This window comes from Filimonas lacunae, assembly GCF_002355595.1.
Taxonomy (GTDB): domain Bacteria; phylum Bacteroidota; class Bacteroidia; order Chitinophagales; family Chitinophagaceae; genus Filimonas; species Filimonas lacunae.
In genome coordinates this window covers 2,076,173-2,191,515 of the sequence record NZ_AP017422.1, presented here as the reverse complement: position 1 = coordinate 2,191,515, position 115,343 = coordinate 2,076,173, and the positions used below count along the sequence as shown (strand labels likewise).

At 43.8% G+C, this 115,343-nt stretch carries 93 protein-coding genes (2 of these 93 running past the window's edge); 40 read left to right on the top strand and 53 right to left on the bottom strand.

Annotated features, from left to right (window positions below):
* Positions 1-294 carry the final stretch of a response regulator gene (locus tag FLA_RS08825; RefSeq protein ID WP_076381096.1) on the top strand. 747 nt of this gene lie to the left of the window's left edge, so the window shows 294 of its 1,041 coding nt (coding positions 748-1,041); its start codon lies beyond the left edge, outside the window; its stop codon occupies positions 292-294.
* On the opposite strand, the gene FLA_RS08820 is transcribed toward FLA_RS08825, so the two are convergent.
* The 3 genes from FLA_RS08820 to FLA_RS08810 form a co-directional block, all read right to left on the bottom strand.
* Positions 291-668 carry a hypothetical protein gene (locus tag FLA_RS08820; RefSeq protein WP_076381097.1) on the bottom strand — a complete coding sequence of 126 codons (378 nt, stop codon included), beginning with the start codon at positions 666-668 and terminating at the stop codon, positions 291-293. The two genes, FLA_RS08825 and FLA_RS08820, sit on opposite strands and share 4 nt — an antisense overlap.
* An 11-nt stretch (positions 669-679) precedes the next feature.
* Positions 680-1,780: a baeRF3 domain-containing protein gene (locus FLA_RS08815; protein WP_076381098.1), complete on the bottom strand. Its 1,101-nt coding sequence runs from the start codon at positions 1,778-1,780 to the stop codon at positions 680-682.
* A gap of 109 nt (positions 1,781-1,889) precedes the next feature.
* Positions 1,890-2,711 carry a universal stress protein gene (locus FLA_RS08810; protein WP_076381099.1) on the bottom strand — a complete coding sequence of 274 codons (822 nt, stop codon included), beginning with the start codon at positions 2,709-2,711 and terminating at the stop codon, positions 1,890-1,892.
* Between the two features lie 333 nt (positions 2,712-3,044).
* Here FLA_RS08810 and gcvP point away from each other — a divergent pair, with 333 nt between their 5' ends.
* Positions 3,045-5,930 carry an aminomethyl-transferring glycine dehydrogenase gene (gene gcvP / locus FLA_RS08805; RefSeq protein ID WP_076381100.1) on the top strand — a complete coding sequence of 962 codons (2,886 nt, stop codon included), beginning with the start codon at positions 3,045-3,047 and terminating at the stop codon, positions 5,928-5,930.
* Between the two features lie 25 nt (positions 5,931-5,955).
* Entirely contained in the window at positions 5,956-6,930 is a 975-nt protein-coding gene (locus tag FLA_RS08800) for a Gfo/Idh/MocA family protein (protein ID WP_076381101.1), read from the top strand.
* Positions 6,931-7,022: 92 nt separating this feature from the next.
* Here FLA_RS08800 and FLA_RS08795 read toward each other — a convergent pair whose 3' ends face one another.
* The 3 genes from FLA_RS08795 to glmM are packed head-to-tail and all read right to left on the bottom strand — an operon-like array spanning position 7,023 to position 10,295.
* Positions 7,023-7,727, bottom strand: a complete 705-nt coding sequence (locus tag FLA_RS08795) for a 2-C-methyl-D-erythritol 4-phosphate cytidylyltransferase (protein ID WP_076381102.1) — start codon at positions 7,725-7,727, stop codon at positions 7,023-7,025.
* Positions 7,728-7,742: 15 nt separating this feature from the next.
* Positions 7,743-8,870, bottom strand: a complete 1,128-nt coding sequence (locus tag FLA_RS08790; protein WP_076381103.1) for a cysteine desulfurase family protein — start codon at positions 8,868-8,870, stop codon at positions 7,743-7,745.
* Positions 8,871-8,912: 42 nt separating this feature from the next.
* Positions 8,913-10,295, bottom strand: coding sequence for a phosphoglucosamine mutase (gene glmM / locus FLA_RS08785; RefSeq protein ID WP_076381104.1), 1,383 nt, complete (start codon positions 10,293-10,295; stop codon positions 8,913-8,915).
* A 78-nt stretch (positions 10,296-10,373) separates the two neighbouring features.
* On the opposite strand from glmM, the gene FLA_RS08780 reads away from it, so the two are divergent.
* Positions 10,374-11,120, top strand: coding sequence for a class I SAM-dependent methyltransferase (locus tag FLA_RS08780; protein ID WP_076381105.1), 747 nt, complete (start codon positions 10,374-10,376; stop codon positions 11,118-11,120).
* Between the two features lie 86 nt (positions 11,121-11,206).
* Here the strand turns inward: FLA_RS08780 and FLA_RS08775 are convergent, their stop codons facing one another.
* On the bottom strand, positions 11,207-13,216 hold the full coding sequence (locus FLA_RS08775; RefSeq protein WP_096510845.1) for an LTA synthase family protein: 2,010 nt from the start codon (positions 13,214-13,216) through the stop codon (positions 11,207-11,209).
* Between the two features lie 143 nt (positions 13,217-13,359).
* Between FLA_RS08775 and FLA_RS08770 the strand changes: the two genes are divergently transcribed.
* The 4 genes from FLA_RS08770 to FLA_RS08755 all read left to right on the top strand — a co-directional run bounded on the left by FLA_RS08770 (position 13,360) and on the right by FLA_RS08755 (position 21,330).
* Positions 13,360-13,980, top strand: coding sequence for a phosphatase PAP2 family protein (locus FLA_RS08770; RefSeq protein WP_084206409.1), 621 nt, complete (start codon positions 13,360-13,362; stop codon positions 13,978-13,980).
* 130 nt (positions 13,981-14,110) lie between these two features.
* Complete coding sequence (locus FLA_RS08765) at positions 14,111-15,808, top strand: RDD family protein (protein WP_076381107.1); 1,698 nt, start codon at positions 14,111-14,113, stop codon at positions 15,806-15,808.
* 99 nt (positions 15,809-15,907) lie between these two features.
* On the top strand, positions 15,908-18,052 hold the full coding sequence (locus FLA_RS08760; RefSeq protein WP_076381108.1) for a hypothetical protein: 2,145 nt from the start codon (positions 15,908-15,910) through the stop codon (positions 18,050-18,052).
* 11 nt (positions 18,053-18,063) lie between these two features.
* The gene (locus tag FLA_RS08755; protein ID WP_076381109.1) at positions 18,064-21,330 is read left to right on the top strand and encodes a COG1361 family protein; all 3,267 of its coding nucleotides are present in this window, start codon (positions 18,064-18,066) and stop codon (positions 21,328-21,330) included.
* 162 nt (positions 21,331-21,492) lie between these two features.
* Here FLA_RS08755 and FLA_RS08750 read toward each other — a convergent pair whose 3' ends face one another.
* Both FLA_RS08750 and FLA_RS08745 read right to left on the bottom strand, forming a co-directional pair.
* Positions 21,493-23,709, bottom strand: coding sequence for a catalase (locus FLA_RS08750; RefSeq protein WP_076381110.1), 2,217 nt, complete (start codon positions 23,707-23,709; stop codon positions 21,493-21,495).
* A 13-nt stretch (positions 23,710-23,722) separates the two neighbouring features.
* Positions 23,723-24,265 (bottom strand): YciE/YciF ferroxidase family protein, encoded by a 543-nt coding sequence (locus FLA_RS08745; protein ID WP_076381111.1) that lies wholly within the window; start codon positions 24,263-24,265, stop codon positions 23,723-23,725.
* Positions 24,266-24,772: 507 nt separating this feature from the next.
* On the opposite strand from FLA_RS08745, the gene FLA_RS08740 reads away from it, so the two are divergent.
* On the top strand, positions 24,773-25,351 hold the full coding sequence (locus tag FLA_RS08740) for a cupin domain-containing protein (protein WP_076381112.1): 579 nt from the start codon (positions 24,773-24,775) through the stop codon (positions 25,349-25,351).
* A 198-nt stretch (positions 25,352-25,549) separates the two neighbouring features.
* On the opposite strand, the gene FLA_RS08735 is transcribed toward FLA_RS08740, so the two are convergent.
* Positions 25,550-25,870, bottom strand: coding sequence for a hypothetical protein (locus FLA_RS08735; protein WP_076381113.1), 321 nt, complete (start codon positions 25,868-25,870; stop codon positions 25,550-25,552).
* A gap of 377 nt (positions 25,871-26,247) precedes the next feature.
* Between FLA_RS08735 and FLA_RS08730 the strand changes: the two genes are divergently transcribed.
* The gene (locus tag FLA_RS08730) at positions 26,248-27,549 is read left to right on the top strand and encodes a hemolysin family protein (protein ID WP_197705877.1); all 1,302 of its coding nucleotides are present in this window, start codon (positions 26,248-26,250) and stop codon (positions 27,547-27,549) included.
* A gap of 93 nt (positions 27,550-27,642) precedes the next feature.
* Here FLA_RS08730 and FLA_RS08725 read toward each other — a convergent pair whose 3' ends face one another.
* Complete coding sequence (locus FLA_RS08725; protein ID WP_076381114.1) at positions 27,643-28,134, bottom strand: DUF6702 family protein; 492 nt, start codon at positions 28,132-28,134, stop codon at positions 27,643-27,645.
* Between the two features lie 49 nt (positions 28,135-28,183).
* On the opposite strand from FLA_RS08725, the gene FLA_RS08720 reads away from it, so the two are divergent.
* Together FLA_RS08720 and FLA_RS08715 are read left to right on the top strand one after the other, a co-directional pair.
* On the top strand, positions 28,184-28,867 hold the full coding sequence (locus tag FLA_RS08720; protein ID WP_084206426.1) for a HupE/UreJ family protein: 684 nt from the start codon (positions 28,184-28,186) through the stop codon (positions 28,865-28,867).
* Positions 28,782-31,133, top strand: coding sequence for a M1 family metallopeptidase (locus FLA_RS08715; protein WP_076381116.1), 2,352 nt, complete (start codon positions 28,782-28,784; stop codon positions 31,131-31,133). Before FLA_RS08720 ends, FLA_RS08715 begins: the two co-directional genes overlap by 86 nt.
* A 78-nt stretch (positions 31,134-31,211) precedes the next feature.
* On the opposite strand, the gene FLA_RS08710 is transcribed toward FLA_RS08715, so the two are convergent.
* Positions 31,212-33,230 carry a TonB-dependent receptor gene (locus FLA_RS08710; protein WP_076381117.1) on the bottom strand — a complete coding sequence of 673 codons (2,019 nt, stop codon included), beginning with the start codon at positions 33,228-33,230 and terminating at the stop codon, positions 31,212-31,214.
* Positions 33,231-33,409: 179 nt separating this feature from the next.
* Positions 33,410-34,411 carry a fatty acid desaturase gene (locus FLA_RS08705; protein WP_076381118.1) on the bottom strand — a complete coding sequence of 334 codons (1,002 nt, stop codon included), beginning with the start codon at positions 34,409-34,411 and terminating at the stop codon, positions 33,410-33,412.
* Positions 34,412-34,513: 102 nt separating this feature from the next.
* Here FLA_RS08705 and FLA_RS08700 point away from each other — a divergent pair, with 102 nt between their 5' ends.
* Both FLA_RS08700 and FLA_RS08695 read left to right on the top strand, forming a co-directional pair.
* Positions 34,514-37,138, top strand: a complete 2,625-nt coding sequence (locus FLA_RS08700) for a valine--tRNA ligase (protein WP_076381119.1) — start codon at positions 34,514-34,516, stop codon at positions 37,136-37,138.
* A gap of 8 nt (positions 37,139-37,146) precedes the next feature.
* Complete coding sequence (locus FLA_RS08695; protein WP_197705876.1) at positions 37,147-37,677, top strand: GNAT family N-acetyltransferase; 531 nt, start codon at positions 37,147-37,149, stop codon at positions 37,675-37,677.
* 100 nt (positions 37,678-37,777) lie between these two features.
* Here FLA_RS08695 and FLA_RS08690 read toward each other — a convergent pair whose 3' ends face one another.
* From FLA_RS08690 to FLA_RS08680, 3 genes are all read right to left on the bottom strand, one after another.
* Positions 37,778-39,058 carry a sensor histidine kinase gene (locus tag FLA_RS08690; RefSeq protein ID WP_084206410.1) on the bottom strand — a complete coding sequence of 427 codons (1,281 nt, stop codon included), beginning with the start codon at positions 39,056-39,058 and terminating at the stop codon, positions 37,778-37,780.
* 175 nt (positions 39,059-39,233) lie between these two features.
* On the bottom strand, positions 39,234-39,533 hold the full coding sequence (locus FLA_RS08685) for a SelT/SelW/SelH family protein (protein ID WP_076381121.1): 300 nt from the start codon (positions 39,531-39,533) through the stop codon (positions 39,234-39,236).
* 9 nt (positions 39,534-39,542) lie between these two features.
* Positions 39,543-40,955 (bottom strand): sialate O-acetylesterase, encoded by a 1,413-nt coding sequence (locus tag FLA_RS08680; protein WP_084206411.1) that lies wholly within the window; start codon positions 40,953-40,955, stop codon positions 39,543-39,545.
* 149 nt (positions 40,956-41,104) lie between these two features.
* Here FLA_RS08680 and FLA_RS08675 point away from each other — a divergent pair, with 149 nt between their 5' ends.
* The gene (locus FLA_RS08675; protein ID WP_076381123.1) at positions 41,105-41,749 is read left to right on the top strand and encodes a hypothetical protein; all 645 of its coding nucleotides are present in this window, start codon (positions 41,105-41,107) and stop codon (positions 41,747-41,749) included.
* A gap of 64 nt (positions 41,750-41,813) precedes the next feature.
* Here FLA_RS08675 and FLA_RS08670 read toward each other — a convergent pair whose 3' ends face one another.
* The gene (locus FLA_RS08670; RefSeq protein ID WP_076381124.1) at positions 41,814-42,800 is read right to left on the bottom strand and encodes a hypothetical protein; all 987 of its coding nucleotides are present in this window, start codon (positions 42,798-42,800) and stop codon (positions 41,814-41,816) included.
* Between the two features lie 27 nt (positions 42,801-42,827).
* Entirely contained in the window at positions 42,828-43,331 is a 504-nt protein-coding gene (locus FLA_RS08665) for an Lrp/AsnC family transcriptional regulator (RefSeq protein WP_076381125.1), read from the bottom strand.
* 113 nt (positions 43,332-43,444) lie between these two features.
* Here FLA_RS08665 and ahcY point away from each other — a divergent pair, with 113 nt between their 5' ends.
* Positions 43,445-44,770, top strand: coding sequence for an adenosylhomocysteinase (ahcY, locus tag FLA_RS08660; protein ID WP_076381126.1), 1,326 nt, complete (start codon positions 43,445-43,447; stop codon positions 44,768-44,770).
* A 78-nt stretch (positions 44,771-44,848) separates the two neighbouring features.
* On the opposite strand, the gene FLA_RS08655 is transcribed toward ahcY, so the two are convergent.
* Together FLA_RS08655 and FLA_RS08650 are read right to left on the bottom strand one after the other, a co-directional pair.
* Positions 44,849-45,517 (bottom strand): hypothetical protein, encoded by a 669-nt coding sequence (locus tag FLA_RS08655; protein ID WP_076381127.1) that lies wholly within the window; start codon positions 45,515-45,517, stop codon positions 44,849-44,851.
* A gap of 76 nt (positions 45,518-45,593) precedes the next feature.
* Entirely contained in the window at positions 45,594-47,963 is a 2,370-nt protein-coding gene (locus tag FLA_RS08650; RefSeq protein WP_076381128.1) for an ABC transporter permease, read from the bottom strand.
* A 250-nt stretch (positions 47,964-48,213) separates the two neighbouring features.
* Here FLA_RS08650 and FLA_RS08645 point away from each other — a divergent pair, with 250 nt between their 5' ends.
* The 3 genes from FLA_RS08645 to FLA_RS08635 all read left to right on the top strand — a co-directional run bounded on the left by FLA_RS08645 (position 48,214) and on the right by FLA_RS08635 (position 49,612).
* Entirely contained in the window at positions 48,214-48,483 is a 270-nt protein-coding gene (locus tag FLA_RS08645) for a helix-turn-helix domain-containing protein (RefSeq protein ID WP_076381129.1), read from the top strand.
* Between the two features lie 6 nt (positions 48,484-48,489).
* On the top strand, positions 48,490-49,065 hold the full coding sequence (locus tag FLA_RS08640) for a Crp/Fnr family transcriptional regulator (RefSeq protein ID WP_076381130.1): 576 nt from the start codon (positions 48,490-48,492) through the stop codon (positions 49,063-49,065).
* 103 nt (positions 49,066-49,168) lie between these two features.
* Positions 49,169-49,612: a carboxymuconolactone decarboxylase family protein gene (locus FLA_RS08635; protein ID WP_076381131.1), complete on the top strand. Its 444-nt coding sequence runs from the start codon at positions 49,169-49,171 to the stop codon at positions 49,610-49,612.
* 77 nt (positions 49,613-49,689) lie between these two features.
* On the opposite strand, the gene FLA_RS08630 is transcribed toward FLA_RS08635, so the two are convergent.
* Together FLA_RS08630 and fbaA are read right to left on the bottom strand one after the other, a co-directional pair.
* Positions 49,690-50,874 carry an acetyl-CoA C-acyltransferase gene (locus FLA_RS08630; protein WP_076381132.1) on the bottom strand — a complete coding sequence of 395 codons (1,185 nt, stop codon included), beginning with the start codon at positions 50,872-50,874 and terminating at the stop codon, positions 49,690-49,692.
* 169 nt (positions 50,875-51,043) lie between these two features.
* The gene (fbaA, locus tag FLA_RS08625) at positions 51,044-52,111 is read right to left on the bottom strand and encodes a class II fructose-bisphosphate aldolase (RefSeq protein ID WP_076381133.1); all 1,068 of its coding nucleotides are present in this window, start codon (positions 52,109-52,111) and stop codon (positions 51,044-51,046) included.
* A 168-nt stretch (positions 52,112-52,279) separates the two neighbouring features.
* Between fbaA and accD the strand changes: the two genes are divergently transcribed.
* From accD to FLA_RS08610, 3 genes are all read left to right on the top strand, one after another.
* Positions 52,280-53,212 (top strand): acetyl-CoA carboxylase, carboxyltransferase subunit beta, encoded by a 933-nt coding sequence (gene accD / locus FLA_RS08620; RefSeq protein WP_076381134.1) that lies wholly within the window; start codon positions 52,280-52,282, stop codon positions 53,210-53,212.
* Between the two features lie 61 nt (positions 53,213-53,273).
* Positions 53,274-53,711: an SsrA-binding protein SmpB gene (smpB, locus tag FLA_RS08615; RefSeq protein ID WP_076381135.1), complete on the top strand. Its 438-nt coding sequence runs from the start codon at positions 53,274-53,276 to the stop codon at positions 53,709-53,711.
* Positions 53,712-53,776: 65 nt separating this feature from the next.
* Positions 53,777-54,715, top strand: coding sequence for a hypothetical protein (locus FLA_RS08610; protein ID WP_144264112.1), 939 nt, complete (start codon positions 53,777-53,779; stop codon positions 54,713-54,715).
* Between the two features lie 157 nt (positions 54,716-54,872).
* On the opposite strand, the gene FLA_RS08605 is transcribed toward FLA_RS08610, so the two are convergent.
* The 4 genes from FLA_RS08605 to FLA_RS08590 form a co-directional block, all read right to left on the bottom strand.
* The gene (locus tag FLA_RS08605) at positions 54,873-55,274 is read right to left on the bottom strand and encodes a c-type cytochrome (RefSeq protein WP_076381137.1); all 402 of its coding nucleotides are present in this window, start codon (positions 55,272-55,274) and stop codon (positions 54,873-54,875) included.
* A 108-nt stretch (positions 55,275-55,382) separates the two neighbouring features.
* Entirely contained in the window at positions 55,383-55,703 is a 321-nt protein-coding gene (locus tag FLA_RS08600) for a YtxH domain-containing protein (RefSeq protein WP_076381138.1), read from the bottom strand.
* A 41-nt stretch (positions 55,704-55,744) separates the two neighbouring features.
* Positions 55,745-56,701 (bottom strand): lipoyl synthase, encoded by a 957-nt coding sequence (gene lipA, locus FLA_RS08595; protein WP_076381323.1) that lies wholly within the window; start codon positions 56,699-56,701, stop codon positions 55,745-55,747.
* A 16-nt stretch (positions 56,702-56,717) separates the two neighbouring features.
* Positions 56,718-57,518, bottom strand: coding sequence for a hypothetical protein (locus tag FLA_RS08590; RefSeq protein WP_144264113.1), 801 nt, complete (start codon positions 57,516-57,518; stop codon positions 56,718-56,720).
* A gap of 44 nt (positions 57,519-57,562) precedes the next feature.
* Between FLA_RS08590 and FLA_RS08585 the strand changes: the two genes are divergently transcribed.
* Positions 57,563-57,967: an OsmC family protein gene (locus FLA_RS08585; RefSeq protein WP_076381140.1), complete on the top strand. Its 405-nt coding sequence runs from the start codon at positions 57,563-57,565 to the stop codon at positions 57,965-57,967.
* 75 nt (positions 57,968-58,042) lie between these two features.
* Here FLA_RS08585 and FLA_RS08580 read toward each other — a convergent pair whose 3' ends face one another.
* The 7 genes from FLA_RS08580 to FLA_RS08550 form a co-directional block, all read right to left on the bottom strand.
* The gene (locus tag FLA_RS08580) at positions 58,043-59,353 is read right to left on the bottom strand and encodes a DUF2851 family protein (protein WP_076381141.1); all 1,311 of its coding nucleotides are present in this window, start codon (positions 59,351-59,353) and stop codon (positions 58,043-58,045) included.
* A 47-nt stretch (positions 59,354-59,400) separates the two neighbouring features.
* A complete protein-coding gene (locus FLA_RS08575) occupies positions 59,401-59,991 on the bottom strand; it encodes a Maf family nucleotide pyrophosphatase (RefSeq protein ID WP_076381142.1) in 591 nt (196 codons plus the stop codon).
* Between the two features lie 17 nt (positions 59,992-60,008).
* Positions 60,009-60,953 carry a geranylgeranylglycerol-phosphate geranylgeranyltransferase gene (locus tag FLA_RS08570; protein ID WP_076381143.1) on the bottom strand — a complete coding sequence of 315 codons (945 nt, stop codon included), beginning with the start codon at positions 60,951-60,953 and terminating at the stop codon, positions 60,009-60,011.
* Positions 60,954-60,965: 12 nt separating this feature from the next.
* Positions 60,966-61,487, bottom strand: a complete 522-nt coding sequence (locus tag FLA_RS08565) for a KdsC family phosphatase (protein ID WP_076381144.1) — start codon at positions 61,485-61,487, stop codon at positions 60,966-60,968.
* A gap of 8 nt (positions 61,488-61,495) precedes the next feature.
* The gene (gene iscX / locus FLA_RS08560) at positions 61,496-61,735 is read right to left on the bottom strand and encodes a Fe-S cluster assembly protein IscX (protein ID WP_076381145.1); all 240 of its coding nucleotides are present in this window, start codon (positions 61,733-61,735) and stop codon (positions 61,496-61,498) included.
* A gap of 29 nt (positions 61,736-61,764) precedes the next feature.
* Positions 61,765-62,100: a 2Fe-2S iron-sulfur cluster-binding protein gene (locus FLA_RS08555; protein ID WP_076381146.1), complete on the bottom strand. Its 336-nt coding sequence runs from the start codon at positions 62,098-62,100 to the stop codon at positions 61,765-61,767.
* A 221-nt stretch (positions 62,101-62,321) separates the two neighbouring features.
* A complete protein-coding gene (locus FLA_RS08550) occupies positions 62,322-63,089 on the bottom strand; it encodes a Rossmann-like and DUF2520 domain-containing protein (protein WP_076381147.1) in 768 nt (255 codons plus the stop codon).
* Positions 63,090-63,287: 198 nt separating this feature from the next.
* Between FLA_RS08550 and FLA_RS08545 the strand changes: the two genes are divergently transcribed.
* Positions 63,288-64,145 (top strand): alpha/beta hydrolase, encoded by an 858-nt coding sequence (locus FLA_RS08545; RefSeq protein ID WP_076381148.1) that lies wholly within the window; start codon positions 63,288-63,290, stop codon positions 64,143-64,145.
* Between the two features lie 51 nt (positions 64,146-64,196).
* The gene (topA, locus tag FLA_RS08540) at positions 64,197-66,539 is read left to right on the top strand and encodes a type I DNA topoisomerase (RefSeq protein WP_076381149.1); all 2,343 of its coding nucleotides are present in this window, start codon (positions 64,197-64,199) and stop codon (positions 66,537-66,539) included.
* 98 nt (positions 66,540-66,637) lie between these two features.
* Here the strand turns inward: topA and FLA_RS31430 are convergent, their stop codons facing one another.
* Together FLA_RS31430 and FLA_RS08530 are read right to left on the bottom strand one after the other, a co-directional pair.
* Complete coding sequence (locus tag FLA_RS31430) at positions 66,638-66,997, bottom strand: hypothetical protein (RefSeq protein WP_159445154.1); 360 nt, start codon at positions 66,995-66,997, stop codon at positions 66,638-66,640.
* A gap of 112 nt (positions 66,998-67,109) precedes the next feature.
* Positions 67,110-69,431, bottom strand: coding sequence for a S9 family peptidase (locus tag FLA_RS08530; RefSeq protein WP_076381324.1), 2,322 nt, complete (start codon positions 69,429-69,431; stop codon positions 67,110-67,112).
* 280 nt (positions 69,432-69,711) lie between these two features.
* Here FLA_RS08530 and FLA_RS08525 point away from each other — a divergent pair, with 280 nt between their 5' ends.
* The 4 genes from FLA_RS08525 to FLA_RS08510 are packed head-to-tail and all read left to right on the top strand — an operon-like array spanning position 69,712 to position 76,225.
* The gene (locus FLA_RS08525) at positions 69,712-72,897 is read left to right on the top strand and encodes a SusC/RagA family TonB-linked outer membrane protein (RefSeq protein ID WP_084206412.1); all 3,186 of its coding nucleotides are present in this window, start codon (positions 69,712-69,714) and stop codon (positions 72,895-72,897) included.
* 17 nt (positions 72,898-72,914) lie between these two features.
* A complete protein-coding gene (locus FLA_RS08520; protein ID WP_076381151.1) occupies positions 72,915-74,501 on the top strand; it encodes a RagB/SusD family nutrient uptake outer membrane protein in 1,587 nt (528 codons plus the stop codon).
* Positions 74,502-74,512: 11 nt separating this feature from the next.
* The gene (locus FLA_RS08515) at positions 74,513-75,217 is read left to right on the top strand and encodes a hypothetical protein (RefSeq protein ID WP_076381152.1); all 705 of its coding nucleotides are present in this window, start codon (positions 74,513-74,515) and stop codon (positions 75,215-75,217) included.
* A gap of 21 nt (positions 75,218-75,238) precedes the next feature.
* Entirely contained in the window at positions 75,239-76,225 is a 987-nt protein-coding gene (locus tag FLA_RS08510; RefSeq protein ID WP_076381153.1) for a DUF5007 domain-containing protein, read from the top strand.
* A 53-nt stretch (positions 76,226-76,278) separates the two neighbouring features.
* Here FLA_RS08510 and FLA_RS08505 read toward each other — a convergent pair whose 3' ends face one another.
* From FLA_RS08505 to FLA_RS08490, 4 genes are all read right to left on the bottom strand, one after another.
* The gene (locus FLA_RS08505; protein ID WP_096510841.1) at positions 76,279-77,724 is read right to left on the bottom strand and encodes an MBG domain-containing protein; all 1,446 of its coding nucleotides are present in this window, start codon (positions 77,722-77,724) and stop codon (positions 76,279-76,281) included.
* 167 nt (positions 77,725-77,891) lie between these two features.
* A complete protein-coding gene (locus FLA_RS08500) occupies positions 77,892-81,449 on the bottom strand; it encodes a beta strand repeat-containing protein (RefSeq protein ID WP_148666363.1) in 3,558 nt (1,185 codons plus the stop codon).
* 521 nt (positions 81,450-81,970) lie between these two features.
* Entirely contained in the window at positions 81,971-82,921 is a 951-nt protein-coding gene (locus tag FLA_RS08495; RefSeq protein WP_076381155.1) for a polysaccharide deacetylase family protein, read from the bottom strand.
* A gap of 8 nt (positions 82,922-82,929) precedes the next feature.
* Complete coding sequence (locus FLA_RS08490) at positions 82,930-83,322, bottom strand: DoxX family membrane protein (protein ID WP_076381156.1); 393 nt, start codon at positions 83,320-83,322, stop codon at positions 82,930-82,932.
* 80 nt (positions 83,323-83,402) lie between these two features.
* Between FLA_RS08490 and FLA_RS08485 the strand changes: the two genes are divergently transcribed.
* Complete coding sequence (locus FLA_RS08485; protein ID WP_197705875.1) at positions 83,403-84,248, top strand: helix-turn-helix domain-containing protein; 846 nt, start codon at positions 83,403-83,405, stop codon at positions 84,246-84,248.
* A gap of 25 nt (positions 84,249-84,273) precedes the next feature.
* Here the strand turns inward: FLA_RS08485 and FLA_RS08480 are convergent, their stop codons facing one another.
* The 5 genes from FLA_RS08480 to FLA_RS08460 all read right to left on the bottom strand — a co-directional run bounded on the left by FLA_RS08480 (position 84,274) and on the right by FLA_RS08460 (position 90,447).
* On the bottom strand, positions 84,274-86,517 hold the full coding sequence (locus FLA_RS08480; protein WP_076381157.1) for a family 78 glycoside hydrolase catalytic domain: 2,244 nt from the start codon (positions 86,515-86,517) through the stop codon (positions 84,274-84,276).
* A 641-nt stretch (positions 86,518-87,158) separates the two neighbouring features.
* Positions 87,159-88,040 (bottom strand): cyclase family protein, encoded by an 882-nt coding sequence (locus tag FLA_RS08475; protein WP_076381158.1) that lies wholly within the window; start codon positions 88,038-88,040, stop codon positions 87,159-87,161.
* A 73-nt stretch (positions 88,041-88,113) separates the two neighbouring features.
* Complete coding sequence (locus FLA_RS08470; protein WP_076381159.1) at positions 88,114-88,461, bottom strand: DUF6717 family protein; 348 nt, start codon at positions 88,459-88,461, stop codon at positions 88,114-88,116.
* 37 nt (positions 88,462-88,498) lie between these two features.
* Positions 88,499-89,371, bottom strand: a complete 873-nt coding sequence (locus tag FLA_RS08465) for a hypothetical protein (protein WP_076381160.1) — start codon at positions 89,369-89,371, stop codon at positions 88,499-88,501.
* A gap of 98 nt (positions 89,372-89,469) precedes the next feature.
* Positions 89,470-90,447, bottom strand: a complete 978-nt coding sequence (locus FLA_RS08460) for an MBL fold metallo-hydrolase (RefSeq protein ID WP_076381326.1) — start codon at positions 90,445-90,447, stop codon at positions 89,470-89,472.
* A 115-nt stretch (positions 90,448-90,562) separates the two neighbouring features.
* Between FLA_RS08460 and FLA_RS08455 the strand changes: the two genes are divergently transcribed.
* On the top strand, positions 90,563-90,934 hold the full coding sequence (locus FLA_RS08455) for a winged helix-turn-helix transcriptional regulator (RefSeq protein WP_231940408.1): 372 nt from the start codon (positions 90,563-90,565) through the stop codon (positions 90,932-90,934).
* A 152-nt stretch (positions 90,935-91,086) separates the two neighbouring features.
* Here FLA_RS08455 and FLA_RS08450 read toward each other — a convergent pair whose 3' ends face one another.
* The 3 genes from FLA_RS08450 to FLA_RS08440 are packed head-to-tail and all read right to left on the bottom strand — an operon-like array spanning position 91,087 to position 96,808.
* Positions 91,087-92,505, bottom strand: coding sequence for an efflux transporter outer membrane subunit (locus tag FLA_RS08450; RefSeq protein WP_076381161.1), 1,419 nt, complete (start codon positions 92,503-92,505; stop codon positions 91,087-91,089).
* Positions 92,498-95,623 (bottom strand): efflux RND transporter permease subunit, encoded by a 3,126-nt coding sequence (locus tag FLA_RS08445; protein ID WP_076381162.1) that lies wholly within the window; start codon positions 95,621-95,623, stop codon positions 92,498-92,500. Before FLA_RS08445 ends, FLA_RS08450 begins: the two co-directional genes overlap by 8 nt.
* A 36-nt stretch (positions 95,624-95,659) precedes the next feature.
* Positions 95,660-96,808 carry an efflux RND transporter periplasmic adaptor subunit gene (locus FLA_RS08440; protein WP_076381163.1) on the bottom strand — a complete coding sequence of 383 codons (1,149 nt, stop codon included), beginning with the start codon at positions 96,806-96,808 and terminating at the stop codon, positions 95,660-95,662.
* Positions 96,809-97,100: 292 nt separating this feature from the next.
* On the opposite strand from FLA_RS08440, the gene FLA_RS08435 reads away from it, so the two are divergent.
* The 6 genes from FLA_RS08435 to FLA_RS08410 all read left to right on the top strand — a co-directional run bounded on the left by FLA_RS08435 (position 97,101) and on the right by FLA_RS08410 (position 103,472).
* Positions 97,101-98,144, top strand: a complete 1,044-nt coding sequence (locus tag FLA_RS08435) for a sensor histidine kinase (protein WP_076381164.1) — start codon at positions 97,101-97,103, stop codon at positions 98,142-98,144.
* A complete protein-coding gene (locus FLA_RS08430; protein WP_076381165.1) occupies positions 98,141-98,872 on the top strand; it encodes a LytR/AlgR family response regulator transcription factor in 732 nt (243 codons plus the stop codon). Before FLA_RS08435 ends, FLA_RS08430 begins: the two co-directional genes overlap by 4 nt.
* Positions 98,873-98,951: 79 nt before the next feature.
* Entirely contained in the window at positions 98,952-99,215 is a 264-nt protein-coding gene (locus FLA_RS08425; protein WP_159445155.1) for a YXWGXW repeat-containing protein, read from the top strand.
* A gap of 24 nt (positions 99,216-99,239) precedes the next feature.
* Positions 99,240-101,102, top strand: coding sequence for a DUF1800 domain-containing protein (locus FLA_RS08420; RefSeq protein WP_076381167.1), 1,863 nt, complete (start codon positions 99,240-99,242; stop codon positions 101,100-101,102).
* Between the two features lie 10 nt (positions 101,103-101,112).
* Positions 101,113-102,378 carry a DUF1501 domain-containing protein gene (locus FLA_RS08415; RefSeq protein WP_076381168.1) on the top strand — a complete coding sequence of 422 codons (1,266 nt, stop codon included), beginning with the start codon at positions 101,113-101,115 and terminating at the stop codon, positions 102,376-102,378.
* Between the two features lie 80 nt (positions 102,379-102,458).
* Complete coding sequence (locus FLA_RS08410) at positions 102,459-103,472, top strand: hypothetical protein (RefSeq protein ID WP_076381169.1); 1,014 nt, start codon at positions 102,459-102,461, stop codon at positions 103,470-103,472.
* A gap of 3 nt (positions 103,473-103,475) precedes the next feature.
* Here the strand turns inward: FLA_RS08410 and FLA_RS08405 are convergent, their stop codons facing one another.
* Both FLA_RS08405 and FLA_RS08400 read right to left on the bottom strand, forming a co-directional pair.
* Positions 103,476-106,574 (bottom strand): T9SS type B sorting domain-containing protein, encoded by a 3,099-nt coding sequence (locus FLA_RS08405; protein WP_076381170.1) that lies wholly within the window; start codon positions 106,572-106,574, stop codon positions 103,476-103,478.
* Between the two features lie 125 nt (positions 106,575-106,699).
* Complete coding sequence (locus FLA_RS08400; protein WP_076381171.1) at positions 106,700-108,976, bottom strand: Tex family protein; 2,277 nt, start codon at positions 108,974-108,976, stop codon at positions 106,700-106,702.
* Between the two features lie 215 nt (positions 108,977-109,191).
* On the opposite strand from FLA_RS08400, the gene FLA_RS08395 reads away from it, so the two are divergent.
* The gene (locus tag FLA_RS08395; protein ID WP_076381172.1) at positions 109,192-110,847 is read left to right on the top strand and encodes a hypothetical protein; all 1,656 of its coding nucleotides are present in this window, start codon (positions 109,192-109,194) and stop codon (positions 110,845-110,847) included.
* Positions 110,848-110,849: 2 nt separating this feature from the next.
* Here FLA_RS08395 and FLA_RS08390 read toward each other — a convergent pair whose 3' ends face one another.
* A complete protein-coding gene (locus tag FLA_RS08390; RefSeq protein ID WP_076381173.1) occupies positions 110,850-112,187 on the bottom strand; it encodes an exonuclease domain-containing protein in 1,338 nt (445 codons plus the stop codon).
* Between the two features lie 61 nt (positions 112,188-112,248).
* On the opposite strand from FLA_RS08390, the gene FLA_RS08385 reads away from it, so the two are divergent.
* Positions 112,249-113,469, top strand: a complete 1,221-nt coding sequence (locus tag FLA_RS08385) for a TCR/Tet family MFS transporter (RefSeq protein WP_076381174.1) — start codon at positions 112,249-112,251, stop codon at positions 113,467-113,469.
* 46 nt (positions 113,470-113,515) lie between these two features.
* A complete protein-coding gene (locus FLA_RS08380; protein WP_231940407.1) occupies positions 113,516-113,923 on the top strand; it encodes an FKBP-type peptidyl-prolyl cis-trans isomerase in 408 nt (135 codons plus the stop codon).
* Positions 113,924-113,984: 61 nt separating this feature from the next.
* Here FLA_RS08380 and FLA_RS08375 read toward each other — a convergent pair whose 3' ends face one another.
* The 3 genes in view from FLA_RS08375 to FLA_RS08365 are tightly spaced (at most 40 nt apart) and all read right to left on the bottom strand, a layout consistent with a single transcriptional unit that may run on beyond the window.
* The gene (locus FLA_RS08375) at positions 113,985-114,551 is read right to left on the bottom strand and encodes an NUDIX hydrolase (protein ID WP_076381176.1); all 567 of its coding nucleotides are present in this window, start codon (positions 114,549-114,551) and stop codon (positions 113,985-113,987) included.
* A gap of 32 nt (positions 114,552-114,583) precedes the next feature.
* Positions 114,584-115,108: a YfiT family bacillithiol transferase gene (locus FLA_RS08370; protein WP_076381177.1), complete on the bottom strand. Its 525-nt coding sequence runs from the start codon at positions 115,106-115,108 to the stop codon at positions 114,584-114,586.
* A gap of 40 nt (positions 115,109-115,148) precedes the next feature.
* Positions 115,149-115,343 carry the 3' portion of an ABC transporter ATP-binding protein gene (locus FLA_RS08365; RefSeq protein ID WP_076381178.1) on the bottom strand. It continues 567 nt past the right edge of the window, so the window shows 195 of its 762 coding nt (coding positions 568-762); its start codon lies off the right edge, out of view; it ends in the stop codon at positions 115,149-115,151.

Genomic DNA, 115,343 nt, shown 5'->3' with positions numbered 1-115,343 from the left:
GCCCGTAAGTTTATTACCATGCTGGCTAAAAACATTACCGAGCAGGAAGAACGCTTGTTAAAGCTGGCCTATAATTCGTTACGCAAAAAAGTGGCAGACGCTTTAATTACCCTGCATAAAAAATACAATACCACTATAGATATAGGCCGTGAAAACCTGGCCAGTATTGCCGGAACCGCCACGGAGTCGATGATAAGAACCCTGGGCGATTTTAAAAATGAAAAGCTGATAGATATTAAAGACGGTAATATTATTATACTGAATGAAAAGAAACTGGAAAGCCTGCTGAATTAAAGCAGCTGGTTAAACTGCCCTTTCAGGTTTTTGAAGGTGCTTTCCAGTAACGATAGTTCTTTACGCAATCTTCTTTGCCGCTGAACAATAGCCCGCATCATATCTTTATTGTGATGCAGGCTTTGTGCAAGCAGTTTATCAAATTCAGTAATATCCTGACGCATCAGGTTAATAATATCATCCTTTTGCATAAAACGGTTCTGGTATTCCTCCGCTGTTTCTAAAAAGGGCACAGTAGCATGACTGGCATTAACCACCTCGGCAAGCCTGTTTTTCAATACAGCATTTTCCAGTAATAAAAGCTCCAGCTTTTTCTTCCACCTGTCACTCTCCTGTTGCAGCTGGTCAACATCAATAGATAACAAAGACCCCATACCTGTTTGGTTTAATAGTATTGTATTAACGCTATCTGTTTGTAGCCTGTTAATACGCCATCCTCCACAAATTCAACATCACCGCCGCTTTCCAGCACCTGTTCTATCACATCATCTACCGCATCTTTAATATAAAATGGCGCGGCTGTGGTGTTTTCCGGTCTGCGAAAAAAGGTAGTGCCTGTTTCTGATGCCGCCTCTGTATGTCTGTATTTCTTTTCTACTACCAGCAATTGTCCTCTTTTGTGGGTAGCTTCTTTCCAAACCTCTTCAATGCCCACAGCCAGCTTTTTAGCGCCCATGGCAGCATCTATCCGGTTTAACAAATCACGTTCTTTTACTTTTTTCCAATTGGCTACATTAGGTGCAATTGCTTCCTGTATAGCCACATCGGTTGCGTTTTCATAGTTATGATGCACATAGCTGATAATACGCTCTTTGTAATGCGTTTTTTTGGTAAAATGCCCGATGGTGCGGTCTGTGCCCACCACAAACAAAGGCAGATTATATACCTTTAATATCACACCCAATCGCTTATCCACATACTGTAAAAACTTCTCCAGCATTTTTTCCCTGCCGCTTTCGTTGTCTTCCAGGTGCGTTACTAGTTCGGGGCGGTTGTTTTCATGCGCCATCATGTGTGCAGGCGTATGGTGCGCAATGCGCACAAACTGCGAAGCGCTGCCTAAGAAAATGCGGCTGCTCTCGCTGTTCAACAACAACACCAGGAATTTGGTGGTTTCCTTTTTACTGGCTACCAGGTCGCGGATTTCAAAGTTCTCGTCAATTACCACCTTTTCCTGTACAGGAATATCGAGGTAATATACTTTGTCAAAAACCGGCGATACAAAAACGGCAATGCTTTGCTTAAAAGTGGAGTAATCCAGTTGCTTTAACACTTCCCGTAACCGGTTGGTTAAGGCAGTGCTATACTTTTCGGGATACTCGGCAAGCAATTCGTGTTCAACTTTAGTGAATACTGCCTGAATTTTTTGCTCCAATTCTTCCCTGATGGCCATTTTAGGCTCAAAGGGCATTATTATACTTACTCCCGGTACCTCACTTACTCCTTCCAACCCGTCTTTTTCTTCATAGATCATATCAGGCATCATAAAGCTATTTTAAAGTTCAAAAGTATTCTGCTGCCATCACCTGAACACTGACCATCGTCATCCCCGTTTTTGATTCTGCTCATAAGATGAGCTTCGTTATGTTGCACAATCACTTATGCAGAGCCATAACAGGCACATTACTTTTTAACACCAGTTCGCGTGTATGGCTTTTGTGTAACAGCTTATCGGCAAAATCTCGCTCGCGGGGCAGCACCAGCAGCAAATGAATATGGTAGTTTTCTACAAAGTCCATCAACGCCTGGTTGGTATCGTTATGCGCAATAAAATGATACTGTGGCTTTACTTCTCCTAACAACGATTCCAGCACCTCCGATTCCCGAACTATATCAGAAGCCAGCTCCGTTTCTTTACCCACATTAAGTATATGCAGGGCGGCGTTAAAATCTTTTACCAGCGCCGTTATAGCAGGTGCCGGGGTAATATCTGCCACATTGTTAAAATCGCAGGCCAGCCCTATTCTTCTTACATATAAAAAGCGGGCATCGGGCGGCACGGTTACCAGCGGCCATTGCAGGTTTTGCATGGCATGCACCGTATGCCCGCCAAATAAAAAGCGTTCGGCAGCGGTGGTGCCCTGGCTGCCCATTACCACGGTATAGGGTTTTACACGGTCGCAGGAAGCTTCCAGCTCGGTAAAAAACACCCCGGTGCGCACTTCGGTGCCAATGGTAAGCTTATGGCCGGTTCTTTCGTGCAGGCTGTTTCTTAACCGGTTAAGGGCCGTATCGGCATCTTCGCTCATATTGGTATTGTCGGTGGTAAGCGGAATCTGGTTCCACGATACATTCAGGCTGTATATATGCAACAGCAGCAGGTCTTTCTTTACTACTAAGGCCATTTCGGCAGCATATTCAGCGGCATTGACAGAGGCAGCGGAAAAATCAGTGGCTACCAGTATGGTATTCATCATTTTTTAAAATTCAGGGTGAGTAAATAATACGTGCAAAAACAAAACTAGAACACCCCAAAAATGCAAACACTGACAGCTGTCAGCCACCCCAATGATTATGCACAGCCCTGTAAGCCTATAGGAATGATAGAATAAGGTCAGGTTTTACAAAAAACACAACAGATGCCGTTTTTTGCAAGACAAAATGCTGAATAACAGCATATTACTTGTAGAAAAATAAAAGAACACGTGATTTTAACTACAATTATTTAGTTTTTTTTCGACTGCTAAAAAGTCCCGTATTGCTCGTACCTTTGCGCATCCTTTTTAAAAATGGTCAACCTCATTTAATTTATGAACTTATTTACTGCACAATCGTCAGAATTCCAGAACAGACATATTGGTGTAAATGAAGCGGATACGCAAGCCATGCTTAAAACCATTGGTGTAAGCTCTGTGGAGGAATTAATAGAAAAAACAGTTCCGGCAGCTATTCGCCTGAAGCAACCACTGGATTTGCCGGAAGGCATAGGTGAGTTTGAATACTTACAAGAGTTAAAGCAGACGGCAGCTAAGAATAAATTATTTAAAACATACATAGGCCAGGGTTATTACAACACCATTACGCCCAGCGTAATTCTGCGTAATGTGTTTGAAAACCCAGGATGGTATACCCAGTATACTCCCTACCAGGCCGAAATTTCACAAGGCCGTTTGGAAAGCCTGTTGAACTACCAGACTATGGTAAGCGACCTTACCGGTTTGGAAATAGCCAATGCTTCCCTGCTGGATGAAGCTACTGCCGCTGCCGAAGCAATGGCCATGCTGTTTCACCACGTAAACAAAGGCGATGTTATCAGCAAACCTAAATTCTTTGTTGACAACGCCATCTTCACACAAACAAAAGACGTATTGGTTACCCGCGCTACTCCTATTAACATAGAGCTGGTATTTGGTAATTATAAAGAGATATTGCTGGACGACACCTATTTCGGTGCCATGTTACAATATCCTAACGCTAACGGTAGCGTAGAAGATTACCGTGGTTTTATTGCCAACGTACACAACGTAGGTGGTTATGTAGCCATGGCTACCGACCTGCTGGCATTAACCCTGTTAACCAGCCCTGGCGAACTGGGTGCTGATGTGGCGGTAGGTAATGCACAACGCTTTGGTGTTCCAATGGGTTACGGTGGACCACACGCTGCTTTCTTCTCTACAAAAGATGAATTTAAGCGTAACATCCCCGGCCGTATCATTGGTGTGAGCATCGATGCCAAAGGCAACCGTGCTTTACGTATGGCGCTGCAAACACGCGAGCAACACATTAAACGCGAAAAAGCTACTTCTAATATTTGTACTGCACAGGCATTGCTGGCCAACATGGCTGCTATGTATGCTGTATACCACGGTGCGCAAGGTTTAAAAACCATCGCCAGCCGTGTTTCTCTACTGGCGCAAACGTTAAGCGTTGCTTTAGCCGAATTAGGTTTTACCAACGTAAACACCCAATATTTCGATACCCTGAAAATTGAAGCAGACGCAGCGGTAATTCGCCCAATTGCCGAAAAACATCAGACCAACTTCCACTACTTTGCGGATGGAACCATTGGTATTGCACTGGACGAAACCACTACCCAAACCAATGTACTGGACATCGTTTACATTTTTGCGGAAGCAAAAGGCCTGGACGAAGCCACCATCGGTTTTGAAGATGAATACGAATTATTCAACATACCTGCCTTTGCTAAACGCAGCTCGGCTTATCTTACCCACCCGGTATTCAACACGCACCACAGCGAAAGCCAGATGATGCGTTACCTGAAACAACTGGAAAATAAAGATCTGAGCTTAAATACCAGCATGATTAGCCTGGGTAGCTGTACCATGAAGCTGAACGCTGCTACAGAAATGATTCCTGTTAGCTGGCCTGAGTTTGGTCAAATGCACCCGTTTGTTCCTGCCGATCAGGCAAAGGGTTACGGCCAGATTATTGAAGAGCTGGGTAAATACCTGAGCGAGATCACCGGTTTTGACGCGTGCAGCCTGCAACCAAACAGTGGTGCGCAAGGAGAATACGCTGGTTTGTTAACCATTATGGACTTCCATAAAGCCAATGGTAATGCACACCGCAACGTAGTACTGATTCCTATTTCGGCACACGGCACTAACCCTGCCAGCGCTGTAATGGCCGGTATGAAAGTAGTAGTGGTGAAAAGCGACGAAGATGGACACATTGATGTAGCCGATCTGAAAGCGAAAGCAGAACAATATAAAGATACCCTGGGTGGTTTAATGGTTACTTACCCTTCTACACACGGTGTGTTTGAAGAAACCATCATAGAAATTTGTGCTACCATTCACCAATATGGTGGTCAGGTTTACATGGACGGTGCTAATATGAACGCACAGGTTGGTTTAACCTCACCTGGTAACATTGGCGCTGACGTTTGCCACCTGAACCTTCACAAAACCTTCGCTATACCGCACGGTGGTGGCGGTCCTGGCATGGGCCCTATTTGTGTAAAAGCACACTTAGCTCCTTACCTGCCTTCACACACTACTTTATTAACCGGCGAGTGGAGCAGCAGCAACAAAGGCAACGCTGTAAGTGCAGCAGCATTTGGTAGCGCTTCTATCCTGTTAATCAGCTATGCTTATATTAAAATGCTGGGTAAAACCGGTGTGAAAAGAGCAACGGAATATGCTATCCTTAATGCCAACTACATGAAGGCACGCCTGGAAAGCTTCTATAAAATATTATACAGTGGCTCTAACGGCACTTGTGCCCACGAGTTTATTGTAGATCTGCGTCCGTTCAAAACCACTTCCGGTGTTGAAGCAGAAGACGTAGCCAAACGTTTAATGGACTTTGGTTTCCACGCGCCTACCCTTAGTTTCCCTGTACCAGGCACTATTATGATTGAGCCTACAGAAAGCGAAGACAAAGGTGAACTGGACCGCTTCTGTGATGCTATGATCAGCATTTACGAAGAGATCAAAGCCATTGAAAACGGCTCATCAGACAAAGTGAACAATGCCTTGAAAAATGCACCGCATACACAGGCTATTATTTGTGCAGATGAGTGGACCAATGCTTACACCCGCCAGCAGGCTGCGTTCCCGTTATATTATGTAACGCAGAACAAGTTCTGGCCTAGCGTGTCAAGAATTAACAATACTCATGGCGACAGGAACCTGATTTGTACCTGTGAGCCTATTGAATCATACATGTCGTAGTTTTTAAAACAATCGCAAACCTGTCATGCTAAAAGTTGGCGTTTTTGGAGTAGGTCACTTAGGAAAGTTTCACCTGAACAGCTGGAAAGAGCTGTCGAACATAGAGTTGGTAGGCTTTTTCGATCCCAACGATGTTACAGCGGCTGAGGTGGTGGAAAAATATGGTTTGAAACGTTTTGCCAGTGCAGAAGAATTGATGGCACAGGTAGATGCTGCTGATATTGTAGCCCCTACCAACCACCATTTTAAACTGTGCGAAATGGCTATACGCAAAGGCAAACACGTGTTTGTGGAAAAGCCGCTTGCCTATACCATGGACGAAGCGCGCCAGTTGCTGGAGATGACCAAGGAAGCCAATATTAAAATGCAGGTAGGACATGTGGAGCGCTTTAACCCGGCGTACCGTGCTATACAGAACATGCCGCTAAACCCTATGTTTATAGAGGTGCACAGGCTGGCACAGTTTAACCCGCGCGGCACAGAGGTAAGCGTGATACTGGATTTAATGATTCATGACATCGACATTATCCTTAGCCTGGTAAAAAGCGATGTAAAAAATATCTCGGCAAGCGGTGTATCTGTAATGACAGATACACCGGATATTGCCAACGTGCGCATTGAATTCAATAACGGATGTGTGGCTAACTTAACCAGCAGCCGCATTAGTATGAAAAAGATGCGTAAAATGCGCCTTTTTCAGAAAGACGCCTACATTGGCATCGACTTTTTGGAAAAGAACACGGAAATCATACGCCTGAAACAGGAAGGGGATGATGAAAGCGTATTTACCTTTGACCTGGAAACCAACAATGGCACCAAAACCATTGCTATTTCCAACCCGGCTGTTACACCTGGCAATGCTATTAAAGACGAGCTGGAAGCTTTTGCAAACTCCATTTTGCACAATAAGCCAACCCTGGTAACAGAACTGGATGGATACCTGGCTATGGAAGTAGCGCATAAAATACTGGACAGAATAGGTAGTGGCAATCAGAGCTAGTATCTATCTACTTTATAAAAAAGCTTCACTTTCCGGTGAAGCTTTTTTTATGCTTTACACATAAATGCTTTGTTCGTTGGCAGATAGAAATTCTACTCCCCTGCCAGCAGCTTCTCTGCCATCAGCAGATCTACCGGGCGGGTAATTTTAATATTGGCATAATCGCCTTCTACCAGGTGCACTGTATGCCCGGCAGCTTCGGCCACAGTAGCTTCATCGGTAAAAGCATCGTTATAGGGCTGCTCAAATGCGGGTAAAAGAATGGAACTTATAAATGTTTGTGGGGTTTGCACAATGCAAACACGGGCGCGATCGGCAACTGCACTGGCTCCCATCTGGCCGTTTGCCGGTAGTGTATCCAGCAGGCGAATGCTGTCGGTTGCCGTTACCACAGGTATGGCGCTGCCTTTTTCAATTGCCTGCTCGTAACAGCGTTGTATCAGGGCTTTTGACACCATGCACCGCACGCCATCATGCACAAATATTACAGCCGGTTGCTGTACCTGCTGTAAGCCTTTTTGAACGGATTGGTAGCGGGTTTCGCCACCGGCAGTAATGCGCACACGTTGTGCAGCATCAGGAATAACAGAAAGTAACTGAGTGGTAATTTCCTGTCCTATAGGTATATGCGCTTCCGGAAGTACCAGCACCACTTCCATATCGGGGTATGACTGCAAAAAAGCTGCAAGCGTATGCCATAACACAGGTTTGTCATGCAACAGGAGGAACTGCTTGGGAGTAACACTGCCCATACGGGTGCCGTTACCTCCTGCTACTATGACGGCTATTTTTTTCATAGGCGCTGGTGAGTATTAAATCAGTTCTTTGATCTTGGCTACTGCCAGATCTATTTCTTCTTTGGTATTGTTCTTACTGAAAGAGAAACGCACTGCCATACGGTTGGGATTACCTGCAAAAGCCCTGATTACGTGGCTTCCTGCATCTGCACCACTGGTACAGGCGCTACCGCCTGAAGCACAGATATTGTTGATGTCCAGGTTAAACAGGATCATCTCGCTTTTCTCTGTTTTAGGGAAGCTTACGTTTAATACAGTGTAGTTGCTGCGTCCCATAGCATCACCATTACAGGAAACATCAGGAATTACTTTTTTCAGCTCTTCAAACATGTAATATTTCAAGCCTCTGATGTAATTGCTGTCTGCTTCGTGGTTATCGGTAGCCAGTTGCAATGCTTTGGCAAAACCAACAATACCATACAGGTTTTCGGTACCTGCACGCATGTTGCGCTCTTGCGAACCGCCTTGTATAAATGGATTGATCTTTACATTCTCGTTGATGTACAACATGCCTACGCCTTTAGGACCATGAAATTTATGGCCGGCACCGTTGATGAAATGCACATAAGTGTTACGCAGATCGAACGGGAAGTGCCCTACTGTTTGTACGGTATCGCTATGAAAAATAGCATCGTACTTTTTGCAAAGCTCCCCTACTGCATGAATGTCAATCATGTTACCAATTTCGTTGTTGGCATGCATCAGCGTAACCAGGGTTTTCACCGAACTGTCGGCCAGTAACTGCTCCAGATGTTCCATATCAATATGGCCATCGGGCAAAATGTTTACATAGCTTAAAGTGGCTTCACCGGCATGCTTTAAATGCTCCACCGTGTGTAAAGTGGCGTGGTGCTCAATGGGCGAGCTGATGATGTGTTTGCATCCCAGATCGCGCACGGAAGCGGTAATAGCCGTGTTGCTGCTTTCTGTGCCTCCGCTGGTAAAAAAGATTTCTGCAGGGTGGGCGTTCAGGATTTTTGCAACTGTTTTACGGGCATTCTCAATAGCCAGACGGCTTTCGCGGCCATAGCTGTAAATAGAGGATGGGTTGCCGAAATTGGTGGTAAGATACGGCATCATTGCATCCAGCACAACGGGGTCGAGCGTTGTAGTAGCTGCATTGTCCAAATAAATTCTGTTCATGTACTCGTTTGTATTTCTGTTCTTTAACAAAAGACTAGGTAATTACATGCTTTCCCTGATATCCTGCATCAGGCGTCGGGCAATGTTGTCAGCGGTAGTTTCAAAGCTACTTTCCGCATAAATCCGGATAATGGGCTCTGTATTACTTGTACGCAAATGTACCCAATCATTGTCAAATTCAATCTTCAGGCCGTCTTCCTTGTTTATAGGGTTGTTTTTGTACTTGTCTTGTATTTTTGTGAACACATTGTTAACGTCTACTCCATTTTCCAGCTCTATCTTATTCTTACTCATAAAGTAATCGGGATAGCTGTTACGCAGCTGACGAACGCTTTTTTTGCTGTGCGCCAGTTGTGTTAAAAACAGGGCAATACCTATTAACGCGTCTCTGCCATAATGCAAATCAGGTACAATAATGCCGCCATTACCCTCGCCGCCAATCACTGCATGTACCTGTTTCATTTTGGTTACCACGTTCACCTCTCCTACTGCACTGGGAAAATATTCGGTGCCATGGATTTTTGCTACATCCTGCAACGCACGGGTGCTGGACATATTACTTACCGATGCGCCTTTTTTATGCTGCAGCACATAATCGGCCACCGCTACCAGTGTATATTCTTCGCCAAACAGGCTGCCATCTTCACAAACAAAACACAAACGGTCTACATCAGGGTCTACCGCAATGCCCAGGTGCGCCTGTTGTTTATCCACCTCGTTACATAATTGTGTAAGGTGTTGTGGCAACGGCTCGGGGTTGTGGGCAAATTTGCCGTTGATTTCTTCATTCAGTACCACCACATCTTTCACGCCCAATGCCTTTAATAAAGCAGGTACTGCAATAGCCCCGGTGCTGTTAATAGCATCTACTACTATTTTAAACTTGCCTTTTTTAATAGCTGCCACATCTACCAGCGGGTAATTGATCACTGCTTCAATATGCTTGTCTAACGCTGTAGTATTAACGGTATAGCTACCCAGTTTATCTACCGGTGCAAATGTATAGTTGTCGCTGGCTGCAATTTCCAGCAGTGTAGCGCCATCAGCAGCGCTGATAAATTCACCTTCACTGTTCAGCAGTTTCAGCGCGTTCCAGTCCTGCGGGTTATGGCTGGCTGTTAAAATAATGCCGCCTGCCGCCTTTTCAAACTTCACCGCCATTTCTACGGTAGGTGTAGTGCTTAAATCCAGATCTACCACGTCAATACCCAGGGCATTTAACGTACTAATCACCAGGCGTTGAATTAATGCACCGCTTATTCTTCCATCACGTCCTATCACCACTTTTTTGTTATCGGGTTGCTGCTGTAACAACCAGGTGCCATAAGCTGCTGTAAACTTTACCACATCCAGCGGACTCAACGTTTCCCCTGGTCTTCCGCCAATAGTACCCCTGATACCTGAAATGCTTTTAATAAGCGACATATTTTAAAGTTTCGTGCCGGCAAACTTAGCGTATTTTGTGGCAGGGTTAATACATTTGCACAATAATAAGCTCTGTTTATGCCGATGAAAGGATGGTACAAAGAATGGTTTAGTTCGCCTTATTATCACCTGTTATATAATAACAGGAATGATAATGAAGCCCTGGATTTTATAAAAAAGCTGATAGCCCATGTGCAACCAGCCCCCGGCAGTAAAATGCTGGATGTGGCCTGTGGCAGGGGCAGACACAGCAAAATATTGGCAGAAATGGGCTTTGATGTTACCGGAATTGACATTTCGGGCGATAGCATAGAAGTGGCCAAAGAAAGTGAAGACGAACATCTGCACTTTTATCAGCACGATATGCGCCAGCCTTCGTGGATCAACTATTTTGATTTTGCCTTTAACTTCTTCACCAGTTTTGGCTATTTCAGAACCAGGCGCGAGCATGATGCCGCTTTTCGCACTATTGCACAAAGCCTGAACGCCAATGGCACTTTTGTAATTGACTACCTGAACGTGCATTACACAGAAGACCACCTGGTGAAAATAGAGAACAAGAAAATTGAAGACACGATATTTCATATATCCCGCTGGCAGGATACTGACCACTTCTTTAAACAGATACAGATAGAACAGAATGGTCATTTGCTCAAGCACCTGTATACAGAAAAAGTAGCCAAGTTTTCGCTGGGCGACTTTACCGATATGCTGGCCTACCAGGGCATGCAGGTACAGGAAGTGTTTGGCGACTACCAGCTGGGACATTACGATGTGCGTAAATCGCCGCGGATGATTATTACTGCTACCAAAGCGAAGAAATAACCCCTGGTGTTATATACCCGCAACAAAAAAGCCTTACCGATAAAGTAAGGCTTTTTTGTTGCGGGCTGAAAGCAGAAGTGAATAGACTACTTCCTGTTTTCCAGCTTTTTATTGTTCAGTAACAAATAACGGGAGGTTTCGTAAAACGCATCCGTCATCATGCGGTATTGTTTGCGAATGGAATCGGCTATAGGGGCATTATCGTTGTTACGGATATTGCTGATCTGTTCAGGGCTGCTGTTATCCATACCATAGCTGTAAAAGTAATCCCCCTTCACAATGCCCAGGCGCTTCTTCTCGGTATCAATGATAAAGGCACAGTTACTGCGGCCTGAATCTGTAGCCAGTCGTTGCCTGTCCAGCAGGTTACGTCCTTGTGCCGTGTTGGTATAACTGATATTACACAGTCCCGCAATAGTAGGCATTACATCAATCTGTGAAGCAATAGAACTATGTGTTTCGGGTTTTATCAAGGCCGGAGCATAAAACAACAAAGGCACATTTTCAAATGTAAGCCCCTGGTCGGTAAACGCTTTGGGTAATATAGCCGAAGCATCGCCGGGAATACCATGATCGCCAATAAACACGAAAATGGTGTTTCTGAAATAAGGCTCTTTCTGTGCAGCTTCTATAAACTTACGGTAGCTGAAATCGGTATAACGGAAGGCATTGTATTCATCCACACTGCCAAATCCATATTTTTTCAGGGAATCTAAAGGCACCGATTCCTTTTTAAACTCCTGCATGTCTTCTGCCGGAATAGTATAAGGACGGTGATTATCGGCTGTTTGTACAATAGCAAAGAATGGCTTCTGCTGTTGTTTCAGCACTTTATTGGCTTCGAGGAACAGGTTTTTATCGCTGATACCCCATACATCCACTTTCTTAGCTTCATAGTCATCCTGCTCGTACAAATGCAGCTCGGGCAGGTTGTTGGTAAGCAACCCACGCAGGTTGGCCCAGCTGGCGCTACCGCCTAAAAAGTAAAACTTCTCGTAACCATTAAAGTCGTTCATGATGCTGTGCTGATCTACTGCTGCCGGGTTACGGCTGGCAGTTTTAAACAGCTGCACATCGGGCACACCGGTAATGGTAGCCCACACTCCTTTAGCAGTACCATAAGTAGGCGTAAAACAATGGTTAAAAAACACACCCTGCTGGCAAAGGCCGTTGAAGAAAGGTGTGGTATTTAACGGATTGCCCGACATAGAACTTTTATACAGGCTAAACGATTCGCATATCACCAGCACCACGTTAGGTTTACCTGTTAACAGGCTATCGGCATGCTCGGTACGTTGATAATTGAGCGTGTTGCTATCTGGTTTATCTACCCCTAAATAGCTGCTCATCCAGCTATACCCTGCCTTTACTTTTTTGGCATCGAAGGTGGCATGACGGAAGTTAAGCGTGCTAAAAAAGCTTTGGAATGGGTTTAATGCCACGTTAGCGGCAAAATCGCCCCCGCGTAAAGCAAAGGCATCGCTCCAGCGCAATGGATACTGTCCTATACGGCCAAAGATGCCTAAACCCAGTAACAGGAAAAACAAAATGCCCCAGGCTACGCTACGTTTGGCTTTATATGGACCTGGCTGTTGTAATGCACGGTTATACAACACCCTTACAAAAGCCAGCAATACTATTATAATAAGAACAAGGCCCAGGATGGTCCAACCAAGATGGTAGGTTTGCCAGGCCATTTTCAGGGAAATATTGGTATCCTCTGCATAGTTAAGCAAGGTAGCACTTAAACGTTGCGACAGGTAGGCATAGTTGCCAAAATCTACAATATAGAAAACGGCTAAAATGGTAGCAAAAACGCCCCATAGCCAGAAGGCGATGCGCTTGCCCCATTTTTTGCGCAGGGGGTGTAACGGGGGAATTGACCCGATTAAAAACAATACCAGGCAGCCTATGGACACAATGCGCAAATCGTAACGCATGCCCATGAGATAAGCATCAATCAGCTCCGTATCTTTTTGAGAAGGTGTTCTGAATACATACACCAAAACAATACGCGCCAATGTCATTAGTAACAAAAAGAATATGCCCGTATTTCCGATCCAACGGATATACCGGGGTATTTTAAGATTTTCCATGCCGCGCAAATGTACGGAATTGCCAGTCTTCCAACCTGTTAACGTCTCCCTTGTTTCAGGCAAATTGCCCAAAAATGCAATAAGTTTGTTAACGACAGCCTTGAAAAATAACAAGATAAATGACAACCTCTTACCTTTAGCTCATGATATTGTTAGAAGCCGGCATCAGTTTTTGGATAAAATTATTGGCCTATTTAAACCTGGGAGATACCTGGTTGTTTCTCAAAATCAACAATGAGTGGACGAGTGCTTTCCTTGACAATATTTTTCCCTGGTGGCGCGATTCCAACACCTGGTTTCCTTTGTACCTGTTTCTTCTTTTGCTGGTATTGTACAATTTTGGCTGGAAAAGCTGGCCGTGGATTGTTGGGGTGATTGTAACCGTAGCGGTGACCGACCAGGTAAGCAGCACCCTGCTTAAAAACTGGATTAACCGCCCCCGCCCCTGCAACGATGTATTTTTGCGCGATTATGTGCGTTTGCTGCTGGGCCGCTGCCCCGGAAGTGGCAGTTTTACCTCTTCACATGCCACCAACCATTTTGGCGTAGCCTGTTTTATCTACTTTACCATGCGCCCCTGGTTTGGCAAATGGGGATACCTCCTGTTTTTTTGGGCGGCAACAGTTAGCTACGGGCAGGTATATATAGGCGTTCACTATCCACTGGATATTATTGGTGGTGCTATACTAGGTAGCTTTATTGGCTACCAGCTGGCAAAAGTGTTTAACCGGCGTTTGGCACCTCTTGTTTTTAAAGAACAATAAAATATGTTGATACAGCCCCGGACTACTACAAAGTCCGGGGTTTTATTTTTTATAACAACCAATTAATACTTCCTGCTCTACTCTTTTTATCACTTACCCCTACCTTGCATGCCAACCTAAAACCAACTCCTTGAAACCTGGAAAAGTATTGTTACTAACTGCTGCCGTAATCATTGGCTTTGTAATGGCATACGCTACAGATATGCTGGAAGGATATCATAACCTTAAAGTGATTACAGCCATGATCAGCCCTATTAGTCCAGGCTATTCTATCCAATGGTTCACAGAAAACTTTAAAAGCGAACACAAGTACGACCACTACGTTACCAGCGTTATTTACCTGTTATTGTTGCTGATGGGCTGGCTGACTTATTGGTTTACGTCAACAAAAGAAACCAGGCTGCTACAGATGGCTTTTGCAGTTGTATTGATAAATGCAATACTCAACATCCTTGTAATAACACTGGCGTTTGGCAAAGCGATGCTAGTTACATGGCCCATTGCTGTAGGGGTACTTGTAGGAAGGTGTATGTGGGTATGGTTCAGCTATAAAGCTTTACAAGCTATACGTTCATGGAATACCTCCCATACCATACAACAACCGGCTGATACAGTGATGGCAGCTACAACTATAGATAGAATAATACACATGGTGATAGATGTATTTGTTATCTGTTTTATGCTAACATCTTTCAACCTGGTATTTTTCAGAGATGCCTTTATGGTACCCCTTTACTACTTCTATTACAAGGAGCCATCTGCTTATCAGGCGCTTTCCATGTTTTATAACTATAAGCAAGTCATCCCATTTGTGTTTTTCACTGGTTTGAGAATACTCTATTACCTGTTTTTTGAATATGCTTTTGCTATCACACCCGGAAAAATCATCACCGATGCTTATGTTCTACAACAAAAAGGGGGAAACATTTCGTTTTTGCAAGCTTGTATACGAACCATTGCCCGGTTTATGCCTGGTAATTTCATTACTGTTTTAGATAATGGCCTGCATGATCATTGGAGTAAAAGCAAGGTTGTAAAACATAAAAAAGATAAACGTTCCTATATATGGCTACTGATGGTAGTGGCAATAATGGTAGTTGGGATTGCTGCAGGCAAAAAACTGGTGGCGATATTGTATAAACAGGAAATTGCTATTAATGCAGAACAAATAAAAAAACTGAAATATGCTGGTATTCAACAAGAGTTAAAGCTGTTTGATACCAGTTGTTACCTGTATGTGCAACCTTTACAGGAACAGGATTATGATGCTTATTCTTTTTATAAAGTAATAACAATAGGGCCTGATAGCATACTGTTTCATGCTTACAAACCAAATGAGTTTGACAGCGCAGGTGAGTATAAAAACATTATAGTAAATAAGCAGGCTTTTGAAAACTGCTTGTCCAGTTTTGAAGAGTGGAAAAAGGGTATTCCTCTTTCCGATCCGGCCAAGAAGCATATCATAGAATCAGTTCACAATACCAATGGGCCGTTGTTATCCCCTCTTAGAGTGATGACAAGCCGGTATAAACCAGACTGGTTAACAATAAGCCTGGTATTGGAGCATTGGCAACATGAAAAAATAAGGATGTTTCTGTTGGAAGGACAGGTAGCGGACGATAGCAAAGCCTTTTCTGAGGACAGGTTAACGCCATATGGAAAAAATCAACGGTTTAGCATAGATTTTAAGCGAAACGATAACGGCGTATTTAAGAGTTATTTTGTTTTCACCACTGACGATGGACGTGAATACAAATTCCTGGTTACCAATATTGCCAGACCCAATTTCACAGGTGGATACACCCAGATAAACCGTATGTATCCCTAAAACCAGCCCATTAAAAATCGGGCAGAACAAAGAAAAAGCATAAAAGAGGGGGGTAACAAAAGCAAGCACGTGTTGATATAGTCTCATAAAACAAGCTATATGAAACACAACATTGCGCTATTATTACTACTGCTTTGCCGGTGTGTTTACGGCCAGCAGCCTTCTTTACCGGCCTGGATGCCCAATAAAGGCATTACATTCACCGGCCTTGCGGGTGCCTGGCAAACGGCCAACAAACAACTGAATAACAGCGCCTTCCTGGATAAAGGCTGGCAGCTGGGCGGAGAATTGACCGTTCCACTTTTTAAACATCTCGACATTGCCCTGCAGGGCAGCTACTCCGGTTTATCCTCCGGTACAGCAACCGACTTTGTACGTTCGCAATACCAATTACAAAACGGAACTATCCAGGCTACTGCCCCTGGCGGTTTGGATGGCGGACACCTGTATTCTTTTACCGCCGGGCCACAGCTACGCTGGAACATTGGCAGGTTGAGTATTGCACCCGGCATTAGTGCAGGGTACATGCAACTAACGCGTAAAGGCAACAGCCTTAGCGATTCCCTGTCGCTGAACGGCAGTGACCGTAAACAACAAGTTACCTTTCTTACAACGGATGCGCTCCAGGCCAACGGCCTGGTAGTAGTGCCCCGTTTACAGCTGGGCGTGGCACTTACACAACTACTCTCAATACAGGCGGGCATCAGCTATATGGCAGGACCAACCATCAACAGTAACAGCGAAGTGTTGCAACCTTATGGCGAAGCAAGAAACAATCAATACACGGCAGGTCAATACCTCGAAGGCAAAGCCGTTTCACGCAACATATCTACCGCCTTTACTGCCTGGAACCTGCAAACAGGAATCGCTTTTAGTTTACCGGGCAATAAAGCCAATGCCCTCAAACCCATTCCTGAAAATGGATTTGCGCCTGCCCGGCTTACAACACCATCCGCTTCTACCCCTTCCTCCCGTACAGACAGCAGTCAATCCTCTATAAAAGCAACTGCACCGGTAATAGTAACTCCTAACGGCAACATTACCGCCAGCCTGCATCAACAGAATTTATATATCCATTATATTCCTTCCAGCTTTCCACAAAGTAGTTACCGCCTGGTTATATGGCGTATACGTGATGGAAGAAGAACAGCTGTAGTGCAGCAGGAATACGGCCCGCACTGGAATGGCATTGTGGCCGGGAAGCTATTACAGGTAGATTCTACCGGCCTTAGCCTTTACGAAGCACAACTGACCGCTTACTACAAACCAGGCGTAGCAGGCGCCAAAGCCGGCTCTAACCTGTTACAGTTTACAGCCTCCACCGTTCCTGTATATGAAAACAATGGCCAAAGCAATATGGCCCAGTTTAACATACAGAATAATTGCACGGTAGATCACCTGTTTCAACTGGATAGCACACGCTGTTTGGGTGGTGATACTATTCGTGTATTTGGCCATGCACAAATATTACCCAATGCCGCCGGTGTTACCAGCGGTGTGCTCACCTTTGACCCTACTTTTATAGAAACCACTACCAGCACCAGCGTTACCCCTATTAACCTGCAACCCGGCAGTGCGGTGAATGTAACCACCACCTCGCCCACTTCATTCAGCTTTGATGTAACGGGCGACATGTGTAACAAACAACTGCGGGTGTTTTATGATTTTTCGTATCAATGCCCTACCCTCAACGTTCCGGCTCATATACCTTGTGCCGACACCATTTCACTTCCCTGTTGTATATGCACCTATTGCGATGATCCGCAAAACATGAATATTACCGAAGGCACTAAAAACGTGACGCAAAACAGTGGCAACATACAGGTGCAGCAACAGTTTTCTATAACGCCCCATAATATCACTGCCGTAACCGCTCAACTGGTGTACATAGAAGAATCTGATATAGACCCTGCCTGCCGCAATTGCGCAGCAAATGAAGCGGTGGTGTATCATTTTACCGGCAACCAGCAGGCACAATGGAACGGTGGTAGCGCTATTACTGCTACGGCGGGCAACAGCACACATACCTTCCCTGCCAAATTAATACGCTGGACCAGCAACAACCAGGGCAATCTTCAACTGCAAATGCAATTAGGCCTGCCCGGACTGGCTTCTTTAGAATGCTGTACCCGGAAAATAAGATGCTGTATCAGGTACACTTTCACCAACAGGGATTGTAAAACCTGCGAAAGGCTGGTTTGCTATTCTATTCTCCAAACTGCGCAGCGCGGAACTCACCAATAAAAACAGATCAGATGAAAAAGTTTATCACCATACTACTCACCTGCTTTGTTCTTTGCAGTGCAGGTGCAGTACATGCACAACAGGTAGGGTTAACCCTTACCCCGCAAGGCACGCAGCCTTATGCTACCGGCAGTAGCTTCCAGGTATTTGCCAACTACAACTATAGTAATATCACGGGTAATATTGAAGTGGTTATCACCTATAACCCCACTATAGTATCCTTTTGTGGCAGTGCGTCTTTTCCTTACCCTTACGTAAGCAACAGTGTTAATGCCACTACACAAACCATTACCTATACCTTTCCGGCCGCATCCGGCAATAACCAAACAGGTGTTATTATGATGTGCTTTAGCTTCCTGTGTCCGCAAACCTGCACCGGCACAGCTATCAACAGCGCTATCAATGGCAGTATAAATGCACCTTCCAGCACCGTTTTGGCCAATGCCCCTCCGGCAGGCATATCTTCTATTGTAAATAACACCTGGACCGGACAACACACTTTTTTCAGTTTCATACAAAGCAGTTATGAAGTTACTTTCCGCATTATTGTATATGGCAGCAGCTGCTTTCAAATTAACAACCCTTCTTTTGTAGTAAACCCCTCTATAGGCACACTGGTAAGCGCCAGCAACGCTACTATCAGCGGCAATACTATAACACCTGTTATTTCCAGCTTTTATACCGGCAGTTATGTGTATTACTATACAGTTAAAATACCCTGTAGCACCCCGGCAGGCACCGTAATTACCAGCTCTGCCGTATTAAAAGGCACCAATTGCGGCGTAACCAATTCCACTATATACACCCTGCCATCGGCCAGTTACACATTGCCTGTAGTAGTAGCTTCTAACCCCAGCGCGCAATTATCTGCCGTTAGCAATTCAGGGTATCTTTACAACACCATAACTAATAACGGCAACACGCCGCTTAACCTTCAACTCACTAATACCTATCCAGCTGTTAAAGTCAATTCCGTATATTTTTCCAGCACTACGCAATCGGCTGGTGTTACCGCCAATGTAACCTATTACGATTGTAGTAATTCGCCATCCACTACTTACCCGCTGTTACCTGGCAGCTCTAACAACACGCCACCACTATATGTAACTAAAGCAACCATAGCTATCAACAACCTGTTGCCAGGGCATACCGCTTACTTCTATACCTTTTACGACCTTAGCAACTCCTGCTCCGGTGTTCCTAATCAAAGCACCTATACCTTTATTTCTAATTTAACCTTTGACTGTAACACCAGCAATCTTAGCCAGGTATGTTACAATTGCACACCCGGAACAGGCACCATACACGATACAGCTGTGTATGTGTTAAAGCCTAACATTAACTGTATCTCACAATCTGCCCTTACCGGATGTTTTAATCCCGGCGATACCGTTAACATCTGCCTGCGTTTTATGAATACCGGGGAAACTGCGCTGAACAGCGGGGCGCTGCAATATAACCTGCCTGCCTTCCTCACCTTCCTGCCCGGCTCTGAAACCTTTACGGGCTTTAGCAGCAACCCTGTTTATCAAAGCAGCACCAATGCCAAATGGAACCTGCCTACTATTCCAACAGGTAATGCCACTTACGACATTTGCTTTAAGGCAACCGTAAACAGCAATGCACCATATGGCAGTTACAATATGAACTATAATGTTACAGGCACTAATTATAGTAGCGGCAATCTTGGCTGCCCCTATGTCATTAACATTTGCGCCCTGCCCCGTGCAGAGGTGGAAAAAGCGGTAAAAGGCAACCTGGACGCCACTTTCAGTTCCACAGGTAATGGCTACCCAGGCAGCACTGCCATTTACCAGATTACCGTAAAGAACACCGGTAATACCCCTATCGGGAATATTGTATTGATTGACAGGATGCCGTTTGTGGGGGATGCCACTATTATGACCTGCACGCCGCGCAATAGCCAGTTTTCCCTGTTTCCAACAGCAGCATTGACCATACCGGGTGCTACCGTCACTTATTCCTCTGTATCCAATATAGCTACCGGATGGCCCACTGTAGCTACTTCCTGTGCCAATACCGGTAGTTTCTCCGGAAGCTTTCAGCCGAATAGTATTAAAATAAGCCTTACCAATCCTATTCCGGCAGGCGGCAGTTACACCTTTACTTTTCCTGTAACAGTGCCAACCAATGCCACACCCGGACAGCAAGCCTGTAACACTATTGGTATGATATGCGATCTTGTTGCCAACAACAACAGCACCTCTGTCATGAACCCGGTGGAAAGCAACAATGTATGTTTAACCGTACAGCAGCAGGAAGTACCTCCACCACCTTGTACACCTTGTAAAGAAGTATTGAAAAGTGTTTCTGCTTCGCTGGGTCAGTTGCAGGCAGACACCACCCACCAGGTACAGCAAGCTACCATACAGGTTACTACCAGCAAAGCCCTGCAGGAATTACGGATTAGCGTAGCGGACATCAATTACACCTGGGAAAGTAAAGGATGCAGCAACTGCAACACGCCTGTAATAGGCCGCGGTTGCCTGTTTCCGCAAAGCAGCACGCAAACGATAGGCGGTTTGGTTTGGGACAACTATGCCAATGCCACACTTCCTCCTAACGCATCTGGCAATCAATGCCTGGAAGAACTTGTTTGGAAACTGGGCACCCAGGCGCCTGCCGGCAGCTATCAGATACCTGTACTTTTAACACTGCCTGTGCCTACTGTTCCGGAATGCTGCCGCTTACGCATCAATGCTATCTGTTTCCGTGTTACGTTTAAGGATAAAGATTGTAATACCTGCGATACCGTTATTTGTGTAAGCACCAATACCACACCCGGTACCGGCGGCACCGATTCGGTTGATTGCTGTAAAGAAAGCCATTTTACCGGCAACAGTATATCGTGGAAAACAATTGCCACCCCTATCCCCAACCCGGATATATCGTTATCACAAGCCAGCAAAGCTATCATCGTTCCATCACTGGCTAACAGTATGCAGATTACCTGTAACGAAACCTATACCCTGTATGTAAATACCAGCTATGTGTTCAATTCCACCTTCCAGTGCGCTTCGCCCGATTGCACTAAAAAGATAGTGCTACGCATCACCGGCCCTGGCGGTAATTTTATACAAACACTCACCGGTAGCGGCATACCTTATACGTTTACACAGGCAGGCACTTATTACATTACCTATGCAGCTTACTGCGGTGATAAATTATGTGCCACCTGCCGGTACACACTTAACATTAAAAAGAAAGGATTAACAGCTGAACCAGCAACGCCTATTGGCACCACCATTTATAAATAACCTGGCCCTGTTTGAAATAAGAAAGCCGTCTCCTGATTGTAGGAGACGGCTTTTGGTTGATGTAAAGTGATAGTCCCGGATAGCCATTGCTATTGTGCTGTAGAGATATTAAAAAGCCCCACAGATATAGTGAGGCTTTTATAATTTGTTTACGGGTAAAAACTACGCGGGTATTTTCCGGGGTACTTCCCGCTCCCAAAACCGGTGCTGTGCAATGGCTAGTATAAATAAATCGGCCAGTTTGCCCGGCTTATCATGTATCGCTATGCCCGAAGCCAACACTGTTGCTTCTTCATTATCTGCAGGAAGTTTTTTATGAAAATAAGTTGCTTCCAATACCTGCTGCGCGGCTTCGTCAGCAGCAATGGCTTTACAATGTTTAAACGCTTCATTTAAAAAATGAACAGCATCAGGATGCGCAGCCAGCGTAGCCACACTATTCACGCCACCAGGCACATATACGGCATCATATAACACAGAAGCCCCGGTTAAGAAACTTTTGTCCACCGGAATCTGCTCATCGTTTTCCGCTATTACATAACCCTGGCGTGGAGCCACTACTTCAACAACAGCTCCCTGCGCCAGCAAAGCTTTTTTAACTGTATTTAAGGCCTTTGCGTCTACCCCATCTGCCGCCAGTATAGCTACCTGCCGTGTTTGAATAGTGTCCTTAGGCGTATTTGCCATGCTTAAAGCACCAGAGACAGCTAATGTACTTTCTTTCATTTCTGGCTGATACGCTGCCGGGTCTGCATCTGCCGGAATACTTTTATTTAAAGGCTCGTCTGTATCTTTAGGTATATGCAACCGCAGCGCATACGCCACCTGGGCGGCCAGTCCGCTATCAATCTGCGCCAGAATACGTAACATACGTTCACGCACCGCTACTGTTTGCACTTTGCCCAACTCAAAACTAAACGCGTCTATGATATGATTCTTTTCAGGCTCTGACTGGCTGTTGAAGAATAACCGGGCCTGACTGAAATGATCAAAAAAACTGCGGCTACGTTCTCTTATTTTATGCGCTTCTATTCTCTCCGGATAAGAGGAGAACCCACCTTCCATTTTACCAGCCAGGAAAGGACAGCCGCCACCGAGACTATTGGGATGGTAACTTGTTTTGCCTTTATTAATAGTTTGTCGCATATGGCCATCACGCTGATTGTTATAAACAGGAACCACCGGACGGTTGATAGGTATTTCATGAAAATTAGGACCACCCAGCCTGATCAGTTGTGTATCGGTATAAGAAAACAAACGGCCTTGCAACAACGGATCGTTAGTGAAATCAATTCCAGGCACAATATGGCCTACATGAAAAGCAACCTGTTCTGTTTCTGCAAAAAAATTATCGGGGTTACGGTTTAACGTGAGCTTACCTATACGCTGCACCGGTACCAGCTCTTCGGGAATGAGCTTAGTGGGATCGAGCAAATCGAATTCAAACTTATGTTCATCTTCTTCCGGCACCACCTGTATGCCCAGCTCCCATTCAGGAAAATTACCACTTTCAATAGCGTTCCAAAGATCACGGCGATGAAAATCAGGGTCTTTACCTGATATGTTCTGTGCTTCATCCCAGGCAACGGAATGCACACCCAATAATGGCTTCCAATGGAATTTAACAAAAGAGGAAACCCCTTCTGCATTTACCAGCCTAAAGGTATGTACACCAAAGCCTTCCATCATACGGTAGCTGCGTGGTATAGCACGATCGCTCATTACCCACATTACCATATGTGCACTCTCTGGCATCAAGGAAATAAAATCCCAGAAAGTATCATGCGCCGAAGCTGCCTGTGGTATTTCGTTATCCGGTTCAGGTTTTACCGCATGTATCAGATCAGGAAACTTAATAGCATCCTGGATAAAAAAAACGGGCATATTATTCCCTACCAGGTCAAAATTTCCCTCTTGTGTATAAAACTTTACCGCAAAACCTCTTACGTCCCTTGCCAGGTCTGTTGACCCGCGCGAACCTGCCACTGTTGAAAAGCGCACAAAAACAGGTGTTTCAGCTTCAGGGTCTTGTAAAAAAGCAGCGCTGGTAACAGCTGCCTGCGATTCGTATACTTTAAATACCCCGTGAGCGGCAGAACCACGGGCATGTACTACCCGTTCTGGTATGCGCTCATGGTCAAAATGCGTTATTTTTTCCCGAAGAATAAAATCTTCCAGTAAAGAAGGACCACGGTTGCCAGCCTTCAGGGAATTTTCGTCGTCACTGATTTTTACACCCTGGTTGGTGTTCATATAAGCACCGGAAGCATCTACGGTATCAGGCGCTAAATCCGTTGTTTTGGCGTTTTCCGGATGGGCAGCGGAGGAACTCCCCGGCTGCGGATAAACACTATCCTTTGCAGGCTTTTTCGTTGACATAATAGGTTATTATTTAAAGTGAATCGGCAATATTGGACAGGTTTTGATCGGCTGCTTCTTCTTCGGCAAGCGTTTGTGCCAGTAAAGCAGCCACCTTTGTAAAACCGAGCTTTTCAGCAAGGCTTTTCAAGCCCAGATACGCAGCAATTTCATAGTGCTCTACTTTCCTGGAAGCCGCTATAATGCCCATATCACGTGCTACGGAGTCAGGCTCAGTGTCTTCTATCACAGCTTCCCCCTCTTTGGTCAACCCTTCCATGGCATCGCATTTCTTCGCCTGCGTTTTTTCATCCAGCAAGGCAAAAATTTGCTCCAGTCTTGCTGCATGCCCGGTCGTTTCTTCCAAATGAGAAGCAATTGCGCTGGATAGTGCTGCATTTGAGCACGCCGCTTCCATCACAGGTAATGCTTTTACCAATTGGTTTTCAGCCCAGTAGATATCTTTCAGCCCGTCAATCAGTAAATCGCGCAGGCCAGCATCAGCAGGCAATTCAGTAAAATTTTCTGTAGGTTCAACCGCAGGAGAATCATCTTTCGGTTTTGATGTTTTTGTCATAAAGTTTAGCCAGTGTAAAATCAGAAAATATGCCAAAAGAATGTATAAGAAATTCCCCCACTTATTGATGGTAATGGTGCTTTGGTAAGTACACACTGGCCATAGAGTTACTTCAAAAACATTTCACTATACAAGTATTGAAATAATATATATAAGTAAAATACTTAAAACACTAAATATAAAGGGTACATTGTATATACCGTTTTGATCCTTACCCTTTATACATAAGTGTATTTTCCATATTTTCATAGATCACGGCCTGCCTTTTAATGCGGGCCATTTTGTAATGGGCCATTGCTGCTAATGAGCGTAACAGTGTATGTTTTGTATACGTAAAACAGCAGCTTTTATAACTGTGAAAATAATACCTGCTCAGCAATCATTACCCCCACCACTATATAATTCAAAAACGATCATTTTTTTTAAAATAATAAATCATTTATTAACCTAACTTTAAAACAGTTCTCAAAAACACTACTATAGCTCATTCTGGTTTTAAATCATTTTATGGAAAGAAAATCATTTCTAAAATCATGTTTCACCATTGGGGCCATAGCAGCCACCCCCTTCCAGCTTATTGCTAAAGGTTTTTCTAGGTTAAGAGTAAATAATGGGTTTATGGTGGCAGCGGGCAAAACCCGGTCAGAAAAAGCTATTACGCTTTTAGAAGGAGATACTTTTTTTTCAAAAATATCCAGTAAAGACACCGATGGCGATATCTACGTTTTTGAAAGTTCACGGGTAAAAGAGGGCGGCCCCGCACATCACCTTCATTTTTCGCAGGACGAGTGGTGGTATGTGTTACAAGGTGAATTTCTGATTAAAGTAGGAGAAACCACCTATCATGCAAAGGCGGGAGATAGCGTATTTGGCCCCAGAATGATACCGCATAGCTTTGCCAAAATTGGTGAAACAGAAGGTAAACTATTAATGATATTTCAACCAGCCGGTAAGATGGAAGAGTTCTTTAACAAAGTAAGCCAGGGAGTTGCTAAAAATATGACCGAAGATCAACAAGATAAGTTTAGAGAAGAACATGGATTTAAACGGGTAGGCCCGCCTATAGATCATTATAAAAAAATGTAAGCTATATACTAGCTTGCCATTTTCGTCAAAACCTTGTTTGTTGCAGTGGTGGCTTTTCTTAAAACCTCTCAGGTTATGCACGAAATTGGGAAATAAAAAAAGGCCTGTACAGGCCTTTTTTTATTGGGTTATACTCTACTACTTTTTATCGTTCAGTATCCTTTCAAGCAGTCTAATCTTTTCACGCTGCTTTTTTCTCTATTGCGAATCAACCAGTACAATTTTAAGTCCAATGGCGGTAGTAGGCGGGCTGGCAAGGCTGCCATCGGCATTCTGAATTTCAACGTCAAACAGTCCTTTCTGGTAAATACAAACAAAAGTGCTGCCATCCAGCACATCGGGCAAAATTTCGTATCTCTTGTTATCAAAAGTGATATATGCCAGCACACCTTTGGTTTGCACAACGCTGTCATCTATTTCAGGAACCGAAATTTCGTTGTAGTAGGTGTTAGAGGAGGCGTCATACTTCCAATTACCTGGTTCCAGCGTTTTTACAATGGTGCGATTGGGCTGTACCACTTGTGTAACCTCCGTAACTTTTTTGCAATTAGAAAAGAGAAGGGCCGTTATTAAAAGCGGGCACAGAAGAAATTATCTCATATTAGGGTTTTTAGTTTAAATACAAAAAATGTGATTGGGCCGTAAAACTAAACAAACTACCGTTTACCCCCGTAAGTACCTATTTTAGGAAGCGGCCCTGTTAGGAGTTTTTTTATGTACTATGGGGCAATTTTTATTTTGGGCACTGCTACTTAGGTTATCAATTTTAGCAAAAACAGACCATCAGGCACTCATTTTACTGATTTAACGCGTATTATATCCCATAAATTTAAGGGATAAGCTATGGAATAAGCTTCTGATTCCTTAGTTTTACAACTGATCACTGATCAATCTGTATGATAGAAATATTTATTATTCTAGGCCTGATTCTTTTAAATGGTATTTTTTCGATGGCCGAAATTTCCCTGGTATCCTCCCGAAAAGCACGATTGGAAAGCCAGGCAAACAAAGGAGATTTAAGGGCAAAAGAAGCCCTGAAGCTCGCCAACAACCCGGATTCTTTTTTCTCTACCGTTCAAATTGGCATTACACTTACCAGCATTTTAATAGGGGTTTATTCCGGACAAACCATTAAAAATGAACTTACTGTTCACCTCAATAATGCTTTTCCATCTTTACAGGCGTACAACGCACCTATTGCGCTTACCCTGGTGGTGATCATTTTCACCTACCTCTCGCTGGTATTGGGCGAGTTACTGCCTAAACGTATAGGTATGAGCAATCCCGAAGGCATTGCCAAAAACGTGGCAGGCCCTATGCGCCTGGTAAGTAAAATAGCCTATCCTTTTATTACCCTCGTTTCTGGTTCGGCCAGCCTGCTGGCTAACCTGTTTGGTATTAAAAAAGACGATACCCAGGTTACGGAAGATGAAATTAAAGCCATCATTAACGAAGGCACCGAGCAGGGTACTATTGATGAAGCCGAACAAGAAATTATTGAAAGGGTATTTCATTTGGGCGACCGTAACATCACCTCCCTGATGGCCCCACGTGCCGATATTATATGGTTTGATGTTAGTACTACTGTAAAAGAAGTAAGAGCGCAAACAGGCGAAATGGCTCACTCTGTATACCCTGTTTGTGATAAAAATATTGACAACATCCAGGGCGTGGTTTTTCTGAAAGACATGTTTATGGCTTCGGAAAATGCAACGCTTCAATCGTTAGTGCGTAAGGCGGTGTATGTTCCGGAAAATAACACAGCCTACCAGCTACTGGAAAAGTTTAAGGAAAGCAAAAACCATTACGCCTTTATTGTTGACGAATACGGCACCTTACAGGGCATTATTACCCTGAATGACATTTTACAGGCCATTATAGGCGATATAGCCGTGCAGGAAGACAATGAGTATGAAGTAGTGGAAAGAATGGACGGCAGCTTTCTAATAGATGCCCAGATACCTTTTTACGACTTCCTGGCCAAGTTTGACAAAACAGAATGGATGCACGAAGGCGAACATGAGTTTGACACGCTTGCCGGTTTTATATTACACGAGTTAGAACGTATACCGCAAACCGGTGAAATAATGAAATGGAAGGAGTTTACTTTTGAGATTGTAGACATGGATGCCCTGCGTATTGATAAAATACTGGTTACGCTGGATAAAGCAGCAACAACAGAAGTAGCAGCCGATTAACCGTTACCTACTTCTCTGTAAATAGAAAAAAGCCCGCAACGAATGGTTTCTTTGCGGGCTTTTTTTATGCTCTTTTATCTCAAATTACGCGAACTATTGATATTCAAATACAGCCTTAGCTACGGGGTTAGCTATTTTGGTACTCTTTCTTTCACCATTCACGGTAGCGTGTATAATGTTAATCTGGCTCTCGAACTGCTCGTACAATAAATTATCGCTTATTTCCAGCTTTTTAATGGAAGCAGGGGCATTGTTCACCTGCAAATAACACCAGGCAGCTTCCGATTCCTTTTCATACCCTACGTATTCAGCAGTATATGCCTGTCCGTTAATAGTAACCTGGAAGTGCTGTTTAAAATAGCCGGCTATCCATTTATCGTTTTGGTCTTTCTTTTGAGCGGCGCTTAAATCTACCGGTGTTTTATAGTGGGCAGCAAGCGCCTTTTCCAGGTCGTCGATAAACAGTTTGCAGCTTATTTCCAGCGATTTATCCTTCGTATTCTGTTTTACCTCTGTAACCGAAACGAAAAAAGGATGCAGCGTTAACAAAGCGCTTAAAACGTAAGAATGCAGGATGCCAGCCATTCACCGATATTTTTTTGATACAGTAAAGGTGTACCATAAGTTTGAAAATATGAGCGATTTTGGGCTTTTCTTTCAAACAGGCGTTGAACATATCACTGATTTAAACGGAATAGATCACATTCTTTTCGTAACTGCCTTATGCCTGCGCTACGTTTCCAGCGACTGGAAAAAACTGCTCATCCTCATTACGGCATTTACCATTGGGCATTCTATCACATTAGCCCTTAGCACATTGAATATCATTTGGTTTTCAAGAGATTGGACAGAGTTTCTCATTGCCACCACTATTGTAATCACCGCCCTTAGCAACCTGTTTGCCAAAGAAAAAGCACCACCGAGCCGCGTGTCTTTTTTATATATGCTGGCACTGGTGTTTGGTCTTATTCACGGCCTGGGTTTTAGCAGCCTGCTCAAAAGTATGCTGGGACGCGATGAAAGCATTGTAACGGAACTGCTGGCCTTTAACCTGGGGCTGGAAGCCGGCCAGCTATGTATAGTGGTAATTATACTATTACTTTCCTTTATATTTATACGCGTTTTGCACATAGAGAAAAGAGCATTTTTAATTTTTGTAAGCGGTGGTATTACAGCCCTGGCTTTGCAAATGATGATAGCACGTATTCCTGTTTCAAAAGACCAACATAGTAATGAGAAAACTGTTTTTACTGGCGGGCATGGCCTCACTGGGCTTTGCTGTACAGGCCCAGAACATCCAAAACAACCCTGGTTCTAACCACGGCAACGACTTTGAGCAATTAGGTACCATTCTTCCCACTCCCAACAGCTACCGCACAGCCAGCGGTGCAGCAGGGCCGGATTACTGGCAACAGCGGGCCGATTACAAAATCAAATGCAAGCTGGATGAAACCGCTACCAGGCTTACTGGTAGCGAAACCATTACCTATTTCAACAATTCGCCTGATCCATTAACCTATTTATGGTTGCAGTTGGACGAAAACCAGCACAGTGCCAGCAACAACGCCGGGTACCAAAAGGCTTCCAACCTGAAAACGACCAATCTGAAAGATCTGGACGAACTGGACAGAAGCCAGAGCGACGACAGCTACGGGGTAAATATCCTCAGCATTACAGATGCTACCGGTAAAAAACTGTCCTATACCATCAACAAAACCATGATGCGTATTGACTTACCAGCCACCTTAGCTCCTCACCAGCAATATGTGTTCAATGTAAACTGGAATTATAAAATCAGCGACCGTATGCGTTATGGTGGCCGTGGCGGTTACGAATACTTTCCCGGCGATGGTAACATCCTGTTTACCATGACACAGTGGTATCCACGCCTGTGTGTGTACAGCGATTTCCAGGGCTGGCAAAACCATCAGTTTGCCGGCAGCGGCGAGTTTGCACTTACGTTTGGCAATTTCAATGTAGAAATTACGGTTCCGGCCGATCATATTGTAGGTAGTACCGGCGAATGTCAGAACTATGCGCAAGTGCTGAATAGCACCCGTTTGGCCCGCTGGCAAAAAGCACAAACCAGTAAAGAACCGGTAGAAATAGTTACCCTGGCAGAAGCAACACAAGCGGAAAAGCAGAAAGCCACTACCACTAAAACCTGGATTTTTAAAGCGGATAACGTACGTGACTTTGCCTGGACCAGCTCACGCAAATTTGTATGGGATGCACTGGCCACTACTGTAGAAAAGAAGAAAGTGATGTGTATGAGCTTTTACGGTAAAGAGGCGTATAACCTGTACCGTAAGTTTAGTACCAAAGCAGTAGCACACACCATTCAAAGCTATTCTAAATTCACTATTCCCTACCCTTACCCTGTTGCACAAAGCATTGAAGCAGCCAACGGTATGGAGTATCCGATGATTTGCTTTAACTACGGTCGTACCGAAAAAGATGGAACCTACACAGAAGCCACTAAAAACGGGATGATCGGCGTTATTATACACGAAGTAGGTCATAACTTCTTTCCCATGATTGTGAACAGTGATGAAAGACAGTGGACATGGATGGACGAAGGATTAAACACGTTTACACAATACCTGGCGGAAGAGCTGTGGGACAACAAATTCCCCAGCCGTCGCGGGCCAGCCTGGGCTATTACCGATTACATGAAGTTGCCTAAAAATGAGCTGGAACCTATTATGACCAACAGTGAAAACATTATACAGTTTGGTCCTAACGCTTACTCCAAACCAGCTACCGGCTTAAACATCCTGCGCGAAACCATTATGGGCCGCAAGTTGTTTGACTACGCCTATAAAGAATATGCACGCCGTTGGGCATTTAAACACCCCACTCCTGCCGATTTGTTCCGCACCCTGGAAGATGCCAGTGGTGAAGACCTGGATTGGTTCTGGCGTGGATGGTTTTATGGCACTGATCCCTGCGATATTTCGCTCGACAGCGTGAAAGGCTTCCAGATTGGTGATGGCAAAAAAGTAACCTTACCCGAACCTAAATCAAAAACAGTGAAGCTGGAAAAGCCACTGGTACCGGAGTTTGATGATATTTCTAAAATCAGGAACAGGCAGGATTCCAGCATTCATTTTTTAGTAGACGCTGATACCACCCTGCAGGATTTTTATTACAAGTACGACAGAGGTGTAATCCCTTACGACTCTACTTTCACTTATCAGAAAACAGACCCTGCTGCCGAACCACTGGACGACAGCACCAGTAAGAAGTATGCTGGCAGATATTTGTACGAATTATCTTTCACTAATAAAGGCGGCCTGGTAATGCCTGTTATTATTGAATGGACTTATACAGATGGCACTAAAGAAACAGAGAAAATACCCGCACAGATATGGCGTAAGGATGAAAAGCATTTTGATAAAGTGTTTCTGAAAAACAAAGCTGTTTCTTCTATTCAACTGGACCCATTACGTGAAACCGCTGATATAGACGTAACCAACAACCAATGGCCACAAGCAAAGGTGATGGGCCGTTTTGAAGTATTTAAATCAAAGCAAGCCACACGCGGCCAGTCGCAGGGAATGAACCCCATGCAAAAGCAGTAATCATTACAAAAAGGATATAGAAAACCCCGGTGCTTATTCAGTACCGGGGTTTTCTGTTTTATTACTTTATAGGTAATACTACAAACCAATATTACATCCTATGCCATAATAACGGCGCTGGTCGAATAAAGGATACTGTTTATTATCAAACGGGGTTCTGGTGAAAGCAAATACATCATACGAAACGTAACCATGCGTAAACTTACGACCTACATTCACCTGCTGCAAAGCAATGCTTTTGTGTTTACCACCAACATAAGCTTTGTTAAAAACTCCCACAGCATCTACCCCCAGCTGCCAGGTACCCAAAGTAAACCTGTTAGCCCAGCCTGTAGTATAAAAGTTATCCTTTGTCACCACTGAGTAATAAGCCTGCTCAGTTTTGCTACGTATATAGTACATGGTAGCTACTGATAACCAATGTAGCTTCCCTATATCAGTTTGGGCAGAAATGGCCAACCGGTGGCGTGTATAATTTGTAGTAAGATACCTGGGCGGCTGTGAAACAGATCCGCCAAAACCGTAACCACCAGGCACAGTATAAATGGGCTGCTGCGGCGAAACGGACTGGTTTTTATCGTATGTATAATCTGCTATAAGTTTGTTTTGCCATAAACCTAACCTCACGCCACCCTGAAAGTGAACATAACGAACATCAGCATACACCTGGTAAGGATCGAAAGAAGCCCATGGCCTTGCCTTCAGGCTATTATAGTCCATTAATAAATTCTGTTGTGTAGTGAGATTACTGAGATTGGCCCAGCCCAATTCAGGCATACTGGAAATGGCAGCCACTGAAGTATATAACCGTAAACTAACGGGGCTATTTCTGTTAATACTTTTCAGCACATCAAACGATGCTGCTCCAAAAGGCAACACGCGGTTCTCATGAATAGCAGTTCTTAGCGGATGATATATAGCTACAGCGCCCGCCTGCATATTCAACAAACTATCCACACCAAAATTCACTGTAGGAGCAATAAACCAGTTTTTTGCATAGGTACCTTCCCAATAGGTTGAAACCGTAACAGTTGCCGGATTAGAGGAAGTGGAAAAAGTTCTGAATGCTAAATTGTTATAATTATAATCGACATGCCTGTATTGCACATCCAGCGAAGCCGCCAGGTAAAAACGATGAAATTGCTTATCATAACTAAACCGGTTTCCTACCATCCAGTTCCTAAGCTTCGGCTCCTCCGTTGTTAAAGTATATCCGCTAAAGCCATCCGCATTATCTATTGAAGTTATATTGCCTTGTAAGTGATAGTCATAAAAATCGGCATACACTCTGTTGCCAAACCCGCCTTCAAATGAAGAAGCAATACTGGCTTTTATATTCAGCACATGATCCTTCTTCCAGGTACCCGTATTAGAATGAGAGGTTGGCTGTAGCAATGTATAAGCATTAGATTGTTTTTGGGTTACATAAGCCGCATCAAGCCTAAACTGATGGTGATGCAAAAACACCCCTCCCAGCCAGGCATTGGCTCTATAGCGATTTTGATGCAACGAGCTATTTTTCTCAAAACGAGCGGTTTCGGGCTGCGGCATCATATCATGCAGAAAACCAGCAGAAACACCATAATTCAATTTTTCGGAGCCATTAGATGCCGATACATTGTATTGGTGAAACAAGCCTGCCTTTGCAGAAGAATCACCCCGGTTAACAAAAGCAGTACTCGCGGCACCCTGTAACTGCCATTTATTGCTAACATTTTTTTTGGTAGTTAACAGCACTATGTTTTGATGGGCTACCGTGCCACCTGTAAGCTGTATCAGGCCAGATTGCAAAAATGTGATGGATTCGATATCGTGTATGCTGTAAATATTTACATCATTTACCATTTGGCCATCTACCACGTATACAATGGTGCTTCCGGTAGCCAATGCCGGCCCCACCCATACACCAATTGCCTGGCTAAAATCAGTAAAGGGCATTTTAGCCAACTCTTCTCCTTTTATAGTAAAAGATTGAACGCTGGAACGGGAAACACGAAAACGAGGTAAATCAAGATAGGCAGAATCAGTTTGAGCAGATAAACGTTGTTGCATAAAACAGGTAGTTACAGCAAACAACAACGTAACGATTTTTTTCATTTGTCAGAGTTAAGGTTGACCCGCAAATTACAACGTCAGGTTATTATTTTATCTACCACTGATCCATTAGTAGATAGAAGTCAAAAAAAAGAACGCATTATTTACACAGTGACCGGGAAAAACCGCCGCCAGTCATTGGGAAAATAATGCGTTACCTTATAAATTATTCAAAAAAACAACTATGCAACCGCTTCGGCAGTTGGCTGTTTGGATTCTGTTTCTTTTTCTATTTTAATCTTTTCCTTACGCAGCATACGGCTGTATAAGCTCAACTTGGGATTAAATATAAACAGCAGGATCAGCTTCGTCCACGACTGATGCGAAATCAGAGAATCGTAGTAAGAAGGAGCCTTGGTTTTTAACTGTGGCAGTTTATTCCATGGAATAGAAGGAAAATCGTGGTGTTCGTTATGATAACCTACGTTAAAGGCCACTTTGTTCAGCGGACCATAGTAGCTGTAGGTTTCCTGTGTAGGGTGTAAAGTAAGATAATGCTCCTGAATCCAGCGGGCGCCTAACGGGTGCAGGCCTACAGAGAAGAAAAAGCTGGCCAGCATGTACACAAACGCTTTAGGACCAAAGAAGTAGATAATAGCTACATCAAAAGCAATCTGGAATATCCAGTTGATTACCACCCACCTGTCGAACAATTCAATATTCAAACGGGCAGTACGGCACACCTGGAATACAGGGAACAGCAAAAACCACAGCATTTTACTGAAAGGATTGTTGCTTACCAGCCTGGCTTCCCAGAAATCGGGTAAATCGGCATCCAGATCGTGCTCGCCCTGATGCGCGTGGTGCTTCAGGTGATAACGCTGAAATGACACCGAACTGGCAAAAATATGCGGAAAATTGGCCAGGATACCTGCTAACAGGTTAGGTACCTTGCCTTTAAACAGCAAACCGTGGCTGCACTCGTGGATCATTACCCACAAAGCATGGCTCACAAACGCTCCTACCACATAGGCAACCAGGAATACCAGCCACCAGGGGGAATCTTTTAATAAATAAGCTCCGGCAACCTGTGCGGTTACCAGGCCAATAATGAAGAAAATGGTAGAAGGGTTTTTCCCTATCAACTCCTTTACTTCCGGGTGCTGCTTCGATATCTGACGCACTCTCACATGATGGGGGTTCGGTTCTGTAGACCAAACAAAGTCCTGGGATTTGGTATGCATGCCCGAAAGATAGTATTTTTTTAATAACAACAAAGCCCCATATGTTAAACATTCGGGCAAATGTTGAATTCCTTACTTTTGCTGCCCGAATAAGGATACACAATGGAACTTAGCAAAAACTTCGAACCTGCTCAGGCAGAACAGAAATGGTACAAACACTGGCAAAATAAAGGCTATTTTAACAGCAAACCCGATGGACGGAAGGCATTTACTGTGGTCATTCCACCGCCCAACGTCACCGGCGTGCTGCACATGGGCCACACCCTCAACGAAACCGTACAGGACATCCTGGTGCGTAACGCCCGTATGAGTGGTTACAATGCCTGCTGGGTACCCGGCAGCGACCATGCCTCTATTGCTACAGAAGCCAAAGTGGTGCAGATGCTGGAAAAGGAAAAAGGCATTAAAAAAGCCGACCTCTCCCGTGAAGAATTCCTGAAATACGCTTTTGAATGGAAAGAAAAATACGGTGGCATCATCTACAACCAGATTGAGCGTTTGGGATGTAGTGTAGATTGGGACCGTGTTAATTTTACCATGGACGACCACTACTACAAAGCGGTAATTAAAACATTCATCGACTTATATAATAAAGGCCTTATTTATCGCGGTGCCCGTATGATTAACTGGGACCCCCGTGCTAAAACAGCCTTGAGTGATGAAGAGGTAATATACAAAGATGCTGTAGGTAAACTGTACCATGTTAAATACAAGGTAAAAGATAGCGACGAATATATTACCGTAGCCACCCAACGTCCGGAAACCATTATGGGCGATACCGCATTATGCGTGAACCCTACCGACGAGCGCTATGCCCATCTGAAAGGTAAAAAGGTAATAGTGCCAATGGTGAACAGGGAAATACCCGTAATTTTTGACGAGTATGTAGACCCTGCTTTTGGTACCGGTGCCTTGAAAGTGACTCCTGCCCACGACATCAATGACTATAACCTGGGTTTAAAACACAACCTGGAAGTGATTGATACCTTAAACCCTGATGGCACGCTTAGCACTGCTGCACAGGTGTATGTGGGTAAAGACCGCTTTGAAGCCCGTAAACTGGTTGTTCAGCAATTAACTGAAGAAGGTTTGCTGGTAAAAGTAGAAGAAAACCCAACCAGGGTAGCTTATAGCGAGCGTAACCCCGATACGGTGGTAGAACCACGTATTTCTACACAGTGGTGGGTGAAAATGAAAGAAATTACCGAACCTGCCCTGAAAGCAGTAGTAGATGGTGATATTAAAATACACCCTGGCGATAAATTCCTGGCCACGTACAAACACTGGCTGGAAAACGTAAAAGACTGGTGTATCAGCCGTCAGCTTTGGTGGGGCCAGCAAATTCCTGCCTGGTATACCAAAGATGGCAACTTTGTAGTAGCTGCTACCAGCGAAGAAGCGGTAGAAGCTTTTAAAAAGCAAAACATTACTGTAACCGCAGAAGACCTGAAACAGGACGAAGACGTACTGGATACCTGGTTCTCCAGCTGGTTATGGCCGGTAGAAGTATTCAACGGCATTACCCAACCCGGTAATGAAGAAATAAACTACTACTACCCTACTTCCGTACTGGTAACCGGACAGGATATCATTTTCTTCTGGGTAGCACGTATGGTTATGGCCGGTATGGAATACCAGAAAGAAATACCATTTAAAGATGTGTATTTCACGGGTATGGTGCGCGATAAGCAAGGCCGTAAGATGAGTAAGAGCCTTGGCAACTCACCTGATTTATTAAACCTGATTGATAAATATGGGGCTGATGCTGTACGTTTTGGTATAATGATATCTGCGCCTGCAGGAACAGACTTATTGTTTGATGAAGATGCTCTTAACCAAGGCGGTAGCTTCAACATTAAAATTTGGAATGCCCTTAGATTGATAAAAGGCTGGGAAACCCGTATAGATAATACAATTTCCAGTACAAGTAACACGTTTGCTCTGGAATGGTTTGATCAACGTTTACAACAGGTTCGTTCAGAAATTGAAAAACTGATTGGACAATTCCGTTTAAGTGAAGCGTTGAAAACAGTTTACTCACTCATATGGGATGATTTCTGTAGCTGGTACTTGGAATGGATAAAACCTGGCTTTAAACAGCCTATTTCAGCAGAAGTATATCAAAAAACAGTTAACTACTTTGAACAGCTGTTACAGATACTGCATCCATTTATGCCTTTTATCACAGAAGAAATATACCACCTGTTAAAAGAGCAGACAGATGATTTATGCGTTAAGCAATATCCTGAAAATAATTTCCAGCCCGCTGCCATACTAAAAACAGGCGAGTTGTTGAAACAGGTAATCACTGCTATACGTGATGCGCGCAACAAAAACCAGCTGAAACCCAAAGACACTATTCAGTTACAAATTCAAGCCAGCGATCCGGCAAGCTATCAGATTATCGAAAGCATCCTTGCCAAACAAGTAAATGCTGAACAGGTAAGCTTTACAACAGAAACCGTGTCTAATGCAGTAGTTGTTGCTGTAGAAAAAGATAAGTTCTTCTTCACCAGTAACCAGGAGGTAGACAAAACCGCACTGAAAGCTGAATTGGAAAAAGACCTGGAGTACCAGCAAGGATTCCTGGAAAGTGTAATGAAAAAATTATCTAACGAGCGCTTTATACAGAATGCCAAACCGGAAGTAGTAGCTATTGAGAAGAAGAAACAGGCGGACGCAGAAGCGCGTATTAAAACTATTCAAGAAAGTCTGAATAATTTATAACACCCCAAATGAGCCCCTGCATGCAGCAGGGGCTTTCTCAATTTTTTATGACTATTATAGACGCTTCATTAGAGAACATCCCCCAGATTCAACGGATTGCGTATGCTACATGGCCATCGGCTTATGGAGAAATTATATCCGAAACACAAATTCACTACATGCTGGCAACCATGTACAGCACAGGTATTTTAACTAAGCAGTTACAGGAAGGGCATCACTTTGCTTTAGCAGAAAGTGAAGGCAAAGCCATAGGTTTTGCAGGCTACGCTCCTACAGAAGACAGTAAAGTATACAAGCTGCACAAGTTGTACGTGTTACCTAACATTCAAAAAGAAGGGGCCGGTAAAGCATTATTGCACTATGCCATCGATTTTGCCAAAAATGCTGGTGCAGAAAAGCTACAGTTAAATGTAAACAGATCTAACAATGCCAAAAACTTCTACGAAAAGAATGGCTTCCAGGTTATTGGCGAAGAAGACATTGACATTGGTAACGGCTATTTTATGAACGATTACGTAATGGAATTTTCTTTGCAGTAATACCCTACTAGTTCTATCAAATAGGAAGGTTAGCCACTGAACTAACACAAAAGGCCTGCAAATGCGGGCCTTTTGTGTTTACTTATCTGCAAACACTACACTAAGCTTTTACCGGAAAACTTGCTACAAATTCACATCCTTTTGCTTTTCCTGGCGTAAGGGTAATATAGCCACCATGCCGCTCTACTATCTGCCTGCAAATAGACAGTCCCAGACCAAACGATTTCTCGCCTTTTGTTCCCAGTTGCTGCACTCTGCTTACATCGTTAAAAACAAACTCCTGTTTATCCAAAGCAATGCCCATCCCCTCATCACAAACAGAAAGCAACAGCCAATCATCGGCTATGGTTGCCTGTATTTTCACAACCGAATTGAGATAACTGAATTTAATAGCATTCATTACCAGGTTTTCAAGCACCCGCATTAACTGCAACCTGTTTGCCATGATAGTAACAGTAGTATCGGGTAATGTACATTGAAGATGAATTTGCTTTTCGGCCGCTTTAAACTGCAGCAGCCCCACTACTTCCTGCACCATGCCGCTAACAAACACTTCCTCTTTTACAAGCGGATAACTGGCATCGGAAAAACGTTGCGCATCCAATACATCCTGCATCTGCTGTAACGACCGGTTGGCTGTATTTGAGATAACCTGTAACAAGCTGTTTCGTTCATGTTCACCAATTACACCCTGTACCATCAAATTAGTGAGCGCTTCTATACCACTTAAAGGATTATGCAGGTCGTGCGCCAGCGTTAACAATATTTTCTGGCGCGATTCGCTTAAAGCCTTTAAATCGGCGTTCTTCTGCACTAACTCAGCCTGCTGCTGTAACAATTGCACCTGCTGTTGCTCCAACAGTTGCTTCTGCCCTTCTACCAGCTGATGATAAGACACATAAATACCTCTGAAATAAAACAATCCCGCAGTTAATAATAATAAGCAACTAGCTACCGTACCCACTACTCTTATTACCATCGGCTTGTCTAATTGCAGTGCCAGCCTTTGATAATATTGCAGATAACAGAATGCAGCCACCACCAACAACATGAGTAACAGGTAATGCCATGTTTTTTCAGTAAGCACTAAACCACATATCACTGTAAGCAGCAACGCAAACTCCATCCCGTTGCTATAGAATAAAGCTTCCGCAAAAAATATAATACCTGTTGCCGCTATACAATAAAGACGTAGTGACAAATATCTGTTCCATACCTGTAAAGTAATAACAGACAGATAGCACAACACATTGGCAGTATTCAGTAGAGCCAGTCCCGGCCTTGCATACATATTCATCAAGGCAAAGCATATCATAGGCAAAATGGAAGGAAGAATCATAATGTTGAGCAAATGAATCTTCTGTCGTTCGGCAAAAGACATATGCTCCCGAACCCCGATATGAAATAACCGATAAACAAATGAGCGAACAGATGATAACAAAACAGGCTGTTTAAATATGAAGACACAAATGTAGTAACGTAGCCATCTAGGCAAATATTTTAATATATAAAAAAAGCCCCTTAAAGGAGCTTTTCTCTATCGAAATTCAATGTAATTAAGGTTTATCCGAATGCCCCAGACTTTTATCCGGACAGGCAATATCACGCACCAATTGCTTTATTTCTTTGGTTTCCGGAAAACGGCCTTCTCTTTTACGGTCAAACACTTCCTGCCCTCCTACCGATACGGTAAAGCGTCCACTGATTTCCGCCGGCTTTAACAGCACACCGCCCAGTTCTTCCTGGAAAGTGGTGAGCAGTTCCTGTGCTATATAGGCTGCGCGCAAAAGCCAGCCGCATTTAGGGCAATATTCAATAGTTACCACCTGTTTAGTCATGCTGCTAATATAAGCCATTTTACAGGCCTATTTGTCTGTAATAGCGTTACTCCAGTTATCTGTTCTAAAGGGCGCTACCGGTAAACCTTCGGTGCTGAAGATGTTACCTATACCGGCATTGCTATAGCCAAAACGCACGGCAACCGGCTTTGCCACAGCAGTGCTGGAAACTATAATATGATCGCCTTCTGTTTTTACAGTAGCGGGCACAAAACGCCTGTCTTCTCCTGCTATATAACATTCTTTCACTGTTGCCCCCTTTATTACCAGGCCATTATCTGCATGAGTAAAATAACAAACCACCCTGCCTTTTCCTGTTTCCATTCTGGAAAACACCGGGCTTTGGCAATTGCCCATATCTACATGATAGGTTTGTGACATGGCCATAGCCGCAAGCCTGTTGCCTACTGCACGCTTTTGCTTGGGGTGAATATCAGTAATGGTATCTACCAGGTCGGTAGTTACCACCATCCCCACATCAGGCAGGTTTAAAGTGGCCTGCTGTTGTTCACGTAAAATAGCTCCGGCATCTTTACCACCATAGGTAAAGGGAGCTATCTGTACATAGTAAAAAGGGAATTGTTTGTTCCAGCCCCTGCGCCAGCTGTTGATCATAGCAGAGAACACCCGGTTATAAGTACTGCTGATTTCTGTATTTCCTTCTCCCTGGTACCAGATAACACCTGCAATATCCATTTGCAGCAAAGGAGCGATCATGGCATTATAACAGGCTCCCGGAGTATTAGGCCACCAGGCATAGGGAGTTAGTTTGCGTGATGCGGCACTCAGCTCCAGATCGTTTTGAATAACCTCGGCGGGCGTCCACACATCCGCAGAAGTACCGCCCCAGCTTACATTGATCAACCCTACCGGCACATCCAGTTTATTTTGTAATGACTTGCCAAAGAAGTATCCCACGGCGCTAAAGCTTTTTAACGAAGCTTCGTTGCACTCTTTCCAGCTACCGGTAATATTATCCTGCGGATAAGCAGCTGCCGTACGTGGCGATTGAAATAGTCTTATTTTACTATTGGCCGAACCAGGCAACTCAGCAGTCATTTCCGGTAGCGCATTTGGCCCCCAGCCTGCATTCATTTCCATATTGGACTGTCCGGAACAAACCCACACTTCTCCAATCATTACATTTTGCAGTTCTATGGTGTTGCCACTTTGTATGGTAATGGTATAAGGGCCACCCGCAACAGGTGTGGGAATAGCAATAGACCATTTGGCATCACGGCTGGCTACTACCGAATCGATTTTATGATTCCAGGAAGTGGTTACAAACACTTTATCAGCCGGCCCCGCCCACCCCCATAAATGAGCAGCCGATTGTTGCTGCAATACCATATTACTGGAAATAAGAGAAGGAAGCCTTACTTCGGCCATTAAAGGCCTGGCTATAGTGATAGCCAACACAACAAGCAATACTTTTTTCATACGCAGATATTGTTTCTAAAATCAATGCGCCAAACTACTAACCTATGGTGAATATTAATGGCATTATTTTAGCAATCCGTTATACTAAACAAGCGTTCTCATAAACCAGCCACCCGCTTATCTTATATATTTGTAAAAACAGAAGCCCTATGCAGGTAACTCCCTATAACGACGAAACAGCTAACATCATTTATAACCTGTTGTTTTGTGATGACTTTCAATTGTATAAAGACTGTACGGAACCTCCTTATACCTACCCGATGGATGTACTGTTTGCAGAGACTCCTGATATTGATGCCCTGCAACAACTGGTAGCTTTACCGGAAGCCGACCCACGCGTGCAGGTATTAGCCTGTAACAGGTTATTAGCTGCCGGCCAGCCTTACGAGCAAAAGCAGCTTTTTGCCGTAATTATTGAAATAGGATTGGAAAACGGCCTGGACACATTGGCTTCTTTTTATGATGGCACTGCCCGTTATATTAACCAAACCGGGAAAATACTGGTTTGGGAAAATTTTGAAGATGAAACTGCAAATGATATCACTTCTGCATTGTTTGAGCATAGTGCTGAGGTAGTAAATAAAATAGGCCCCTGGGATCAGCCCAGAAAACCACAACCTGCTGTCGGTCATGCCAGGCTTACTTTCCTGGTATCTGATGGGCTGTACTTTGGAGAAGCCCCTGCCAGTGTTTTCTTTAACGATCAACTGGCAGGCCCTGTATTAAATAGCGCTACTCAGCTGTTGCAATACATTACAGCTAAGGCGCTGGAAGAAGAAGAATCGAAACAATAACACACTATTGAACTTGCTATCCGCAAGCCACCGATAACCAACGCTGGATGGAAAGAACAGTGAATTACCCTTCCTGCTCTTTCCATCCATTTTCCCATTTTTGATAGGCTTCGTCAACATCAAAAGTAAACTGGCCGCGCTTTTTTCTTCCCAGTTGCCCCCGGATCACTTCCACTTTGGCGATCTGTCCTTTGCTGTTAAAATATATTTCATAGCTGTCACCATTAGGCAGCCTTTTTATCTCCACTCTTTCCTGCAATACACCTCTTTCATTAAAACGTGTCTCATCGGTACAACTGATATTATCAGTTGTATGCCTGTGTTCCGTTCGCTGTTTCAGTTTTCCATTCTTATGATACGTCTCGATCCAACTAAGCGTTGTACCCTTTTTATCAACATTAGGGTAATCGCTAAACCGCTTTACTTCTTTGACTAATGGATGCACATCTGTAAACACCGCTTCAAAAAAGCTGGCATTTCCCTTTTTGTTGCAATCTGAATACAGCTCTTCATATCTCTTTTCGCAAAAACGTTCATCCACATATACCAGCCCTTTACTATTCAGCATGTCTGCTATGTTCTGCACTATTTTTTGCTCTCTCCCTGTTAATGTTGTAAGAGGACCTTCTTCATATAGTTTTTCCTTTTTGTTAAAGCCTATATAATAACAGTTATAGGTATAACAGGGGATTACATCTGAAATGAATATTTTCAGCATTCTTGACTTGCCATTGCATTTAGCAGAAAGCTTCTTATCCCAGTCATACCCGTTGGTAATACCTTCATTCAGCACAACTTCCATTGTCCAGCTTAAATCTCCCGTCCAATGCCAGTCGATCTGTTTTGCTTCTCCGCTTTCTATCAGCTCCGATATATCATCAAAAAGATTAAACTTTACATAAAATGGCTGAGTTGTTGCACTTTTAAAAGCAGCACCCCATTCCCGTCCTTTTTTTCCATTAAACGTATACCCCAGTACTGTCTTCTTTTTATGAGCAGTATTCTTACCAAAATAGCGTTTGGCCTGCTGGATAATTTCCGATTTACGCATGTTTGCTGCCTTGTGTTCTTGTAAAAACTAATACACCAACTGATGCGTTTGCTTAATAATACCCATTACAAACACACTTTGCAAATGCCCCATATTCTCTACCTGGCTTAGCTTGTTTACATGAAAATTATAATAGGCATCCATATTTTCAGCCACTACTTTCAACATAAAATCAAATTCGCCGGAGATATTATAGCATTCAATTACCTCCTGCATTTCCTGTATGGCCTTAATAAACTTACTACCGGCACTGCGGTTATGCTGCTTGAGCGATACATAACAAATTACCATCAGCCCTTTTTTCACCTTTGCATGATCTACCAGCGTGGCATATTGCTTAATCACCCCCGTTTCTTCCATACGACGAATGCGCTCGTGTACCGGAGTAGTGCTTAGGTGTACCTGTTCAGAAATTTCGCGCACGGTAATACGCGCATTTTGCTGTAAAAGCTTTAGTATTGCCAGGTCTTTGGTATCCAATGCAGGCAACTGCACAGCTATTTCTTCTTTTTCAGAATCTTTTGCCGCCATTCGCTTAATTTTTATTCTGCAAATTAGCCTAATTCTGTATTTTTTTCCTGTTTTTATGCTTTTGCTCCTTATTTTATCCTGCAATTGTACATTTGCGGAATAAATACATAATTATGTCTACAAGCGTACAAAAGATTGATCTGAGCCTTCCGTACAAGGTGGCAGATTTCAGCCTGGCTGAATGGGGCCGTAAAGAGATTAGACTGGCTGAAGCGGAAATGCCGGGTCTTATGTCCCTGCGTGCTGAATATGGCGCTTCTCAACCTCTGAAAGGTGCACGTATTGCTGGCTGTTTACACATGACTATCCAGACTGCCGTATTAATCGAAACCCTGGTTGCCCTGGGTGCTGAGGTACGTTGGAGCTCTTGTAATATATTCTCTACACAAGATCACGCTGCTGCTGCTATTGCTGCTGCAGGTATCGGTGTTTTTGCCTGGAAAGGTCAAACACAGGAAGAAGCGGATTGGTGTATTGAACAAACCCTGTTCTTCGGTAATACCGACCGTCCTTTGAACATGATCCTGGATGATGGTGGTGACTTAACCAACATCGTATTCGACAAATACCCTGAATTAATCCAGAACATCAAAGGTTTAAGTGAAGAAACCACTACCGGTGTGCACCGTTTATACGAAAGAATGGCAAAAGGTACTTTACCAATCCCTGCCATCAACGTAAACGACTCTGTAACTAAGAGCAAATTCGATAACAAATACGGTTGTAAAGAGTCTCTGGTAGATTCTATCCGTCGCGCTACCGATGTAATGATGGCTGGTAAAGTAGCTGTTGTTGCTGGTTACGGTGATGTGGGTAAAGGTTCTGCTGCTTCTTTACAAGGTGCTGGTTGCCGTGTAATTGTTACAGAAATCGATCCTATCTGCGCATTACAGGCTGCTATGGACGGTTTTGAAGTGAAGAAAATGGTAGATGCTGTGAAAGAAGCTGACATTGTAGTAACTACTACTGGTTGTCGCGACATCATCACTGGTGTACACTTCAAACTGATGAAAGATAAAGCCATCGTTTGTAACATCGGCCACTTCGATATCGAAATTGACATGGCATGGTTAAACGAAAACTACGGTAAAACCAAAGATACCGTTAAGCCACAGGTGGATATCTATACTATCGATGGTAAAGATGTAATCATCCTGGCAGAAGGCCGTCTGGTTAACCTGGGCTGTGCTACCGGTCACCCATCATTTGTAATGAGTAACTCTTTCACTAACCAGACTTTAGCTCAGTTAGAACTGTGGACTAACAGCAAAAACTACGAGAATAAAGTATATGTGTTACCTAAACACCTGGATGAAAAAGTTGCCCGTTTACACCTGGCAAAAATTGGTGTAGTGTTAGATGAATTAACTACTACCCAAGCAGAATACTTAGGTGTTCCGCAATATGGTCCGTTTAAGGCAGACCACTACAGATACTAGTTCTGTTTATCTTATATACAAAAGGTTGGTGCTACACTTAGTAACACCAGCCTTTTTTTATTTGCCTGGGGCTTGTTATTATATCACAAACAAGGCATCTATTCTATCCAGACGTTGTTTACCAATTTCGGTAGCGCAAATCCGGTTGTCAATTACTGCCAGGCCATACAGGAAGGGTATTTTTGCAGGTTCGATACTTTCCGAATCCAGGTCTTTCGCCCAGTCGCTGCCATAAGAAAGAGTATAGTTGTCACGCAATGCTTTCAGCAGTTCAATAGCATCCATATCATCCAACCACTCAGGCTTGGCATATAAACCAATGGCTTTCCCCAGTTTGGTTCTTTGCACTATCTCCTTTTCTTTAGGTTTAGCAAAAAACAATCGAAAATACATATAAAGACCACCAAATACCAGGCAATAGCTAATGCCGGTCGCCATCTCACTTCGAGAAGCGTATTTAATATCGTCCAATAAAAACCCCAGGGATACCAACGCAAATGCAGCTGTGATCATACGCATATAATAGGCAAGTATGCTTTGCCAGCTAAGCCTTATAAAAAATCCCTCACGCTTTCGCCATCCGGTTTTGGCCATTACTATTATAGAGTGCGTGGGAATCAGTAAGCCGGTAGCAAAGCGGGTTTCTATCCACTGATTACCTACTTTTTTTATTTTACCCGCATATAGGTAACCACGTCGTGACGGTGGCTGTAATGCATTCACAGCCATCAGCAGTAGATCATCCATGTTTATAAAGGTTTAAGGAATATCAAATATAAAATATAAAAAACATATCAATATCCCTAAAATCTGCTCCCTGGAGCTACTCCGTCCTTAAACTCCTTACCGGGTTAGCCACAGCCGCCTTAATAGCCTGAAAGCTGATAGTAAACAAGGTTACCAGAATGGCAATAACACCTGCTGCTGCAAATACCCACCACGGAATATCTGACCGGTACGCAAACTCTTTTAACCAGCGGTGCATAAAGAACCAGGATAACGGAACAGCTACCACAAACGACACCAATACCAGCTTTAAAAACTCTGTAGATAACAGATTTACAATGTTGCTAACAGACGCTCCTAATACTTTGCGTACGCCTATTTCGCGGGTACGTTGTAAAGTGCTGTAGGAAGCCAGCCCTAACAGGCCCAGGCAAGAAATAAATATAGCCAGAATGGAGAAGTTGAAGAACAGTTTACCAAACTGCTTTTGCCCACGATACTGTTTATCAAAATATTCATCCAGGAAGAAATAGTTGAATGGACGTTTAGGTATTAACACTTTCCATTTACTTTCCAGTTCAGCAATCACTTTTGAAGCACTTTTTGCACTTACTTTCACAGAAAGCAATTCGCAGTTCTGCGGCTCTATCCGTATGCTCAAAGGTTCAATTTCCCGCAGCAAGGAGCGAAAGTGAAAATCTTTTACCACTCCCACAATAGTTCCTTCCCTGCCCCATTGTTTAAAATGTTTACCAACAGCATCCTTTGCACTGGCAAAGCCCAGGCGCTTTACTGCTTTTTCATTTAATATCATTGCCTGCGTAGTGTCTGCCCCAAAGTCCCTGGAAAATCCACGGCCTGCAATGATCTTCATTCCATATTGATTCATGAAATCAAAATCGACGAAGTAAGCATTCAGGTTAGTTACCTGGAAGGCACCCTGCTGATTTTGTATTTCAGAATAGGCACTGGAATTGCCTCCACCCGGCACAGAAGCTGATAAAGACACAGACTGCACTCCAGGAATACTCGCTACAGCATTTTTAAGCGCTTCCTGCCCCTCATCGCCCCGCGTTTCCAATACCAGTATCTGGTCTTTCACAAAGCCCAGGTCGCGGCTGTTCATATAATTCATTTGCTTATACACAATAATGGTAGCTACCATTAAACAAATAGAGATAGTAAACTGAGTAACTACCAATCCTCTTCTTAAAATAAGTCCTTTAGCACCCGAACTAAACCTGCCTTTCAACACGGCTATAGGTTGAAAGTTAGACAGCACCAGCGCCGGGTACAGCCCCGCCAGCAATCCTATGCCTAAAGAAGCCACCAGCAACAGCAACACCTCCGGGCCATTATGAAATATATTTACACTCACCTTTTTGCCTGCCAATTGGTTAAACAGGGGTAACAGGCATCCTGACAACAACAAGGCAAATAAAAACGCTGCAATACAGATTAATAAAGTCTCTCCCAGGAACTGGCCTGCCAGCTGTGTTTTTTGCGCCCCCGCCACTTTTCTGATACCTACTTCTTTTGCCCTCTCCGTAGCGCGTGCAGTTGTAAGATTTACGAAATTGATACAGGCTATTAGTAATATAAAAACAGCTACCACTGAAAATATGTATACATTGGTAATGCTACCAGTTTCCATACCTTCCCGCTTAGAATGCAAGTACAGGTTCTTTAATGGCTCCAGTATATAGGTAGCATGCATCTGCATTTCATCTTCCATTTTTCCTATGCGCCTTTTTACAAACCCGGGAAACTTCTTATTTAAAGCAGCTGCGCTTACACCTGGTTTCAGCAACATGTAAGTAACAGCTCCATAGTTGCCCCACATTTCATCCCGCTCCTGATGATAAGTAGACATAGAAAGGAACATATCGGCCTTTAGCTGTGTGTTTTCAGGCATATCTGCCAATATCCCGGTTACTTTGGCTGGCTTCTGCTCGCCGGTTATCAATACAGTCTGGCCTATAGGGTTTTCATTACCAAAATACTTTTTGGCACTGCTTTCAGTGAACACTACACTCCACGGTTCTTTAAAAGCCTCGGCTGGATTCCCCTTTGCCAGTTTATAATCAAATACCTGCAAAAAATTAGAATCCACAGCAAGGGCTTCCGTTTCCTGAAACTTTACATCGCCACGTTTCACCAACAGGTTATCGCCACTTACCCTGGTACAGCTTTCTATCTCCGGGAATTCAGCTTTTATAGCAGGCCCGATAGCCCAGGAGGATATAGCTACATTCATTACATCTGAAGGCGTTTTAACATCCGTTGATAGCCTGAAAATCCTGTCCTTCTTGCTATGAAAACTATCATAACTCACCTCAAACTTCACATACAGGAAAATAAGAAAGCAAGCAGTTAATCCTACCGCCAACCCCATAATGTTGATAAAAGAGAAGACCTTATGCTTAGTAAGATTACGCCAGGCTACTTTAAGATAGTTTTTAAACATTCCGTTGGTTTTAGGTTTCTTCAGTATTACAGTAAGTTAGAATCCCCTTTTCTGTAGCGCATAATATGCCAGCTTATATTTTAATGATTATCAGCAACATACGCACTTTTATTCCTGCTAGCTGTTCGCTTACGATACAACTTTCTGTTTGTTAATGTTACATCTGTGTTGTCTGGAAGTAGACAGATCAAACCAACTTGCAAATACACTTATAAGTGAATAACTTTGTGCAAGTCACATAATACTTGTTATGAGAAGTAAAGTAGCAATCAAAATACAGGAAGAAACACCACTTGAGGTACGCACCTTTATGCGCCTATACACCGATATAGTAGTACGTATCAATGAAATTTTGGCAAAAAAGGGGCTTACTCAAGCCGATCTTGCTCATAAACTTAACAAGCAGCCATCTGAAATTAATAAGTGGCTAAAGGGTAATCATAATCTTACTTTAAAAACGATAGCAAAGCTGGAAGCCGAGCTGGGAGAAGATATTATTTTTACTAAACCATCCTGTTAACAAAGCATGCACGAAACGCTTATACGGCATATCCGCAATTATGTTACGCTTACCAATGAAGAAGTGAATACACTGCTTCCCTTCCTGCGTACAGATTGTATTCCTAAAAAGCACCTGTTGTTAAAAGCCGGGCATGTTTGCCAATCGAACTACTTTGTTAGCAAGGGATGCCTGCGCATGTACTTTTTACAAGAGGAAACCGAAGCAGAGCAAATTACCCAGTTTGCACTGGAAAACTGGTGGCTCACAGATAACATGAGCCTGTTGCTGCAAACGCCTTCTCAATTCTATATTCAGGCAATAGAAGCTTCCGAAATAATAGCGATAGACAAAAAAATGGAAGACGAATTGTTTAGCCAATTGCCACAGCTGGAACGTTATTTCAGACTTATGTTGCAGCGGGCGCACGGGGCTTCACAGTTAAGGATAAAATACATTTTTGGCTCCACAGGGAAAGAACGTTATCATCATTTTGCCAAACTGTTTCCTGATTTTATGCAGCGTATTCCACAATACATGCTGGCATCCTACCTTGGCTTCAGTCCCGAGTTCCTCAGCAAAATAAGAGCGCAGAAAGAGTAACCTGGCAGCGAACCTATCTCTTTTCTTGAACAAGTTCAAGTTTTTGAAGCGCCATCTGGCTGCAACTTTGGGTTACAAAATCAGTAACACAAAAACTTAATTTATGAAACAGAGAATGTTAATTGGAAAAGTTGCACCAGAAGCCTATAAAGCCATGATTGCTTTTGACTCTTACATGGAAAAAACCAGCCTTACTCCCATTCAGAAAGAACTGATAAAAACAAGGGCTTCTCAAATAAATGGTTGTGCTTATTGTATTGATATGCATACAAGAGACGCCCGCAAGTATGGCGAAACAGAACAAAGATTATATGCACTTACTGCCTGGCGCGACACTCCTTTTTTTACAGAACAGGAACAGTCCATATTAGCCCTTACAGAAGAAGTAACCCTCATCAGCAATCATGTATCTGATGCCACTTACGATAAAGCGGTGGAAGTATTGGGGGAAGCAGTAACTGCTGATGTAATTATGGCAACCATTATTATCAATGCCTGGAACAGGATAGGCATTAGCACACATATGCAACCTGCTTTACAGAAATAATAAAAATGAAAAGTGTAAGTAAATAGCCTTCTTCTAAAAGCAAGCCATTCACTTACACTTTGTTATTTCATATATGCCTATGCAAGCTCTACTACCATGGCACTGGCACCACCGCCGCCATTACAAATACCAGCCGCCCCGGTTTTAGCACCATTCTGGCGTAATACGTTGATAAGGGTAACAATAATGCGTGCTCCGCTGGCACCCAGTGGATGCCCTAACGCCACAGCGCCACCATTCGTATTTACTTTGGCAGCGTTTAAGCCCATCTTTTGAATATTAGCCAGCCCTACCACAGAAAAGGCTTCGTTTAACTCAAAATAATCCACATCATTCATTTGAAGCCCTGCTTTGGCTACTGCCTTAGGCACCGCCAGTGCCGGTGTGGTGGTAAACCACTCAGGGGCTTGCTCAGCATCAGCATAGCTGCGGATGATGGCAAGGGGTTTTATTCCCAGTTCATCTGCCTTTTCTTTGCTCATGAGCACTACCGCTGCTGCGCCATCATTCATGGTGCTGGCATTAGCGGCAGTTACTGTACCATCCTTTTGAAAAGCAGGTTTTAGCTCTGGTATCTTGTCAAATTTCACATTAAATGGTTCTTCATCACGACTAAACAGTACCGGATCGCCTTTCCGCTGTGGAATAGGAACTGGTACTACTTCTTCGGTAAATTTTCCGTTTTCCCAGGCGTTTTGGCTACGCTTATAACTTTCTATAGCAAAAGCATCCTGGTCTTCCCGGCTAAAATGGCATTCACTGGCGCATAATTCCGCCGCATTGCCCATAGCATATTGATGGTACACATCCGTAAGGCCATCTTTAGACAAGCCATCGGTGAGTGAAATATCTCCGTATTTGTTGCCCCAGCGGGTTTGGGTAGAATAATAAGGCACATTGCTCATGCTTTCCATACCGCCGGCCACTATAACATCCGCATCACCCAACAATATGCTTTGAGCGCCTTGGGCAATGGCCTTCATACCACTGGCGCATACTTTATTTACTGTGGTGCAGATAACCGAATCAGGCAAACCCGCAAATTTGGCTGCCTGACGTGCCGGGGCTTGCCCCAGGTTGGCCTGTAGTACACAGCCCATTAATACTTCTTGCACCTGGTTGGGTTGAATACCTGCTTTTTCCACTGCTGCTTTAATAGCAATAGCTCCCAGGCGGGTGGCAGAAAAATCTTTCAGCGTTCCTCCAAAGCTTCCCATAGGTGTACGCACTGCTGAAACTATATATACCGTTCTTTTATCCATATGTCAATCAATTTTAGTAAAGATAACATTTGTTAGTTACCAAAAAAGAAGGCGAAATGTTATAAAAGAAACAGCGCCTGACATACGGGGATGTACAGACGCTGTTCTTACTATTGGTAAATCCAATGGTCCGCAGCCTTGCGGCTACAAACGATGGATTCCACAAAAACTATTTGTTTTTACCGATACAGTTTAAGTCGGTAAATGCTTCTTCTAAACGGGAAACAAAAGTGTCTTCGCCTTTTCTTAACCAAACACGTGGATCGTAGAACTTCTTGTTAGGCTTATCAGCACCTTCCGGGTTACCCAGCTGGCCTTGCAAATAACCTTCGTTCTTTTTGTAGAAGCCTAAAACGCCTTCCCAGAATGCCCACTGCATATCGGTATCAATGTTCATTTTGATAACACCGTAGTCCAGTGTTTCAGCAATCTGGTTTTTAGGAGAACCGCTACCGCCATGGAACACAAAGCTCACTGGCTTGTCGCCAGTTTTGAAATGCTCCTGGATGTAAGTCTGGCTGTTTTTCAGGATGTCAGGACGTAATTCTACGTTACCCGGGCTGTAAACACCATGTACGTTACCAAAAGAAGCCGCAATGGTAAACAGCGGGCTTATTTTACCTAAAGCTTCATAAGTTTCAGCAACTTCTGAAGGCTGTGTATATAATTTAGAGTTTTCAACACCAGAGTTGTCCACACCATCTTCTTCACCACCGGTAACACCCAGTTCTACTTCAATGCTCATACCCAGTTTGGCTATTTTCTTGAAGTATTCAACTGAAATTTCAATGTTTTCGTGCAGTGGCTCTTCGCTCAGGTCTAACATGTGTGAGCTGAACAGGGGCTGACCGTTTTTAGCTTTAAAATCTTCACCGGCAGCAATTAAGCCGTCGATCCAGGGTAACCACTTTTTAGCAGCGTGGTCGGTATGTAAAACTACAGGTACACCATAGTATTTAGCTACGTTGTGTACGTGTAAAGCACCGCTTACGGCACCGGCAATATTTGCCTGTAATTTGTCGTTAGGCATACCCTTACCAGCAAAAAACTGGGCGCCACCATTGCTAAACTGGATAATTACGGGAGACTGCACCTTGGCAGCGGTTTCCAGAACGGCGTTAATAGAGTTGGTACCAATTACGTTTACAGCAGGTAGTGCAAATTTATTCTTCTTTGCATCGTCATATAAAGCTGCTAATTCTTCGCCGTGCAACACGCCGGCACTGTACTTGGCCATTTTAAAAATTTTTTAGTTTTAGAATAAAAAGCTTACCATACACTAAGCGGTGCAAAATAAACGCATTAAACACGAACATTCAAACCAAATAAATGACACAGGTTTTACCATAATAGCGCAAACTGCTTATTTTTGCTCCCCGACCCTCTTTTTAAATTAAAATTTCGGATGAAAAAAGAAGAAGATTTTGAATCGAACCTGGCTGGTGAAGCTGACAATAACGCGAACCCGCATTCTGACTCTGGTGAGGCCAAGGAAAGATGGTTCAGAAGATTTAGCAAGGGTATCCACACTTCCACATCGGAAAAGAAGGAAACTCCCGAGGGATTATGGAGCAAATGCCCGGAGTGTAATTACATCTGTACTACTACCGAACTGGAAGAAAGTTTGTACGTATGTCCCAAATGTAACTACCACCACCGCATTGGCAGCGAAGAATACTTCGACCTCCTTTTTGACGAGCAGGAATTTACCACGCTGTTTGAAGATATATATAGCAAGGACTTTTTAGGTTTTACCGATCTGAAACCTTACCAGAAACGCCTGGACGAAATTCATTCCAAAACCGACCTGAAAGACAGTATGCGTGTTGCTTCCGGTAATGTGCATGGCAAAGGGCTGGTGGTAGCGGCTATGGATTTCGAATTCATTGGCGGATCGTTGGGTAGTGTAATGGGTGAGAAATTTGCCCGTGCAGTAGATTATTGCATCGAGCACAAACTCCCTTACCTGGTAATATCCAAAAGTGGCGGTGCCCGTATGATGGAAAGCGCCTTCAGCTTAATGCAGCTGGCAAAAACATCCGGTAAATTATCGCAGTTAAGTGATGCAGGCTTGCCCTTTATTTCGCTGATGACCGATCCTACCTTTGGTGGTATCTCAGCCAGCTTTGGTATGCTGGGCGACTTAAACATTGCCGAACCAGGCGCCTTAATTGGTTTTGCCGGACCGCGTGTAATTAAAGAGACCATTAAAAAAGACCTCCCTCCTGGATTCCAGCGCAGTGAGTTTTTACTGGAACATGGTTTCTTAGACTTTATTGTAGACAGAAAAGTTCTGAAAGATAAACTGGCCCAGGTAATAACCTTATTCCAGGGTTAAACCGGCCGGTATAAATTTTGCACCTTCCCGCCCCTGAAGGCGGGATGGTTTTTTATATAGCATGGCTAAAGAAATGAATAACAGGCAGGCGTATTTTCACTACTACATAGAAGATAAATATGTAGCAGGAATAGTACTGCTGGGCACCGAAGTAAAAAGTATAAGAGACGGAAAAGTTAGCTTTAACGACGCCTTTTGTCTATTTGACGATGGCGAATTATGGGTACGAGGTTTATACATTGCCGAATACAAACTGGGCACTACCAATAACCACATTGCGGTTCACGACCGTAAACTGTTGCTTACCAAAAGAGAACTCAAGAAACTTACGTTAAAAATGAAAGAAAAGGGATATACTATTGTTCCTCTTCGTGTATTTTTAAACGAGAAAAACCTGGTTAAAGTGGAAATAGGTTTGGGTAAAGGCAAAAAGCTTTACGACAAACGCGATACCATCAAACAGAGAGATAACGACAGGGAAATGAAACGTTACCAATAGTTACTGTTACGGGTTACGATTGTTAGCATGATTCTTGAATAATTCCGCAAAACCACTTTTCAGGCATGAAATGTTTGTATACTTGTTTCTACATGGTGGCATTGGTGTTTATTCACCTTTTTACTCCCGTTTCAGTTCAGGCACAAAGCATTAAAGGTAAATGGTATGGCGTTGGCAATGTAAGCACCAGCTCTAACACCAGTAACTACCTGTGCGAGTTCATTTTAGAACAAAAAGGCAATATCATCACAGGTGAGTTTAACTATTTCTTTCGTAACGGTTATTTCAGCAACAAAATCAAAGGCACCTACAATGCTGATAAAAGGCTGCTGAAAATAAAATTCATTCCTATCATATTCCACCAGACAGTAGATGCGGCTATGGGCGTGGAGTGTACTATGGAGGGAGAATTTACATTAAAGGTATCCCGTGTTGAAAGCACGCTTACCGGCACATTCCAGAGCGATGAAGACCACAAATACACCTGTACACCTATCAGCATACGCCTGACCAAATTATTAAAAGAAGTGCCGTTTAAAACCCTGGTAGAAAACGACATTGAACAACAGGAAAAAGATACGTTGATTAAACCACTGGAGTCTCCTACCCTGAAATTGGAACGTGATGCATTGATACAGTTGAACATGCGTACCAAAAAGGTAGTGAAAGAGCTGGAAGTAACAGAAGACTCAGTTAAGGTTGACTTATACGATAATGGCGAGTTTGACCACGATACTGTTTCGGTGTTCTACAATGGCAAACTGGTTCAGTTGAAGCAACAGTTGGAAACCCGCAAAGCCATCACATTTAAAGTGTTTGTAGATGATAACCCGGCCAATAATGAAATCATTATGTTCGCTGAAAATCTGGGTGAAATTCCACCGAATGCAGCCTTAATGGTCATCAGTGATAAAACCCATCGTTACGAAATTAATCTTACCAGTAACTTCCGGGAAAGCGAAGCCGTACGACTAAAAAAAGCGGCACCGCCGGTGAAGAAGTAGAAAAGTTAAAAGAGTTATCAATTGAGAATAAAAAGAGGGCAGGATTTGAGTAATCCTGCCCTCTTTTTTTAGATGCCATTTGCCCATGTTTCTTATCTCCACAACCACTTTTCCATTCTCTGTTAAACACTCGCACCTCTCTCCTATACTTCCCCCACTAAGGAATCGTATTGCCCCTATGGCAGGTATTACAGGTAACTTTATTGGCAAAACGGGCACTGTCTTCCGGAGCCACATCATCCATAAAGTACTTTTTATTAATCTCGTTAGTCATAGTCATCATCATACGGGTAGTTTCTTTTTCATGCTTTTCATCGCTGCTAAAATCCATTCTGCCACCTTCTTTGCTGGGTGCATGACAAAAGCCACATTTTACACCCAGGGCTTCATTAAAGCCGCGCATAATGCGATCAAGACTGTCTTTACTAATGTTTTGGGGTAGAATTTTTAAATTCCTTTTGCGGGGTTGTTCTGAGGGTTTGTAAGCAGCCATGCTTAACAGGGCAAGGGCACATAAGCTCACCACAACCGCCGTTTTTTTACGGTGGAGACTAAACATATCATCAATTTTGTTTGAAAATAATAAACGGCTGTAATAATAGCCGTTATAATAAACAAAAAGCCTGTTTACGTCGGTAAACAGGCTTTTGATACGGTAGTAAAATAACTAAGACAGAACTACAGGTTCTTTTTCCTGGCCATTTTTAATATTCTGATAGCTGTTTTTGCTGGCTTCAATTAATTTCAGTACTCTTTCACGCACATCGCCTTTTAAACCATCTATCTCATTTTCAAATATCTCTTTCAGTTCATCCAGTTCTGCATCAGCCGAACCTCTGAAACGACGAATTCTTCTTTTCAGGTTATCTGCACCTTCTGCAATTTTACCGCGTGTTTCTTTGCCAGATGCAGGCGCTACCAGTAAACCAATAGCAACACCAGCTACAACACCAGATAATGCTCCAACCAAAATTTTTTGTACGCTCATAGGAAAAGTCTTTTATAATGAATAATAGTGTTTGCTATTCATTACCCAAGAACAATGCCAGCCTCCTTCTCTTCCATCCACTTCTTACGACCATAACCTTCAAAAACATGGCGTTCGCTATGATAGGAAGAACGTACCAACGGACCGCTTTCAACATAATCAAAACCCAGTTGATAGCCTATTTCACGCAGTTCGGCAAACTCATCGGGATGCACAAAACGATGAACAGGTAAGTGCTTTTGAGTAGGTTGTAAATATTGACCTAAAGTGATTACATCTACATTTACAGCTGCCAGATCTTCCAGAGTTTGTACTATTTCGTCTTTGGTTTCGCCCAAGCCAAGCATAAGGCCGGTTTTGGTGCGCATACCACCTTCTTTTAACACTTTCAACACTTCCAGGCTACGTCTGTATTTGGCCTGAATACGCACCTGGCGGGTAAGTCTTTCCACAGTTTCCATATTGTGGCTCACTACTTCGGGCGCTGCATCTATAATGCGCTGGATATTCTCTACCTGGCCTTTAAAATCAGGCACCAGGGTTTCCAGGGTGGTATCGGGATTCAGCGATTTTACTGCTTTAATGGTGTTGTACCAGATAATAGAGCCGCCATCTTTCAATTCGTCTCTATCTACACTGGTTAAAACGGCGTGCTTCACTTTCATTAAGTGAATCGCTTCCGCTACCCTTTGTGGCTCATCCCAGTCCACCGCATCCGGTTTGCCGGTGGCTACGGCACAAAAACCGCAGCTACGTGTACAGGTATTGCCTAATATCATAAATGTAGCGGTGCCGGCTCCCCAGCACTCTCCCATGTTAGGACAGTTGCCGCTTTCGCAAATGGTATGTAGTTTATGGGTATCAACAAGGCCGCGAACATGCTTATAGCTCTCGCCAATAGGCAGTTTTACACGCAGCCAGTTTGGTTTTTTAGGCCTTCCATCCGCCGTAACTATCGTTTCCTCCGTCGTCTTCGTAACTATCGGTAATTCCTGCATAATCAACAAAATTAAATCACTTTCTCTTACCAAACACCAGGGCAACGTAACCGTTGAAGAAAAACTTCTTATCGGTATCTCCCACCATAATTGGCATATTCTGCGTATAATACTCGGCGTTTACCCCAATTTCAATGGCGGATAACAGCTCATTAAACCGTCCATAATCGAAACGTAAGGCTGCACGGGCATGAATACCAGGTACAAATTTAATTTTTCCAAAGCCTTTAAAAAGTCCGCTGGCGCCATCAATTAGCGTAGGATCCAGGAAACTGACAGGATCATCTGTATAGCGGATATCTTTAGAAACACCTTCGTTAGGGTAGTACACACTCAGGTAATAGGGTTTTAACATACCGGCAATTAAACCGCCGCCATACACAGCCGACACCGCCACTCCGTTTTTATTGCCTTTGCCGCCAATTAAACGTTGCTGGCCCAATCCTAATTTAAACTGGTAAAGATTATTTTGTTTGCCGAAGACATATGGGTTGCCAATGTAATAGCCTCCCAGCGAATTGGTTCTTTTTTCCTGCTTATTGCTTTGGTGTTCGCCCAGCTCCATCCACCATATATCCGTGCGGGTAATGGTTTTGTATTTACCATGTTCATAAAAAATACCGTAGCCGTCAGTGTTTAGCTTAATACCAAAAGCTCCTTGTTTAGAGAAGATAAGGGCCCCCTCCTCTTCTTGTTTTATCAACTGGTTAATACGTTGTTTCCGTTCCTCTTTCTTCTGATCTTTAGTCTTCTTATCCTGCCCAAAAACAACAACCGTAATAAGCCCCATCAGGGCAACTAGAATGGTTTTCTTCACAACGAATTATTTGATAGCCGTAAATTTAGGCAAAAATTTATCCAATGACTTCAGAAATAATTTATAAAGGACAGCTAAGAACTGAAGCCCGACACCTGCAGAGTCAAACCGTCATTGAAACAGATGCTCCGGTAGATAACCAGGGCAAAGGCGAACGTTTTTCCCCTACAGACCTGGTAGCTACCGCCTTGGGAAGCTGTATGTTAACAATTATGGGAATCAAGGCCCGCGATATGGAAGTTGACCTGGAAGGCACTACTGTATCTATCACCAAAGTAATGGCAGCCGACCCGCGCCGTATTAGCCAGGTGAAAGTGGTGTTCAGCTTCCCTGCTACCCTGGTAATAGATGATAAAAACAAAACCATACTGGAACGTGCGGCTCATACCTGCCCTGTGGCCAAAAGCCTGCACCCTGATATTGTTCAGGATGTGGTATTTAACTGGTAAGCATCTGGCTGCGCCTAACGGCAGCCAGTCTATTTATATCACAACAGCCGGCTTTAGAAGCCGACTGTTGTGTTGTCAGCTGCTACTGTTTTTAAGCAATGTGTTTCCTACTGCGCAATCAAGACATTGTTTTTTGCTGCAATACAGGTTTTTCAGTTCAATCAAAGCCTGTGAGTCCATAGCATTCACCGCTTCTATATTTTGTTGCTGCCAGTAAGTAATAATACTATTCTCTTCTTTAGGGGTTTGTAACAGCCATGCCACTGCCCTCTCCTTAATGAGCTCATCATTCATATGCAAACCATAGGCAAACAATATTGGCACCACTGTATTAATCACAATATTGTTTACCAGCGCCTTTCCCATCTTCTTAGGCAAATATTCAGCAGTTTCCCGCATGGTATAATGATAATGCCAGTAATCGTTGGCGGTAACATCAAAAAAACAGGTTACCTGCTGTAGTGAATCAGCATCACGAACAAAGGAGAACAGGTGATGTGATTTATGAATAAGCATAGCCAGCTGCGCTAGGCGTACGGTAGGAAAAGCCGCAGGACGCATGCGTAAGTAAGAAACTTGACCTTTAATAGTGGGCAATGAATACTTGTGCTTTAAATAACGATACTCTTTTTGCAGCATTTGCTCGTAAGTACCTGTAAATGTTTCTGACAACAAATTAGCCTGCCCCAGCAATAAACACTCCAGCTGGTTTATTTGTCCTTTATGCCTGGCCAGCACATTCACTGGTATAGACCTTGCGACCGTTTCAAAGAAAGTTGCATTCACTTTCAATCCAAAGTTGCGGGCCAGCAACCACCAGAACACTTCTTCCCAGTGATTATTGGAAGCAGTTAAAAACTCCAGTATCTCTGCCGATTTACGTGTTAATCGTTCTACAGCCAACCTTTCTTTCCAGGCGGTCCAGCTTATATCGGACAATACAGGTAATAAACTGCTGCAACCCGGCAAATCCGGTGCCTCCATCAGTTTCTGGTATTGCTGCAACATTAATGTAGAAACCAAAGGTTGTAGTTCCAGCACAGGAATTTGCCGGTTACCAAGTGAAGCGGCTGGTTTTGGATGTTGCCATACTACATGCAACACCACATTATCGTAGTGGCTATCTGGCGAGTGCCTATGCCTGTCCCAATCTGTAGTTTGAATATGCAGTTCTACATTCCCTGCCCATGTTTTATCGCGAATACGGATACGTGCCTGTAAGAAGTCTGGCCCCTGGTTTACATTAAGTATACCCGTTTGAATCACTTCTATGGGCTCACCTTCTGTAGTATAGGCGCTTTTGTAATTGAAGTAGCGGTGCAACCATATAAACTGTAATAGTTTTTCGGTAATAATGTTAGCTGTATGCGGTGCATGAGTTAGCATAAGCAATCGTTGATTTTAACTCAATATAAATCAACATGTTTATTATTTTACAACACACTCAAATCTTTTAAGGCCCGCACCACCCTGCTTACAGGCAATCCCATCACATTATAAAAATCGCCCTCTATACTTTTAATACCTACTACGCCAATCCATTCCTGTATGGCATATGCGCCTGCCTTATCATATGGCTTATATTTATCTACATAAAAAGCAATCTCATCTGCGCTCAAATAATGAAACTCCACATGTGTTACATCATAAAAAGAAATTTCCTTTTCCTGATGCAGTATCACTACACCGGTAATAACGTCGTGTCGTTGCCCTGCTAAATCAGTAAGCGTATCTATAGCATCCTGCCTGCTTTTGGGCTTTCCTATTATTCTTTTGCCTAATACCACTACAGTATCTGCCGCTAGTATCACAGGCGAATCAACAGCCGGTTTTTCACTTTGTAATTGCTCCCGCACTGCCAATGCTTTTTGCCGCGCTATATGAACAGGCACTTCTGCAATAGCCATGCTTTCCGGATAGGTTTCCGCAGTTTCTTTTACCACAATAGTAAAAGGCACTTCAGCCCATTCCAGTAATTGTTTCCTTCTAGGAGATTGGGAAGCCAGTATAACCTGTTGTTGCATACAAACAAAAATAAGTATCAGGAATAAATAAGAAAGAAGCTCATGGACAATATACCGGTTAGCATCACCAGCTTGATTAAACTGCTTAGCTTATGATATTCTGACGGACTTTGAGCCGTAGTTAACTTTTTGCCTACGGTAAGTAAAGGGCCAATAATAAGCACTACCGCATATATAACACTAAACCACCAGCCAAAGCGCATTACATATGCCTGGGTGGTAACAATCAAAGCAATTAACACTACCAGCCAAACAGCCACAAACACTTTAGCGGCATTATAGCCCCATACAATAGGCATGGTTTTGCAACCATATCTTCTGTCGCCTTCTACATCTTCCATATCCTTCACTACTTCACGAATCAACGATATAATAAAGGCAAAGCTGGTGTATAAAACCGTTAGGCGGAAAATTTTATCAATTTGCAGATTGCCTGCACGGCTCTGGTAAATAAAAAACTGGTTACCCTCAAACCAGGTAAGCGCAATAATAGGCCATGCAGTAATGGCCGAAACCATGATGTTGCCTATTAAAAACTTCTTCTTTAAAGTAGTGGAATAAAAAAAGAGGAGGATAACACAGCAAAAAGCGCTGAAGCCTGCTATTTTACTGCCCGAGCGTAAATCCACATACAAACTGAACAGGATACCCAGCACACTTAGAATAATATGCCAGGCCAGCGCCCAACGCCTTCTGATAACACGGGCAATAATCACTTTATCCGGTTTGTTTACCTGGTCTATATTCAAATCGAAATAATCGTTGATAATATATCCTGCTGCTGCAATAAACACATACGATAAAATAATCAGCACAAAACTGACGCCCTGAATGTTAGGCGTTAATGCGGCCCGCTGAAATATGGGTTGCAATACGCAATACTTGAACATTACCTGCGTAAGTGCTATAAACACAAGGTTAGGCCACCTTACCAGCTTCAAAAAAGCGCTCAATAATTTCAAGTACAATAGGTTTTATTGCGATTTAATTTGTGTGTCAGTCATCCAGTCGCCACGCAGCTTCAACACCTTCTCTATCACATCTCTGCCACAGCCTTCTCCTCCTTTTAACGGGGAAATATAACGGGCAATACTCCTTATTTCTGCCACTGCATCTGATGGACAACAAGGCAAAGCTGTAAGCTGCATTACTTCATAATCCGGAATATCATCCCCCATAAACAACAGCTCTTCTGCTTTCAGCTGATGCTGTTGCATATATTGTTGCAAACATTCCAGCTTATTCTCCACTTTCATAAAAACGTCGGTGATACCCAGGTTATTCAGTCGTTCTTTTACTTCAGGGGAGTTGCCACCCGAAATAATCACCACCTTGTATCCCCTTTTAATAGCCAGCTGCAAAGCATACCCATCTTTAATGTTCATACGCCTGGCCATTAATCCGCCGGGCATTACCAGCAGCATGCCATCGGTAAGTACGCCATCCACATCAAAAACAAAAGTGGTGATGGGTTTAAATAGTTCTAATACATTCATCCTACCTGTTATTTCTGATTATCACGCCATTCATATACCCACGCACTCTGAATCATCTCCAGGTGTCCTTCTGTACTTTGTTCACGCGTGCCTTCAAAGTTAGGCACCTCCAATATCCATTCCAGCAAATCGGTAAAACGAATACGATAAATTTTACCCTCATTAAACTCCGCACCAAAGCGCTCGTATAATTTCATAGCAATATCTTCATGATCGCTCCAGTGAATAGGAGGTTCAAAAGTGGCCATATTCTCTTATTTTAATGTGGTAGTAGTGTTTATTCACCTAAAAACTGTGTTTGATCGGGCAAGGTTATTTCCAATGAACCGCTACCAGGCTTCAACACGCACTGACAGCCTAAGCGGGAATGAATGCGCGGGTTTACCGCCCTGTCAATGAAATCTTCTTCCCTGTCTGTAATCTCCGGGATAAACTCCTCGCCTTTGTCAATGTACACATGACAGGTGCTACAAGCACAAACTGCACCGCAATTATGATGTAATTCAATACCATTATCAAGGCATATTTCCAGCAAGCTTTGGTTAGACGCAATATTTTCCAATACTACCGGTGCTAATCCTTTCTGCTCAAAATTCACCTTAATCTGATACATGAATCATTCTAATTTGGGCAGCAAAAGTAGGGATAATGTGCTAAAAATGAGGAAGACGCTCACCTGGGAAACAGGCCCACATTTTCTACGAACAATTGTTTGTTTTATTCAAACAAGCCCTTACATTTGCAATCCATTAACAAACGGAAACGATTGCTTGCTATAGATAGTCTCCCCTCTTTTTGACGGGAGACTTTTTTTATGTTTATATCCCGGCAGCGTTACTTTTTAACCGGGTTATTAATAATGCAATCTGAAATATTCACGTACAACTCTATCAGCTCCGGGTAGGGCTGTAAAATCTGTAGATGCTTTTCTATTGTTACCATATCCCTTCTGGCAGCAGGGCCTGTTTGCACATCGGCAGCCGAATAGTGATGTAAGCGTCCTGAAGTTTCTTCTATTAAAGGTAACAGCACTTTAAAGTCAATACGCTCCTGTTTACAAAACACTTCTGCCTGTGCATACAGGTAGTTGGTGAAATTATTGACCAGCACAGCCGCCACATGTAATTTAATACGTTGCGCATCGTCTGCATGGCCTGTTATGGAAGAAAGGGTTTCCGCAAAACGCAGTATCTCCTGTTCTACCTCCGGCGTATTACCGTCAGTAAACAGGGGTATTACCGGGTTGCTATTCATATTCTTACGCAAACTTTGTAAGGGATACAGCACGCCATAACGGGTAGAGCAGGTTTTCAGTAACTCAATAGAACCTGCCCCGGTAGTATGTACTACCAATTGCTTGTCTAATTGAAGCCCGCTTGCTATTTCAGGCAATGCAGAATCAGAAACCGACAATATATATATATCCGCTTCTTTATTCAGTTGCTGTATACTATCTGCTGCCGTTGCTCCTAATTCGCCTGCCAGCTGCCCAGCATTGTCCAGGTTACGGCTGATGACCTGTAGCACCTGGTGCCCCGCTTTTACTATTTTCTTGCCCAATACGGTATTAACATTACCGGATCCTATTAAAACTACCTTCATACTATGCCGCTTTAAGTGTTACTATTCATCGGTTTGATGTAAGCAAGTAACGAAATTATACTTCGACTTCCCAGCTATTAATAATCGCAGAGTCTAATATGCCCCAAAAGGGAAAAAATGGAGTAATTATAAAGCGTTAAAACTGAATACCTTATTTTTGAAGGGCTTACAATTTCGTTGGCTAAACCTTAAACCAGGATGAAATTACTTGTTCAAATAGCGAAAGGCTATTACAGGGCCAAGTTCAGAGCACTTGGCAGTGTGTCGCCCCGGATAGCAGCAGATGCCGCTTTCCAGCTATTTTGTACGCCTTATAGTGGCAAGCCTAAGCGTGAAATGCCACCCGTTTTTCAGCAGGGAACCTCCCGCTCATTTACCTTTAACAATTTAGAAATCAACGGGTTTGAATGGCTTCCTGCTCAATTGGAAACTCGTGGTACTGTTTTAATCTGTCATGGCTTTGATAGTTTTAGTTACCGGTTTGATGCATATGTAACACTTTTATTACAGCAAGGCTTTCGCGTACTGGCATTTGATGCACCCGGGCACGGCATCAGCGGTGGAAAAACGCTGAATATTGTAGAGTACAAGCAGATTATACTATATATAATTGCCCAATACGGACCTGTTTACAGTATTTTGTCCCACTCCATAGGTGCATTGGCCGTGGCATTGGCGGCGGAAGAACTGCAACAGCCTAACGTAAAACTGACTTTAATTGCCCCCGCTTCAGAATTGTCACGGGCGGTAAAACAATTTACACATATTTTTCCGCTGGCTCCGGCCAGCTACCAGGCTTTTGTAAACCGGCTGGAAACGGCAGGTAGTCACCCAATTCATTGGTTTTCAGTGAACCGGGTGGTACAAAGCCTTACTAATCCCGTTTTGTGGTTGCATGATACGGAGGATAGAATTTGTCCGTTTGCAGATACAGATGATACCCGGTTAAAAAAACTCTCCCACGTGCGTTTTATTGAAACAACGGGCCTGGGACACAGCCAGATATACCGGGAGGAGTCGATTCAGAAACAAATTATAGATTTCACTATCTATTGAAAATAAATGTAACATTGTTTGTCTTTTAATTGATTGAATTAATATTGCAGCATGGCAAAGAACCTTCTGATAGTCGAATCACCGGCGAAAGCCAAGACCATAGAAAAAATTCTAGGGGGTGATTTTGAGGTAAAAAGCTGTTACGGGCATATCCGCGATCTGGAAAAGGATGATATGGGGATAGACCTGAACAACAATTATACCCCACGTTATATGGTGCCCGAGGATAAAGAAAAGGTGGTAAAAGAGTTGAAGTCACTTGCCAAGAAAGCCGATGAGGTTTGGTTAGCATCGGATGAGGACCGTGAAGGGGAAAGCATCAGCTGGCATCTGGCTGAAGTCTTGGGTTTGGATCCCGTAAATACCAAACGTATCGTTTTCCATGAAATTACTGCACCTGCCATTAAAAAGGCAGTAGCCAGTCCACGCCGTATTAATATGGACCTGGTAAACGCACAGCAGGCCCGCCGTGTGCTGGACAGGCTGGTAGGTTTTGAATTAAGCCCGGTTTTATGGCGTAAAATAGGTATGCAACGCAGCCTGAGTGCTGGTCGTGTACAAAGTGTGGCGGTAAGGCTGATTGCCGAACGCGAACGCGAAATCAACGCTTTTAAATCAGAAAGCAGCTATAAAGTAGAAGCTTTTTTCAGTGCTAAAGATATTAATAGCAAATCGGTAACCTTTAAAGCGGATGGTCCTGCTAAAATAAGCAGCCAGCAAACCGCACTGCAGTTTTTAGAGAGCTGTAAGGGTGCTGCCTATAAAGTGGCCGATATACAGGTGAAACCTGCCAAACGCACACCTGCAGCTCCGTTCACTACCTCTACCCTGCAACAGGAAGCATCCCGCAAACTGGGCTACAGTGTGAGTAAAACCATGCTGCTTGCTCAAAAGCTGTACGAAAGCGGTCAAATCACCTACATGCGTACGGATAGTGTAAACCTGAGTGATACCGCTATGGGGGATATCAGAAACGAGATTACACAGAGTTACGGTAACAATTACTATCAGTCACGTCAATATAAAAACAAAAACGAGAGCGCACAGGAAGCGCACGAAGCCATCCGTCCTACCTATATGAATGCGCATACGGTAGATGATCAGGATACACGCCGCCTGTACGAGCTGATATGGAAAAGAACTATCGCTTCACAAATGAGTGATGCAGAGTTTGAAAAAACCATTGCCAAAATCAGCATCTCTACCAATAAAGACCAGTTATCTGCTACCGGTGAGGTGATGAAGTTCGACGGCTTTTTAAAGGTATACCTGGAAGGTAAAGACGAAGAGGACGAAGAAGATACTGACGGTATGCTGCCACCATTAACAGTGAGCCAAACGCTGGACTTTACTAAAATGACAGCTACCGAAAAGTTCACCCGTCCTGCACCACGCTATACAGAAGCATCGCTGGTAAAGAAAATGGAAGAACTGGGTATTGGCCGTCCATCTACCTATGCGCCTACCATTTCTACCATTATGAAACGTAACTATGTAGAAAAGCGCGATAAGGAAGGAGTGAAAAGAGACGTGAACATACTGGAGCTGACGAAGAAAGATGAAGTGAAGAAAGAAGTGATCCAGGAAAATACCGGTGCAGAAAAATCAAAGCTGTTCCCTACCGATCTGGGCCTGGTGGTTACCGACTTTTTGAAACAACACTTTCAAAAGGTAATGGACTACAACTTCACCGCTAAAATTGAAGAAGAGTTTGACGAAATAGCTGGCGGTAAACTGAAATGGAACAATATGATTGATGGGTTTTATAAACCCTTCCACAGCAATATTGAAGTTACCCTGGAAACTGCAGAGCGCGCCAAAGGAGAAAGAGAACTGGGCGTAGACGCAGCCAGTGGTAAAAAAGTAATTGCCCGTATGGGACGTTACGGCCCAATGGTACAGATTGGCCACCAGGATGATGAGGAAAAGCCACGCTTTGCCAAGTTAAAAGCCAGCCAGAGTATAGAAACCATTTCTTACGATGAAGCTATGGAGCTGTTTAAACTGCCTCGTATGCTGGGAGAGTTTGAAGGTTCGGATGTAAGCGTAAATATTGGCCGCTTTGGCCCTTATGCCGCCCACGACAAAAAGTTTTATTCACTGAATAAAGAAATGGATCCTTACAGTGTTACACTGGAAGAGATAGCGCCGATGATTGCCGAAAAACGCCAGGCAAAAGACGAACGCACTATTAAAGTATTCGAGAAAGAAAAAATACAGGTATTGAAAGGCCCCTATGGCCCTTATATCAAACAAGGCCTGCGCAACTATAAGCTGAGTAAAGAACAGCAGGAAAGAGCCGCAGAACTTACCATTGAAGAAGTAAAAGCTATTATTGAAGAGCTGAAAGCCAACCCGCCTAAAAAGGTGGCCAGGAAGAAAAAAGCTAAATAGACTAAAAGCCCGCGTAATGCGGGCTTTTACTTTGCTACCTTACCGCTTTTTGTTTTATTTGAACGGTTATAGTTTAATTTTTTTATCAGTAGCGGATGTCACACATCATCGTCCTCATCCTCTTCTGTGTCTTCCCATTCCAGGTCTTCTACCTCTTCATCCGTTAAATCATTTTCATCAAGATCTTCTTTATCAAGCGGTAAATCAGGTTCCGCCTCTTCTATTTCTTCATCCTCCAACTCTTCCCAGTCTTCCTCATTTTCATCTTCGTCTTCCAGCTCATCGTCCTCCTCTACAGGGGAACTTCCTCCTGGCATATAATATTCCTGAAAATCGTATATCCCAAAAGAAGATGTCAAGTTCTGTTCCTCCAGGTTTTGCATAAAATTGTTTTTGATGGGTGGTATAAATGTTTTTTCATAACTATTACTATATACAAAAACATCGTTCCATACCATTACCGCTTGTATAGGTGTATATAAAAATCCCTGTAAGAACACGCTTATAACCAGAGCGACTTCTTACAGGGAATGTATTGTGGCAAAACTACCACTTGCAAATAGTACCAGCTTATGGTTTGTTTCGTGGGTCAGGTTTGTTTACCAGTAAATATTCTTTAGGAGGCGCTGTATTTAACAAATGACGCACAAAATAATCCCAGCGGCGGCGCATCATGTAGGGAGAAAATGTACCAAAGCCATGCTGACTGGATGGGAATACGATTAAATCATAGTCTTTATTGGCCTTTTCCAGCGCTTCTACTACCAACATGGTGTTGTAAGGTGGCACGTTATTATCCATTAAGCCATGTGCTAATAAAAGGTTCCCTTTCAGGTTGGCAGCGTATAACTGGTTGGCCTGTGTTACATAGTCACTGGCATTGGTAAGGCCGTTATAACGCTCGCCCCAGTCATCTTCATAGTTACGATTGTCATGATTGCCCGATTCGGAAATACCCACTTTAAAAAAGTCGGGGTATCGGAACATGGCGGCGGCTGTAGCAAAACCGCCACCCGAATGTCCCCAGATGCCCACTCTCGTGGTATCAATGTAACCGTAACGTGTGCTTAGCTGACGAATGCAGGTTATCTGATCAGGCAGGGTGTTAATGGCCATGTTGCCATAACTCATGTCATGGAAGCTTTTACTACGCATAGGGTTGCTGGTTCCTTCCAGCACTACCACAATAAAGCCCAGTTCGGCCAGCGCCTGATGATCGCCCCTGGCCGAAGTAAACGACCAGTTGCGTACGCTGCCTCCCTGTGGGCCCGGATAGATATAATCTACCACCGGATATTTGCGATTGGGATTAAGATTCGTAGGTGTAAACAGCAGGCCATATACATCCGTTTTGCCATCCGCTGCTTTTACAGAAAAAGGTGCAGGCGCTTTCCAGCCCGTAGCGGTTAAGCGGCTGATATCCGCTTTTTCCAGTGTAGTTAACAATTTCCCTTCTTTATTACGTAACACAGTAACTCCCGGCACGTCAGGCTGCGACCAGGTATCTACCAGGAATTTTTTATCAGGTGAGAAAGTAAACTTGTGGTTACCAGGTTCTGGTGTTAACAGGGTTAACCCTTTACCATCAAAGTTGATCTTATACAGGTAACAGAAATAAGGGTTACCTGCTTCACGTCCGCAGGCTTCAAAATACACCACACGCTTTTGTTCATCTACTTCCAGTAAGCGGGTTACTACCCACTCACCTTTAGTTACCTGATTTTTCACTTTGCCGGTAGTGGCATCATAGAGGTATAGGTGTCCCCAGTTGTCCCTTTCAGAATACCAGATAAACTCTTTACTTTTTTGCAGATACTGCCAGTTAATGGTTCCCTGGCCTGATTCATATTGTGTAGCCACCTTTTCTTCCATCACTTCCCTAATCTGGCCTGTAGTGGCATTGGCTATACGTAGCTTTTCATGCTGGTGGTTGCGTGAAGTGGATACGAAGGCCAGCTCAGCATCATCCCCGCTCCAATCCACATCATCAAAAGTACCGCTGCTGGATATATCATCGCTTAAAGTACCACGGTGCGGATCGGGGCCTACCTGTATGGGTATCACCCTGGCATTATCTACATCAATAATTACCCGGTGAATCATGATAACCGCCGAATCGCCTGGTAAAGGGTATTTCCAGGAATGCAGATCAGGTGCGCCAACATTGGTGGTTACCAGGTACATATTATGCACATGCCGCTGGTCTTGTTTAAAGGTGGCTATTTTGCGGGAGTTGTGCGACCAGCGTAACACGGGAGCGTCACTGGTAGTCCATCCTGCATTATCGGTGGCATAGCCAAAATCCTGTATGCCATCTGTAGTTAACTGTGTCAACTGGTTGGTAGCTACCTCTCTCACCCACAGGTTATGCTCCTTTATAAAAGCAGCGCGTTTTCCATCAGGCGATAACACTTCGTTTTCACGTTTACCCGGGTTGGCCTTAGCATCGGAAATAAACTGGTTTACTATTACGCACTGTTGCTGTTGCATATCATATTGCCACAACCTTCCTTCTACCGTAAACCAGATAGTTTTATGATCAGGTAAATAGCGGAAGGTTTGAAAAGGCAGGTGCCAGGCATCGTACTGTTTGCCAGTTGCTGATGACAAAGCAGTGGCCAGCTGCTGCTGGTTAAAGGCAGCGGCACGTGTTCCTTTTGTGGTGTTTACCAATATAAACTCGCTACCCTTGGCGGTTAACACCCGATACCAGCAATTGCCATCCGGAAGCCATTGCGGCGACACATTGAAATGATCCACTAATGCGTCTGTGTTATAACTTAAACGGCTTTCAGCAAAACGGTAGTTTTCTGCTGTAACGGGGTTGACTGCCTGTGCCTTAGCAGTCAGGGCCGCTGTTAAACAGGCGGCGGACAGTATGTACAATTTCATAATCAAAAATGAATAAACCTCTGATAATGTGAAAGGTAAAGCAAAATAAACGAGTATTCCCCACATCCATTGCTATTCCTTTTTTGCATGTATAGATTAATATATGTAAACAAAATGTTAATTACGGATAATAAACATAAAACTTAATTGTATTACTTTGATAGAAGCTGGTCAATCCTCACATTTTCCAGCCTGCACATGAGATTACCCCTGTACATGAAAACCAATACCAAAACTACAGATATCATCATAACCACCTAGAGAACCAAACCTACATTATATGAGCTTGTGTCACCCTCCACGGCAACATTTGTTGTCGTTAGCAACGCTTTTGTTATTACTGTACAGTTGTGCTGTAACTTACGCACAAACCAAACCACCACTGCTTACCGGCACTGTTGTTTCGGCCAAAGGACTGCCGGTTGAAAAAGCTTCGGTTATGCTCAAAGGCAATAAAACCGTAGTAACCGATTCTCTCGGGCATTTCAGTATCCTGGTAAAAGATACCACGCACCTGGTGTTAACCGTATCACACACTACCTTTAAAATTCAAACACTAACGCTTACCAGCCTGCATCTACCACTTACTATTACTATGGTAGATGCAGACGGCAAACTGGAAGATGTGGTGCTGATTGGTTACCAGTCAATATCACGTAAAAAGAACACCTCCTCTATTGCCAGCATTTCGGGCCGGGAGATTGAAAATCTTCCTATAGCCAGCTTTGACCAGTTAATGCAGGGGCGCTTATCAGGTGTAAACGTTCAAAACTATACCGGCGAGCCCGGTGCTTCGCCCACTGTTTCTGTAAGGGGTAATTCGCGCATCAGCACCAGTTACGATCAGCTGAATGCTGTAAGCGCTCCTTTGTATGTAGTAGATGGTGTACCTCAACCTACCGAAAGCTACATCAGCAGCAGTGTAGGCACAGGCACCAACTACCTGGGTGGCGTAAACCCTAATGATATTGAAAGCATTGATGTGTTGAAGGATGCGTCGGCTGCTGCTATTTACGGTTCGCGTGCAGCCAATGGGGTGATATTAATTAAAACGAAAAAAGGCATATCCGGCGACCCCAAAGTAACCCTTTCGGGATATAATGGTATTACAGAACGTCCACAGCTGCGTAAAACCGACCTGGGCGGCAAAGAACGGCTGGAAAAGCTATTGCTGTTAAAAGACGCACTTACCTATGTTAACCAACGCCAGTTGCCTTATATACTTACCGACAGCTTAAACCCCGCGTTTAACGGCAATACAGACTACCAGGATATGTTTTACCAAACGGGCTTAATTACTAATGCCGACCTGGGCATGTCGGGTGGCGGTAATAACAGTAATTACCGGTTTAATACCAACTATTATAACGAACAGGGAATTATTAAGGCTACCGGCTTTAAAAGGTACTCAATGCGGCTAAACCTGCAATCCAAAGCCTGGAATGGCAAAATTACTTTTAACCCGTTGATTGCATTTAGCCGTATGGACAGGGGCCGTGGCTCTGGTGATATCACCAAATCAACTGCTGTAGATGCGGGTACTATGCCCACCTCCTTGTTTAACTTAAGCGATACCAAAAGAAGCTTTCTGCTGGGCACTTACAGCAAAAACCTGGACAAGAATGTAAACAACCAGTTTACCTTCAACCTAAACCTGGGCGTTAAGTTCACCAATGATTTCAAATTTACTTCACAAACCGCGCTTTTGTATAATAACTCGCGCCGCGATTACAGCCGCACCAGTGAATTAAACAGCGGCAAAGGCAATTCTTCTTATTCCTTTAGTGATAACGAGGCCAATATATCTACCTCTAACTATTTCACTTATACCAAAGTGTTTAAAGAGCATAATATAAACCTGATAGCCGGGCAGGATGTTTTGTACGATAATTACCAGTACAGCAAAGACTCTGGCTATGGCGGCTCCAGCGATCCTATACAAGTGGTAAATGGATATAGCCAGGATAAAATCACCACCATCACCGACAACCAAACATATGGCATCCTCTCCTACTACGGTCGCCTGGCATATGATTTTAAAGGACGGTATATATTCTCGGCCAGCCTACGTACAGACGGCTCTTCCCGGTTTGGAGCCAATAGTAAATGGGGCACCTTTCCGGCAGTTTCGGTAGGCTGGATAGTATCAGAAGAATCCTTTTTCAACAGGCATGTTTCGGCTATCAGTTTATTAAAGCTACGGGGCAGTATTGGCAACTCGGGCAGCCTGCCTAATTCCAATTACCTGCAGTACAACCTGTATACCGTAAATGCAGGAGGCTATTCAGGTAATTACACTTCCTCGGGTTATAATGGTACTACGGCTATTACCCCCAATTTCAGAGATGGCGCTGCACAGCCTAACCTTAGCTGGGAAAAAAGCACACAGCTGAACGCAGGCGTGGATATAGAATTTCGTAACGGCAAGTACACCTTATCGGCGGATGTATATAATAAAGACAATAAAGACCAGTTGTTTAGTGTTAACCTGCCTGTTACCACCGGTTACAGCTATGCCCTCACCAATGCCATTGGTGTAAGAAACTCCGGCGTAGACCTTACGTTCACGGCTTCTCCACTTTCAGAAAAAAGCCCTGTGAAATGGTTTTCACGCCTGAACGTTTCCTTCAATAAAAGCAAGGTGATGTATCTGCCTAATGGCGGTCGTGATTTAATTATGAGCAACGACCGTTTTAATAAATCGCACCTGTTAAGTGTTGGCAGCCCGGTAAATACATTTTACTTAGTAAAAACACTGGGCGTGTTTTCTACCAGTAATGATATCCCTATCAACCCGCTTACTGGAGATAAGCTGAGTGTAGGCACCAGCCCTTTCCAGGAAGGAGAGTTTCACCTGGCCGACCTGGATGGCGATTATAAAATAGATCCTTTTAATGATGGTGTAAATGGCGATAAGATGCCTATTGGTGATCCCAATCCCAAATTCACCGGCGGCTGGACTAATACCTTTACTTATAAAGGTTTTACCCTGGGTTTGTTTTTCACTTATACTTTCGGGCGGGATGTGCTGGACCTGTATAAATCAGATCTATTCAACACCTTTTCGGGCTGGGGAGGCAATGCTGTAGCTGGTTTGGCACAATATGCACTGCCTGATATGGATGGTATTAATATCTGGAAAAAAACGGGGGATAAAGCAGAATACGCCAAGTTGGATTTAGGCACTTACCGTTATTATTACCGCTCGGACCAAACCTTTTTTCTCACCAAGGGTGATTATGTAAAACTGAAAAGTGTTAGCGTTACTTATAACCTGCCTGCCCGCTTGTTACAAAAAATTAATCTCAGGGGCATTAAAGTATTTGCTGTGGCCGATAACCTGCTTAGATGGCAACGCAGTAAAGACCTGCCTGATGCGGAAGCTATTAATGCGTATGGGGAATATAATGGCAACGGCTACCCTATTCCTAAAAAATACACGTTTGGCCTGGAGGTTATTTTTTAACGGATAAACCAATAACTATGCAAGTGAAGATACTTCCTGCAGTTTCAGCTGTGCTGGCTGCTTTACTGATATTCTGTTTTACCTCGTGCAATAAGGTACTGAACCAGGAGCCTGTAAACTCTACCTACGATGGTGTGTTCTGGAAAAGTGTGGGCGATTGTAATGCTGCCCTCGCAGGCAATTACAGTTTATTGCGCGATGCACTTACCTACAAAAGCAACAGCTACTACATGTATGGCGATGCGGTAGCACAAAACTATTTTACCATACAATATACCGGTGATGCGCTGGAGTATATACAGGGTGGCGACTTTACCCAGAATTACAACCTCAACAGCCTGGGCAACTGGAGCCGGTTTTATAAGGTAATAGCCATGTGTAATACAATTATTAAGAAGGTGCCTGCCATTGACGATAAGTTGTTGTATAAAGACATAAGTGATGTAGCGGCTTTTAAAGACAAAATAGTGGGTCAGGCATTTTTTATAAGAGCTTACTGTTACTTTATGCTTACCCGTGTGTGGGGCGAAGCTCCCATTGAGCTGGAAGCATATGATAATCCACTTACTGCCCCACAGCTGGAGCGTTCGTCGCGTGTGGCAGTGATGAAACAGGTGGAGGATGATTGTCACAAAGCTATTGCTATGCTTTCCTGGGGCTATGAAAATACCGCTGAACAAGCCGTGATGGCCAACAAAGGATCGGCCTATGCCCTACTGGCACATTTGTATTTATGGCGGGCTACTATGACTGATGCCACCAGCAATGCACCTATTATGCAGGATGTGCAGCATGCAGATACTACCATTGATGCAGTACTTACTTATGGTGGTTATAATTTTACCGACACTGCCAATTACTCACGCATGTTTATAGGTCGCTCCTCTGAATCTATTTTTGAAATCAATATGAGCGAAGACAATAAAGAAGGCTCGTTTGAAGGCATCGGGCTGTTTTTTTTACCTACTCAATACCTGGCCACCGCCACTACTAACCCACGGTATTATGTACCCAAAAGATACCTCGACGATCATTATGGCTTTGGCGGAGAATGGGTTTGGGACGAGGATGCCTATGCCTGGATATGGAATACATTTTACGATTCAACGGATGTACGCTTCCGTCACAACTTTACCAACATAAGACAACCACACCCGGTTTGCTTAAAATACAGTAATGTGGTGTACCGCTCGGCTCAAACCAAAACAGATCCTTATTTAAGCAATAACATGATTCTTTTTCGCCTGAGCGACATGGTACTGTTAAAGGCAGAAATAGCCCTTTACAAAGGCGACGCTGCCACAGCTGCAGGTATCATCAATGATTTAAGAAAAAGGCGCGGCGCTAATGAAGAGCACATTGCTGACCCTTCCGGTACTGTAGAAGACGTGATGTATGAATATGTGCTGGAACGTGGCAAAGAATTGTACCTGGAAGGACATGTTTATTGGGACCTGCTACGCACGCGGCAATACGAACCTTTTATTGGGTGGCTAACAGAAAGCCGGTTTAAACAAAGCGGCTATTACTGGCCGGTAGATCCCACATTATTCAGAGATAATCTCAAATTAAGCCAGACATCTTATTGGAAGGGTAAAATTTAAACTTATTACATATGCGTATTACCAGATTATATAGCCTGCTGTTTGCCTGCATGGTTATTTGCTGCGGCACCGGTTGTAAAAAAGATGCCTATAAAGACGATGGTGGCAAAGCTGTGGCCGAGGTAAACATGACCACTTACGACTACCTGAAATCGAAACCACAGTTTAGTTCGCTTATACACCTGATAGACAAAGCCGGTTTACAGGAAAAGCTCAATAGCAATATCACCTTTTTTGCTGTTACCAACTACGGAGTGGATGACTGGGTTTCGGCTAAGAAGCAGCAACGTATCATACAATTAAACGATGAAAATATTACGTTTACTATCGATAGCATCCCGGTATCCTACTACAAGGATTCGCTGCTTACCTATATGTTTGCCGGTAAAATAACCCGCGACAGTTTAACTACCAGGGGTAAAATTTACAATAACCTGTTAGGACCAGTATCTGCTGATACTACCTACTTAATAAAACTACACCGGTTTACTGATGTTTATAGTAACTACCTCGACTATATAGAATATGTAAATTTCACATTGGTAATAGGTAGTCGTGACGACCTGGCAGCCGATCCTGACGCTATCCCGGAATCGCAGAAAGACATCAGTTCTGACTGCCAAACCTCCGGTATTATTACCACCACGGGAATACTGCATGTGCTGGATGGCTACCACCGGCTTTTCTTTAATGGGGAGCCTTTATCCGGTAATTAATTCATCCGTAAAACATACAAAATGAAACGATATATATTGGCGTTATTCATTATCACAGGCAGTTTAGTTGCCTGCAGCAAAATAGTGCCGGGCTTTTTAAGTAATACATTGGGCTATACAGGTAAGGAAATCATTTGCAAAAGAGGGCTGGTATACCAGGCTTCTGATAAAATCAATTATGATGGCAGTACCCCTCCTGTTACTTTTGCACTGTTAAACCTGCGCGATAGTGCCACGGGAAAGGCTGCACCAGTGGAGTTTACTACCTTGTATGAAGTGATGCAGTTTAAACCTGGTTTAAGCTTTAACATTGCTACTGATACAACTGTTGACATTTTAAATGCTAAAAGGCAGCTGAATAAAATTCCTCCATACAATTTCAACACCACCAGCGGTCAGATTGTATTTAACAGAGGTACTAAAAACCTTCCTGTAGGCATGTATAATTTTGACATAGAGGCTACCAATGCCAATGGCACCAAGTTTTATCCATCAGCTGGTTTTATACATGTAATGGACCCTACGGATGATGACATGTTTACCTTGTCATCTACCTTTGCTAATGCATTTGATGATATTACTGCTGCTACCACTGCTATGAAAACCCCTAAAATAAGCTTTACCAAACAAAGTGATGATGGCTCTTCGGTGATATTAAAGATTACCGACAAAAATGGAGTTCCTTTTAATCCTTTAAAGGGTGAGGTGATTAAACGTGGCGACAGGCCTTATTTCCCCACCTATGCTAAATTTCACCCGATAGTATTTACCGATACTGCTATGGTGTGCAACTTTGAATTGGCACCTTTTCCTTTGTCTACTTATGTAGACAATACAGGGTATAGCTGGGGATACTTACAGTATTACCGTATACCCAGCAGTTATGTAGCTATTGACGGTATGCCTTCTACCACAGGCTATTCAGCAAACCCGGTGTTTGCTTTTAAAATTAACCTGGAAGGCACCTATGTGGTAGAGGTAAAATTAACCGACGCTGTTCATAAATAATTGCACTTATAGGAAAGAAGGCTTCTCATTTATTGGAGAGAAGCCTTCTTTTACTATCTTAATAAGGTTACTGAGCCTTGCCTTCGTATAGTGTTACCATTATTGTCAACCCCTTCCGCCACCCATACATAGGTAGCCAGCGGCTGTAATTCACCGTTGCAGGTGCCATCCCATCCTCTTGCCATATCAAACGATTCGAATATCTTTTTACCCCATCGATTAAATACTCTGAAATAGTTCAATTTTTTCATGCCCCGTAAATTGGCGTATAGTATATCATTCTGCCCATCTCCGTTTGCAGAAAACACATTAGGTACCAGTATATCACTTGCCAGGTATACACTAACATGCAGGCTATCTGTGGCAACACAACCTGAAGGAAACGACATTTCTACCAGGTAATCCTGGTCTTTTTGTAAAACTGCATTGGGGGCAGCAATAGAAGCATTAGAGAGGCCTGTAGCAGGCAACCAGCTATAGCTTGCGTTGAGCAAATTTCGCGCCTGTAAAGTTATCGTTGTTTCGGGTTGCGCATTCAACTGCGTTAACCGTATACCTGGTGTTTCTGCTTCTACCGGTATTACCTGCGAAGCAGTTACTGCCAGGGTAGGACAGTTTTGCGGTGTTACGATTAAAGAAACTGTATAATTACCCGCTGCACTATATGTGAACTGAGGTGAAATATTACTGCTACTTTCACCATTACCGCTGCTCCAGGTATAGTTTACAACGCCGCTGAACGTGATATCGGACGTATTAGTAAAGTTGACTGCTTTATCTACACAATAACTATTATAATTAAATGCTACCTGTGGAGCCAATAAACGGGTAATTGCAATATTGTTGGCTACAGTGGCTTTACACCCAAAACCATCCGTAGCCACGGCAGCATACATTCCGGTTTCTGCAACGGTCAAAGTTGCGGTGGTTTCTGCTATAGCTGTATTATCGTGCAGCCATGCAAAACTGTAAGCACCCGATGCGCTTATGGGAAGTGTTGCACTGGTACCACAAAGAATAGTACCCTGTATTGCTGTTAAATTGCTTACCGGCAGTGCGTGAATGGTTAATGTTCCATTGACATAGGAGAAATTGTAATTATCAGCCACTGCTCCTGTTGGTATAATATCGTAATTGCCGGCTACGGTTTGTGTGGTAGCAATGGTTTGGGCAACAGGTAATGCGCTTAATACGAGGCTATCTTCACCGTGTACAAAACCAGCATAACTCACCGTAAAACCAGGGTTAATTTCTGCAAAACAACGTGCTTTGTTATCCGCTGTAATAATCACCTCCGCTTTATTAATAATCAATGCACCGTTCACATAACTAACAGCATAGTTGCCAGCGGTTAAACCACCCGGAGTTATTACATAAGCATTTACATTTACGGCGCCCTGCGCGGTACCACTATAGGTTATTGAACCAGTCAGCACCGTTGCATTTTCATTATTTACAAAACCGGAATAACTAACGCCGTTACCGCCTGTAAAGGACATACCATCATACACTTTAGCTGAATCGATGGCAGTAATGGTTAACGTTGCTTTATTGATAGTAAGGCTACCATCGGCATACTGAATATTATAGTTTCCAGAGGTTAAACCTCCTGGAGTAATGACGTAGTTGTTTACATTTGTAGCCCCCTGTGAAGTGCCGCTATAAGTTAATGTCCCCCCAATACAAATGCTGTTTCATTGTTTACCAAACCCGTATAGGTGACACCATTGCCGCCAGTAAAAGACAAGCCATCGTATATTTTAGCACTGTCTTTTGCAGTAACAGTTAAAACAGCCTGGCTGATATATAAAGAACCATTTGCATAATGAATATCATAGTTACCGGAAGTTAAACCGGCGGGAGTTATTACATATGTGTTTACATTTACGGCTCCCTGTGAAGTTCCGGAGTAGGTTACAGAACCACCTAATACCGCTCCCGTTTCATTGTTTACCAAACCAGTATACGTAACACCATTACCACCGGTAAATGCTAAACCGTTGTACACTTTGGTACTATCTTTTGCAGTAACAGTCAAATTGGCTTTGTTTATTGTTAAGGCACCTGCTGTATAGGTAATAGTATAGCTTTCCGCAGTCAGCCCACCGGGTATGATGGTGTAACTATTTACATTGGTAGCCCCCTGCGAAGTTCCTGTATAAGTTAACGTTCCTGTTAAAGCCACAGCCTGGTCATCGCTGTAAACAAAACCAGCGTAAGTAACATCATTGCCGCCCGTAAAAGCTGTGCCGGTGTAGGTTTTTACTGTATCTTTTGCTGTAATGGTTAAAATAGCTTTGTTTATAATAACATTAAAAGTATCGCTGGCGGGTAAATAAGTGCCTCCCCCTGCCTGGCTTATGGTAATAAGCACTTTGCCTGCCTTTTTAATAGCAATTTTCCATTTATTACCATCAGCGGCATCCTGGTATGCCTGAGCAATGGAATTATCTGCAGAAGAATAAGATAGTGATAATCCGGAATTATTGGTTGCCCCTGGTTCAAAACTTCCCTCTCCATATGTTCTCACTATATACCCGGGTGAAGTTATTTTTTGTGTTCCTGCTGCTGCTTCATAAGCCCCCATATCAATGATACCATTATTGCTATAATTGGTTACGCGGGCATTGCCTGCCGCATCAAATGAACTGGCATCCAAACCAACAAACAAATTATTACTACCGGAATCAATTACTGCACTGGCATTAGACAAGCTATAATTGCCAGTAGAGAACGGGGCTGTACTAAAATCAGGTGCATTTACAAATTCAGGATCAGTGGTTTCATTGATGATGTGCAAACTACTGTTAACAGCTTCTCCCTGCACCAGGCTGTAACTGATAACTGTTTTATAACTGGCGTTATTATTTTCAATACCTGCACTGTTACCATATACAATACTGTTTTGTACTGTGGGAAGCAATATAGTGTTAGTGGCATAATTATATAAACCTGCGCCTGAATTACCCGCAAAGGTAACATTGGTAAATAATGTTGCAGAGCCGCTATTATACACACCACCACCCATGTTTCCCGCTTTATTGCCAGTAATGACAACGTTTTTGACACCGGAGCCCGAACTCACTGATGAAAAATTGATTCCCCCACCGCTGAAAGCAGCATTGTTGCCGCTAACAATGCTGTTGGTTATTATCACAGTGGAAATACCTGCATAAAGCCCCCCACCTCCAACACCAGCTACATTGTCTTTAATTACCGAACGGTTAATGGTAAGTGTACCATTAGATGAATTTATTCCGCCTCCGCTACTGGAACAAGAGTTACCCACCACAGTAACTGAGTCTAAAAGCCAGGTAGCCTGTGACCCATAAAAATATATAGCTCCCGCGCTACTGTTATTAGATTTATTGTTACTGAAGGTGCATTGACTGAATGTTACAGACTGAGCATCTGTACCATTATATACATAAGCCCCACCTGCAGTTCCTCTTGAATAATTATCGTTAAATATCACATTGGTGAATTCGCAATTAGTGTTAGTAACAAAAGCACCGCCACCATACCCCTGATAAACAGGCAAGCTGTTGGCAACCGGGTATAAACTACCATCTGCCCTGCCACCTGAAACTGTAAAACCATTGACAGATGCAGAGCCTGCATCGCCTATTGTCATCAATACATGGTAAGCGTTATCAGTTGCAGTGCCCGCTACACCAATATCGCCACTTAAAATGCTTCTATTGGCAGCTATATTACGCGCAGTAATATCCGTTTCTGTACCTGCAAAGCCGCCATACATTTTTACATCTTTCACCACCACAAAGCCGTTATTGCGATCGGTAGCCACCGCGCTATTTAAATCGTTGAATGCATATAATGGCAAATAAGTACCTGCCGCTACCCATATCTGCTTTACCTTGCCAGCGGTTTGCGCATTCAAAACAGCTGCTGCTTTCAAAGCATCGGCCACTTCTGCTGCTGCAAAATTCCAGCTACTGCCATTACCATTGCTACCTTTTTTTACATATATAACACCATTTGAACCAGGTGCCACCTGATATTCATTTGCACCTATATCAATAATCCCTCCGCTGGAATAATCTTTTACACGTGAATTGCCTGCCAAATCTTTGGTATTGGCACCCAGCCCCGCAAACAAGCTATTGCTGCCTGCATTTATCAGTGGACTGTTTGAGCGAATTGCATAATTACCATTACTAAATGGTACAGTAGTAAAAGAAGGAGCATTAAAAAACAAAGGATCGGTAGCAGGATCTAATATATGATTGGCCACATTGGCAGCTATGCCTTGCAGCAGGGAATATTGTGCACTAAGCGTGTATGTTCCATACTGGCCTGCATCGCCAACCAAACCGCCACTATTACCATACATAATACTGTTATTGTAAGTAAGCTTGCAGCCATTATAAGCATATGTTCCAGCTCCCTTTGTACTACTATTGCCGCAAATAGTTACATTAGTGAAATTAACATCGGAATGGCTTGCCCCAACTCCACCGCCTAATTCACCTCCGCCATTTCCGCTTATAACTGCGTTAGTAAAAGAGACAACGGCAGTGGCATTTTCCACAATACAAACCCCCAATCCATAATTAGCACCAATGTTTCCGATAACTTGTATGTTAGTAAAAGAGGGGGCGGCCTTTACCAGGAATATTCCGGCACCATTATTCCTGGTAAAGCTGTTTGAATTAACAATAACAGCAGCTGTGCTGCCATTTGCATTACCACCAGTAATGGTAAACCCATCGAGTAACGCTGTACCTACAGCTCCTGATGCCGATACTACATGATATGCATTATCGGAGTAATCGCCTTGCGTTTTTAAATCACCACTTAATATACTAGCGTTAGCAGTAACCGACAAATCTCTTGCTGCAACCGAGGTTTCGGTACCGGCAAAACCTCCGTACACCTTTACATCCTTTACCATTAAAAAAGAATTGTCCCGGTTATCTATACTAATGAGGGTGTTTGCAGAGAAATTAATAACATATTGGGGGTTATAAGTGCCCCCGCTAACCCATATTTCTTTAATAGCACCTGCGGCTGATGCATTAATAGTTTTTGCAGCCTTTAAAGCAGTAGACAGTTCGGCTATTGCATTACTCCAGCTATCCCCTCTTTGATTTCCGGTGCCGCCTTTTTTTACAAAGAAAACACCATTGCCGTCAGGGCTTTGGGCCATTCCAATAATTACAAACAGTAAACAGGCAAGGCAAAAGAGTAGTTTTTTTTTCATTACAGCGAGATATTGGGTATTATATAAACTTCAACGTATTGCTTTATGGGAGCTAAACCCGTGACCGTACTTACATTATAATAATGGTGGAAAAACAGCTGTTAGCGTTATAAGAACTTGTTGTTTTGTTTCCGAATACTGTGTAAAAAGGTGTGGCAAACGAATACATGTTTTCGCAAAACAAAGAAGAACAGGCTTCGGGAAGCAATAACTTCGAAGGTTTCATGTAGAGTTGAGTAGTTTTTTACTAACAGTTGAATCGGGTTCCGGCACTTGGTGCGCGTACCAAAAATCAGTAAAGATATATTACATTTAAAAAAATTGCAAAGTAACATTGTCCTTTTTCCTAAACAGGACTGTATAAAGCTGTGTGTTTTATGTTTCAGCGCCGTTGTAACTTACTTTATACTGATAAACAATCACTTAGCATTCCTTATCGGGTGTACATGAAAAGGCCGTGTATACACTTTCTGACTTAACAAAAGCATACACACGGCCCGTATAAAAGGTTTCACCTGTTTTTATTCGCGGATGGCCGATTTATCAGCCAATGTCAGCTGGGCTATTTCGTCTTTCCGTTTAAACACTACGCCGGTATGTTTTTGCATATAGGCCAGTAGCTCTCCGGTTACTTTAACCATTTGTGGCGAACCGCCTATGCGATCGTGAAAGCTGATGCTCATTTGCCTGCGACGATAGGCGCTTTCTTCATATAATTGATCAAACTCGGCTTTTACCTGGTTAAAAAACTGATCTATGCTAAACTTATCGCCTGATATCAACATGATATCGTTATTACGCAGGGTGTAAGGTACCACTGCAAAGTCTTTATTGTTTACCTGTATAATAAAAGGCTCATCGCGACTAAGATCATCAATATGATAAGTAAATCCCAGTTCCTGCAATATTTTCAGGGTGTTTTCGCCCCTGCGCAACCAATTGGCATTATAGCCTACAGGTGTAAAACCGGTAACCTTTTTAACAGCATCTACGCCGTCTTTAATAAACTTTTTCTCCACCTCGTAGCTCATATCATACTCACGGCTCCAGTTCATGCCATGTGCAGCGGCTTCGTGTCCGCGGTCGGTAACTTCTTTCGCTAAAGCGGGATTCTTCAACACTGCCGCCCCTACCATGTGCGAGGTTACCTTAATACCGTATTTATCCCAGTTATCCAGCATGCGGGGTATGCCTTCTTTATAACCGTATTGAAACCAGGTTTCGCCGGGCAGATCCTTATACCCTTTTTCCATGTTTTGCGGAAATGGGCTTTCGGCATTATCAGGTTGTCCACCGGCTTCAAACTGCATCGACACTGAAACTACCAGGCGCGAACCATCGGCCCATTTGCTTTTTACGGCCGGCTTTTTAGCGCTTTGCGGTTGTTGTTGCGCCCAGGCTCCTGAGCTGGTTACAACGCCTGCCATTCCCAGCAGGCCTGCTGTTTTTAAAAATTCCTTTCTGCTAGTCATAAGTCAATTTATTTATGGATTATTTTATCAATAGCTACGCCGTTGTATTGTATAAACGAAAGCAGCGTGGCAAAAAAGGCTACATGTATGAGTTGTGAAGGCAAGGCCTCCCAGTTTTCAATCATACAGGTGCCGAATATTAAGCAAATCATTACTATGCTGCCCGCTATTAAAGCAGGGCGGGTTAACAACCCCGTTACCAGCAACAGGCCTATTATAAATTCGGCAATGGGCAGCACATAACTAAAAGGCACTACCACGGCGGAAGGCAGCATTGATTTTTGAAACGAGCCTACCATCCAGGCGCTGAATCCGTTTAATTTAGGCAGGCGTACCAACCCGTGCCCTAACATGCTGGCACCAATGGCCAGGCGTAACAGTACATAAGTAATTGTATTCATAAAGCTATGATTTCGTATTTCAAAATTGAGACAATGCCACTCGCTTTACTTGTACAATTAGGGGTTTAATTAGTATTTTTATGAGTTACATGCAAACACTTCATTTATATCAGCCCTTTGAACTGGAATACAGAGAGGTAACCGAATATGTTGCCCGGGAATATAAAAACACGTTTTTTGAACTGATTTTTGTGCTGGCGGGCAAAGGCATTCAAACTATTAACAAACACCAATTGCCATATGCCCCTGACAAGCTGTTTTTAGTATTTCCGCAAGACACGCATGGCTTTGAAATACATGAACCTACGCGCTTTTTCTTTATCCGTTTTAACAGCAGCTATATTACCTATCAACCTGAAGAATGGGTGCGTAAAATGGAACTGATCTTTAACACCCACAATCACCTGCCTGGTTGCCTGTTAAAGAACGTAGCAGATAAACCTTTGGTGCGATCGCTGATAGAAGCCTTACAGCGGGAAGCGCGTAATGAGTATCCCAACAAAAACGAAGTAGTAAAGCAGCTGATGAACACGGTTATTACGGTAGCCGCACGTAATATTACCCTGCAAGCTCCTTTGCTGGTGCAACATGCTACTGATGGCACGGCTGCCGCACTGATCAACTACATTCATAAGAACATTTATCAGCCGGATTATTTAAAGGCAGATGTAATTGCCACACATTTTAATGTGGCAGCCAACTATATCAGTGAATATTTTAAAAAGCAGGTGGGTGAAAGTTTACAACAGTATATTACTACTTATAAAGTAAAAATACTGGAAACCCGATTGTTGCATACTAATATGCAACTGGTGTCTATGGCGGAAGAATTTGGCTTTACAGACATCAGCCACATGAACCGGATTTTTAAAAAGTATAAGGGAGTTAGCCCCTCTGAATTCAGGCGAAACAGAGGAGCCGTGTAGCATTTTGCCATTGTTGCGCTGGCAGTTATTCTACCTCCCCCTCCCCGGAGAAATATCTTTGCTGTATTACCTGGCTCCCTTTGCCCGGTATATATATTGTAGCCTGTGTATTGGCCGGAATTTCTACCTGCATTTTAATCTTCTTTCCAACACGCTGCCATTGCGATACTATTTTGCCATAGGGACTTTGGTACACCGCTTTTGCCCATGTTAAGCCCCCGCCGGGTTGCGGGCGTATGATAATATGCCTATACCCTTCAGCGGACAGATCAATGCCTGCTACTATGCGATACAACCATTCGGCCACTGCACCATAAGCATAGTGGTTGTAAGAAGTTGCCTGTACAGAACTATCTGGTTTAATGGCATCCCATTTTTCCCATATGGTGGTAGCTCCCATTTTTACCGGGTATAACCAGGATGGGTAGGTATCCTGCATTAACAGTTTATAGGCTATATCGGTGTGGCCATTGTTACTTAGCGCAAATAACAGGTAAGGCGTACCTAAAAACCCCGTGCTAAGATGATAGTTATTTTCTTTTATTAACGTTACCAGGTGATTAATGGCTTTGGGCTGCATACTATCGGGCAACATGTTAAACTGTAGCGCCAACACATATGCAGTTTGGGTGTGGGTAATGGCTTTACCATCGGGCTGTATATATTTCCGGAAAGTAGTTTTAATGTTATTTAACAGGCTGGTGTAATGCAGGCTGTCTTCTACCTTACCCAGCACGTTTGCGGTATGTATTAACAACTGGGTGGAATAGGCCCAAAAACATTGATCTATATACGGCAATGAGGTGGAATCGCCTGGCGCCAGCCAATCGCCATAACCGTTACCCGTCCACAGGTAATCTTTGCTTACACTGTTGATGTATTCCACCCATGCTTTCATACTGGGGTATTGGGCCTGTAAAATGCTGGTATCACCATATATCCAGTAATGCGTCCAGGGTATAATCACTGCTGCATCGCCCCAGCCTGCACGACCGGTTTTACTGGCCTGGGCTATATTTTTATAAATATTAGGGATGATGTTAGGCACTGATCCATCCGGGCGCTGCTCCGAAGCCAGATCGGCCAGCCATTTGGCAAAGAAATCTTTTACGTTATAGTTAAACGTAGCCGAGCGAAAAAAAGCATGCGCATCCCCCGTCCAGCCAAACCGCTCGCTACGTTGCGGGCAATCGGTAGGTATGTCCAGGAAATTACCTTTCAGACTCCATAGTATGTTATGTTGTAAGCGGTTGATGAAGGTATCGGAACAACTGAACTCTCCCGCCGGTTGCATGTTGGAATATAAGGCGATGGCTTTCCATTGATGGGGTTTTACGGTAGCGCCTGTAACTTTTACATAGCGGAAGCCATGCCACGTAAAATGCGGCTCAAAAGTTTCGGGCTTGCCGCCTTTGAGGATGTATGTATCGGTGGCCTTTGCTTCACGTAGGTTGCCCGTATAAAAATTCCCTTCTTTATCCAGCACTTCGGCATGCTCCACTTGTATGGTATCGCCTTTTTTACCGGTAACTGTAAACTGCACCCAGCCTGCCAGGTTTTGGCCAAAGTCAATTACCTGCTCTTTCTTAGGGGTAAGCCATACACGTACCGGAGCAAAAGTTTCCTGTTTGGTTACCGGTTCATTTATTGTTGGCACCAGGTTTTGTTTGGTAAAAGCTTTTACCTGCACCGGTTGCCAATTGCCAGGCTGATAGCCTGCATCGTAACATTCTCCTCCATAAATATCTGAATGGCGTATTTTGCCGGTGCGGCATAGCCAGGTGCTGTCTGATACCATCACGCTTTTAGCGCCATTAGCATATTGCAGGTTTATCTGAAATAATAGTGAAGCCTCTTTTCCATAGTTGTCTGACAACATTAAACCACCAAACTGGCCCCTGTACCACCCTTCGCCTATGGTTACCTCTACCTGGTTGTTTCCAGGCTTTAAATAAGGCTTCAGATTGTATTGCTGGTATTGCAATCTTTTATCGTAATTGGTCCATCCAGGGGCAAAATAAGCGTCACCAACCCGCTTGCCATTTATCGTAACCATGTATACACCATGTGCCGTAATGTACACATCAGCATTTTGTACTTTGCCGGTAATGGTGAACTGTTTGGTAAAAACCGGGCTGGGCCTTGTGCTGTCTTCCCTAAAAGAGGTGCTTATCCATTGTGCTTTTTCGCTCCATGATAGCTGTTGCGCCTTTACCAGGGAGATGCTGGTAAATAGAAAAAGGAATAAGTGCTTCAGGAAGGTGAACATACCAATTTTATTGCTTCGGTTTTAAGAAGGTTAGATTGGGTAAAACGTAACAAAAGTTACTGCATTTTACTGTTATGGGTGTATTAACTTATACCTCAGGCGGCAGCTGCCTGAGGTTGTTCATTTGCCAATGCCTGGTATATTTCGTTCCATTTAACAATCAGACATGCCCGAAAAACTACTTTCCCACGACTCATCCGTACGGATGGATGACTCGTCCCATGGGATGGATGGCCCGGCAGTACGGATGAGTCATTCATCCCACCTGCTGACTCATTCATGCGTACTGCCGGGCGGTTGCTCCCATAGGATGAATGGTCGGGCAGTACGGATGAACGCCCGGAAAGCAAAAAGCAGTAATAAACGCGCGCTATAGAAGCATATAGTGTTATTGACCATCAGGCAGGAAGGAAGAAAAAAGAAGCAAAATGTACTTCCTGAAGGCTCATCCGTACGGATGGATGGCTCATCCCATGGGATGGATGACTCATCCATCCGTACGGACGAATCACTCAGCAGTACGCACGAATCACTCAGCAGGTGGGAGAAATGGAGGATTCTTTCTCCTGGTGCAATAATATGTTCGCTCTAATCCATTCATCTTAGAGCAGATTGCACTCTTTCCTGCATAAATACCCCTATTACCTGCACAGCTTTGCATAAGCCCGCACCGGGAAAGTACCCATTCCTTTTACTTTAGGCGGTACAGCGTTAAAAAGATAACCAGTTTCGGGTAGTTTATCCAGGTTGCATAAATGCTCTGCTATCAATATTTCGGCACCTAGCAAAGTGGTGTGTACCGGGCGGCTTTTGCCAGCGGTGTTGTCAATATTATGACTGTCAATACCTACTAATTTTACTCCACAATCTCTTAGCCATTCAGCGGCTTCGGCAGTTACATAAGGATGGTTTTCAAAATACTTTTCGGTATTCCAGTGTTGGGCCCAGCCGGTGTGTACCAACACGGCCTTGTTGCGAATTTCTTTTGCAGTAAAATATTCAATGCCCACTTCTGTTACCCCTTTTGCCTGGATGGTAATGGCTTCGAGGTTGGCAAATGCTTCCAGCTCTATTTCAGACAGGTCTTTACCATGTTCAAACCGGTGAAAGGGACAATCGATATAAGTACCGGTATTGGACACCATTTCTATTTTCCCTATCTGAAACTCGGTTCCTTCTGCATAAAGGCTTTTCGATTTTTCCCGGCTCAGGTAATCACAAATAACAGGCGCGGGTAAGCCTTTGTAGGTGATAAGTCCATTGAAAACGGTATGACTCAGATCAATCAGGTTTTCGCCAGTATAAGCATCTATTGGCGTACGCTTATGTTTTTCAGTGATATAGTATTTATTGAGAATGGAAACCTTGCCCACCATCAGCAAGCGCATGTCTTGCACAATATAATCGGCAAGAGCTTTATCGGCAATTTCTTCGCCTTCCATATCCAGCCTGAAATCCTGGCCCTGAATGCCACCACCATTGGTAAATTCAACTTCAAAATCAAATACTACTCTTTTTTGCATAGCGCAGTAGGTTTTGTCAATCTAATATAACACCCAATTGGCCAGGTTACGATATTGCCGTTTAAAAGAATGACTATTTATAGCCGATATAAATTTTCTCCGGCAAATGACCGAAAACAAATTCGGTTACTTCACACAACCACATAGTGTGGTCAATTTTTTCGCCTTTATAGGTTTCCATAAAATAATAGCCCCCACCAACGGAATCCTGTAAACTTTCAGCAAGCACAACCACATCAGCGTTTTCGAATGGCTCCAGACCTAACTCCAGAAAGCATTCATTCGTGTTATTGCTGGCTTTATCCAGCATAGTATCTGCACCTTCTACCATTTCCAATGCAGAAATGCTCTCTGTCCATTCCGGCAAATCGATATACCAGCGATTTTCCGGGGTTTTATAAAAACGAAATTCTTGTTTCATTTAATTTTTAATATCCTATAAAAATAGGAGTTTCTTTTTACCGGGAATATTCCAAAGGATGTTTGGCACGCACGGCAAACACTTCGCCGTAAGCCAAAAGCTGCTGGTAATGTTGCTGCCAGTAGCGTTCAATAAACTTATCATCGAACTGGGTGGCCTTTAGTATTGATTGATCTATTACCTGTCCCATATTCCACATGCTATAATCATCGAACCGCCCGTAGTATGGGGGAACGCTACAGGTAACTAATACGTTTTCCTGTTTGCGTAGTTTTCTTTCTGATTTTTCGTCCAGGGTTGACATGTTATCGACTGTAGCAAAGGATATTTTATGATAGCTGCTATCGATGATAAACAGCTCGGAGTGCTTGTCTTTTACCCACTCATAGTCTTTCTCTTCATTTACCAAATACTGTAATGGATAGCCCTGGTATAATACCTTGCGTCCATTCACCTGTAGTGTGTTTACATGATGAAACTCCCCTACTTCCACAAAGGTTTCTGTTTGGGGGTTGAACAGGTAGGCATGGTCCTGCCATCTTTTAGTCCAGATGATGTCTGCAAAGCCATCGTGATTATAGTCGGCGAAGAACAGGTTGGAATTAGTGGTGGTGTAGTTAGGCTCTTTAAAAACAGGGCGAAAACCTTCCCCTTCCACTTCTTTTTCTAACATAAAACAGGCATCATTTCCCACCTGCATTTTGTATACCGTTAGTGCATACCTGGTGCCTTTAATAATCGCTGTATCAGTTTTGTATTCTGCAGCGGAATCTTTGGCCAGAATAACAGGTTTGTTGGCAGGAAGTGTATCTGTTAAAGCTTCCATGGGCCTTTCAGGCCGGTCGTTGATACAAGAGGTGGCTGTTATGGCAACAGCCAGTAAGGGTGTTAAAAGGGTGTTCAATTTCATACAATAAAAGCTGGGTTAAAACTAGGTGTTTTTGCATAAATTATCATTGAAAGCTACTAATTACTAAAAATATATCGTCTGATTGCTCCTGGCCCCCTTTAACCGGGGAAAGCATAGGTTTCTGCAATCCATTCATACCCCTCACCTTGTGTGCGCACATGTCCAATGCCCGGCCATGGTAAATGATAACCAAATACTTTTGTTTGCGTCTGGGCCAGGATGGCTAGTACCTGTTTGCGGGTGGTGGCTGCCAGTTGTATATCTGTATCGCCATCAAAGCCCCATTCGGGGTGTGGAAACAGCAGCACATCCGAATGCATCAGGTCGGCAATATGTACCATTTCCTCTTTTCCGGAAAACACATAGGTGATGGTATGCCCTGGTGTGTGGCCGGGCGCGAGTTGCATGCGCAGGCAATTAAACAGTATGCTGTTGTTTTGAAACAGGTGCAGTTTGGGCTGGATGGTGGTTAATACTTTACGAATGGCGGTGGCAAATGTTTCCAACAGCTTTTTATCCTGGAATTTAGACTTTGAAAAATCCTGCTGCGGTGCCATCCAGAAAGCGTGCTCTACAGCAGACATATGAATAGTAGCATTGGGAAACACAAAAGCGCCGGTGGCAGATAATAAACCACCTATATGATCGGGGTGGGCATGGGAAATAACAATAGCCGTGATTTGCGCCGGCTCCATGCCTGCGTCGGATAAAGAAGCTAATAACCAGCCGGAATCCGGGCCAAAACTGCCGCCTGTGCCGGTATCCAGTAGTATTAATTCCGTGCCTTTTTTAATGAGCAGGATATTCATACCCAGATCTACCGCTTCGGTAGGTCGGAAGCTTTTACGTAACAATTCTTTTTCCTGTGCTTCGTTTCCGTTGGGAAAATGTGGCTGTACAGGGCTTAATGAAATATGCCCGTCTGTAATAACCGTTAACTCCAGCTCGCCCAGGTTAAACCGGTGAAAAGGACGCTTGCTGCTTTTGAAAAAAGCGGCAGACAGGGTTTGTTTAAAAGGAATAGCCGCAGCTAAGCCCAGTAATGCCATACGCTTTAACAACATTCTGCGTTCCATATACATAATTTGCTGTAAAAGTAGCGGCATGATAACTTTACAGCAAGTAGGTACTTTTTAGTGCCCTACACACCAATTGTATACTATTATTGATAATCAGTGTTAAAAAAGTTATGTGGCTATAAAAAATACAGAGGAACAGGTACCTATATGTGCGGTAGATTTTGCTTTCAGGCGTATAGGAGGAAAATACAAAGGCAGGCTGCTATGGTATCTGCACCTGCATAAAGTATTGCGCTATGGAGAGCTGCGCCGGAGCATTACTGATATCACTCCTAAAATGCTTACTCAAACATTGCGGGAACTGGAAGACGATTTGTTGATTGAACGCAAGGTGTATCATGAAGTACCACCACGTGTAGAGTATTCTTTAACGGAAGTGGGTAAAGAACTGGTTCCATTTATTGAGCACCTTCGTATGTGGGGAGAGCAGCGTATGAAAAAGGAGAATATACCTATGATACAGCAAGGGAAATGTGCATTGTAAAAAATACTATCGAATAAACATATTATTGAACTGCATACTCTAAGGTACCTGGATTAAAAATAAACACACAATAAGTTACTCAATTTACTGTGTAAAAAAGGCCGCCCCTTAAAGGAACGGCCCGCTCATGTGCATGTATATAACCCCAAAACCTATTTCCAACCGCCACCTAAGGCGCGGTAAAGCGTTACTACCGCCTGCAGCTGTTGCAATTTGTCGCTGATGCCGCTGATTTGGGCAGCTAACAAATTGGTTTCGGCCGTAAGTACATCGGTATAGTTGGTGGTAGATGTAAACTTTAATAACTCTTTGGAATAATCCACTGCTTTGTTTAACGATTGTAGTTGTAGTGTACGGGCTTCTGTTTTGCTGGCAGCCGTCTGGTAGCTGGATAAGGCATTTGCTACCTCCTGGTAAGCAGTAAGTACGGTTGTTTTAAACGTATATACTGCTTCTTCCTGGTTGGCTTCGGCCACTTTTAAACGTTGTTTGTTCAGGCCCTGGTTAAAGATGGGCTGTGTTAAGCCACCTACCAGGTTACCGTAAAAGGTGCCATCAAAAAAGCCTTTTAAGGTATTAGCCGTAGCCCATCCACCTGTAGCCGTAATGGTTAAAGATGGATAGAAATACGTGCGGGCACTGTTGGTTAATTCAAACTTATTAATAAGGCCATACTCCGCCTGCTGCACATCGGGGCGGTTGCTGATCAACTGCACGGGAACGCCGGTTTGCAGTTGCGCCAATGCAGTTTGATCGTCCATTTTGCTGCGTACGATGCTGTCGGGCGCTGCGCCTAACAGCAAGCTGATAGCGTTTTCTGTTACACGAATATTCTGAACGATATCGGGCACAGATACTTCGGCTGAATACAGGTTGGCTTCGCTGGTTACCACATCAGCACCGGTAAGTGTAGCAGCTGTTTTCAGCTCTTTTACAGTGATGATATCCTTTTTACGGATGTCGATAGTTTGTTGCGTTATTTCCAGCTGCTTGTCGTAAGCCAGCAATGCATAATAGTTGGTAGCAATGTCGGCTATCAGCTGGGTTTGCACAGCCCTTTTATACGCTTCGCTTTGTAGCAACGCGGCTACATAGGCTTTTTTATTGCTTTTAAGCTTGCCCCATACATCGGCTTCCCAGCTGGTGGTGCCGGTTAATGCGTAGGTATTCACCGTTGGAATAGTGGTTGTGCCTAAGCCGCTACCAAATGCTTTTAACTGAGCCGATGACGATTTGGAACGGGTGTAATCTGCATCCACCGCAAGGCTGGGTAAAAAAGCGGCTTTGCTTTGGCGCAGGTTGGCATCGGCTGCCTTTATGCGGGCTACGGCTACTTTTAAATCGAGGTTATTGTCCAGCCCCTGCTGTATCAGGCTTTGCAATGCCGGATCGATAAACAGCTGCTTCCACGGCATGTTGGCTATAGTGGCCGAATCAGTACTGTTGCTGCCCCTGTAGGTGGCAGTTACAGGCAGATCGTTAGGCCGCTGGTAACGCTGAGTTACCTTACAGGAAAACCCTGCCACGGCCAATAACACTGCCAGCGAATATTGTTTATATCTGTTAGTCATGTATATCGTATTTTTTTGAACCAATTTTTTCCTGCAGGCGCTGGAACAGCACAAACAAGGCAGGTATTACCAGCAGGCCAAACAAGGTACCCACCAGCATGCCCCCTACGGCACCAGTGCCAATGCTTTTGTTACCTACGGCGCCTGCACCTGTGGCAAACATTAATGGCAACAGGCCGAATATGAAGGCCAGTGAGGTCATTAAGATAGGCCGCAACCTGGCTTCTGCGCCTTCTATCGCAGCCTGTAATATGGGCAAACCTTTCCGGCGACGTTGCAATGCAAACTCTACAATCAGGATGGCGTTTTTAGCCAACAAGCCTATAAGCATAATCAGCGATACCTGTGTATAGATGTTGTTGTCAATGCCGAATATTTTATCGAACAGAAAAGTGCCGCACAACCCCACCGGTAAGGATAGCAACACCGCCAATGGCAAGAGGTAGCTTTCATATTGCGCACTTAACAGGAAGTATACAAATATCAGACACAGCAGGAACACATAGGCCGACTGACTTCCGGTGGTTAACTCTTCCCGGGTAATGCCGGAGAATTCATAACCATAACCTGCCGGTAAGGTTTCGGCTGCTACTTCCTGTATGGCCTTGATAGCATCGCCCGAGCTGTACCCGCTGTTGGGCGCGCCCTGTACGGAAATTGAGGTGAACAGGTTAAAGCGTGAAATGCTCTCGGGACCGTAAACACGTTTTAAGCTGATAAACTCTGTAATGGGTGCCATAGTGCCGGAAGCGGTTTTCACCTTTACATTGTTCAGGCTGGCTTCATTGGCGCGATAGTTATAATCGGCCTGTATAATAACACGGTATTGTTTACCAAACTGGTTAAAGTTAGATACATACGATCCACCATAATAGCCTTGCATGGTGCTTAATACCGAGCTGGGGGTAATGCCTGCTTCTTTACACTTGGCTACGTTTACGTTTAGCTGCAACTGTGGAAAGTTGGGGTTAAACGAGGTGGTAGCATATTGTATTTCGGGACGCTTGCCCAGGGCAGTTAAGAAGTTGGTACCTACTTTATAAAATTCATCGGTAGTGTGTCCGCCTTTATCCTGTAACTGAAATTCAAAGCCGCCACTCATACCAAAGCCTGAAATGGTGGGCGGTGCAAAGAAGATGATACTGGCATCTTTAATACCGGCTGTTTTACCAAACAGCTGCTTGATAATTTCATTAACACTTTCTTCTTTTTTAGTACGCTCTTTCCAGGGCTTCAGTTCCATAATAACCATACTATAGGCGCTACCGCTACCGGCGATAAAATTTTGTCCTACAATCTGCATAGTGTTGCGTACGGCCGGGATAGTTTTGGCTATTTCGGCCACTTTTTTAGACATGCTATCGCTGCGTTCTAAAGAAGCAGCAGGCGGCAGACTAATGCTGGCGAAGATGGTGCCGGTATCTTCATTGGGCACAAAGGATGATGGCGTTGTTTTCATCAGCCAGTACAGGCCGGTGCCAAATAAGGCTATCACTGCCAGTGCTATCCATTTGCGTATAGCCAAAAACTGAACGGCTTTTTTATACTTATTGGTTAACGCTTCAAACGAGGTATTGAAAGCGGTGTAAAAACGTTGTAAATAGCTTTTCTTATGTGCTGCTGCGTGTGGCTTTAAGAACAGGGCGCTTAACGCCGGGCTCAACGTTAGGGCGTTAATGGCCGACAGCAGGATGGATATAGCCAGGGTTATACCAAACTGTTTATAAAACACACCTGCCGAGCCTGTAATAAAAGTAACCGGTACAAACACAGCCGACATTACCAGGGTAATTGAAATGATAGCCCCGCTTATTTCGCCCATAGCATCAATGCTGGCCTGCCTTGCTGAGGTATAGCCTTCATCCAGCTTGGCGTGTACGGCTTCTACCACCACAATGGCATCATCCACCACTATACCAATAGCCAGTACCAATGCAAACAGGGTTAACAGGTTAATGGTAAAGCCAAACAGGTTTAAGAAGAAGAAGGTGCCCACAATAGCCACCGGCACTGCAATAGCGGGGATAAGCGTTGAACGGAAATCCTGCAGGAAGATGAACACCACAATAAATACCAGAATAAAGGCTTCGAGCAGGGTATGCAATACTTTTTCGATAGAAGCATCGAGGAAGTTGTTTACATCTACCAGGTTTACATAATGAATGCCTTTAGGAAAAGCTTTGGCTGCTTCTTCCAGCACGGCTTTGGTACCTTCTATCACTTCCTGCGCATTAGAGCCGGCTGTTTGTGATACAGCCACACCCGATGCCGGTTTGCCGTTAGCCAGGTTGTATTGCGAATAGTTTTGTGCACCCAGCTCAATACGGGCCACATCTTTCAACAACAGTTGCTGGCCCTTGCCTAAAGATTTAATAACAATGTTTTCAAAATCGGCCACTGTTTTTAAACGGCCTGTATACTTCATTACATATTGAAAGCTCTGGTTGCTGTTCTCCCCTACTTTACCGGGTGCAGCTTCAATGTTCTGCTCGCTTAATGCGGTAGTAACATCAGCAGGCTCCAGCCCATATACGGCCATTACATCGGGCTTCATCCATATACGCATAGAGTAATCACGCGAGCCAAACACGCTGGCATCACCTACACCTGTAACCCTTTTTATCTGTGGCACCAGGTTAATGGCGGCATAGTTTTGCAAAAAGGTTTGATCGTAGGTGTTGTCATCGCTGTATAAAGCAAAGATGAGCAGGTTACTGCTTTGCTTTTTGGTTACGGTAACGCCTGACTGTGTAACCTCTGCAGGTAATAAGCTGGTAGCGCGTGATACGCGGTTTTGCACGTTTACAGCTGCCAGATCGGGGTCGGTGCCCACTTTAAAGTTAACAGTAATAGTAGCGGTGCCTTCATTGGTGGCAGTAGAGGTCATGTAGGTCATGTTCTCTACCCCATTGATCTGCTCTTCTAACGGCACAATTACCGAGTTCAGTACCACATCAGCGTTGGCACCGGTATAGGTGGCCGACACGCTAACGGTAGGTGGTGCAATATCCGGATATTGAGATATGGGCAGGGAAACCAAACCCAGTATACCCAATATCACTATCAACACAGAGATAACGGTGGAAAGCACCGGCCTCTCAATAAACTTTTTTAACATACACGGTGTTGTTGGTAAATAATGGATGGAGGATAATTAGTGCTGTGGTTGCGGAACTATTTTCACTCCGTCTTTTAATTCGTTAGTGCCTTGTGTTACCACTACGTCGCCATTTTGAAGGCCGCTTTCTACTACAAAAGATTGCCCGTCGGGGGTAGCAGATACCGTGATAGCCGTGTTTTTAACAGTGCTGTCCTTGGCCAGTACATACACAAAACGTTTGCCCTGTAAATCGTAGGTGGCACTTTGTGGTATTACCAGGGCGCTGTCTACTGCGCGAGGTACACGTACATTGCCGCTGTTACCACTTTTTAAAATACCTACCGGGTTAGGGAAAGTAGCGCGCAGATTGCTGGAACCGGTTTCGGTGGTGATGAAGCCGCTGGCAGTTTCTACCCTGCCTTTTTCGGTATACTCCGATCCGTCAGATAACAGCAGGGATACAACAGGCATTTGTTTTAGTTTTTGCTGTAAAGTGTTGCCTTTATACCTGCGGGATAATTCCAGTAATTGCTTTTCGTTCAACCCGAAATAGGCATACATGTTACCGGAAGAAGTAACGGTAGTGAGCGGGTTGGTGCTGGTGCTGCTTACCAGGCTGCCTACTTTATTGGGCAGGGTGCCTATAACACCATTTACCGGGCTGGTGATAGTAGTGTAGCCAACGTTAGCACGGGCATTGGCTAAAGTAGCCTGCGCCTGTGCCAGTGCAGCCTTTTTGCTTTGCAATGTGTATTCAGCCGATTCCAGCTGAAACTTGCTGATGATGTCTTTTTCTACCAGCGGGCGCACTTTATTCACTTCCATTTGTGCGGTGTTCACATCGGCTTCGGCGGTTTTAATGCCGGCTTCGGCGGTCCGTAATTCCTGCTGGTATTGCGGACTAAAAATCTGGAACAGCACCTGCCCTTTGGTTACTGTGGCTCCTTCATCTACAAATATCTTTTCTACATAGCCATCTATTTTGGGGCGTATCTCTACTTCCTGTTCGCCCTGTATGGTAGCGGGATAATCGGTATACAAGGTTACTTTTTCAGGAGCAATGGTTTTTACCGAATAGCTTTTAGGTCCGGTAGCCATTTGTGCCTGTTTTGACTGGTTGTTACCGGCGTTGCCGCACGAGCTGAAAACGAGCACAGCCACTACCAGTAACAGGGAACCAGCGCCATCATTATACTTCTTCATATCATGTAAAAGATTTGTTAGTAAGCCGGGGTTACCGGGTTTGCAAGCACAAAGGAAAAGCGGGTTGCTGCATTGAAATTGTCAAAACAGACCTGGGGGCGGCAGCAACCGACCAAAAGATGGCAGCAACCGCTGAACAGTCTTTTGTAGCCTGTAAACGCCCTGAAAAGGGGTTTAACGGTTAAAAAACTACCTTTATCGGGTGCCGGGAGCGGTTTACTGATTATGGTGTGGATACCCTGGAGTATGTGCGTAATATTGTATCAGATATTTGAACTTAGATGATGATAGCATGAATCCCAATCGAACATATATTTCCATCCTGGTGCACGTGCTGCTATGGGCCTTGTTAGGCTTTGTGCTGCTTACCTATACCCCGCTTACCTGGGGCGTTACCCTGCCGCAGGAATTCTGGCTGAAGCAGGTGTTTCATTATGCCGTGTTGATTACCCTGTTTTATGTGAATGCCCGTGTGCTTACCCCTAAGCTGTTGCTGCAACATAAAACGGCGCGGTTTATTATGGTGATACTGGCGGTGGTACTGGCTACTATGCTGCTAAACTACCAGGTGAACAAATGGACCAACATACCGCATATTATAGATCAATTGCTGGGTGTTAAAAAACGGCACAACGGTGATTTTGATATTTTTATGTTGCTGACGGTGTTGCTGGTATTGGGCATCAGCACCAGCCTTACTGCCATTCAAAGCTGGCAAAACGATTTGCATAAACATCAGCAGTTGCAACAACAACAGGTAAGCTCGGAGCTGTCGTTTTTAAAAGCACAGATTCACCCGCATTTCTTTTTTAATACACTCAACAATATTTACTCGCTCACATTTATTGATATAGACACTTCGCGTCAGGCATTGCATAAGTTATCGTGGATGATGCGTTACCTGTTATATGAAACGCAGAACGACACTACTTTACTCAGTAATGAAATACGGTTTATTAAAGATTATGTAGAGCTGATGAAGCTACGGGTAAATAAGAACATTACAGTTGAGCTGAACACGCCTGAAACGTTAGCAGATGGCACCATAGCGCCTATGCTGCTACTGCCTTTTATTGAAAATGCGTTTAAGCATGGTATCAGTGCAACGGATAAAGGGGCTATTGATATTCACATTCAGCAACAGGGTTCTAAACTGGTATTAGAGGTGAGCAATAACGTGTTTGAAATAAGCCATGAAAAAATTGATGATGGTGGTATTGGGCTAACCAATACGCGCCGCCGTTTAAACCTGTTGTATAACAACCGTTACCAGCTGAATGCCGGGCCTGTTGCCGACCATCAATATTTCGTACACCTTGAACTGGATTTAGCATGACACTTACCTGCATTGCCATAGACGATGAACCACTGGCATTAAGCCTGATATGCCGTTTTATTGAGCAAACGCCTTTTTTGCACCTGGCGGCCAGTTATTCCAGCGCCGTGGAAGCGTTAAAGGGTATTGACACACATAAACCGGATTTATTGTTTCTGGATATACAAATGCCCGAACTCAATGGCATGGAACTGGCTAAGCTGCTGAATAAGCAGGCGCATGCCCCTAAAGTAATCTTTACCACCGCTTACAACCATTTTGCGCTGGAAGGTTACAAGGTAGATGCTATTGACTACCTGCTAAAGCCCTTTAATTATGAAGAGTTTTTACGTGCTGCGGGCAAGGCGCGTAATTATGTATCGTTATTAAGTGATCATTCTACACCAACATCTACTGCCGTTGCTGAGGAAGATTATCTTTTTTTAAAAGTAGAGCAGCACTGGGTTAAAATTGCTTTTGCAGATATTGTTTACATAGAATCGTTAAAAGATTACGTAAAAGTGCACCTGGCCGGTGAAAGCCGGCCTGTTTTATCGTTAAGCACCTTAAAAGCATTGGAAGAAAAGCTTCCGCCCCGCCTTTTTATGCGTGTACACCGCTCGTTTATTGTGTCACTAGACAAAATCACCTCCGTTACTAAAACCTCCTTACAAATTGGGGAAACCAGTATACAGATTGGTGATCAATACAAAGAAGATTTTAAAAAATTCATGAGCCGCTGGATGTAAGTAAACTTTTGGCATTATTGTGAGTCCATAAAGTAGTACAAAGCGAATAACTATGAAAACTTTATGGAAATCTCTGACGATGATGTCAATTGGTGCCCTACTGTTGAGCAGTTGCGCATCAGAAGTAGCAGTAACGGAACAACCCATGGCTCCGGTGGTGGTGCAAACTGCTCCCCCATACCCCGGCGCTGTATGGATTGGCGGTGAATGGCACCCCCGTGGCAGACAGTATTATTATGTGCAACCGCATTATGTGCGTCCGCGCCCCAGCCGTACCTGGCAGCAGGGGTACTGGAGAAGCACACCACGCGGACATGTCTGGCAAAGAGGACATTGGAGATAATCTTTACATCATAAATAGTATCACATGAAAAAAGCATTGCGGATAGCCAGCATTGGTTGTGCCGTTCCTTTGTTATTGTTTATTCTGTCGTCTTTTTTACCTGCGCCGTCTGGTGTGCTTTGGCGTGGCATGTCGTTTCCCTACAAACAGGCGGGCCTTACCAAAGCGCAGGCAGCGGCTCACTTATTAAGTCGCTTCACCTTTGGTGCCAGCACCGAAGATGTAGCAATAGTAGAAAAGCAGGGACTGGAAAAATGGTTTAAACAACAATTGGAAGCTCAATTGACGGATGATTCACTGCAAAACCGGCTAAAGGAATATGATGGCATCCAGTTAAGTACAGAACAAATTCTCGCTGTTTACCCCCGTAACTTCCAGGTTGTTCGCATGGCAATTCAGGATAGTGTAGTAAATAAAGATTCTATACAAAGCAATGGCCCAAAATATCGCGAACTGATTAAGAACTATATGCAACAAAAAGGGCTTAGGTCTGAGAACGATCTGGAGCAGCAGTTGATTAATCAGAAAATTCTCCGGGCCGCCTATTCGCAAAACCAATTGCAGGAAGTTCTTTCCAGCTTCTGGTTTAATCACTTTAACGTAACAATGAATAAAGGAGATTGCTCGCAATACATGCCTTCTTATGAGCGTGATGTAATAAGGCCTAACGCACTAGGCAAATTTGAAAACCTGCTGTTGGCAACAGCCCAGTCTCCTGCAATGCTTACTTACCTGGATAATTCTTCCAGTAGTGGTGTTAAAATGTCTTCAAATGGCAAGGGTGTCAAGAGAATAAATGGTGGCCTGAATGAAAATTATGCCAGGGAAGTGATGGAATTACATACGCTGGGAGTAGACGGAGGTTATACGCAACAGGATGTTACAGAAGCTGCACGTGTGTTAACAGGCTGGACTTTATTCCCTTTAGGACAAAATAATAAAGAGGCACGTGAACGATTAGATAAAATGTCACCTGAAACATTTACTCAGCGAGGTTTTGTACATACCGGCGATTTTTTATTTGCTTCTAACAGACATGATGATAGCAGTAAAACGGTACTGGGGCATACTTTTAAAGCAGGAGGTGGTTATGAAGAGGGAGTAGCATTACTGCATATGCTGGCTACAAACCCTTCAACCGCCAAATTTATTTCCCGCAAGCTGGCTATCAGGTTTGTAAGTGATAACCCGCCGCAAAGCCTGATTGATAAAATGGCTAAAACTTTTACAGATAAGGATGGGGATATTAAAGCAGTACTTACCACCATGGTATGTTCACCTGAATTCTGGAGCAAGGATGCAATAAGGGAAAAAACAAAATCGCCCTTTGAGCTTGTAATAAGTGCAGTAAGAAGCATACACGCCGATATTAAAAAGCCCTACCAGTTATTTAACTGGATGAATCGTATGGGAGAGAAAACTTATTATTATGTTGCACCTACTGGCTTTCCTGACAGAGGACAATACTGGATTAATACAGGATCGTTATTAAACCGTATGAATTTTGGCCTTGCACTGGCTTCGGGTCGCATTCCGGGTGTTACTTTTAACCTGCTGGCGCTGAATAATAATCATGAGCCGGAAAGCACTGAAAGCGCCTTAAATACTTTTTGCCATATCCTAATGCCGGAACGTAGCAGTGAAGCCACCATCAAGCGTTTGACACCGTTATTGAACGATCCGGAACTACAGAAAAAGGTAGAGAAGGCGGCCGGTAAAACCGCTGCCTCTGATAGCACGCCCACTACCAGCACAGCAGATAAAACCTCGATATTGTACGCCATGCAAGGCAATAACGCTCATAACAATACACCGGCCATGAACAAATACATGCTGGCGCAGGTAGTGGGTATTATTATTGGCAGTCCTGAATTTCAAAGAAGATAAAACCTTTGTCATGACATCACGCAGAGCATTTTTAAAAGCAGGTGGCCTGGCCTTGTTTGGCGTAGGCATTGGCGGCGTGCCCACATTTTTAGCACGTGCAGCAGATAGTTTTAAACAAAAGCCAGCTTATAAAAAGAATAAGGTGCTGGTATGTATATTTCAGCGGGGTGCTATGGATGGCTTAATGGCAGTTACACCTTTTACAGACGCCTATTTGAAAGCAGCACGTCCGAGTTTGTTTATGAGTGCCGCCACACTGGGCAATAACACCCCGCTATTCGACCTGGATGGCCGCTTTGGACTACATCCTTCTATGAGCAGTTTTATACCCTTGTTTAAAGAAAACAGACTGGCTATTGTGCATGGTGTGGGATCACCTAACAATACCCGGTCGCATTTTGACGCTCAGGATTATATGGAGTCGGGCACCCCCTTCAGCAAAACCACTACCAGCGGCTGGCTAAACCGTGCCAGTGGTTTATTGGGGCACGACGCTTCTCCTTTTCGCGCGGTAAGCCTTACCTCTTCGCTGCCACGTTCTTTTTATGGGGACAATGAAGCTATTGCCATCAGTAACCTGAAAGACTTTTCTATACAGATGCAGGGCAACCCTATGGGCACTAACATGGCGGCCAAAAGCTTTGAAGAACTATATGATCAAACTTCTTCCACTCTGTTGAAAGAAACCGGTAAAGAAAGCTTTGACGCTATTAAAATATTGCAAAAAACTGATGTAAGCAAGTATACGCCTGCCAATAACGCAGTGTATCCTACTAGTGCGTTGGGCACTTCTTTAAAACAGATTGCGCAGCTGATAAAAATGGATGTGGGTTTACAGGTGGCGTTTGCAGAATCTAGTGGATGGGACACCCATTTTAACCAAGGTACAGGCACAGGTGTATTTGCCCGCAATGTGAACGACCTCAGTAGCAGCATCAACGCTTTCTGGACCGACCTTGATACCTTGCAGGACGAGGTTACCGTTATGACTATGACAGAGTTTGGACGCACCGTTAAGCAGAACGGTACCGGCGGCACCGATCATGGACGTGCATCCTGCCTGTTTATACTGGGTAATGATGTAAACGGTGGCAAGGTACATGGCAACGTGCAACCACTGACAGTAGAAAACCTGGAAGATGGGCGTGATCTTGCTGTAACTACCGATTTCCGTAGCGTGTTTAGCGAGGTGGCCGGTTCACATTTGAATATTCATAATAACGCAATATTGTTCCCTGACTGGAAAGAAAGCAGGATTGGGGTAATGCGGGGTTAATGGTATTAAAACAGTATTATAAAACAACGACCCGCTCTCTTTTTTGGCGGGCCGTTATAATTTCTGCCTACTTTTGAAGCATGCGTACTGTATTAAAAGCGTTTACCCTGTGTATTTCCATGGCATTATCTGTTGCCGCAATGGCACAAAACGATGTAATACTGGATAATGCCATAGCCAACCCCGTACAGGAATATTCTGCGCTGGCTATGGTGGGCAAAAAACTGTTACTGGTGCCACAATACCCGCTTGACAACAACACTTACACTGTTAAAGCCTGCCTTGACGCTAAAAAGGCTGCAGGTAAAAAGACGCTGAAACAACGCAATTTTACCACTGTTACTATTACTCACCTCTCCCCTGTTTTATCTGCTATTAACAGCAAGGGGAAAATATACCAAGGCTTTGAAGCAGCTAACGCTGTGGGTAATACCATTTTTTTCAGTATTGAAACGGACGAAAGTGCTGATAGCTGTTATCTTATTAAAGGCTACCTGCATAAGGATACTATTGCTTTAGATGCGCGTTTTATTCAGGGCATTGCCAAAGTAAAATGCGATGGCAATATTGTTGACAACGCAGGTTTTGAAAGCCTTACTTACCACCCTGCCAGCGGTAAGCTGTTGGCCGTGTTTGAATTTACCAATGTGGCTAATGTGCAAAAAACGCCCGTTGCGTTTTTGGTTGACACATCTTTGCAAAACAACACTATACAACCGGTATATATTCAGGAGCCGGTGCCTTTCAGAATCACCGATGTATACACTGCTGCCGATGGCAATATGTACGCCATCAATTTCTGGTGGGCAGGTGAATACAACGATTACTTTGCCTGCAATAAAAACACACCTTTACCCGTAGCAGATAGCAGCGCCTTTACCAATGTAAAAAACAAAGGCAACTGCTATGGCCGCATTCTGCAAATGCAACTAAGCAATCATACGCTAAGCTGGACCCCGGTAAAAGAGATTGGCTACGACGGTTACAACTGGGAAGGTATTGTATTGTATAAAAATAAGTTTATCATCATCAGCGATGCCAATAAGGGTAAGTACCAGGAGAAGACCACGCATATGCGGGTGCTGAAAAAGTAACCATTATCGAATCAATACCACGGAACCTTTTTCCACTTTTTCTTTTTCTCCGGCAAACTGGTAGCTACACATCCATACATAGTTACCCACTTCCTGCGATTTACTTTTGTAGAAACCATTCCAGCTATTAGCGGGATTATCGGTATTGAAAATGCACTGGCCCCACCTGTTGTAGATAGAGAAATGATATTTGAGTATAGCCCCGGTTACCAGCGGTTTAAACTGATCGTTTTTGCCATTGCCATCGGGAGTGAATGCAGAGGGGAAATAAATGCTGTTAGCGCATGCTTTGGCAGAAACAACTACCACTTCTTCTCCTATGCATCCATTGGTGTCCGTAACCTGTAAAGTATAACTACCCGGCTGGTTTACGGTGATGGATGGCTGTGTTGCTCCTGTACTCCATACATAACTACTAAAGGTGGTATAGGGTTGTAATACCACAGATGCATAAGTGCACATTGCCGTATCGGTATCAATAAAGTTACCCGGCTTATCTGCTACCCGGGTAACGGCAGTAGTTCCTGTGGTTTCACATGCATGTGCATCAGTAACCTTCACCCAGTAATTGCCGGGCTGTGTAACCAGGTAGGTAGCGGCGCTACTACCATCCTGCCATTCGTAGGTAACAAAACCAGCGCCTGGCTGCAACACATCATTCTGCTGGCGGCATACTATCAATTTATCCGGCATATGCAACACAGGCAGGGCATATACTGTATTTACTACCAATGTATCGGCCGAAAAACAGCCATTACTATATTGCGCTTTTACCTGGTAACTGCCAGCTGCGGTTGCTTCTATTATTGGGGTGGTGGCGCCTGTGCTCCATTGAAAACTATTAAAAACGTTGCCTGCATTTAACACCACTTTCTGGCCGGTGCAAAAACTGGTATCGTTGCCTAAAGTAATGGCAGGTGATAGCAATACCGCAACCTGCACAGTATCTAATGTGATGCAGCCATCGGTGGTTCGGGCTTCTACAATATAGGCAGTGTCTTTATCGGGAAATACTTTTACAGTGTTACCACCGGTTGATAACAGGTGGTAAGTGTTTAACCAGTTATAACTGCTATAGCCTGGTGTGGCGGTAAGAGCAAGGCTATCGTTGTTGCATTTTTGGGTGTCGTTGCCCAGGCTTACTTTGCTGGTATTGCCGTTGATAGTGAAGGCCACCGTTTCATCTGTATTACACCAGGAAGTGACTTTTACCTGGTACGCACCGGCTAGCCTGGCTTTGTATACCGAATCGGCAAAGCCATCCTGCCACAAGTAGGTTTGAAACCAATGCCCCGGAGTTAACAGGGCGCTGTCGTTTACACAGAGGAAGGTTTTATCAGATACAGGCTTTGCTTTAGCAAAAAGCCGTATTTCCAATGAATCCTGCACTACGCCGCATCCACCTGCTACTGCATATAACTTCAGCGAAACACTTCCCGTATCAGGGGCTGTATATTGTATACTTACTGTTGAATCGGTTAAGGTTTGTAGCGTAGCATATGGGCTGGTATTGGTTTGCCAGATGACTTTGGCACATACGCCGGTAGTACGCCCTGTATATTGTGCTGTTAATGCAGCGGGGGCGCAGATAGAATCTTCCCCACTGATATGAATGCCTGTGCAGGTTGTAATTGTTTTACATACATCCGTTTCCTGTACAGGTAAAGATGCCACCGTTAGCGTAACCGGAGAAGCCACCAAACCATTATCATTTACCATATCCCAGCCATGGCTATCATCAATAAAACCAAAAGGCAATTCCATATTATAGGACGGCATTTCCTTGCCCGTACAACCTGTAACGGTATCTGCTGGTGTTAGCTGCGCCAATTCTATTACTGATAATCCACTACTCGTGTTATTACACATAACTGTTGTAATCGCGTTACTTTTAAAAGCAATGCGACTGCCCCATCCCATTCCAGTGAGATCGTTGGCGGCGCCCTGAATGTTTAGCATCCTGGTTCTTTTGGCAGATCCGGTGGTAGCATATATACTATACAGAGTACCTGTATTGCCGGGCGACAGGAAAATAATATTCCCCACTGTATCTATCAATGTTTCATGAAGTTCTGTTAAGGCTGTATAGTCGTTATCCCATGCCCTGGCCACAACAACGTTACAATTGTCATCTAATTGTACATTCATAAAACCACGATTACTTAAACCGGAAGCGGCATCTTCAAATAGTTCACCATATAATTCATATCCATTAGTGGTTTTTCGCGCCCTGAACTGGTTGAAATTATAATGATAACCAGAGTAATGAATATTGCTGAAACGATGACGTTTCATTATCTCTATTGTACCATCTGATAAAGCAAGCTTCATTGCATACACAGCACGAATATCGCTATTCACAATATCGGGCTCTACTTCCATGAACCCCAGCACTTCCAGTGAGTTACCTTGTTGAAACACACCACACGTGTATCCCCATGCCTGAGTGGATGACATGAAATCTTTACTCCATATAATATCACCAGTTGTGCCATTAATGCGTGCTATACTATTGAAAACACCCGTATATGCCGGGCTAAAATTGCTTAAAAAGCTGTAGGCTAAAATAAAATCGCCATTATCTATCTGAGTAACAAAGTGAGTAACGATACCAGGTATCTGGTTGTTAATTGTGCCATATAGAGCCGGATTTATGGTATAACTTTTTGCCCATTGCAGGTTTAAAGAGGCATCTGTTTTGGCAAGCACCATATTATCACTTCCTCCTGCTACCGGTACAGCAATAAAAGGACTGCCTTCCAAAAGGATACCTCCGTCTTTCAGTGGTACGCCCATTTCCCAGGCTAAACTGGTTGTAGTACCATTAAGCGCCTGTGTTAAAGCTGTTTGTATGTTTCCCCCTGCATTCAACAACATAGCCATTCCCTGGCTAACAGCAGCACCTGCCGCCGTATAAGAGCCTGTAATTAATGTTACATCATTGGGAAGGGTGGCGTGGTGTATACCTCGTATGGCTTCATTGGTTACCGAATACGCTTTCCTGAACGCCGAATCTTTACAGGTAACCGTTTGCGCTTCACTGTTAAAAGCAGTCAACAGGTTGATAAGCAGAATAGTGATGATATAGAACAAAGTCCGCATTACATTGTATTTAGAGTGTAGGGTCACCGGACTTTTTCGCAATGTAGATATTTAATATATAAAAAAGCGTTACCTGTCATTAATATCACAACAAATAACGCTTTTTACCTTAAATGAGGTAACTATTATTTACCAAACTTCTTCTTTAGCATAGCCAGTGCGTCATTTACACTCAGGCCGCTTAAATCTTCTTCTTTTTTAGTGTTATTGGCACGTGGTTTATCGTTGGTATTATTACCTGGTTTGCGATTACCACCACTGTTGTTGCCACCGCCACGTGCAGGCGCTTCTTCTGTTTGTTTGATAGACAGCGCAATACGTTTGCGGGCCACATCTACTTCCAGCACTTTCACCTGCACTTTCTGGTTCAGCTTCAACGCTTCGCCAGGGTCGGTGATGTACTTGTGCGAGATTTCGCTTACATGCACCAGGCCATCCTGCTTTACGCCAATGTCAACAAAAGCACCAAAGCGGGTGATGTTGGTTACCACACCAGGCACCACCATCCCTACGTTTACATCTTCAATTTTGTAAATGCTGGCATATTCAAATTGCTCCAGTTCGCTACGTGGATCTAATCCTGGTTTCTTTAATTCGTTCAGAATATCTCGAACGGTATGTTCACCAAACTGCTCGGTTACATACTTTTTAATATCAATGCTGTTAATCAGTTTTTCGTTGCCAATCAGTGCGCTTACATCAGTTTGTAAATCTGCCGCCATTTTTTCTACCAGCGGGTAGGCTTCGGGGTGTACTGCACTGGCGTCCAGCACATGCTTGCCTTCCTGTATGCGTAAGAAACCGGCACATTGTTCAAAGGCTTTACCACCCAAACGCGGCACTTTTAATAACTCCTGGCGGGAGCTGAAACGTCCTATTTCGCTGCGGTGCTTTACAATGTTATCTGCCAGCGTGGGGCCAATACCACTCACATAGCTTAACAGATGCTTGCTGGCGGTGTTAAGGTTAACACCCACGGCGTTTACGCAGCTTACCACGGTTTGATCCAGCTTTTCTTTTAAGCGAAACTGGTTTACATCGTGCTGATACTGCCCTACTCCAATGCTTTTAGGATCAATTTTTACCAGTTCGGCCAGCGGGTCCATCAAACGACGGCCAATGCTTACCGAGCCACGAACAGTTACATCCTGATCGGGAAATTCTTCCCTCGCTGTTTCTGAAGCAGAGTATACAGAAGCGCCATCTTCATTTACCAGGAACACCGGCAGGTTTAAGCCCAGCTTTTTAATAAACTGTTCAGTTTCCCTTCCGGCAGTGCCATCGCCAATAGCAAATACCTGTATGTTGTAACGGGCCACCAACTCTCTTATCTTATGCTCTGCGTCGTATAAACGGTTGGCTTCGTGTATATAGATAACATCGTTGTATTGCAGTTCGCCTTTTTCGTCCAGGCACACTACTTTACAACCGGTACGGTACCCGGGGTCAAGGGCCAGTATGCGCTTGCTGCCCAGTGGGGCACTTAACAACAGCTGGCGCAGGTTTTCGGCAAACACGTTAATCGCTTCTTCGTCGCCTTTGTGCTTTAATATGTTACGGAATTCGCTTTCCAGGCTGGGCTGTAACAGGCGGCGGTAAGAGTCTTTAATCGCTTTGCGGATATGTGTGGAAGAAGGCGTTAACCCTTTTACATAGATCTCTTCAATAGGTTCTATTGCATCTTCTTCTACCGGGGAAATAGATACCCGTAAAAACCCTTCCAGGAACCCGCGCAGGATAGCCAGGATACGGTGAGAAGGCACTTTATGGATAGGCTCGGAAAAGTCAAAGTAGTCTTTGTATTTAACGCCTTCGGTTTCTTTTTCGGGTAACACTTTGCTTTGAATAGTGGCAGTATCTTCAAACAGTTTACGCGTTTTGGCACGAACCACCGCATCTTCATTCACCATTTCTGCAATAATGTCCCTGGCTCCCTGTAAAGCATCATCACCAGAAGTTACCTTATCGTTCAGATAGCTTTCCAGCACATCGGCAGGGTCGCCTTCTTTTTGCTCTAACAGCAATAAAGCCAGCGGCTCCAGTCCGTTTTCGCGGGCGGTTTGTGCTTTGGTTTTGCGTTTGGGTTTGTAGGGCAGGTAAATATCTTCCAGTTCGGCCAGCGTGATAGCCTTGTTTATTTTCTCCTGCAGGGCTTCGGTCATTTTACCCTGCTCGGTAATTGTTTTTTCAATGGTGGTTTTACGCTCGGTAAATTCCTTCAAAAACTTCGCTTCATCCTGTATCTGCACTATCTGTACTTCATCCAAAGCACCGGTTTTATCTTTCCGGTAACGGGCAATAAAGGGAACAGTAGCACCTTCGGCAAAAAGGGCAAGTACAGCTTCTACCTGCTGAATACGCAGATTCAATTTCGCGGCTATACTTTGGGCAAATTCTAACATATAACTTCTTTAAAAGGGGTGCGAATATAGCGAGAATTCTAAAGTATTTAGTAAAAATTAGAAGATTGGGATGGCTTTGCAGGTTTTAACGGTATATGATTTGTAAGTTAGTTGGCTTATTAGTGAAATGGCCTTTGTGGGCCTGGTAATTGTTATAAGATAGTAAAGAACCGAATATCATCATATAGCCTGCAAAAAGCATAAAAACCGAACCCATGAGAAAAATCATCTGGACCATCAGCATTATTATATTAGTAATTGCTACCGGAATTGTTATTTACCTGACCACCCGTAAAAGCAAAGATTTTGAACCCATGATCAAAGACAAGCTACAGGAACTGGTAAAAACCGGATCTGACAGCTTGTACCGGTTAACTATGGATAAAATAGAGGTAGATGTGATCAATTCTACCCTTACCGTCATTAATGCACACCTGATACCCGACAGTAGCCGTTTACAACTACTGGAACAGCAACAGAAAGCCCCGGACGATATATTTTCCATCTCATTAAAAGCCCTGGAAATAAAGGGGATTAGTCCGCTTGACTTGCTGGACAAAAAACATATTGATTTGCAGGCTTTATATCTGCGCGATCCGCAAATACAGATGTACCATAAAAAAAGAGGTTATAACCAGGTAAAGGATACTACTACACTTTATCAACGCCTGAGTAAACAACTGGAATCATTTAAACTAAGTAATGCAGAAGCGCAGCACGTTGCTGTAGATTATTACGACATGGATAATAAAAACAAAGAGGTGCATTTAAAAGACCTCACTTTTCGCTTTAAGGATATCCTGTTTAATGATACTACGCAAAACGATGCCTCCCGTTTTTTATATGCCAGTGATGCGAGTATATTTTTAAAGGATTATAACCTGAGCACGGCCGACAACCTGTACCGGTTTAATATAGATTCTTTAAACATTGAAACTGTTACCAAAAGCGTTAAGCTATGGGGTATTTCGATGAAGCCTATCGGCAATAAAGCCGCTTTCAGCAAAAAACTTCAATTCCGTAAAGACCGGTACGACTTGCAGGCAGCCACTGCAACTATAAAAGACGCAGACTGGTGGGGATTATTGTCCGGACAAGCGATCACAACCGGCCATGTAGACATTTATAAAGGAGAAGTAGAGCTTTACAGTGATAAGGCCCTGCCGGGCAGCGGACAAAATAAAACTGGCCATTACCCGCATCAGAACATAGGCAATATTCCTATTCCCTTGTTTATAGAAAAGGTAGCCCTGCACAATTTTGAGGTATTGTATAAAGAGTTTAATCCCAAGTCTGGCCAGATGGGCACCATTCAGTTTACACATGTGAATGGCACTTTAACCAATATTACCAACCGGCCGGAAAAAATAGCAGCTAACCCCACTTTTGAGGTAAATGCTGAAGCCCGTTTTATGGATGATGGAGAGTTAAAAACCACCTGGAAATTTGATATGGCCCATTTGAAAGATGGCCTGTTTACCGTAACCGTGGATATGGGTAAAATGGATGGAACCAGCCTGAATAAAGCTACTGTTCCGCTAGGGTTGTTTGAGGTAAAAAAAGCCAATATAAAGCAGTTCAGCGCATTCATTAAGGGCAATAACGCTCATGCCAACGGTGACATTAAGGTAGCTTATGATAACCTGGAAGTGTCTATTTTGAAAAAGGGTGATGAGGATGGGGAGTTAAAAAAGAAAGGATTAATGAATTTTATAGCTAAAACTTTCATTTTCCAGAAAGAAAACCCTAAAAAAGGCGATGCACTGGTAGCTAAGCATGCTTATTTTGAGCGTGCACCGGAAAAATCATTCTTTAACCTGTTATGGAAGACTATTATGACAGGAGTGGTGGCTACGGTAAAGGGGGATTAATGTTACGCCCCCAGTTGCAACACCCGCGAAGGGTATTTTTCGGAATAACTACGCAACATATTTTTCAACACCTCATTCTCTGGGTAAGGTGTCATATGCCCGCGGATATGTTCTATTTCAAAAGGGTTTGCCTTTTCGGGTAGCAGGCCCATACCAAAGAAACGGCCTTTTTCTACCAAAATACAGGATACATCATTACCCGTGTCGCAGGTTTCGATAATAGCATAGGTTCCTTTTTCTTCCTGCATTTGCAGCACTGCTTTTTGCACTTTGGCATTGTATTCAGCCGGCGTTTCGGTAAGAGAGATTTCTTTTACCGATTTATCGAGGAAACAGCAGGCGGCATCCAGCTGAAAATCTTTTACCAGCTTCCATAAATATCGGTGGGCATCGCTGAGTATGTTAAACGACACCAGTGGTTCCAGCAGCTTGCGCTTTTTATCTATAGCCAGGCGCAGGTAGCCCCTGCCATCTTCAAACAGGTAGATGCCAAACAGCTTTTCTGCATTCTTCTGACTTACGTTGTGAACAGGCCACAACCTTTTTATTTCCACACTTTCCAATATAGAAGCGGTGAGCTCGGTGGGCGTTTCTTTAAACGTAATGCTGTAGATATCACGCAAAAAGCTCTGGCGCTTTTTACCGGTATCCAATCCGGTAAAATGACTTACTACCCTTTTGCGCAACATTTTGGCTTTCCCCACATAGATAACAGTGCCTTTGCTGTCGTGGAAGTAATATACCCCTGGTGTGTTGGGAAGACTTTTTACATGATCCTGTGGCAGGTTGGGAGGTAAAATCTGCTCTTTGGCTTCCTTTTTCAAAAACTCTTTTATCAGCTTCTCCCCCCCTTTTACCATTATTTTTTCCAGCAAAATAGTAGTAGCATCGGCATCACCAGTAGCGCGGTGCCTGTCGGTAACCGGTATGTCCAGCGAGCGGCAAATATGCCCCAGTCCGTATTTAGGCAAACCGGGAAAGGCCGCCCTTGCCAGGCGTAGCGTACACAGTTTACGTGCCTGCCAGTGCAAACCTACTGCCTGTAAATGATGCCGGATAAAAGAATAATCGAAGTTTACGTTGTGCGCTACAAATATGCGTCCCTGCAATAAGCGATGTACGTTGGGTGCAATGTCTTTGAATAAAGGCGCCGTGGCTACCATGTTATTGGTAATGCCAGTAAGGCTAACCACATACGGGGGTATGGCAACCAGTGGGTTCACCAACGTGCTAAACCGGCCTTCTATTTTCTCGCCGTCGTGCAGTACAATGGCAATTTCTGTAATGCCATTATCTGCTGCGTGACTGCCGGTTGTTTCTATATCCACTATTGCATACATACCTTCGGCAATCTACATATTTTATCATCTTTGGCGTTACTTTGCAGCAATTTTACTTGCCATGCGCACAAAAAAAGAAGCAGCTCTGGGGTTTATTTTTATTACGTTACTGATTGATGTGATTGGTTTGGGCATTATTATTCCGGTGTTACCTGCCCTTATAAAAAACATGATCAACGGCGATTTAAGTGTTGCCAGTGAATATAATGGCTGGCTCACATTTGCCTATGCCGCTATGCAGTTTTTATGTGCACCATTACTGGGCAATTTGAGTGACCGTTATGGAAGAAGACCTGTTTTACTGTTTTCGCTGTTTGGATTTGGGATAGATTACCTGTTTCTGGCCTTTGCCCCTTCTATTGCCTGGTTGTTTGTGGGCAGGGTGATTGCCGGCATTACCGGCGCCAGTTTTACCACCGCAACCGCCTATATTGCAGATATCAGCGCACCGGAAAAACGAGCGCAGAATTTTGGAATGGTAGGCGCAGCGTTTGGACTGGGCTTTATTATCGGCCCTACTTTGGGTGGTGTATTAGGGCATATAGGTATTAAAGTACCATTTTATGCAGCAGCCGCCCTTAGTTTGCTTAACTGGTTATATGGCTATTTTATATTACCCGAATCACTGGCTTCCGAAAACCGTCGACCGTTCAGCTGGAAAAGAGCTAACCCTATTGGCTCGTTGCTGCTGCTGAAAAAATATCCTACTATTGCCGGTTTAACTTCTTCCCTGGTGCTGATATATGTGGCTTCGCATGCTGTGCAAAGCACCTGGACCTATTACAACATGCTTAAATTTGGCTGGAACGAAGCCTGGATAGGTTATTCACTAGGCTTTGTAGGCCTAATGGTGGCATTGGTGCAGGGCGGTTTAATACGTCTGGTGATACCTAAAATAGGGCAACATAAAAGCGTGTACACCGGCTTACTGCTATACGCCCTGGGTTTTACCTTATTTGCATTTGCCACTAAGGGCTGGATGATGTTTGCCTTTATGGTGCCTTATGCACTGGGCGGCATATTCGGCCCTTCTATACAGGGATTGATTTCCGGCGAGGTACCGCCCAACGAACAGGGCGAGCTGCAAGGCGCTTTAACCAGCCTTATAAGTGCTACTGCTATTGTAGGCCCGCCTATGATGTCGAGCCTGTTTGCCTGGTTTACTTCTAAGAATGCACCAGTGCAGTTTCCCGGAGCGCCGTTTTTAGCAGGCGCGGTTTTAACATTGATCAGCACTTTCCTGGCAATAAGAAGTTTCAGAAAAACACAGAAACCTGTTTAACTTCGCATTTTACAATATTATGGGCGTAGCCGAAAAATTAGCACAAATGAAAGCAGAAAAAGCAGCAGAAAACCTGAAAGCAGGTGAGGCGTTTTTAGAGCAAAACAAACAAAGACCAGGTGTGGTAGCTTTACCCAGTGGTTTACAATACGAAATATTAACGGAAGGCACTGGTCCTAAGCCATCTGCTACCAGCAATGTTCATTGTCACTATCATGGCACTATGATCGACGGTACCGTGTTTGATAGCTCTGTACAAAGAGGTCAGTCTATTAGCTTTGGTTTAAACCAGGTGATCAAAGGCTGGACCGAAGGTTTGCAGTTAATGCCTACCGGTAGCAAATTCCGCTTCTTTATTCCTCCTCACCTGGCTTATGGCGACAGGCAGGTAAGCGCGGTAATTGGCGCTAACAGCACTTTGATTTTTGATGTGGAATTGATCAGCTTTAAATAAGCGTCAATACCAACATATAAAAAAACAGCGCAGTAGTAACTACTGCGCTGTTTTTGTTTGACTATACAAACTTTATTTTGTCCAGGTAGCGTAAAGCGTAGAAAATAGCGGTCATGTGCATGCTTTGCACAATACGCTTTTCATCTACTAACTGCAAAAACTCTTCCCAGCTTACTTCCATTATTTCAATTTGCTCATTCGCATCCAGATGCTGATCCTGCACCTTTTTACCGCCTGTTGCCACAAATGTGTGCATCAGGTTTGCATTGGTAGAAGGGTTAGCAGAAGTGCGGCCCAGGTAATGCACTTTTTCAAAAGCATAACCGGTTTCTTCCAGTAACTCACGGCGGATACCATCTTCAATAGTAGCATCCGTGTCGTCAATACAGCCACCGGGCAACTCAATACTGGTTTCACCCAGGGCATGCCTGTATTGTTTTACCAGTATTATTTTACCGTCTTCGGTAATCGGTAAAGCAGTGGCCCAATCGGTATACTCCAGTACGTAATAATCTTCTATAATTTTACCATCCGGGGTTTCGCATTTATCCTTACGGGCAGTAAGCCAGTTGTCTTTATATACGTACTCTGATGAAAGCGTTTTCCAGTTTAATGCCGTGTCGCTCATAGTAATATCCTTTTAAATGTTTTACTTTTTATTTACCAGTTCATACGGCTACGTAATGCGGTGATATGGGCCACATGGTGTTTACCATGCCACGCGTAAGAGCCCAGTAGCTGCCACAGGCTGATAGCGGCCTTTTGCTCCGGATGAAAAACAGTACGCTCCCATGCATGGTCGTCCAGGTTTTTCAACGTAGCTACCCAACGCTGATGCAGGGCATAAAGTAATGTAATGGACACATTAATTGGCACAGCCTGCACATCATCCAGTTTAGCCCATTCTCCCTCCTTATATGGTTTTATCACCGGGTTATCTTCTGTAAGCGCCAGTTTAAAACGGGTATATGCATTGATATGACTGTCGGCCACGTGGTGTACTACCTGTACTACCGTCCATCCCCCTTCGCGATAGGGGGTATTCAACTGGCCTTCATCCAGATTAAGAATGGCGGCTTCCAATTCGTTCGGTAAAAACTTCAGATCCAGCAACCAGCTTTCTTTTTGTGCCTGCGAAAATGGTTGAGGTGCAAACTTTCCGATGGGATAACGAAGATCTTCCATACAAGTATAGGTTTATGGTTTGTAAGGAGCGTGTTACCGGTTACTCACCTCTCAGCTCTTTACCGGTCATGTGAATAAACACATCTTCCAGGTTGGCCTTCTTCACTTCTTTCGGACGCTCAAAACCCGTGGCCACCAGTTCATCTATCAATTGATCCGGTGTGTTTAAAGCAATGATTTTGCCACTATCTACAATTGCTACCCTGTCGCACAAAATTTCTGCTTCATCCATGTA

Excerpts from the sequence above, each read along its gene's own strand:
- FLA_RS08820 (WP_076381097.1), bottom strand. The coding sequence starts at position 668 with ATGGGGTCTTTGTTATCTATTGATGTTGACCAGCTGCAACAGGAGAGT.
- FLA_RS08815 (WP_076381098.1), bottom strand. The coding sequence starts at position 1,780 with ATGATGCCTGATATGATCTATGAAGAAAAAGACGGGTTGGAAGGAGTA.
- FLA_RS08810 (WP_076381099.1), bottom strand. The coding sequence starts at position 2,711 with ATGATGAATACCATACTGGTAGCCACTGATTTTTCCGCTGCCTCTGTC.
- gcvP (WP_076381100.1), top strand. The coding sequence starts at position 3,045 with ATGAACTTATTTACTGCACAATCGTCAGAATTCCAGAACAGACATATT.
- FLA_RS08800 (WP_076381101.1), top strand. The coding sequence starts at position 5,956 with ATGCTAAAAGTTGGCGTTTTTGGAGTAGGTCACTTAGGAAAGTTTCAC.
- FLA_RS08795 (WP_076381102.1), bottom strand. The coding sequence starts at position 7,727 with ATGAAAAAAATAGCCGTCATAGTAGCAGGAGGTAACGGCACCCGTATG.
- FLA_RS08790 (WP_076381103.1), bottom strand. The coding sequence starts at position 8,870 with ATGAACAGAATTTATTTGGACAATGCAGCTACTACAACGCTCGACCCC.
- glmM (WP_076381104.1), bottom strand. The coding sequence starts at position 10,295 with ATGTCGCTTATTAAAAGCATTTCAGGTATCAGGGGTACTATTGGCGGA.
- FLA_RS08780 (WP_076381105.1), top strand. The coding sequence starts at position 10,374 with ATGCCGATGAAAGGATGGTACAAAGAATGGTTTAGTTCGCCTTATTAT.
- FLA_RS08775 (WP_096510845.1), bottom strand. The coding sequence starts at position 13,216 with ATGGAAAATCTTAAAATACCCCGGTATATCCGTTGGATCGGAAATACG.
- FLA_RS08770 (WP_084206409.1), top strand. The coding sequence starts at position 13,360 with ATGATATTGTTAGAAGCCGGCATCAGTTTTTGGATAAAATTATTGGCC.
- FLA_RS08760 (WP_076381108.1), top strand. The coding sequence starts at position 15,908 with ATGAAACACAACATTGCGCTATTATTACTACTGCTTTGCCGGTGTGTT.
- FLA_RS08755 (WP_076381109.1), top strand. The coding sequence starts at position 18,064 with ATGAAAAAGTTTATCACCATACTACTCACCTGCTTTGTTCTTTGCAGT.
- FLA_RS08750 (WP_076381110.1), bottom strand. The coding sequence starts at position 23,709 with ATGTCAACGAAAAAGCCTGCAAAGGATAGTGTTTATCCGCAGCCGGGG.
- FLA_RS08745 (WP_076381111.1), bottom strand. The coding sequence starts at position 24,265 with ATGACAAAAACATCAAAACCGAAAGATGATTCTCCTGCGGTTGAACCT.
- FLA_RS08740 (WP_076381112.1), top strand. The coding sequence starts at position 24,773 with ATGGAAAGAAAATCATTTCTAAAATCATGTTTCACCATTGGGGCCATA.
- FLA_RS08730 (WP_197705877.1), top strand. The coding sequence starts at position 26,248 with ATGATAGAAATATTTATTATTCTAGGCCTGATTCTTTTAAATGGTATT.
- FLA_RS08725 (WP_076381114.1), bottom strand. The coding sequence starts at position 28,134 with ATGGCTGGCATCCTGCATTCTTACGTTTTAAGCGCTTTGTTAACGCTG.
- FLA_RS08720 (WP_084206426.1), top strand. The coding sequence starts at position 28,184 with ATGAGCGATTTTGGGCTTTTCTTTCAAACAGGCGTTGAACATATCACT.
- FLA_RS08715 (WP_076381116.1), top strand. The coding sequence starts at position 28,782 with ATGAGAAAACTGTTTTTACTGGCGGGCATGGCCTCACTGGGCTTTGCT.
- FLA_RS08710 (WP_076381117.1), bottom strand. The coding sequence starts at position 33,230 with ATGAAAAAAATCGTTACGTTGTTGTTTGCTGTAACTACCTGTTTTATG.
- FLA_RS08705 (WP_076381118.1), bottom strand. The coding sequence starts at position 34,411 with ATGCATACCAAATCCCAGGACTTTGTTTGGTCTACAGAACCGAACCCC.
- FLA_RS08700 (WP_076381119.1), top strand. The coding sequence starts at position 34,514 with ATGGAACTTAGCAAAAACTTCGAACCTGCTCAGGCAGAACAGAAATGG.
- FLA_RS08695 (WP_197705876.1), top strand. The coding sequence starts at position 37,147 with ATGAGCCCCTGCATGCAGCAGGGGCTTTCTCAATTTTTTATGACTATT.
- FLA_RS08690 (WP_084206410.1), bottom strand. The coding sequence starts at position 39,058 with ATGTCTTTTGCCGAACGACAGAAGATTCATTTGCTCAACATTATGATT.
- FLA_RS08685 (WP_076381121.1), bottom strand. The coding sequence starts at position 39,533 with ATGGCTTATATTAGCAGCATGACTAAACAGGTGGTAACTATTGAATAT.
- FLA_RS08680 (WP_084206411.1), bottom strand. The coding sequence starts at position 40,955 with ATGAAAAAAGTATTGCTTGTTGTGTTGGCTATCACTATAGCCAGGCCT.
- FLA_RS08675 (WP_076381123.1), top strand. The coding sequence starts at position 41,105 with ATGCAGGTAACTCCCTATAACGACGAAACAGCTAACATCATTTATAAC.
- FLA_RS08670 (WP_076381124.1), bottom strand. The coding sequence starts at position 42,800 with ATGCGTAAATCGGAAATTATCCAGCAGGCCAAACGCTATTTTGGTAAG.
- FLA_RS08665 (WP_076381125.1), bottom strand. The coding sequence starts at position 43,331 with ATGGCGGCAAAAGATTCTGAAAAAGAAGAAATAGCTGTGCAGTTGCCT.
- ahcY (WP_076381126.1), top strand. The coding sequence starts at position 43,445 with ATGTCTACAAGCGTACAAAAGATTGATCTGAGCCTTCCGTACAAGGTG.
- FLA_RS08655 (WP_076381127.1), bottom strand. The coding sequence starts at position 45,517 with ATGGATGATCTACTGCTGATGGCTGTGAATGCATTACAGCCACCGTCA.
- FLA_RS08650 (WP_076381128.1), bottom strand. The coding sequence starts at position 47,963 with ATGTTTAAAAACTATCTTAAAGTAGCCTGGCGTAATCTTACTAAGCAT.
- FLA_RS08645 (WP_076381129.1), top strand. The coding sequence starts at position 48,214 with ATGAGAAGTAAAGTAGCAATCAAAATACAGGAAGAAACACCACTTGAG.
- FLA_RS08640 (WP_076381130.1), top strand. The coding sequence starts at position 48,490 with ATGCACGAAACGCTTATACGGCATATCCGCAATTATGTTACGCTTACC.
- FLA_RS08635 (WP_076381131.1), top strand. The coding sequence starts at position 49,169 with ATGAAACAGAGAATGTTAATTGGAAAAGTTGCACCAGAAGCCTATAAA.
- FLA_RS08630 (WP_076381132.1), bottom strand. The coding sequence starts at position 50,874 with ATGGATAAAAGAACGGTATATATAGTTTCAGCAGTGCGTACACCTATG.
- fbaA (WP_076381133.1), bottom strand. The coding sequence starts at position 52,111 with ATGGCCAAGTACAGTGCCGGCGTGTTGCACGGCGAAGAATTAGCAGCT.
- accD (WP_076381134.1), top strand. The coding sequence starts at position 52,280 with ATGAAAAAAGAAGAAGATTTTGAATCGAACCTGGCTGGTGAAGCTGAC.
- smpB (WP_076381135.1), top strand. The coding sequence starts at position 53,274 with ATGGCTAAAGAAATGAATAACAGGCAGGCGTATTTTCACTACTACATA.
- FLA_RS08610 (WP_144264112.1), top strand. The coding sequence starts at position 53,777 with ATGAAATGTTTGTATACTTGTTTCTACATGGTGGCATTGGTGTTTATT.
- FLA_RS08605 (WP_076381137.1), bottom strand. The coding sequence starts at position 55,274 with ATGTTTAGTCTCCACCGTAAAAAAACGGCGGTTGTGGTGAGCTTATGT.
- FLA_RS08600 (WP_076381138.1), bottom strand. The coding sequence starts at position 55,703 with ATGAGCGTACAAAAAATTTTGGTTGGAGCATTATCTGGTGTTGTAGCT.
- lipA (WP_076381323.1), bottom strand. The coding sequence starts at position 56,701 with ATGCAGGAATTACCGATAGTTACGAAGACGACGGAGGAAACGATAGTT.
- FLA_RS08585 (WP_076381140.1), top strand. The coding sequence starts at position 57,563 with ATGACTTCAGAAATAATTTATAAAGGACAGCTAAGAACTGAAGCCCGA.
- FLA_RS08580 (WP_076381141.1), bottom strand. The coding sequence starts at position 59,353 with ATGCTAACTCATGCACCGCATACAGCTAACATTATTACCGAAAAACTA.
- FLA_RS08575 (WP_076381142.1), bottom strand. The coding sequence starts at position 59,991 with ATGCAACAACAGGTTATACTGGCTTCCCAATCTCCTAGAAGGAAACAA.
- FLA_RS08565 (WP_076381144.1), bottom strand. The coding sequence starts at position 61,487 with ATGAATGTATTAGAACTATTTAAACCCATCACCACTTTTGTTTTTGAT.
- iscX (WP_076381145.1), bottom strand. The coding sequence starts at position 61,735 with ATGGCCACTTTTGAACCTCCTATTCACTGGAGCGATCATGAAGATATT.
- FLA_RS08555 (WP_076381146.1), bottom strand. The coding sequence starts at position 62,100 with ATGTATCAGATTAAGGTGAATTTTGAGCAGAAAGGATTAGCACCGGTA.
- FLA_RS08550 (WP_076381147.1), bottom strand. The coding sequence starts at position 63,089 with ATGAAGGTAGTTTTAATAGGATCCGGTAATGTTAATACCGTATTGGGC.
- FLA_RS08545 (WP_076381148.1), top strand. The coding sequence starts at position 63,288 with ATGAAATTACTTGTTCAAATAGCGAAAGGCTATTACAGGGCCAAGTTC.
- topA (WP_076381149.1), top strand. The coding sequence starts at position 64,197 with ATGGCAAAGAACCTTCTGATAGTCGAATCACCGGCGAAAGCCAAGACC.
- FLA_RS31430 (WP_159445154.1), bottom strand. The coding sequence starts at position 66,997 with ATGGTATGGAACGATGTTTTTGTATATAGTAATAGTTATGAAAAAACA.
- FLA_RS08530 (WP_076381324.1), bottom strand. The coding sequence starts at position 69,431 with ATGAAATTGTACATACTGTCCGCCGCCTGTTTAACAGCGGCCCTGACT.
- FLA_RS08525 (WP_084206412.1), top strand. The coding sequence starts at position 69,712 with ATGAGCTTGTGTCACCCTCCACGGCAACATTTGTTGTCGTTAGCAACG.
- FLA_RS08520 (WP_076381151.1), top strand. The coding sequence starts at position 72,915 with ATGCAAGTGAAGATACTTCCTGCAGTTTCAGCTGTGCTGGCTGCTTTA.
- FLA_RS08515 (WP_076381152.1), top strand. The coding sequence starts at position 74,513 with ATGCGTATTACCAGATTATATAGCCTGCTGTTTGCCTGCATGGTTATT.
- FLA_RS08510 (WP_076381153.1), top strand. The coding sequence starts at position 75,239 with ATGAAACGATATATATTGGCGTTATTCATTATCACAGGCAGTTTAGTT.
- FLA_RS08505 (WP_096510841.1), bottom strand. The coding sequence starts at position 77,724 with ATGTCCTTTACAGGCGGTAACGGCGTTAGTTATTCCGGTTTTGTAAAT.
- FLA_RS08500 (WP_148666363.1), bottom strand. The coding sequence starts at position 81,449 with ATGAAAAAAAAACTACTCTTTTGCCTTGCCTGTTTACTGTTTGTAATT.
- FLA_RS08495 (WP_076381155.1), bottom strand. The coding sequence starts at position 82,921 with ATGACTAGCAGAAAGGAATTTTTAAAAACAGCAGGCCTGCTGGGAATG.
- FLA_RS08490 (WP_076381156.1), bottom strand. The coding sequence starts at position 83,322 with ATGAATACAATTACTTATGTACTGTTACGCCTGGCCATTGGTGCCAGC.
- FLA_RS08485 (WP_197705875.1), top strand. The coding sequence starts at position 83,403 with ATGAGTTACATGCAAACACTTCATTTATATCAGCCCTTTGAACTGGAA.
- FLA_RS08480 (WP_076381157.1), bottom strand. The coding sequence starts at position 86,517 with ATGTTCACCTTCCTGAAGCACTTATTCCTTTTTCTATTTACCAGCATC.
- FLA_RS08475 (WP_076381158.1), bottom strand. The coding sequence starts at position 88,040 with ATGCAAAAAAGAGTAGTATTTGATTTTGAAGTTGAATTTACCAATGGT.
- FLA_RS08470 (WP_076381159.1), bottom strand. The coding sequence starts at position 88,461 with ATGAAACAAGAATTTCGTTTTTATAAAACCCCGGAAAATCGCTGGTAT.
- FLA_RS08465 (WP_076381160.1), bottom strand. The coding sequence starts at position 89,371 with ATGAAATTGAACACCCTTTTAACACCCTTACTGGCTGTTGCCATAACA.
- FLA_RS08460 (WP_076381326.1), bottom strand. The coding sequence starts at position 90,447 with ATGGAACGCAGAATGTTGTTAAAGCGTATGGCATTACTGGGCTTAGCT.
- FLA_RS08450 (WP_076381161.1), bottom strand. The coding sequence starts at position 92,505 with ATGACTAACAGATATAAACAATATTCGCTGGCAGTGTTATTGGCCGTG.
- FLA_RS08445 (WP_076381162.1), bottom strand. The coding sequence starts at position 95,623 with ATGTTAAAAAAGTTTATTGAGAGGCCGGTGCTTTCCACCGTTATCTCT.
- FLA_RS08440 (WP_076381163.1), bottom strand. The coding sequence starts at position 96,808 with ATGAAGAAGTATAATGATGGCGCTGGTTCCCTGTTACTGGTAGTGGCT.
- FLA_RS08435 (WP_076381164.1), top strand. The coding sequence starts at position 97,101 with ATGAATCCCAATCGAACATATATTTCCATCCTGGTGCACGTGCTGCTA.
- FLA_RS08430 (WP_076381165.1), top strand. The coding sequence starts at position 98,141 with ATGACACTTACCTGCATTGCCATAGACGATGAACCACTGGCATTAAGC.
- FLA_RS08425 (WP_159445155.1), top strand. The coding sequence starts at position 98,952 with ATGATGTCAATTGGTGCCCTACTGTTGAGCAGTTGCGCATCAGAAGTA.
- FLA_RS08420 (WP_076381167.1), top strand. The coding sequence starts at position 99,240 with ATGAAAAAAGCATTGCGGATAGCCAGCATTGGTTGTGCCGTTCCTTTG.
- FLA_RS08415 (WP_076381168.1), top strand. The coding sequence starts at position 101,113 with ATGACATCACGCAGAGCATTTTTAAAAGCAGGTGGCCTGGCCTTGTTT.
- FLA_RS08410 (WP_076381169.1), top strand. The coding sequence starts at position 102,459 with ATGCGTACTGTATTAAAAGCGTTTACCCTGTGTATTTCCATGGCATTA.
- FLA_RS08405 (WP_076381170.1), bottom strand. The coding sequence starts at position 106,574 with ATGCGGACTTTGTTCTATATCATCACTATTCTGCTTATCAACCTGTTG.
- FLA_RS08400 (WP_076381171.1), bottom strand. The coding sequence starts at position 108,976 with ATGTTAGAATTTGCCCAAAGTATAGCCGCGAAATTGAATCTGCGTATT.
- FLA_RS08395 (WP_076381172.1), top strand. The coding sequence starts at position 109,192 with ATGAGAAAAATCATCTGGACCATCAGCATTATTATATTAGTAATTGCT.
- FLA_RS08390 (WP_076381173.1), bottom strand. The coding sequence starts at position 112,187 with ATGTATGCAATAGTGGATATAGAAACAACCGGCAGTCACGCAGCAGAT.
- FLA_RS08385 (WP_076381174.1), top strand. The coding sequence starts at position 112,249 with ATGCGCACAAAAAAAGAAGCAGCTCTGGGGTTTATTTTTATTACGTTA.
- FLA_RS08380 (WP_231940407.1), top strand. The coding sequence starts at position 113,516 with ATGAAAGCAGAAAAAGCAGCAGAAAACCTGAAAGCAGGTGAGGCGTTT.
- FLA_RS08375 (WP_076381176.1), bottom strand. The coding sequence starts at position 114,551 with ATGAGCGACACGGCATTAAACTGGAAAACGCTTTCATCAGAGTACGTA.
- FLA_RS08370 (WP_076381177.1), bottom strand. The coding sequence starts at position 115,108 with ATGGAAGATCTTCGTTATCCCATCGGAAAGTTTGCACCTCAACCATTT.